General features: G+C 60.0%; 103 protein-coding genes, 1 tRNA gene and 1 pseudogene (2 of these 105 cut by a window edge). 37 read left to right on the top strand and 68 right to left on the bottom strand.

Annotated elements, in window-relative coordinates:
- On the top strand, positions 1-1983 hold the 3' portion of the coding sequence (gene ptsP, locus MJP36_RS07625; RefSeq protein WP_244385137.1) for a phosphoenolpyruvate--protein phosphotransferase. The gene continues 528 nt to the left of window position 1, outside the view; the window shows 1983 of its 2511 coding nt (coding positions 529-2511); the start codon falls outside the window, past its left edge; its stop codon occupies positions 1981-1983.
- Between the two features lie 27 nt (positions 1984-2010).
- Positions 2011-3717 (top strand): N-acetylglucosamine-specific PTS transporter subunit IIBC, encoded by a 1707-nt coding sequence (gene nagE, locus MJP36_RS07620; protein WP_104994730.1) that lies wholly within the window; start codon positions 2011-2013, stop codon positions 3715-3717.
- A gap of 60 nt (positions 3718-3777) precedes the next feature.
- On the opposite strand, the gene MJP36_RS07615 is transcribed toward nagE, so the two are convergent.
- The 3 genes from MJP36_RS07615 to purL all read right to left on the bottom strand — a co-directional run bounded on the left by MJP36_RS07615 (position 3778) and on the right by purL (position 8498).
- Positions 3778-4062: a hypothetical protein gene (locus MJP36_RS07615; RefSeq protein ID WP_060754290.1), complete on the bottom strand. Its 285-nt coding sequence runs from the start codon at positions 4060-4062 to the stop codon at positions 3778-3780.
- Positions 4063-4285: 223 nt separating this feature from the next.
- Complete coding sequence (locus MJP36_RS07610; protein WP_060754291.1) at positions 4286-4597, bottom strand: YqfO family protein; 312 nt, start codon at positions 4595-4597, stop codon at positions 4286-4288.
- Between the two features lie 4 nt (positions 4598-4601).
- The gene (gene purL / locus MJP36_RS07605) at positions 4602-8498 is read right to left on the bottom strand and encodes a phosphoribosylformylglycinamidine synthase (protein ID WP_060754292.1); all 3897 of its coding nucleotides are present in this window, start codon (positions 8496-8498) and stop codon (positions 4602-4604) included.
- 287 nt (positions 8499-8785) lie between these two features.
- On the opposite strand from purL, the gene mltF reads away from it, so the two are divergent.
- Positions 8786-10246: a membrane-bound lytic murein transglycosylase MltF gene (gene mltF / locus MJP36_RS07600; RefSeq protein WP_060754293.1), complete on the top strand. Its 1461-nt coding sequence runs from the start codon at positions 8786-8788 to the stop codon at positions 10244-10246.
- A gap of 63 nt (positions 10247-10309) precedes the next feature.
- Here the strand turns inward: mltF and MJP36_RS07595 are convergent, their stop codons facing one another.
- The 5 genes from MJP36_RS07595 to treP form a co-directional block, all read right to left on the bottom strand.
- Positions 10310-10588, bottom strand: a complete 279-nt coding sequence (locus MJP36_RS07595) for a PTS sugar transporter subunit IIB (RefSeq protein ID WP_104994733.1) — start codon at positions 10586-10588, stop codon at positions 10310-10312.
- Between the two features lie 2 nt (positions 10589-10590).
- Complete coding sequence (ptsP, locus tag MJP36_RS07590; protein WP_244385136.1) at positions 10591-13116, bottom strand: phosphoenolpyruvate--protein phosphotransferase; 2526 nt, start codon at positions 13114-13116, stop codon at positions 10591-10593.
- Between the two features lie 171 nt (positions 13117-13287).
- On the bottom strand, positions 13288-14508 hold the full coding sequence (locus tag MJP36_RS07585; protein ID WP_060754296.1) for a maltoporin: 1221 nt from the start codon (positions 14506-14508) through the stop codon (positions 13288-13290).
- Positions 14509-14579: 71 nt separating this feature from the next.
- Positions 14580-16226 (bottom strand): alpha,alpha-phosphotrehalase, encoded by a 1647-nt coding sequence (treC, locus tag MJP36_RS07580; protein ID WP_244385135.1) that lies wholly within the window; start codon positions 16224-16226, stop codon positions 14580-14582.
- A 125-nt stretch (positions 16227-16351) separates the two neighbouring features.
- A complete protein-coding gene (treP, locus tag MJP36_RS07575; RefSeq protein ID WP_104994736.1) occupies positions 16352-17794 on the bottom strand; it encodes a PTS system trehalose-specific EIIBC component in 1443 nt (480 codons plus the stop codon).
- A 249-nt stretch (positions 17795-18043) separates the two neighbouring features.
- Here treP and treR point away from each other — a divergent pair, with 249 nt between their 5' ends.
- Together treR and MJP36_RS07565 are read left to right on the top strand one after the other, a co-directional pair.
- Complete coding sequence (treR, locus tag MJP36_RS07570) at positions 18044-18748, top strand: trehalose operon repressor (protein WP_060754299.1); 705 nt, start codon at positions 18044-18046, stop codon at positions 18746-18748.
- 13 nt (positions 18749-18761) lie between these two features.
- The gene (locus MJP36_RS07565) at positions 18762-19532 is read left to right on the top strand and encodes an APH(3')-II family aminoglycoside O-phosphotransferase (protein ID WP_244385134.1); all 771 of its coding nucleotides are present in this window, start codon (positions 18762-18764) and stop codon (positions 19530-19532) included.
- 79 nt (positions 19533-19611) lie between these two features.
- On the opposite strand, the gene guaA is transcribed toward MJP36_RS07565, so the two are convergent.
- From guaA to MJP36_RS07545, 4 genes are all read right to left on the bottom strand, one after another.
- Positions 19612-21189 (bottom strand): glutamine-hydrolyzing GMP synthase, encoded by a 1578-nt coding sequence (guaA, locus tag MJP36_RS07560; protein WP_060754301.1) that lies wholly within the window; start codon positions 21187-21189, stop codon positions 19612-19614.
- A gap of 80 nt (positions 21190-21269) precedes the next feature.
- The gene (guaB, locus tag MJP36_RS07555; RefSeq protein WP_060754302.1) at positions 21270-22739 is read right to left on the bottom strand and encodes an IMP dehydrogenase; all 1470 of its coding nucleotides are present in this window, start codon (positions 22737-22739) and stop codon (positions 21270-21272) included.
- 129 nt (positions 22740-22868) lie between these two features.
- Complete coding sequence (locus MJP36_RS07550; RefSeq protein ID WP_060754303.1) at positions 22869-23417, bottom strand: hypothetical protein; 549 nt, start codon at positions 23415-23417, stop codon at positions 22869-22871.
- A 143-nt stretch (positions 23418-23560) separates the two neighbouring features.
- Positions 23561-24328 (bottom strand): sulfite exporter TauE/SafE family protein, encoded by a 768-nt coding sequence (locus tag MJP36_RS07545; RefSeq protein ID WP_104994739.1) that lies wholly within the window; start codon positions 24326-24328, stop codon positions 23561-23563.
- A gap of 99 nt (positions 24329-24427) precedes the next feature.
- On the opposite strand from MJP36_RS07545, the gene MJP36_RS07540 reads away from it, so the two are divergent.
- The 4 genes from MJP36_RS07540 to leuA all read left to right on the top strand — a co-directional run bounded on the left by MJP36_RS07540 (position 24428) and on the right by leuA (position 29534).
- Complete coding sequence (locus MJP36_RS07540; protein ID WP_244385133.1) at positions 24428-25318, top strand: LysR family transcriptional regulator; 891 nt, start codon at positions 24428-24430, stop codon at positions 25316-25318.
- A gap of 9 nt (positions 25319-25327) precedes the next feature.
- The gene (gene xseA / locus MJP36_RS07535) at positions 25328-26707 is read left to right on the top strand and encodes an exodeoxyribonuclease VII large subunit (RefSeq protein ID WP_060754306.1); all 1380 of its coding nucleotides are present in this window, start codon (positions 25328-25330) and stop codon (positions 26705-26707) included.
- Between the two features lie 3 nt (positions 26708-26710).
- Entirely contained in the window at positions 26711-27532 is an 822-nt protein-coding gene (locus MJP36_RS07530; RefSeq protein WP_104994742.1) for a M23 family metallopeptidase, read from the top strand.
- Positions 27533-27854: 322 nt separating this feature from the next.
- The gene (leuA, locus tag MJP36_RS07525; RefSeq protein WP_244385132.1) at positions 27855-29534 is read left to right on the top strand and encodes a 2-isopropylmalate synthase; all 1680 of its coding nucleotides are present in this window, start codon (positions 27855-27857) and stop codon (positions 29532-29534) included.
- A gap of 180 nt (positions 29535-29714) precedes the next feature.
- Here the strand turns inward: leuA and MJP36_RS07520 are convergent, their stop codons facing one another.
- The 21 genes from MJP36_RS07520 to trmJ form a co-directional block, all read right to left on the bottom strand.
- Positions 29715-30506 carry an amidohydrolase gene (locus MJP36_RS07520; RefSeq protein ID WP_060754309.1) on the bottom strand — a complete coding sequence of 264 codons (792 nt, stop codon included), beginning with the start codon at positions 30504-30506 and terminating at the stop codon, positions 29715-29717.
- Entirely contained in the window at positions 30494-31642 is a 1149-nt protein-coding gene (locus tag MJP36_RS07515) for a pyridoxal phosphate-dependent aminotransferase (RefSeq protein WP_244385131.1), read from the bottom strand. The genes MJP36_RS07520 and MJP36_RS07515 overlap by 13 nt, the downstream gene beginning before the upstream one ends.
- Positions 31643-31757: 115 nt before the next feature.
- On the bottom strand, positions 31758-33227 hold the full coding sequence (gene der / locus MJP36_RS07510; RefSeq protein ID WP_090368723.1) for a ribosome biogenesis GTPase Der: 1470 nt from the start codon (positions 33225-33227) through the stop codon (positions 31758-31760).
- Between the two features lie 132 nt (positions 33228-33359).
- Entirely contained in the window at positions 33360-34511 is a 1152-nt protein-coding gene (bamB, locus tag MJP36_RS07505) for an outer membrane protein assembly factor BamB (RefSeq protein ID WP_060754312.1), read from the bottom strand.
- Positions 34504-35145: a YfgM family protein gene (locus MJP36_RS07500; protein ID WP_060754313.1), complete on the bottom strand. Its 642-nt coding sequence runs from the start codon at positions 35143-35145 to the stop codon at positions 34504-34506. The genes bamB and MJP36_RS07500 overlap by 8 nt, the downstream gene beginning before the upstream one ends.
- A gap of 40 nt (positions 35146-35185) precedes the next feature.
- Complete coding sequence (gene hisS / locus MJP36_RS07495) at positions 35186-36475, bottom strand: histidine--tRNA ligase (protein ID WP_090368718.1); 1290 nt, start codon at positions 36473-36475, stop codon at positions 35186-35188.
- Positions 36476-36496: 21 nt separating this feature from the next.
- The gene (gene ispG / locus MJP36_RS07490; protein WP_060754315.1) at positions 36497-37606 is read right to left on the bottom strand and encodes a flavodoxin-dependent (E)-4-hydroxy-3-methylbut-2-enyl-diphosphate synthase; all 1110 of its coding nucleotides are present in this window, start codon (positions 37604-37606) and stop codon (positions 36497-36499) included.
- A 2-nt stretch (positions 37607-37608) separates the two neighbouring features.
- Complete coding sequence (locus MJP36_RS07485; protein ID WP_060754316.1) at positions 37609-38610, bottom strand: RodZ domain-containing protein; 1002 nt, start codon at positions 38608-38610, stop codon at positions 37609-37611.
- Between the two features lie 2 nt (positions 38611-38612).
- The gene (pilW, locus tag MJP36_RS07480; RefSeq protein WP_244385130.1) at positions 38613-39368 is read right to left on the bottom strand and encodes a type IV pilus biogenesis/stability protein PilW; all 756 of its coding nucleotides are present in this window, start codon (positions 39366-39368) and stop codon (positions 38613-38615) included.
- A gap of 12 nt (positions 39369-39380) precedes the next feature.
- Positions 39381-40529 carry a dual-specificity RNA methyltransferase RlmN gene (gene rlmN / locus MJP36_RS07475; RefSeq protein WP_060754318.1) on the bottom strand — a complete coding sequence of 383 codons (1149 nt, stop codon included), beginning with the start codon at positions 40527-40529 and terminating at the stop codon, positions 39381-39383.
- A gap of 29 nt (positions 40530-40558) precedes the next feature.
- A complete protein-coding gene (gene ndk, locus MJP36_RS07470) occupies positions 40559-40984 on the bottom strand; it encodes a nucleoside-diphosphate kinase (protein WP_060754319.1) in 426 nt (141 codons plus the stop codon).
- Positions 40985-41075: 91 nt separating this feature from the next.
- The gene (iscX, locus tag MJP36_RS07465) at positions 41076-41276 is read right to left on the bottom strand and encodes a Fe-S cluster assembly protein IscX (protein WP_060754320.1); all 201 of its coding nucleotides are present in this window, start codon (positions 41274-41276) and stop codon (positions 41076-41078) included.
- Between the two features lie 14 nt (positions 41277-41290).
- Entirely contained in the window at positions 41291-41632 is a 342-nt protein-coding gene (gene fdx, locus MJP36_RS07460; RefSeq protein WP_032890689.1) for an ISC system 2Fe-2S type ferredoxin, read from the bottom strand.
- A gap of 3 nt (positions 41633-41635) precedes the next feature.
- A complete protein-coding gene (gene hscA, locus MJP36_RS07455) occupies positions 41636-43498 on the bottom strand; it encodes a Fe-S protein assembly chaperone HscA (protein ID WP_244385129.1) in 1863 nt (620 codons plus the stop codon).
- A gap of 51 nt (positions 43499-43549) precedes the next feature.
- Positions 43550-44071, bottom strand: coding sequence for a co-chaperone HscB (hscB, locus tag MJP36_RS07450; RefSeq protein ID WP_244385128.1), 522 nt, complete (start codon positions 44069-44071; stop codon positions 43550-43552).
- A gap of 8 nt (positions 44072-44079) precedes the next feature.
- On the bottom strand, positions 44080-44403 hold the full coding sequence (gene iscA / locus MJP36_RS07445; protein ID WP_010565230.1) for an iron-sulfur cluster assembly protein IscA: 324 nt from the start codon (positions 44401-44403) through the stop codon (positions 44080-44082).
- A gap of 28 nt (positions 44404-44431) precedes the next feature.
- Positions 44432-44818 carry a Fe-S cluster assembly scaffold IscU gene (gene iscU, locus MJP36_RS07440; RefSeq protein WP_007929523.1) on the bottom strand — a complete coding sequence of 129 codons (387 nt, stop codon included), beginning with the start codon at positions 44816-44818 and terminating at the stop codon, positions 44432-44434.
- A gap of 99 nt (positions 44819-44917) precedes the next feature.
- Positions 44918-46132, bottom strand: coding sequence for an IscS subfamily cysteine desulfurase (locus MJP36_RS07435; protein ID WP_078738990.1), 1215 nt, complete (start codon positions 46130-46132; stop codon positions 44918-44920).
- Between the two features lie 50 nt (positions 46133-46182).
- Positions 46183-46674: a Fe-S cluster assembly transcriptional regulator IscR gene (gene iscR, locus MJP36_RS07430; protein WP_003194020.1), complete on the bottom strand. Its 492-nt coding sequence runs from the start codon at positions 46672-46674 to the stop codon at positions 46183-46185.
- 302 nt (positions 46675-46976) lie between these two features.
- Entirely contained in the window at positions 46977-47759 is a 783-nt protein-coding gene (gene cysE / locus MJP36_RS07425; RefSeq protein ID WP_060754324.1) for a serine O-acetyltransferase, read from the bottom strand.
- 2 nt (positions 47760-47761) lie between these two features.
- On the bottom strand, positions 47762-48532 hold the full coding sequence (trmJ, locus tag MJP36_RS07420; protein WP_244385127.1) for a tRNA (cytosine(32)/uridine(32)-2'-O)-methyltransferase TrmJ: 771 nt from the start codon (positions 48530-48532) through the stop codon (positions 47762-47764).
- Positions 48533-48677: 145 nt separating this feature from the next.
- Between trmJ and suhB the strand changes: the two genes are divergently transcribed.
- Positions 48678-49493, top strand: a complete 816-nt coding sequence (gene suhB / locus MJP36_RS07415) for a type III secretion system regulator SuhB (RefSeq protein WP_005791195.1) — start codon at positions 48678-48680, stop codon at positions 49491-49493.
- 204 nt (positions 49494-49697) lie between these two features.
- Here suhB and MJP36_RS07410 read toward each other — a convergent pair whose 3' ends face one another.
- The 6 genes from MJP36_RS07410 to queA form a co-directional block, all read right to left on the bottom strand.
- On the bottom strand, positions 49698-50240 hold the full coding sequence (locus tag MJP36_RS07410; RefSeq protein ID WP_090368706.1) for a glycine zipper 2TM domain-containing protein: 543 nt from the start codon (positions 50238-50240) through the stop codon (positions 49698-49700).
- Between the two features lie 124 nt (positions 50241-50364).
- A complete protein-coding gene (secF, locus tag MJP36_RS07405; RefSeq protein ID WP_090368705.1) occupies positions 50365-51279 on the bottom strand; it encodes a protein translocase subunit SecF in 915 nt (304 codons plus the stop codon).
- A 9-nt stretch (positions 51280-51288) separates the two neighbouring features.
- Positions 51289-53157, bottom strand: coding sequence for a protein translocase subunit SecD (gene secD, locus MJP36_RS07400; RefSeq protein ID WP_090368703.1), 1869 nt, complete (start codon positions 53155-53157; stop codon positions 51289-51291).
- 62 nt (positions 53158-53219) lie between these two features.
- Positions 53220-53558, bottom strand: coding sequence for a preprotein translocase subunit YajC (yajC, locus tag MJP36_RS07395; RefSeq protein WP_003175975.1), 339 nt, complete (start codon positions 53556-53558; stop codon positions 53220-53222).
- A 43-nt stretch (positions 53559-53601) separates the two neighbouring features.
- Positions 53602-54717, bottom strand: a complete 1116-nt coding sequence (gene tgt, locus MJP36_RS07390; RefSeq protein WP_010565220.1) for a tRNA guanosine(34) transglycosylase Tgt — start codon at positions 54715-54717, stop codon at positions 53602-53604.
- Between the two features lie 5 nt (positions 54718-54722).
- Positions 54723-55787, bottom strand: a complete 1065-nt coding sequence (gene queA, locus MJP36_RS07385) for a tRNA preQ1(34) S-adenosylmethionine ribosyltransferase-isomerase QueA (RefSeq protein WP_244385126.1) — start codon at positions 55785-55787, stop codon at positions 54723-54725.
- Between the two features lie 108 nt (positions 55788-55895).
- Here queA and MJP36_RS07380 point away from each other — a divergent pair.
- Positions 55896-55980 (top strand) — tRNA-Leu (locus tag MJP36_RS07380).
- A gap of 165 nt (positions 55981-56145) precedes the next feature.
- Here MJP36_RS07380 and MJP36_RS07375 read toward each other — a convergent pair.
- Positions 56146-56454: a DUF3077 domain-containing protein gene (locus tag MJP36_RS07375; RefSeq protein WP_244385125.1), complete on the bottom strand. Its 309-nt coding sequence runs from the start codon at positions 56452-56454 to the stop codon at positions 56146-56148.
- A 508-nt stretch (positions 56455-56962) separates the two neighbouring features.
- Here MJP36_RS07375 and MJP36_RS07370 point away from each other — a divergent pair.
- On the top strand, positions 56963-57637 hold the full coding sequence (locus tag MJP36_RS07370; protein WP_244385124.1) for a hypothetical protein: 675 nt from the start codon (positions 56963-56965) through the stop codon (positions 57635-57637).
- 208 nt (positions 57638-57845) lie between these two features.
- On the opposite strand, the gene MJP36_RS07365 is transcribed toward MJP36_RS07370, so the two are convergent.
- Positions 57846-61199 carry a P-loop NTPase fold protein gene (locus MJP36_RS07365; RefSeq protein ID WP_244385123.1) on the bottom strand — a complete coding sequence of 1118 codons (3354 nt, stop codon included), beginning with the start codon at positions 61197-61199 and terminating at the stop codon, positions 57846-57848.
- Between the two features lie 283 nt (positions 61200-61482).
- Positions 61483-62355 carry a restriction endonuclease gene (locus MJP36_RS07360; RefSeq protein WP_244385122.1) on the bottom strand — a complete coding sequence of 291 codons (873 nt, stop codon included), beginning with the start codon at positions 62353-62355 and terminating at the stop codon, positions 61483-61485.
- Between the two features lie 712 nt (positions 62356-63067).
- On the opposite strand from MJP36_RS07360, the gene MJP36_RS07355 reads away from it, so the two are divergent.
- Positions 63068-63448: a cupin domain-containing protein gene (locus MJP36_RS07355; protein ID WP_161550070.1), complete on the top strand. Its 381-nt coding sequence runs from the start codon at positions 63068-63070 to the stop codon at positions 63446-63448.
- Between the two features lie 189 nt (positions 63449-63637).
- A complete protein-coding gene (locus tag MJP36_RS07350) occupies positions 63638-63967 on the top strand; it encodes a hypothetical protein (protein ID WP_244385121.1) in 330 nt (109 codons plus the stop codon).
- A 24-nt stretch (positions 63968-63991) separates the two neighbouring features.
- Here MJP36_RS07350 and MJP36_RS07345 read toward each other — a convergent pair whose 3' ends face one another.
- Positions 63992-64627, bottom strand: coding sequence for a LysE family translocator (locus MJP36_RS07345; protein ID WP_198763055.1), 636 nt, complete (start codon positions 64625-64627; stop codon positions 63992-63994).
- A gap of 177 nt (positions 64628-64804) precedes the next feature.
- The gene (locus tag MJP36_RS07340; protein WP_244385120.1) at positions 64805-65284 is read right to left on the bottom strand and encodes a helix-turn-helix domain-containing protein; all 480 of its coding nucleotides are present in this window, start codon (positions 65282-65284) and stop codon (positions 64805-64807) included.
- 193 nt (positions 65285-65477) lie between these two features.
- Here MJP36_RS07340 and MJP36_RS07335 point away from each other — a divergent pair.
- The 4 genes and pseudogenes from MJP36_RS07335 to MJP36_RS07320 all read left to right on the top strand — a co-directional run.
- Positions 65478-65723, top strand: a pseudogene (locus MJP36_RS07335) (detoxification); the annotation flags it as partial.
- 58 nt (positions 65724-65781) lie between these two features.
- A complete protein-coding gene (locus MJP36_RS07330; RefSeq protein WP_244385119.1) occupies positions 65782-66039 on the top strand; it encodes a colicin E3-like toxin immunity protein in 258 nt (85 codons plus the stop codon).
- A 24-nt stretch (positions 66040-66063) separates the two neighbouring features.
- Positions 66064-66693, top strand: a complete 630-nt coding sequence (locus MJP36_RS07325; RefSeq protein ID WP_244385118.1) for a DUF3916 domain-containing protein — start codon at positions 66064-66066, stop codon at positions 66691-66693.
- A gap of 181 nt (positions 66694-66874) precedes the next feature.
- The gene (locus MJP36_RS07320; RefSeq protein WP_305988033.1) at positions 66875-67195 is read left to right on the top strand and encodes a hypothetical protein; all 321 of its coding nucleotides are present in this window, start codon (positions 66875-66877) and stop codon (positions 67193-67195) included.
- Between the two features lie 127 nt (positions 67196-67322).
- On the opposite strand, the gene MJP36_RS07315 is transcribed toward MJP36_RS07320, so the two are convergent.
- Complete coding sequence (locus MJP36_RS07315; RefSeq protein WP_244385117.1) at positions 67323-68675, bottom strand: sensor histidine kinase; 1353 nt, start codon at positions 68673-68675, stop codon at positions 67323-67325.
- The gene (locus tag MJP36_RS07310) at positions 68672-69334 is read right to left on the bottom strand and encodes a response regulator (protein WP_060754342.1); all 663 of its coding nucleotides are present in this window, start codon (positions 69332-69334) and stop codon (positions 68672-68674) included. The genes MJP36_RS07315 and MJP36_RS07310 overlap by 4 nt, the downstream gene beginning before the upstream one ends.
- A 147-nt stretch (positions 69335-69481) precedes the next feature.
- On the opposite strand from MJP36_RS07310, the gene MJP36_RS07305 reads away from it, so the two are divergent.
- The 5 genes from MJP36_RS07305 to MJP36_RS07285 are packed head-to-tail and all read left to right on the top strand — an operon-like array spanning position 69482 to position 74253.
- Positions 69482-69748: a PepSY domain-containing protein gene (locus tag MJP36_RS07305; RefSeq protein WP_060754343.1), complete on the top strand. Its 267-nt coding sequence runs from the start codon at positions 69482-69484 to the stop codon at positions 69746-69748.
- A 1-nt stretch (position 69749) separates the two neighbouring features.
- Positions 69750-70295 (top strand): cytochrome b/b6 domain-containing protein, encoded by a 546-nt coding sequence (locus MJP36_RS07300; RefSeq protein ID WP_244385116.1) that lies wholly within the window; start codon positions 69750-69752, stop codon positions 70293-70295.
- A gap of 20 nt (positions 70296-70315) precedes the next feature.
- On the top strand, positions 70316-71584 hold the full coding sequence (locus MJP36_RS07295; protein WP_060754345.1) for a sialidase family protein: 1269 nt from the start codon (positions 70316-70318) through the stop codon (positions 71582-71584).
- Complete coding sequence (locus tag MJP36_RS07290) at positions 71584-72195, top strand: hypothetical protein (protein WP_244385115.1); 612 nt, start codon at positions 71584-71586, stop codon at positions 72193-72195. Before MJP36_RS07295 ends, MJP36_RS07290 begins: the two co-directional genes overlap by 1 nt.
- 36 nt (positions 72196-72231) lie before the next feature.
- Positions 72232-74253, top strand: a complete 2022-nt coding sequence (locus MJP36_RS07285; RefSeq protein WP_244385114.1) for an LTA synthase family protein — start codon at positions 72232-72234, stop codon at positions 74251-74253.
- Here the strand turns inward: MJP36_RS07285 and MJP36_RS07280 are convergent, their stop codons facing one another.
- On the bottom strand, positions 74254-74628 hold the full coding sequence (locus tag MJP36_RS07280) for a c-type cytochrome (protein ID WP_060754348.1): 375 nt from the start codon (positions 74626-74628) through the stop codon (positions 74254-74256). It abuts the gene before it with no gap.
- A 166-nt stretch (positions 74629-74794) separates the two neighbouring features.
- On the opposite strand from MJP36_RS07280, the gene MJP36_RS07275 reads away from it, so the two are divergent.
- The 3 genes from MJP36_RS07275 (at position 74795) to MJP36_RS07265 (ending at position 78224) form a co-directional block, all read left to right on the top strand.
- Positions 74795-75175: a response regulator gene (locus MJP36_RS07275; protein WP_104994767.1), complete on the top strand. Its 381-nt coding sequence runs from the start codon at positions 74795-74797 to the stop codon at positions 75173-75175.
- Positions 75176-75369: 194 nt separating this feature from the next.
- Entirely contained in the window at positions 75370-75984 is a 615-nt protein-coding gene (locus MJP36_RS07270; RefSeq protein ID WP_060754350.1) for a biliverdin-producing heme oxygenase, read from the top strand.
- Complete coding sequence (locus tag MJP36_RS07265) at positions 75981-78224, top strand: ATP-binding protein (protein ID WP_244385113.1); 2244 nt, start codon at positions 75981-75983, stop codon at positions 78222-78224. The genes MJP36_RS07270 and MJP36_RS07265 overlap by 4 nt, the downstream gene beginning before the upstream one ends.
- Here MJP36_RS07265 and MJP36_RS07260 read toward each other — a convergent pair.
- Positions 78215-81535, bottom strand: a complete 3321-nt coding sequence (locus MJP36_RS07260; RefSeq protein ID WP_244385112.1) for a DEAD/DEAH box helicase — start codon at positions 81533-81535, stop codon at positions 78215-78217. The two genes, MJP36_RS07265 and MJP36_RS07260, sit on opposite strands and share 10 nt — an antisense overlap.
- 5 nt (positions 81536-81540) lie before the next feature.
- Positions 81541-82059 carry a hypothetical protein gene (locus MJP36_RS07255; RefSeq protein ID WP_244385111.1) on the bottom strand — a complete coding sequence of 173 codons (519 nt, stop codon included), beginning with the start codon at positions 82057-82059 and terminating at the stop codon, positions 81541-81543.
- 166 nt (positions 82060-82225) lie between these two features.
- Here MJP36_RS07255 and MJP36_RS07250 point away from each other — a divergent pair, with 166 nt between their 5' ends.
- Positions 82226-83239, top strand: coding sequence for a sensor domain-containing diguanylate cyclase (locus tag MJP36_RS07250; protein WP_060754353.1), 1014 nt, complete (start codon positions 82226-82228; stop codon positions 83237-83239).
- 3 nt (positions 83240-83242) lie between these two features.
- Here MJP36_RS07250 and MJP36_RS07245 read toward each other — a convergent pair whose 3' ends face one another.
- Positions 83243-84271, bottom strand: coding sequence for an amino acid ABC transporter substrate-binding protein (locus MJP36_RS07245; protein WP_060754354.1), 1029 nt, complete (start codon positions 84269-84271; stop codon positions 83243-83245).
- A gap of 143 nt (positions 84272-84414) precedes the next feature.
- Here MJP36_RS07245 and MJP36_RS07240 point away from each other — a divergent pair, with 143 nt between their 5' ends.
- The 4 genes from MJP36_RS07240 (at position 84415) to MJP36_RS07225 (ending at position 88030) form a co-directional block, all read left to right on the top strand.
- On the top strand, positions 84415-85308 hold the full coding sequence (locus MJP36_RS07240; RefSeq protein WP_244385110.1) for a LysR substrate-binding domain-containing protein: 894 nt from the start codon (positions 84415-84417) through the stop codon (positions 85306-85308).
- An 88-nt stretch (positions 85309-85396) separates the two neighbouring features.
- Positions 85397-86647: a 2-aminoadipate transaminase gene (locus tag MJP36_RS07235; protein WP_244385109.1), complete on the top strand. Its 1251-nt coding sequence runs from the start codon at positions 85397-85399 to the stop codon at positions 86645-86647.
- Between the two features lie 105 nt (positions 86648-86752).
- Positions 86753-87256, top strand: coding sequence for a DUF6622 family protein (locus MJP36_RS07230; protein ID WP_244385108.1), 504 nt, complete (start codon positions 86753-86755; stop codon positions 87254-87256).
- A gap of 69 nt (positions 87257-87325) precedes the next feature.
- Positions 87326-88030 (top strand): hypothetical protein, encoded by a 705-nt coding sequence (locus MJP36_RS07225; RefSeq protein ID WP_060754358.1) that lies wholly within the window; start codon positions 87326-87328, stop codon positions 88028-88030.
- 145 nt (positions 88031-88175) lie between these two features.
- On the opposite strand, the gene ptaA is transcribed toward MJP36_RS07225, so the two are convergent.
- Together ptaA and MJP36_RS07215 are read right to left on the bottom strand one after the other, a co-directional pair.
- Positions 88176-89267: a pyoverdine biosynthesis transaminase PtaA gene (gene ptaA, locus MJP36_RS07220; protein WP_244385107.1), complete on the bottom strand. Its 1092-nt coding sequence runs from the start codon at positions 89265-89267 to the stop codon at positions 88176-88178.
- Positions 89268-89363: 96 nt separating this feature from the next.
- A complete protein-coding gene (locus MJP36_RS07215) occupies positions 89364-90719 on the bottom strand; it encodes a serine hydroxymethyltransferase (protein WP_244385106.1) in 1356 nt (451 codons plus the stop codon).
- Between the two features lie 243 nt (positions 90720-90962).
- Here MJP36_RS07215 and MJP36_RS07210 point away from each other — a divergent pair, with 243 nt between their 5' ends.
- Both MJP36_RS07210 and MJP36_RS07205 read left to right on the top strand, forming a co-directional pair.
- Positions 90963-91568 (top strand): helix-turn-helix transcriptional regulator, encoded by a 606-nt coding sequence (locus MJP36_RS07210; protein WP_244385105.1) that lies wholly within the window; start codon positions 90963-90965, stop codon positions 91566-91568.
- On the top strand, positions 91555-92439 hold the full coding sequence (locus tag MJP36_RS07205) for a queuosine precursor transporter (protein WP_198762561.1): 885 nt from the start codon (positions 91555-91557) through the stop codon (positions 92437-92439). The genes MJP36_RS07210 and MJP36_RS07205 overlap by 14 nt, the downstream gene beginning before the upstream one ends.
- A 135-nt stretch (positions 92440-92574) precedes the next feature.
- On the opposite strand, the gene queC is transcribed toward MJP36_RS07205, so the two are convergent.
- From queC to hmpA, 8 genes are all read right to left on the bottom strand, one after another.
- A complete protein-coding gene (queC, locus tag MJP36_RS07200; RefSeq protein ID WP_090368631.1) occupies positions 92575-93273 on the bottom strand; it encodes a 7-cyano-7-deazaguanine synthase QueC in 699 nt (232 codons plus the stop codon).
- Positions 93274-93451: 178 nt separating this feature from the next.
- Complete coding sequence (cyoE, locus tag MJP36_RS07195; protein ID WP_060754363.1) at positions 93452-94339, bottom strand: heme o synthase; 888 nt, start codon at positions 94337-94339, stop codon at positions 93452-93454.
- 11 nt (positions 94340-94350) lie between these two features.
- A complete protein-coding gene (cyoD, locus tag MJP36_RS07190) occupies positions 94351-94686 on the bottom strand; it encodes a cytochrome o ubiquinol oxidase subunit IV (protein ID WP_060754364.1) in 336 nt (111 codons plus the stop codon).
- A complete protein-coding gene (locus MJP36_RS07185) occupies positions 94686-95312 on the bottom strand; it encodes a cytochrome o ubiquinol oxidase subunit III (RefSeq protein WP_060754365.1) in 627 nt (208 codons plus the stop codon). Before MJP36_RS07185 ends, cyoD begins: the two co-directional genes overlap by 1 nt.
- 3 nt (positions 95313-95315) lie before the next feature.
- Positions 95316-97334, bottom strand: coding sequence for a cytochrome o ubiquinol oxidase subunit I (gene cyoB / locus MJP36_RS07180; RefSeq protein ID WP_060754366.1), 2019 nt, complete (start codon positions 97332-97334; stop codon positions 95316-95318).
- A gap of 3 nt (positions 97335-97337) precedes the next feature.
- Positions 97338-98279 (bottom strand): ubiquinol oxidase subunit II, encoded by a 942-nt coding sequence (gene cyoA / locus MJP36_RS07175; RefSeq protein WP_060754367.1) that lies wholly within the window; start codon positions 98277-98279, stop codon positions 97338-97340.
- A gap of 792 nt (positions 98280-99071) precedes the next feature.
- Complete coding sequence (locus tag MJP36_RS07170; RefSeq protein WP_060754368.1) at positions 99072-99578, bottom strand: disulfide bond formation protein B; 507 nt, start codon at positions 99576-99578, stop codon at positions 99072-99074.
- 161 nt (positions 99579-99739) lie between these two features.
- A complete protein-coding gene (gene hmpA, locus MJP36_RS07165) occupies positions 99740-100921 on the bottom strand; it encodes an NO-inducible flavohemoprotein (protein WP_060754369.1) in 1182 nt (393 codons plus the stop codon).
- A 147-nt stretch (positions 100922-101068) separates the two neighbouring features.
- On the opposite strand from hmpA, the gene norR reads away from it, so the two are divergent.
- Positions 101069-102619 carry a nitric oxide reductase transcriptional regulator NorR gene (gene norR, locus MJP36_RS07160; protein WP_244385104.1) on the top strand — a complete coding sequence of 517 codons (1551 nt, stop codon included), beginning with the start codon at positions 101069-101071 and terminating at the stop codon, positions 102617-102619.
- Positions 102620-102749: 130 nt separating this feature from the next.
- Here the strand turns inward: norR and MJP36_RS07155 are convergent, their stop codons facing one another.
- On the bottom strand, positions 102750-103649 hold the full coding sequence (locus tag MJP36_RS07155) for a DMT family transporter (RefSeq protein WP_090368620.1): 900 nt from the start codon (positions 103647-103649) through the stop codon (positions 102750-102752).
- Between the two features lie 136 nt (positions 103650-103785).
- Here MJP36_RS07155 and MJP36_RS07150 point away from each other — a divergent pair, with 136 nt between their 5' ends.
- A complete protein-coding gene (locus tag MJP36_RS07150; protein ID WP_244385103.1) occupies positions 103786-104661 on the top strand; it encodes a helix-turn-helix domain-containing protein in 876 nt (291 codons plus the stop codon).
- Here the strand turns inward: MJP36_RS07150 and MJP36_RS07145 are convergent.
- The 7 genes from MJP36_RS07145 to MJP36_RS07115 form a co-directional block, all read right to left on the bottom strand.
- Positions 104658-107153 carry a LuxR C-terminal-related transcriptional regulator gene (locus tag MJP36_RS07145; RefSeq protein WP_244385102.1) on the bottom strand — a complete coding sequence of 832 codons (2496 nt, stop codon included), beginning with the start codon at positions 107151-107153 and terminating at the stop codon, positions 104658-104660. The two genes, MJP36_RS07150 and MJP36_RS07145, sit on opposite strands and share 4 nt — an antisense overlap.
- 166 nt (positions 107154-107319) lie before the next feature.
- Positions 107320-108678: a DUF1329 domain-containing protein gene (locus MJP36_RS07140; protein WP_104994780.1), complete on the bottom strand. Its 1359-nt coding sequence runs from the start codon at positions 108676-108678 to the stop codon at positions 107320-107322.
- 27 nt (positions 108679-108705) lie between these two features.
- Positions 108706-110496 carry a DUF1302 domain-containing protein gene (locus tag MJP36_RS07135; protein WP_244385101.1) on the bottom strand — a complete coding sequence of 597 codons (1791 nt, stop codon included), beginning with the start codon at positions 110494-110496 and terminating at the stop codon, positions 108706-108708.
- A 482-nt stretch (positions 110497-110978) separates the two neighbouring features.
- Complete coding sequence (locus MJP36_RS07130) at positions 110979-111890, bottom strand: SDR family oxidoreductase (RefSeq protein WP_244385100.1); 912 nt, start codon at positions 111888-111890, stop codon at positions 110979-110981.
- 119 nt (positions 111891-112009) lie between these two features.
- A complete protein-coding gene (locus MJP36_RS07125) occupies positions 112010-112912 on the bottom strand; it encodes an alpha/beta fold hydrolase (protein ID WP_198762552.1) in 903 nt (300 codons plus the stop codon).
- Positions 112912-113694 carry a class II aldolase/adducin family protein gene (locus tag MJP36_RS07120; RefSeq protein WP_104994782.1) on the bottom strand — a complete coding sequence of 261 codons (783 nt, stop codon included), beginning with the start codon at positions 113692-113694 and terminating at the stop codon, positions 112912-112914. Before MJP36_RS07120 ends, MJP36_RS07125 begins: the two co-directional genes overlap by 1 nt.
- A gap of 196 nt (positions 113695-113890) precedes the next feature.
- Complete coding sequence (locus tag MJP36_RS07115) at positions 113891-114346, bottom strand: flavodoxin (RefSeq protein ID WP_060754378.1); 456 nt, start codon at positions 114344-114346, stop codon at positions 113891-113893.
- Positions 114347-114474: 128 nt separating this feature from the next.
- Here MJP36_RS07115 and MJP36_RS07110 point away from each other — a divergent pair, with 128 nt between their 5' ends.
- Complete coding sequence (locus tag MJP36_RS07110; RefSeq protein ID WP_244385099.1) at positions 114475-114942, top strand: PAS domain-containing protein; 468 nt, start codon at positions 114475-114477, stop codon at positions 114940-114942.
- A gap of 58 nt (positions 114943-115000) precedes the next feature.
- Positions 115001-115343: the 5' portion of a hypothetical protein gene (locus MJP36_RS07105; RefSeq protein WP_060754380.1), read on the top strand. The gene runs 263 nt beyond the window's last position; only the first 343 of its 606 coding nucleotides appear in the window; it begins with the start codon at positions 115001-115003; its stop codon lies off the right edge, out of view.

Genomic DNA, 115343 nt, shown 5'->3' with positions numbered 1-115343 from the left:
CGCATTACCCACCGTGGCGGTTTGCATGCCCGCCCTGCAGCGTTGATCCGCAAGACCGCACAGGGTTTCAGCAGCACCGCCCATCTGCGCTTCGGCGAGAAATACGCCGCGTGTGACAGCCTGATCGGTTTGCTGGGGCTGGGCATCGGCGAAGGCGATGAGGTGCAGGTGACCTGTCGTGGCAAGGATGCCGAGGCGGCTGTGCAAGCGTTGGTCGCCGCCCTGTCCGCCAGCATTAAAGAGGAGCACCACGCGCCAGCCGTCGCCGCGCCGCGCCGCGCCAACACCGAAGCCGGTGTACTGCAAGGCGTGTGCGCCGCGCCGGGGCTGGTCTGCGGGCCGTTGTTCCGCCTGGCCGGCATCGAACTGCCGCACGATAGCGGCAATCACATCGTCGATGAACAACTGCGCCGGCTGGACACTGCGCTGGAGCAGGTACGCGGTGAAATCCGCAGTACGCTGGACCACGCCCGCCAGCGCAAGAGCATCGAAGAAGAAGACATCTTCGCCGCCCACCTCGCCCTGCTCGAAGACCCGGCCCTGCTGGAAGCCGCCACTGCCGCCATCGAACAGGGCAGCGCCGCCACCCACGCCTGGCGCGACGCAATCCAGGCGCAATGTGCCGTACTGCTGGCCCTGGGCAAGCCGCTGTTTGCCGAGCGCGCCAACGACCTGCGCGATTTGCAGCAACGTGTGCTGCGTGCGCTGCTGGGCGAAGCCTGGCATTTCGAACTGCCCGCCGGCGCGATTGTCAGCGCCCATGAGCTGACGCCATCCGACCTGCTGCAACTGACTGCGCAGAACGCCGCCGGCATTTGCATGGCTGAAGGCGGCGCCACCTCCCACGTCGCCATTCTGGCCCGTGGCAAGGGGCTGCCGTGTGTGGTCGCGCTGGGCAGTGAAGTCCTCGACGTGCCGCAAGGCCAACGCGTCGTGCTCGACGCCGCCAACGGCCGCCTGGAACTGGCGCCCAGCGAAGCGCGCCACGCCGAAGTGCACCAGATTCGCGACGCACAAAAACGCCGCCGCCAGCAACAACAGGCACAGGCCCGGGAACCGGCATGCACCACCGATGGCGTACGCATTGAAATTGCCGCCAATGTCGCCTCCAGCGCCGAGGCCCAGGTGGCGTTTGAAAACGGCGCCGACGGCGTCGGCCTGCTGCGCACCGAGTTCCTCTTCGTTGACCGCCGCACCGCGCCGGATGAGCAGGAACAACGCCAAGCCTATCAAGCCGTGCTCGACGCGATGGGCGATAAGTCCGTGATTATCCGCACCATCGATGTGGGCGGCGACAAGCAGCTCGACTATTTACCGCTGCCTGTGGAAGCCAACCCGGTGCTGGGCCTGCGCGGCATCCGCATGGCGCAGGCGCGCCCCGAATTGCTCGACCAGCAATTGCGCGCCTTGCTGCAAGTCAACCCGTTGGGACGCTGCCGCATCCTGTTGCCGATGGTCAGCGAAGTCGACGAACTGCTGCAGATTCGCCAGCGCCTCGATGAGTTATGCACAACGTTGGAACTGACCACGCGTCCGGAACTGGGGGTGATGATCGAAGTGCCGGCCGCTGCGCTGATGGCCGAACAACTGGCCGAGCACGCGGACTTCCTGTCCATCGGCACCAACGACCTGTCCCAATACACCCTGGCCATGGACCGCGACCACGCCGGCCTCGCCGCCCGGGTCGACGCCTTGCACCCGGCCCTGCTGCGATTGATCGCCCAGACCTGTGCCGGCGCGGCCCGGCATGGGCGTTGGGTGGGTGTGTGTGGCGCCCTCGCTTCCGACCCGCTGGCCACGCCGGTATTGGTCGGCCTGGGGGTCAGCGAGCTGTCGGTGAGCCCGCTGCAGATTGGCGAAATCAAGGACCGCGTCCGGCACCTGGACGCAGCGCAATGCCGGCAACTGAGCCAGGGCCTGCTTGACCTGAGCAGCGCCAGGGTGGTTCGCCAAGCCTGTCAACACCACTGGCCGCTGAGCTGACAACAACAAGAAAAAAGGAGACACGCCATGTACCAACACTTTATCGAAGGTCTGCAACGCCTGGGCCGCGCCCTGATGCTGCCGATTGCGATCTTGCCGATCGCCGGCCTCTTGCTGCGCCTGGGCGACACCGATCTTTTGAATATCGCGGTGATGCACGACGCCGGCCAGGCGATCTTCGCCAACCTGGCGCTGATCTTCGCCATCGGCATCGCGGTAGGCTTTGCCCGTGACAACAACGGCACCGCGGGCCTGGCCGGCGCGATTGGTTACCTGGTGATGATCTCCACCCTCAAGGTGATGGACACCAGCATCAACATGGGCATGCTCGCCGGGATCGCCAGCGGCTTGATGGCCGGCGGGCTGTACAACCGCTTCAAGGACATCAAGCTGCCGGAGTACCTCGCGTTCTTCGGTGGACGACGGTTCGTACCGATTGTGACCGGGTTCAGTGCGGTCGGGCTGGGCGTGATCTTTGGCTTGATCTGGCCGCCCATCCAGCATGGCATCAACAGTTTTGGCGTGCTGCTGATGGAAAGCGGCAGCCTCGGCGCGTTTGTGTTCGGCGTGTTCAACCGCCTGCTGATCGTCACCGGCCTGCACCACATCCTCAACAATATGGCGTGGTTTGTGTTCGGCAGCTTTACCGACCCGGCCACCGGTGCGGTCGTGACCGGCGACCTTACCCGCTATTTCGCCGGCGACCCCAAAGGTGGCCAGTTCATGACCGGCATGTTCCCGGTGATGCTGTTCGGCCTGCCTGCCGCCTGCCTGGCGATGTACCGCAATGCACTGCCGGAGCGCCGTAAAGTCATGGGCGGGATTTTCCTGTCGATGGCACTGACCTCGTTCTTGACCGGGGTGACCGAGCCGATTGAATTCGCGTTCATGTTCCTGGCGCCGTTCCTGTACCTGATCCATGCGGTGCTGACCGGCCTGTCGATGGCGGTCACCAATCTGCTGAATATCCACCTCGGGTTTACCTTCTCCGGTGGGTTTATCGACATGGTACTGGGCTGGGGCAAGTCCACCAACGGCTGGTTGGTGTTCCCGGTGGGCCTGGCCTACGCGCTGATCTATTACAGCGTGTTCAATTACTGCATTCGTCGGTTCAACCTGAAGACGCCAGGGCGTGAAGATATCCAGGTGGCGCAGGCAGAGGTCATGAGCGACAACCAACGTGCTACGGCTTACATCCAGGCCTTGGGCGGTGCAGAGAACCTGCTGAGCGTCGGCGCCTGCACCACGCGCCTGCGGTTGGACATGGTGGATCGCAACAAGGCGGTGGATGCGCAACTCAAAGCGCTGGGCGCCATGGCTGTCGTGCGGCCGGGCAACGGTGGGAGTTTGCAGGTGGTGGTCGGGCCGATGGCCGACAGCATCGCCGATGAGATTCGCCTGGCCATGCCGTCGTTTGTGCCCAATACGCCGGTGAGCGTTGTGCCTGTGGATAAACCGATGACGGTGAATGTGCAGGAAGCCGAGAAATGGTTGAATGCGCTGGGTGGTCGGGCCAATGTGCGGCAGTTGGAAACGGTGGCGATGACGCGGTTGCGGGTGGAGTTGGGGGATGATTCAGTGTTATCGGAAACGGACCTGACTGCGCTGGGTTGCCAAGGCGTGAGCCAACTCGATAGCGGTATCTGGCACTTGCTGATTGGTGACAAAGCTTCAGGATTGGGTGAGGCACTGGAACGCTTGGTCAGTGGCCGTGTAGTCAACGCAAGAGCTTAGCTTCTCAGGCGACAGCTGATCATTCCCACCCACACGGGTAGGAATGATCAGTGGTCGTGGCTACGTTACTGTCACCACCCATGGCGCCGAATGATGTGTATCACCTCGCGTCGAAGCCACGAAATTGTAAGTCATTGCCTTCAGGTTAGAGACTTCGAGAGAAAAATCACCATTCACAGGTTCCTTGGAAATCACTAGAACGGGCCCGCCAACGCCATCAGTGATCTTGATGTATTGATTGGCCACCGTTGACTCTCCGACAATTCTGAGCGTTCTAGCAGGCGTCGTGCCGGGGTTCGGGATGGCTGTTCCCCCATCGGCGACTCTGATGATAGAAACTGACATGTCACTTCTCCTTTCCATTAGATGAAAAGCTAGTAAACATGACTGGAACTCCTACCGTAACTGTCAAAGTTAACAGGTGCGCGAGGTATTCCGACAAGTGGAAAAAGGTGTGAACCGTCGATGTCAAAAGCCAGATTAAGCACCGGCGATGGGATTTCACCGTCAACAAAAAACCCGCTGACCAAACTGGCCCAGCGGGTTTCTTGTTTATGCAGCGTGCGAATCAAAAATCCGCTAACTGCCACACCTCATACGCCGGCGTTTCGTACGGATGGCTGAGTTTGAGCGCAGCCACGACAGCCACGATCAACTCATCCGCCACCACCAGCTCAACCTTCCACTCTTCAACCACTTCAACCTGGCCCACCTGCCCGATAAACGGCTGACTGCCGTCCAACGCGCGGAATTGGCCCTGGCCCGGCACTTGCCAGGCGCAGCTGTCGTAGTTGCCGATGCGGCCGCCACCTGCGGCGAAGACGGCGTTTTTTACCGTCTCCACGTGGCTGGCGGGCACAAAGAAGGCGAGCTTGTACACAGCCTTAGTTCACCCACACGCGGGCGTTGCGGAACATGCGCATCCAGGCGCCGTCTTCGTTCCACTCTTCCGGACGCCACGAGTTCTGCACGGCGCGGAACACACGCTCCGGGTGCGGCATCATGATGGTGACGCGACCGTCGCGGCTGGTGAGGCCGGTGATCCCGCGCGGCGAGCCGTTCGGGTTGGCCGGGTAGGCCTCGGTGACCTTGCCGTGGTTGTCGACGAAACGCATGGCCACGCAACCGGACAGGTCGGCTTCAAGCAAGGCTTCTTCGCTGGCGAACTCGGCATGGCCTTCACCGTGAGCGATGGCGATCGGCATACGCGAACCGGCCATGCCTTGCAGGAAGATCGAGTTGGATTCCTGCACCTGCACCATGGCGACACGGGCTTCGAACTGCTCGGAACGGTTGCGCACGAAGTGCGGCCAGAACTCGCTGCCCGGGATCAGCTCGTGAAGGTTGGACATCATCTGGCAACCGTTGCACACACCCAGGGTGAAGCTGTCGTTGCGTTCGAAGAAGCCCTGGAACGCATCGCGGGCACGGCTGTTGAACAAGGCCGACTTGGCCCAGCCTTCACCGGCACCCAACACGTCGCCGTAGGAGAAACCGCCGCAGGCGACCAAGCCCTTGAACTCATTGAGGTCAACGCGACCGGCGAGGATGTCGCTCATGTGCACGTCGATCGCATTGAAGCCGGCACGGTCGAACGCAGCCGCCATTTCCACCTGGCCGTTGACGCCTTGCTCACGCAGTACGGCAACTTGTGGGCGGATGCCTTTCTTGATGTAAGGCGCGGCGATGTCCTGGTTGACGTCGAAGCTGAGCTTGGTGCTCAGGCCCGGGTTGTCTTCTTCCAGGATCACGTCGAATTCCTGCTGGGCGCAGTCGGCGTTATCACGCAGGCGTTGGATCTGGTAGCTGGTCTCGGCCCACTGGCGCTGCAGCAAGCGGCGCTGACCCGAGAACACCGTGTCGCCATCAAAGGAGATATTGATTTCGCCGTTGTTGACCGGCTGGCCAATCACCGCCACGCAGTCGTCCAGGCCGGCGGCGCTGAACTGTGCGAGGACATCCGGGGTAGCGTCCTGGCGAACCTGGATCACCGCGCCCAATTCTTCGTTGAACAGGATGCCGTTGATTTCAGCCGCCGCCTCGGCAACGCTGTCGAGCACGATGTTCAGGCCGCAGTGGCCGGCGAAGGCCATCTCGACAACGCTGGTCAGCAGGCCACCGTCGGAACGGTCGTGGTAAGCCAGCAAGTGGCCGTCGGCGTTGAGGCCCTGGATCACGGCGAAGAAGGCTTTCAGGTCTTCGGCGTCATCGACGTCCGGGGCCTGCTTGCCGAGTTTGCCATGGGTTTGCGCCAGGATGGAGGCACCCATGCGGTTCTGGCCACGGCCCAGGTCGATCAGGATCAGATCGGTGGTGCCCTTGTCCATGCGCAGTTGCGGGGTCAGGGTCTGGCGGATGTCGGTCACGGGTGCGAAGCCGGTGACGATCAGCGACAACGGCGAGGTGACGCTCTTGTCCGTACCGTTCTCGTTCCAGCGGGTGGCCATGGACATGGAGTCCTTGCCCACCGGGATGGTGATGCCCAGCTCAGGGCACAGTTCCATGCCGACCGCTTTAACCGTGTCGTACAGACGTGCATCTTCACCCGGGTGACCGGCAGCGGACATCCAGTTGGCCGACAATTTGATGTCGGACAGCTTGCCGATGCGCGACGCGGCAAGGTTGGTCAGGGTTTCGCCAATGGCCATGCGCCCCGACGCCGGAGCGTCCAGCAGGGCCAGCGGGGTACGCTCGCCCATGGCCATGGCTTCACCGGTGTAGACGTCGAAGCTGGTGGCGGTGACGGCAACGTCGGCCACCGGAACTTGCCACGGGCCGACCATCTGGTCACGCGCAACTAGGCCGGTGATGGTGCGGTCGCCGATGGTGATCAGGAAGCTCTTGCTTGCCACGGACGGGTGGTGCAGCACGCGTTCGATGCTGTCGGCCAGGTCCAGGGGGCTTGGGTCGAAATCGTCGCCCAGCTCGGTTTCACGCACGGCCGAACGGTGCATGCGCGGGGCCTTGCCCAGCAGCACTTCCAGCGGCATGTCCACCGGGCTGTTGCCGAAGTGGCTATCAGTCACGGTCAACTGCGGTTCGGCAGTGGCTTCACCGACCACGGCAAACGGGCAACGCTCGCGTTCGCAGATGGCCTGGAAGCGCGCGAAGTCTTCGGCGCCAACGGCCAGCACGTAACGTTCCTGGGATTCGTTGCTCCAGATTTCGTGCGGGGCCATGCCCGGCTCGTCGTTTGGAATATTGCGCAATTCGAAACGGCCACCCCGGTCGCCGTCGTTGACCAGTTCCGGGAAGGCGTTGGACAGACCACCCGCGCCAACGTCGTGGATGAAGCTGATCGGGTTCTTGTCGCCCAACTGCCAGCAACGGTCGATGACTTCCTGGCAGCGGCGCTCCATCTCCGGGTTTTCGCGCTGTACGGAAGCGAAGTCCAGGTCCGCCGAGCTGGTGCCGGTGGCCATGGAGGAAGCGGCGCCGCCGCCCAGGCCGATCAGCATCGCCGGGCCACCGAGCACGATCAGCTTGGAGCCGACCAGGATCTCGCCTTTCTTGACGTGTTCCTCACGGATGTTGCCCATGCCGCCAGCCAACATGATCGGCTTGTGGTAACCGCGTACTTCATCGCCACGCGGGGTGGTGATGGATTGTTCGAAGGTACGGAAATAGCCGGTCAGCGCCGGACGCCCGAACTCGTTGTTGAACGCCGCGCCGCCCAGCGGGCCTTCGATCATGATGTCCAGTGCGTTGACGATGCGCTCAGGCTTGCCGTACGGCACTTCCCACGGCTGTTCGAAGCCCGGGATCTGGAGGTTCGACACGGTGAAACCGGTGAGGCCCGCCTTTGGCTTGGCGCCACGGCCGGTGGCGCCTTCGTCGCGGATCTCGCCGCCGGAACCGGTGGCTGCGCCCGGGAACGGGGCAATCGCGGTCGGGTGGTTGTGGGTTTCAACCTTCATCAGGATGTGCACCGGCTCCTGCACCGCGCCGTACTGGCGGGTTTCAGGGTCCGGGAAGAAACGGCCGGCGACGGAGCCGACGATCACCGAGGCGTTGTCCTTGTAAGCCGACAGAACGCCTTCGCTGTGCATCACGTAGGTGTTCTTGATCATGCCGAACAGGCTTTTTTCCTGGCTTTCGCCGTCGATGTCCCAACTGGCGTTGAAGATCTTGTGACGGCAGTGCTCGGAGTTGGCCTGGGCAAACATCATCAGTTCGATGTCGTGCGGGTTGCGCTTCAAGCCGTTGAAGGCGTTGACCAGGTAGTCGATCTCGTCTTCGGCCAGGGCCAGGCCCAGTTCGGTGTTGGCCTTCTCGAGGGCGGCACGGCCACCGCCGAGCACGTCGATCGCGGTCAGCGGCTTGGGTTCGGCATGGCTGAACAGGCCGGCAGCCTGTTCCAGCTGGCTGACGATGATCTGGGTCATGCGGTCGTGCAGGCTGCTGGCGATCAGCTCGGCTTCGGCCTCGCTGAACTGGCCGGCGACGTAGAAAGCGATACCGCGTTCCAGGCGCTGGATGTTCGAAAGGCCGCAGTTGCGGGCGATATCGCTGGCCTTGCTCGACCAGGGCGAGATGGTGCCGAACCGTGGCAGAACCAGGAACAAGCGGCCGGTCGGCTCTTGAACGGGAACGCTGGGGCCGTACTTCAGAAGGCGTGCGAGCACTTGCTGTTCGTCGGCGGTCAAGACGCCGGTAACGTCGGCGAAGTGAGCAAATTCAGCATACAGGCCTGTAACAGCTGGAACCTTCTGGCTCAGTTGCTCAAGGAGTTTGCTGTGGCGAAAGGCAGAAAGGGCAGGAGCGCCGCGCAGGATCAACATCTTCGGGACAGCCTCGGGAAGGGGGTGTGCTTTGAGGCCGTGCATTCTAGCGTAAACCGCCGCCAACGGCACCCGAAACGCTACGGCCGGCCGCTGCCGAACGTCAGTTGGCAGGTAATGCACGCTCCCGGGGCGTTTTGCCGGGCCGCGCATGCAGTTATTTTAACCGTCATAAACCTTTGCCAACCCGCGTTTCTGCGGGCTGCAGCCCGGTTTTACGGGCGCTAGCAGACAAGTCCCCTGCTGTCGAGATATGGCGCCGAGGGCCGTTTGCGTATACTGCGCCAATGTTCTCCCCAACTGCTTTGCGCCAGCGATGCGCCAAATGGCTCTTCGTCACCGGACTCTTCCTGCTGCTCAGCGCCTGTGTTGATAAACCCAGCACGCTCGAGCGAATCAAGGAGGATGGTGTGTTGCGGGTGGTTACCCGAAACAGTCCGGCGACTTATTTCCAGGATCGCAACGGTGAAACCGGTTTCGAGTACGAACTGGTCAAGCGCTTTGCCGACGAACTGGGGGTGAAGCTGGAAATCGAGACCGCCGACAATCTCGACGACCTGTTCGGCCAGCTGGGCAAACCCAAAGGCCCGGTGCTCGCCGCCGCCGGCCTGGTCAGCAGTGAACAGCGCCAGCGACAGGTGCGGTTCTCCCATCCTTATCTCGAAGTAACCCCGCAGATCATCTACCGCAACGGCCAGTCGCGCCCGACCAACGCGGCGGACCTGGTCGGCAAGAAGATCATGGTGCTCAAGGGCAGCACCCACGCCGAACAACTGGCGGCGCTTAAAAAGCAAAATCCTGCAATCGAATACGAAGAATCCGACGCCGTTGAAGTGGTCGACCTGCTGCGCATGGTGGACGAGGGTCAGATCGACCTGACCCTCGTGGACTCCAACGAAGTGGCGATGAACCAGGTGTATTTCCCCAATGTGCGCGTGGCGTTTGACCTGGGCAACGCCAGCAACCAGAGCTGGGCCGTGGCGGCGGGTGATGACAACAGCCTGCTCAACGAGATCAACAGCTACCTGGACAAGGTCGAGAAGAACGGCACCCTGCAGCGCCTGAAAGACCGCTACTACGGGCATGTCGATGTGCTCGGCTATGTCGGCGCCTACACCTTCGCGCAGCATCTGCAGCAGCGCCTGCCCAAGTACGAAAAACACTTTCGCACCTACGCCAAGGAAGAAAAAGTCGATTGGCGCCTGTTGGCGGCCATCGGCTATCAGGAATCCCTGTGGCAACCGGCCGTCACCTCCAAGACCGGCGTGCGCGGCCTGATGATGCTGACCCAGAACACCGCCCAGGCCATGGGCGTGTCCAACCGGCTGGACGCCAAGCAAAGCATCATGGGCGGTGCCAAGTACCTGGCGAGAATCAAGGATGAATTGGACGACAGCATCGCCGAGCCCGATCGCACCTGGTTCGCCCTCGCCGCCTACAACGTCGGCACCGGCCACCTGGAAGATGCGCGCACCCTGGCCAAGCGCGACGGCCTGAACCCGAACAAGTGGCTGGATGTGAAAAAGATGCTGCCGCGCCTCTCGCAGAAGCAGTGGTACAGCAAGACCCGCTACGGCTATGCCCGCGGCGGTGAGCCCGTGCATTTTGTGGCGAACATCCGCCGTTACTACGACATCCTGACCTGGGTAACCCAGCCGCAGCTGGAGGGCAACCAGGTGGTCGAGGGCAACCTGCACGTGCCGGGTATCGACAAGACCAAGCCGCCGGAAGACACCCCGCAGCTATAAGAATGTTGCAAACAGCCATGTGGGAGGGGACAAGCCCCCTCCCACACTTGGATCTTCACTTGGCTATAAGCCGGTGAGCAGATGCACCACCCCACCCGCCAACACCATCACGGCAGGCACACCCGCCGCCTTCAACCTCATCTCATCCAGGCGTCCCACATCCTGCAACTGTACCCGCACCCGCGTCAGCGCCACACGCTGCTGCGACTTGAGGTTATCGGCCCCACCCAATGCGCTCAGCACTTCGGCCGACAACAGACTCTGCGTCGGCGCAGTGGCCGTCTCGGCAACCAGATCCGGGGTCAGGGCTTTCCAGAACGCCCGCTGTATTTTCTCGAACATGCTCAGTGCTCCACAACAGGTGAGGTTTCAACGGTAGCCGCGTGGTACAGGCGCAGGGCTTCACGCACTTGGGCGGCTTCTTCCAGGCCCAGTACCTGGCGGGCGATAAGCTGGCAGTCAGCCAGGTCCAGATCGCGCACAGTGGCCTTGATGGTCGGGATCAACGGCACGCTGACCGACAGCTCATCCACCCCCAGGCCAATCAACACCGGCACCGCCAGCGCCTCGGACGCCAACGCGCCGCACACCCCTACCCACTTGCCGTGGGCGTGGGCGGCCTTGACGGTGGTGGCGATCAAACGCAATACCGCTGGGTGAAAGCTGTCGGCCTGGCTGGCCAGGCGCGGGTGGTCACGGTCCATGGCCAGGGTGTATTGGGTCAAGTCGTTGGTGCCGATGGAGAAGAAATCCACATGCGGCGCAAACACATCAGCCATCAAGGCGGCAGACGGCACTTCGATCATGATGCCCAGCTTCGGCAGCTCGGTGAGCCCGAGCGCCAGCGCTTCTTCCTGAAGCATCGTGCGGGCCAGGTGCAACTCCGACAGCAGGCTGACCATCGGCAACATGATGTGCAGGCGTGCGAAACCGGCACTGGCAAGGATCGCGCGCAACTGTTCACGCAACAACTGCGGGCGCTCCAGGCATAGGCGAATACCGCGCAAGCCGAGAAAGGGGTTGGCCTCGCTGTCCATCGGTACATAGGCCAATGGTTTGTCGCCGCCCACATCCAGAGTGCGGACCACCAGATTGCGCTCGGTGCCCAAGGCACAGGCAATGGCGGCGTAGGTGCCGGCTTGTTCGTGCGGGCTCGGTGCACGGCTGCGGTCCAGGTACAGAAACTCCGAACGCAGCAGCCCGACGCCCTCACCACCGAGGGCCAGGGATTGTTCTACCTCCTGCAACGAGGCGACGTTAGCCGTGACTTCGACGTGATGGCCGTCGCGGGTAGTGGCCGGCAAAGCCGCCTGCGCCACGTCACGCTGACGCCTGAGCACTTGCTGCTGGCGCGCCGCTTCCAACTGTTCGATTTCAGCCAGGTTCGGCTCCAGGTGCAGTTCGCCTTGGTCGGCGTCGAGCAGCACCTGCTTGCCGTTGGCCAGCGCCAGTGCCTGCACCGGCACGCCGCAGATCGCCGGCAACCCCAACGCCCGCGCAAGAATTGCGACGTGGCTGGTCGCGCCACCGCCGACGGTGACAAAGCCGAGCACCTTGTGCGTGTCCAGGCTGGCGGTTTGCGAGGGGGTCAGTTGTTCGGCGATCAGGATCGTGCGCTCGGGTAAATCCCAGGCGCGGTCCTGAATGCCGAGGATCAACTTCAAGACGCGCTGGCCGACATCGGCCAGGTCAGCCGCACGCTCGGCGAGCAATGTACTGCCCAGGCCCTGGAATAATTTGCCGGTGGTCACCGTGGCACTGTGCCAGGCAAACGCAGCGCTCTTGCCTTGCGCCAGCAGGTCGTGGGCTTGTTCCAGCAAGCTCGGGTCTTCGAGCAACTCCTGGTGGGCGCGGAAAATCTCGGCCTGGGCACTGCCTGTCGCGTTGTCTTGCAACCTTTGCAGGGCGACGGTCGCCGCCAGCAGGCCACGGTCCAGGGCCGCGCGCTCGAGCGCTTCGCCAGCGCCGGCTTCGGTGATCGTCAGTTCAGGCTCGGCCACCTGCACCACTTGGCCAAACGCCGACCCTGGCGAGGCACAAACGCCGCGCAGCACTGTCGATGACGCCGCAGGCGCCGACGGCTCAGCCACCTCGACCGTCGCCACGCCCGCCTCACCACAGCCCTCATTCAACAACGTCACCAGCGCCTTGATCGCTGCCTCGGCATCTTCGCCAGCAGCGCTCACCTGCAAGGTATCGCCCTGTACGGTTTGCAGCGCCATGATCGCCACCAATGACTTGGCATTGGCGCTCTGGGTTTGCTTGTGCAAGTAAATGCTCGCCTTAAACCCTTTCGCCGCCTGGGCCAACACCGCCGCAGGGCGGGCGTGCAGGCCGTTGGCATTGGGCAAGGTCAACGGCTTGGAGAACAGCGCCTCGCCCTCCTCTTCAACCTCCTCATCAGCGGGTTGAGAGGCTGAAACCCGCAGCAGCGGCTGGCCCACCTCCACTTGTCCGTTAGCCAGGAGCGTGAAGGGTTCGCCGCTGACCACCAACATCAGGGTCAGCAAACTACGCGCATTGAGCGCCAAGTAGTCGGCATCGAATTCGATCAGCGGCTGCCCCAGCAGCACCCGCTGGCCTTCCTGCACCAGTCGGGTGAAGCCCTGCCCCGCCAGGTTTACGGTATCCAGGCCAATATGCAGCAGCACCTGGACACCATTGTCGTCGGTCACGCTGACGGCATGCCCACTGTCCTGGATATTGCTGATAACCCCGGCCAACGGCGCGCAGAGGGTCTGCGAGGTCGGGTCGATGCACAGGCCGTCGCCGATCAGGCGACTGGCAAACACCGGATCGGGCACCTGATCCAGCGCCAGCAGGACACCGGACAAGGGCGCCAGCAGTTCCAGGGGTTGAGTTGTGGTCATGACTTCACCTGCTGTCTTGTTCTTTAAAAATCATTGGGTGGGAGCTAATCCCATCAGTGACAGGAATCAAATGTGGGAGGGGGCTTGCCCCCGATGGCAGTGGTTCAGCCTGCACATTTGCCACTCGATATACCGCTATCGGGAGCAAGCCCCCTCTCACATGGGGCCACGCTATTTCCACCAGTATTCGACTTGCACACCCACATTCGAGCCATGCCGTGCCGTGCCGTAGGCGCCGGTGTCGGACAACGCCGAACCCGCCGCCAGTTCATTCGCCGCACGCTTGGCCGCCTCGTTCCAGCTTGCATAGGTGTAGTACAAGCGCACCTCCGGTCGCGCCCAGAAGTCCGGGCCTTTAGGCGACCAGGTCGGAGCAAACGTGAATTTGCTCAGTTTGCGCGTGCCACCACTGGCCTCGACCTGATCATGGCCAAGCTCGGTGACCAGTTTGAATTGTTCGCTGATCGCATACGCCGGGCGCACGCCGATGGACATCCAGGTCTGGTCCTGGCTGCCGGGACGGATGTCTTTCTGGTACACCGCTTCGACCTGCCCGCCGAAGCGCGGGGTCACCTGCCAGTCGAAAAACTCCACGGCACGGTAGCTCTTGCTGCTTTTGTCCAGCGCCGTATCGCCGGTATAACCGAGGCCGGTGCCGGGGCCTTCACCGTATTGCAGGGCGAATTTGTTCTTGCCACCCAGGAAAGGTTTTTGCACATGCTGCGCCGTGATCGCCCATCCGCTGTGAGCGTCGCGGCCGCCCGCTTTGTCGATGTAGCTCAAGCCGAACTCCAGCTCACCGCCCGGGTTGGTCTTGAAGCCCGCAACGTTGAAGTCGTGACGGGTGGCGTATTCCTTCTGGTACAGGTTGTCCTTGCGGGAAATCGCGTAGCTGTATTTGAGGTCGCCGATCAATACGTCCTCGACGCCACCGCCCGTGGCGCTCTGGTTCCAGTAGTAGAAATCGGAGATATGGATATCGTTACGCTTGTAGTAACGCCGCCCCGCCCACAGCGAACCACCATTGAGGCTGGGCAGGTTGGACCACTGCGCATACATCTGCGGCATACGTGCCGAGCCGTTGTCCTCGCCCTGGAACTTCAGGGCACGGTCGTACCGGTTGTAGAGGGACGCCATGGCATCGACGCTCAACACCGAACCGTCATCCAGGGTGAGCAGGTCCTGGCGCAATTCCAACTCGGCGTACTGCTCACATTCATTCCCCAAACGATATTTCGTTTGCGCCCCCGGTAATTGAAAGCACTGCTGTTTGCCACTGCCGGTCGAAGTGCCCGCGCCGCTGCGCAGGTAGCCGGCGAACTCCAGGGCCTGAGCGGCAAAGGGGGCAGTGAGACACGACGCAATAAGGCCCAGCTTGATTGTTGTTTTCATGAAGCACTCCACTTTTTTTATTATGTTTTTTGAAGCGCCCCTGCACTCCCATACAGGGGTTCCAGCCGGTCTCAATCCTTGAGGTGCAGCACGAACGATTCATAGGGGCGTAACACCACCCGGTTCGAACGACGCGGGCAGTCCGGGTAGTTGCTGATCAGCAGGCGTTGCTCAGTCGCTGCGGTGATGAGCGTTTCCGGCAACTGGATTTCGCAGTGCTCGCCGTAGAAGTTGTTGAGCACCAGCAAGCGCTCGCCATGGCCTTCGCGCACATAGGCCCAGACTTGCGGATGGTCTTGCAGCAGTTGGCGGTAAACGCCTGCCTGAATCAGCGGCTCGTGGCGCCGCAGAGCGATCAGCGCACGGTAGTGATGCAGCACCGAATCCGGATCATCCAGCTGGTTGGCAACGTTGATGTACGCCGCGTTGGCCGGAATGCCGATCCACGGTTCACCCGTGCTGAAACCGGCATTCGCTTCGTTGCTCCACTGCATCGGTGTGCGGCTGTTATCGCGGGACTTCTGCATGATCGCCGCCATGCTCGAAGCCTCGGACTCTCCGGCATCGCGCTTGAGACGGAAGATGTTCAGGGTCTCCACATCGCGGTACTGCGAGATGTTGTCGAAACCCGGATTGGTCATGCCGAGTTCTTCACCCTGGTACACAAACGGCGTGCCCTGCAGGAAGTGCAACGCAGTACCGAGCATCTTGGCCGAGACCACGCGGTGCTCGCCGTCATCGCCAAAGCGCGAGACCACACGGGGCTGGTCGTGGTTACACCAGAACAATGCGTTCCAGCCACCACCGACCTGCATGCCCAGTTGCCAGTCGGAAAAGATCTGCTTGAGTTGCAGGAAATCGAAGTCGGCCTTCACCCACTTCTGCAAGTTCGGATAATCGACTTTCAGGTGATGAAAGTTGAAGGTCATCGACAGCTCTTTCGACTCCGGCCGTGAGTAGCGCACGCAGTGCTCCAGGCTGGTGGAGGACATCTCGCCGACATTGATCAGGTCGTGCCCTTCGAAGACTTCGCGGTGCATTTCCTGCAGGTATTCGTGCACGTTCGGGCCGTCGGTGTAGAAGCGCCGGCCATCGCTGTTGTCTTCGGGAAAATCGGCAGGCTTGGAGATCAGGTTGATCACGTCCAGGCGGAAACCGCCCACGCCCTTGTCGCGCCAGAAGCGCATCAACTTGAACACCTCGGCGCGCACCTGGGGGTTATCCCAATTGAGATCGGCCTGGGTGTGGTCGAACAAGTGCAGGAAGTACTGCCCGGTTTGCGCTTCGTATTCCCAGGCCGAGCCGCCGAACTTGGACTCCCAGTTGTTCGGCTGGTCGCGCCAGATGTAGAAGTCGCGGTACGGATTGTCGAGGCTGCTGCGCGCTTGCTGGAACCACTCATGTTCGATGGAGGTGTGGTTGACCACAATATCCAGCATCAGCTTGATGCCGCGCTTGGCCGCTTCGCTGATCAGCAGGTCGCAGTCGGCCATGGTGCCGTAGCTGGGGTCGATGGCGTAGTAGTCGCTGATGTCGTAGCCGTTGTCGCGTTGCGGCGAACGCAGGAACGGAGTGATCCACAGGCAATCCACGCCCAGCCATTGGAGGTAGTCGAGTTTGTCCACGATGCCCAGCAGGTCACCGGTGGCGTTACCCGCGTGGCTGTGGAAGCTTTTGGGGTAGACCTGGTAGATCACCGAGTGTTGCCAGTCTTGCATGGTGGGTTCCTTCAGTTGATTGGGGGACTGGCCTCTCGGGCCTCATCGGGGGCAAGCCCCCTCCCACACTTGAATGCATTCACACATCAAACAGTGGGAGGGGGCTTGCTCCCGATAGCGGTTGATCAGGCGACGCGATACCCGGGCCGAACAATCTTCATGCTCAACGCACAGGTCAAAACAAACGGCACCACGATCGCGACGACCATCCCGATCACAAACATCGGAATGGCGCTCGGTACGATCGAGATAAAACCAGGCAATCCCCCTACCCCAATGGCCGACGCCTGCACCTTGTTCAGCGATAGGAAAATGCTGCCCAGCGCCGAGCCCACCAGGGCGGCATAGAACGGAAACTTGAAGCGCAGGTTGACCCCGAACATCGCCGGCTCGGTGATGCCGAAGTACGCGGAGATCGCCGAGGTGGATGCCATGCTTTTGTCCCGCGCATTGCGGGTGGTGTAGAACACCGCGAGTGCGGCGCTGCCCTGGGCCAGGTTGGACATGACGATCATCGGCCAGATAAAGGTGCCGCCCTGGGTAGAGATCAGTTGCAAGTCCACGGCGAGAAACATGTGATGCATGCCGGTGATGACCAACGGCGCATACAGCAGGCCGAAAATCGCCCCGCCGATCATCGGTGCCAGATCAAACAGCGTCACCACGCCTTCAGTGATCAGGATGCCCAGGTGACGGGTCACCGGGCCGATGATCGCCAGCGCCAGCACACCGGTCACGACGATGGTGGTGATCGGCACCACGAGCAGTTGAATCGCATTCGGCACCCGCGCCCGCAGCCATTTCTCGATGACGCTCATCACATATGCCGCCATCAGGATCGGCAGGATCTGCCCCTGGTAGCCCACCTTCTCAATCTTGAACCAGCCGAAAATATCGAAGTACGGCAGGCTCTGGCCGTCGAGCCCGGCCACTGCCTTGCCGTAGTTCCAGGCATTGAGCAGGTCCGGGTGTACCAGCATCAGGCCGAGCACGATGCCGAGGATTTCACTGCCGCCAAAGCGCTTGGCCGCTGACCAGCCCACCAGCGCCGGCAGGAACACGAACGAGGTGTTGGCCATCAGGTTGATCAGGCTCCACAAGCCATCCAGGTTCGGATAGGCCTCCAGCAGCGTCTTGCCCTCGATGAACATGCCCTTGGCGCCCATCAGGTTGTTCACGCCCATCAACAGGCCGGCGATGATCAGCGCGGGCAGGATCGGCATGAACACGTCGGAGAACACCCGCACCAGGCGCTGCATGGCGTTGGTCTTGTCGGCGCCCTTCTTCTTCACGTCGGCGATGGTGGCGGCCGCAAGACCGGTCTGCTCGCGCAAGGCGGCGTAGACCTTTTCCACTTCACCGGGGCCGATCACCACCTGGAACAGACCGCCGGTGAAGAACGAGCCCTTGACCAGATCGACCTGGTTCAACGCGCTGCTCTTGACCAGGCTTGGGTCCTTGAGCGCCAGGCGCAGGCGGGTCACGCAGTGGGCAGCTTGCTCAAGGTTTTCGCTGCCCCCGAGGTTTTCGAGAATCTCGCGGGCAATCGTCGAATAGTCGTGGCTCATGCTTGGTTTCCACTTTGATTTTTTTATTGGAGGGCAGTCATTGGCAGCACGCCGAGGGCAAAAGTACTCGTCTGTACGAGTTAAAGCAACAACTCGTACAGACGAGTTACAAATTGTTTACTTTTCCGAACCTTGAGTCAGACATTTCAGCTCTTACGCAGGCCTGCAATGGACAAACCCCACCTCTGCCACTAAGGTTCCTGCCTGAACGCGCAGTCACCTTCATCAGTCGGGCACAGAGCCATCTCCATGAGCAAATACAACCAGATCTATACGGATCTGCTTGCCAGCATCACCACTGAACGCCTGCAACGCGGCACGCGCCTTCCCTCCGAAACCGAATTGATGGACAGCTACCAGGCCAGCCGAGGCACCGTGCGCCGGGCCATCGAGCAGTTGCAGGAACGTGGTTTTGCACAAAAGATCCACGGCAAGGGCACCTTCGTGCTGTCGCCCAACCCGATCGAGTTCCAACTGGGCGGTATCGTCAGCTTCCACGAAACCCACGCCGACCTGGGCGATGACGTACGCACCGAAGTCGTCGAGTTCACCCAGTTCCCATTGGAAGGCACACTGCTGCAACACATCGAAGCAGAGCCCGGCACCCTGATCACCCGCATCAAACGGGTACGGCGCATCGGCGGCAAACGCGTGATCCTGGACATCAACCACTTCGTCGCGGACGTGATCCCGGGGCTGGATCGCGACATTGCCGAACAATCGATCTACGCGTTTATCGAACAGACCCTGCAGTTGCAGATTGCCTACGCCCAACGCACCATCGAAGCCCTGCCGCGCGGCAAAGACGACCAGACTCACCTCGACCTCGAAGGCCAGAGCCATGTGATCGTGGTGAGTAACCAGACGTTTTTGCAGGACGGGCGGCAGTTCGAGTACACCGAGTCGCGGCATACGTTGGATAAGTTTTATTTTTCGGATATTGCACGTCGATAAGCCGGAAACAAACATGAAAATCCCAAGCAAATGGCATAGACAATACCCCCATGCACTCATCGAGCAGCAAGCCATCGGCGAGTCGCGGGCAGACGTCTTTCGCCTGCGCCAGGATGGCCGCACGGATCTGTTCCTGAAATCAGAGCGGCTCGATGAACACAGCGAGCTGGCAGACGAAATCGAACGGCTTCGCTGGCTGCGGCAAATGGATCTGCCTGCACCTGTGGTCCTGGATGAAGTGCAAGACGACCATCGCCATTGGCTGCTGATGACCGACGTGCCGGGACAGGACCTGGCCAGTGCCATCGGGGTTTCTGCCGCGCAGGTCATCAACATACTGGCGACGGCGCTGCGGACTTTGCATCAAGTCCCCGTCGCGCTTTGCCCCTTCGACCATTCAGTTGAGCAACGTATCGCACGCGCCCAGAAGCATGTCAGCGCCGGGCTCGTGGACGAGGCGGACTTCGACGATGAGCGACTGGGACGAAGTGCTGAGGACGTGTTTGCCGAACTGCTGTCGACTCGGCCAAAGATCCAAGATCAGGTTGTCACCCATGGCGATGCCTGCCTGCCGAACTTCATGACGGCAGACGCTCGCTTCAGCGGCTTCATCGACTGCGGCCGCCTGGGAATCAGTGACCGTTATCAAGACCTGGCCCTGGCAGCGCGAAGTATTGAACGCAACCTGGGGCAGGCATGGGTGAAAGCCTTTTTTGAGCTTTATGGTGTTGAACCCGATGAACAGCGCATGAAGTTCTATTGTTTGCTGGACGAGTTTTTCTGACCTCGCCTGCCACCTGAAACACAAAACCCCGGCATATGGCCGGGGTTTTGTTATTCAGCACTCACCTGCTATTGCAGGATCACTCCCACTCAATCGTCGCCGGCGGCTTGCTCGACACGTCATACGTCACGCGCGAAATGCCTTCGATTTCATTGATGATACGGCCGCTGACCGTTTCCAGCAGTTCGTATGGCAGGTGTGCCCAACGGGCGGTCATGAAGTCGATGGTTTCTACGGCACGCAGGGCCACGACCCACGCGTAACGGCGGCCATCGCCTACAACACCCACCGATTTCACCGGCTGGAACACCACGAACGCCTGGCTGACTTTGTGGTACCAGTCGGCCTTGCGCAGTTCTTCGATGAAGATGTGGTCGGCGCGACGCAGCAGGTCGGCGTATTCCTTCTTCACTTCACCCAGGATGCGCACGCCCAGGCCCGGGCCCGGGAATGGGTGGCGGTAGACCATGTCGTACGGCAGGCCCAGCTCCAGGCCCAGACGGCGGACTTCGTCCTTGAACAGTTCGCGCAACGGTTCTACCAGCTTGAGGTTCATTTCCTCAGGCAGGCCACCCACGTTGTGGTGGGACTTGATCACGTGGGCCTTGCCGCTCTTGGCGCCGGCCGACTCGATCACGTCGGGGTAGATGGTGCCCTGGGCGAGGTACTTGATGTTGTCCAGTTTGTTGGACTCGGCATCAAACACGTCGATGAAGGTGCGACCGATGATCTTGCGCTTCTTCTCTGGGTCGGACTCGCCGGCCAGGTTGTTCAGGAACTGCTCTTCGGCGTTGGCGCGGATCACCTTGACGCCCATGTTCTCGGCGAACATGGCCATCACTTGCTCGCCTTCATGCAAGCGCAGCAGGCCGTTGTCGACGAACACGCAAGTCAGTTGGTCGCCGATGGCCTTGTGCAGCAGTGCTGCAACCACGGAGGAGTCTACGCCGCCGGACAGGCCGAGCAGCACGTTGTCGGTGCCGACCTGGGCGCGAACCTGGGCGATGGCGTCTTCAGCGATCTTCGACGGCGTCCACAGGGCTTCACAGCCGCAGATGTCGAGGATGAAGCGCGACAGGATGCGACCGCCCTGCTTGGTGTGGGTCACTTCCGGGTGGAACTGCACGCCGTAGTAACGACGCTCGTCGTTGAACATGCCGGCGATCGGGCAGCTCGGGGTGCTGGCCAGGATGTGGAAGTCTTCCGGCATCTTGGTGACCTTGTCACCGTGGCTCATCCACACATCGAGGCCGAACAGGCCGTCGGCGTCGATGTGATCTTCGATGCCGTCCAGCAGGCGGCTCTTGCCGACCACGTCCACACGGGCATAACCGAATTCACGCAGCTCGGAACCTTCAACCTTGCCGCCCAGTTGCTCGGCCATGGTCTGCATGCCGTAGCAGATACCGAAGACCGGCACGCCCAGGTCGAATACCGCTTGCGGGCAGCGCGGGCTGTTGGCTTCGTGCACGGACTCGGGGCCGCCGGCGAGGATGACACCCTTGGGGGCGAATTCGCGGATCGCTGCGTCGTCCATGTCGAACGGATGCAGTTCGCAGTACACGCCGATTTCACGCACGCGGCGGGCGATCAGCTGAGTGTACTGGGAACCGAAGTCGAGGATCAGGATGCGGTGGGCGTGAATGTCGAGGGCCATGAAGTCAGTCTCGTCTAATGAATCAGAAACAACTCGGGGCTGAAGAACAGCCCCGGTTACTTAACGTTTTGCTGGAAGCCTCAACCTACGCGGTAGTTTGGCGCTTCCTTGGTGATCTGCACGTCGTGGACATGGGATTCAGCCATGCCGGCGCCGGTGATCCTTACGAACTCTGGCTTGGTGCGCATTTCTTCGATGTTGGCGCTACCGGTGTAGCCCATCGAGGAACGCAGGCCGCCCATCAGTTGATGGATGATGGCGCTCAGCGGGCCTTTGTACGGTACACGGCCTTCGATCCCTTCCGGTACGAGCTTCTCGGCGCCTGCCGAGGAGTCCTGGAAGTAACGGTCGGAAGAGCCTTGTGCCTGGGACATGGCGCCCAGCGAACCCATGCCGCGGTAAGCCTTGTACGAACGGCCCTGGAACAGTTCGACTTCACCCGGGGCCTCTTCGGTACCGGCGAACATCGAGCCCATCATCACGCAGGAGGCACCGGCAACGATGGCCTTGGACAGGTCACCGGAGAAGCGGATGCCGCCGTCGGCGATCAACGGCACGCCAGTGCCTTCAAGGGCGGCGGCGACGTTGGCGATGGCGCTGATTTGCGGCACGCCGACACCGGCGACGATACGGGTGGTGCAGATCGAGCCAGGGCCGATACCGACCTTGACGGCGTCGGCGCCCGCTTCGGCCAGGGCCTTGGCGGCTGCGCCGGTAGCAATGTTGCCACCGATCACCTGCACTTCAGGGAAGTTCTCTTTGACCCAGCGGACGCGGTCGATCACACCTTTGGAGTGACCGTGGGCAGTGTCGACCACCACCACGTCAACACCGGCGGCGACCAGGGCCGAAACGCGGTCGCCGGTATCTTTACCGGTACCGACGGCGGCGCCCACGCGCAGACGACCTTGGTCATCCTTGCTGGCCAGCGGGTAAGCCTTGGCTTTTTCGATGTCGTTGACAGTCATCATGCCTTTGAGGGCGAACTTGTCGTCGACGATCAGCACGCGCTCGATGCGGTGCTTGTGCAGCAGTTCGCGCACATCGTTCTTGTCGGCGCCTTCCTTGACGGTGACCAGACGCTCTTTAGGCGTCATCACTTCGCGGACGGTGACTTCAAGACGGTTCTCGAAACGCACGTCACGGGAAGTGACGATGCCGACCAGGTCGCCATCGTGCAGCACCGGAACACCGGAGATGTTGTGCGTGCGAGTGAGGTCGAACAAGTCACGCACGGTAGCGTCGGCTTCGATGGTGATCGGATCTTTCACCACACCGGCTTCGTAACGCTTGACCTTGCGCACTTCGGCAGCTTGCTGCTCGATGGTCATGTTCTTGTGGATGATGCCAATGCCGCCTTCCTGAGCCATGGCAATGGCCAGACGGGCTTCAGTGACGGTGTCCATGGCAGCGGAAATCAGAGGAATATTCAGCTCGATGCCACGGGTTAGGCGGGTCTTGAGACTGACTTCGTTAGGAAGCACCTCGGAATAACCAGGCACTAGGAGAATGTCGTCGAATGTCAGAGCTTCTTGGCTGATACGCAGCATCGCGGGGGCTCCCGAGCGGGAAAATGGAAGCGCGCCATTATATACACGCACCCTGCTAGGCTCAATGTAAAACTCTGACAAACTTGGTAATACTGATAGATGGAGAAAACCTGCAGCTTTTCAGGTGGGTTACAGCTCGACTTTGACCCAACTGATCTTCTGGTCCAGCCAGTCGGCAAATTCGTCGATAAAGCTTTGCTTGAACCCAGCCTCCGCCCAATTGTTGAAAATGAATCCCAGGTTGGAAAATCCGCATTCCTGCAGGAACAGAAAACCGTTGATGTCATCCTCATGCCCACACAGCGGGCAAGTGAAGTTGTCAGTGTGGCCAGGCATCCAGTCTTCCAGGCTTTCGAACAATGCCTCGCCGACCTCCTTAAGGCATTCCGGGCAGCCGGCTTCTTCGAGAAAACCTTTGGCTGGCGTATAGATGCAACGCTTGTAGATGATCTCCAGGCCGTTGACCGGCTCGTTGAACGGCAGCGCTTCGGGGTGCAGCACCACGGCGCGGGCGCCATCGGCCAGCGCGTAAGCCATGCGGTTGCCGGTACGCCCGCAGGTGCTCAGCTCTTCCTTGATGATGTTCTTACGCACCAGCCAGCGCACGATCGCGCGGGCGCGGGGTTCGTGGACGGGCAAGGTGGAGATTTTCGGGACAAGGATGCTTTGGGAGTTCATGGGAGTCCTGCGGTATGGCCACTGGCCTCATCGGGGGCGAGCCCCCTCCCACCTTTGAAGGTATTCACAATTCAAAATGTGCGAGGGGGCTTGCCCCCGATGAGGCTCTAAAGGCAGGCAGCTTAATCCCTGCCTCACACAGGTCAAGTACTCAAATACCGCCCGATCAAGGCAATACCACTGGCCAGCACCAGCCAAGTCACCAAACGCACAAAAGCCTCACGGGACATGCGCATCGTCAGCCTGCGCCCACACCACAGCCCGAGCGCCATCGCCGGCAACAAGCACAGCGCCAGCATCAGCAACGGCCCGTCGGCGTACACCCCGGCGATCAGGAACAGGCTCAGGCGCACCACCGTGCTGCAACTGATCAACGCGCTTTGTGTGGCGCGCGCCGCGTCCTTGGGCAAACGACTGTTCAAGTAGATCGCGTATAAAAAGCCGCCACTGCCGAACAGCGCGCCAAACAGACCGCCGACAGTGCCCATGGGCACCGACCAACCCGCCGCCAACTGAGTGGGCCGGGCCTTCACGGCCAGGCTGTAGATCGCATAGGCGCTGATGAACAGCCCCATCAACAGCAGCAACAGATCCGAATGCAGATTGAGCAGAAACACCACCCCGAGTGTGCAGCCCACGGCCATGCACGGCAGCAAGCGCAACAGCTCCGGCTGGTTCACATCACGCCGCGACTGCAGCAGATTGCCAAACGCCGCGACGAAATCCAGCAGCACCAGCAGCGGGATGATCTTCGACAGCGGCATAAACACAATCAGGATCGGCCCCGCCACCAGCGCCGTACCGAAACCGGCAATACCGAACACGATATAGGCCACGACCACGCCCAGGCCGATCACCGCCCAATCGATCCCACCAAACGACCACTGGCTCATCAACTCGACCGGGCTCATGGGTTATTCCTTTAAAGAGAAGGTCATCACTTTAGCCATCGGTGAGAGATGCGACTAATATCTTCAAAGCCCTTCACCTATCTCTAAAAGGCATGACTTGTGATCTCCACCCGCCAACTGCGCTACTTCGTCGAAATCGCCGACAGCGGCAGCTTCAGCGCCGCTGCCGAACGCCTGTTTGTAGCGCAATCGGCCCTGAGCCGACAGATCAAGGAGCTGGAAACCCAGCTGCAAACCCCACTGTTCGAACGCACTGCACGCCAACCTCGACTCACCGCCGCCGGCGAAGCGTTCTATCCACGGGCGCGCAACCTGCTGAATGAGCTACTCAAGGCCAGCGAAATGGCGACACAAGTGGGTCACGGTCAACTTGGCACGTTGCGCCTGAGCCACTCAAGTACCGTGCCGATGAGCGGCCCATTGTTACAGGGCATCAGCACCTGGCTGGAGCGCTGCCCCGGGGTGTCGGTGGATATCGCCAAACTCTCCTCCGAAGCGCAACTGGAGGAAATCGCCAACGGCCGCCTGGACGTTGGCCTGTTACGCCTGCCGGTGCTGCGCCAACGTGAAGGCGTACAGGTGGAGCCTTTATATAGTGAGCAACTGCTGCTGGCGGTGCCGCCGAACCATCCACTCGCCCGCACAGACGGGCCGATCGAATGGGCGCAGCTCAAGGATGAAGCGTTTATCTCGATCCCTCATCCCCAGCGTGGCGGCCTGAGTTACCTGTCGGCGGAACTGTGCATGCGTGCTGGCTTTTTCCCCAGGGCGGCGCGGGTGATGTCGCGCAAGACCACCCAACTGCAACTGATCCAGGCCGGTTTCGGTATTGCCTTGTTACCAAAATCCATGCAAGACATTGCGCCACCCAACCTGCACTTTTTGCCCCTCGCCGAACCGGATTGCCTGAGCACCGTGGCCCTGGCCCGCGCACAGACGCCCAGCGCGCTGGTGGAGCAATTCTGTCAAACCCTGCACGAATGCCTATAAACTGCCGCCATGATTAAAGATCCCTTTGCCCGTCTGGGCCTGGACCGCGAAGTCCTGACTGTCAGCCAGCTCAACGGCCGCGCGCGGGTGTTGCTGGAAGACGTGTTCACCAATATCTGGGTGGAAGGCGAGATCTCCAACCTCGCCCGCCCAGCCTCCGGCCACGTGTACTTCACCCTCAAGGACAGTGGCGCCCAGGTGCGTTGCGCGCTGTTTCGCAACAATGCCGCACGGGTGCGCCAGGCGTTGAAGGATGGCTTGGCGGTCAAGGTGCGTGGCAAGGTCTCACTGTTCGAGGGCCGCGGTGACTATCAGTTGATCCTCGACACGGTGGAGCCGGCCGGTGATGGTGCGCTGCGCCTGGCTTTCGATGCCCTGAAGGAAAAACTCAGCGCCGAGGGCCTGTTCAGTGCCGAACGCAAAGTACCGCTGCCGGCGCACCCTCGGCGTATTGGCATTATCAGCTCACCAACCGGTGCGGTGATCCGCGACATCATCAGCGTGTTCCGCCGCCGTGCACCACAGGTGCAATTGACGTTGATCCCCACTGCCGTACAAGGCCGCGAAGCGATCCCGCAGATCGTGCGGGCGCTGAAACTGGCCGACGCCCGCGGCTTTGATGCGTTGATCCTGGCCCGTGGCGGCGGCTCACTGGAAGACCTCTGGTGCTTCAACGAAGAAGCCGTGGCCCGGGCGGTGGATGCCTGCGTCACACCGATCGTCAGTGCCGTCGGCCATGAAACCGATGTATCGATCAGCGACTTTGTCGCGGACGTTCGCGCCCCAACGCCCTCGGCCGCTGCTGAATTGCTGGCCCCGGATGCCAGCCACCTGGTGCGCCAGGTCGAAAGCCTGCACCGAAGGCTGGTGATGCTGATGCGCAACCGCCTCACCCACGACCGCCTGCGCCTGGAAGGCATGGCCCGCCGCCTGCGCCACCCCGGCGAACGCCTGCGCCAGCAAGCCCAGCGCCTGGATGACCTGGACATGCGCCTGCGTCGTGCGTTCGAACGCAGCCTCAATACCCGCCGCGAACGCCTGATTCGCCTGGAAACCCGACTTGCCGGCCAACACCCGGGGCGCCAACTGGCCTTGTTGCGCCAGCGCCTGGACAGCCTCGCCGAACGCCTGCCCCGCGCCATGCGCGAAGGCCTCAAGGCCCGCCGCCTGCAACTGCAAAGCCAGGTGCAGACGCTGCAGGTGGTCAGCCCGCTGGCGACCCTGGGCCGGGGTTACAGCATTCTGCTGGACGAACGCGGCCAGGCCATCCGCAACGCCGCACAGACCCACACCGGCCAGCGGCTGACCGCGCGTCTTGGTGAAGGCCAATTGCAGGTGCGGGTGGAAGACAACCACCTGACACCAGTCACCCTTTCGTTATTGGATTGATCGATGCCACGTTTACTCAGCCTGTTAATGCTGCTGTGCCTTGCCTTTAATGCCCATGCCGACAGCTACATCACCCGCACCCTGAACAAACCGGTGCCCGGCGGCGTTGCGGTGGTCGATCTCGGCCCTTCGGCGACGGCGCCCAAAGCCACTTACCAAGGCAAACCGGTGCTGGTGGTCAAGGAGCAGGACAACTGGCTGGCGATTGTGGGTATCCCGCTGACCGTCAAGCCGGGCAACGAGCGCATCATCAGCGGCGGGCGCAACCTGCCATTTATCGTCGGTTACAAGAAATACCCGGAACAACGCATCACCTTGAAAAACAAAAGCCAGGTCAACCCCGACCCGGCCCAGCTCAAGCGCATCGAGGGCGAACTGGCGGTGCAGATCAAGGCCTACCGCACCTTCAGCCCCAACCTGCCGAGCAACCTCGTACTGGATAAACCGGTGAATGGGCCGCTGTCGAGCAAGTTCGGCGTGCGCCGCTTCTTCAATGGCGAGGAGCGCAACCCGCATTCCGGCCTGGACTTCGCCGTCGGTGCCGGCACCCCGATCAAAACCCCGGCAGCGGGCAAAGTGATCCTGACCGGCAACTACTTCTTCAACGGCAACACTGTGTTCGTTGACCATGGCCAGGGTTTTATCAGCATGTTCTGCCATATGTCGAAGATCGACGTGAAAACCGGCGATCAGCTGGCACGCGGCGCCGTGGTCGGCAAGGTTGGCTCGACAGGCCGCGCGACCGGGCCGCATATGCATTGGAACGTCAGCCTCAATGATGCGCGGGTGGACCCGGCGATCTTTATCGGCGCCTTCCAACCTTGATCGGCTCGATTGCGCGCTCGCCAAAGGGCGCGCAATAAATACCAGGCCGCAGATAATTACCCACTATAAAATCTCGTTTTCTGCAGCAATAGCAGAACTTCTCTCAATTTTTCTCGACTGCTTGCCATCTTTCACCTCGGCGGTTAGGGTTGAGCTTATGAAAACCTCTCACACCCTCATTCAGCTCCGCCAGCACCGCAGCCTGTGCCTCGTCAGCGCACGACTGCCAGGCTGAATCGATCTTTCTCGTCCCCGGTTTTATCCCTAATAAACGCTTTCCGGCAGGCCGCCTCTTCTCGGCCCTACAACAAGGATTTTTCTGATGAGCATGCTCAAAGACCCGTCTTCCAAGTACCGTGCGTTCCCGACCATCGATATCCCGGACCGCACCTGGCCTTCGAAAACCATCACCAGCGCGCCGATCTGGTGCAGTTCCGACCTGCGTGATGGCAACCAGTCGCTGATCGAGCCAATGGACGCGGTTAAAAAGCTGCGTTTCTGGAAGACCCTGGTGGCGGTCGGCGTGAAGGAAATCGAGGCTTCGTTCCCGGCGGCCTCGCAAACCGACTTCGACTTTGTACGCACCCTGATCGAAGACAACCACATCCCTGAGGACACCACCATCCAGGTGCTGACCCAGGGTCGTGAAGACCTGATTGCGCGGACCTTCGAATCCCTGCGCGGTGCCAAGAAGGCCATCGTGCACCTGTATAACGCCACGTCGCCGTCGTTCCGTCGCATCGTGTTCAACCAGGATAAGGAAGGCATCAAGGCCATCGCGGTCAACGCCGCCAAGCTGTTCGTCAAATACGCCGCCCAGCAGCCTGAAACCCATTGGACCTTCGAATACTCGCCGGAGACCTTCAGCGCCACCGAGCTGGAGTTCGCCAAGGAAGTGTGTGATGCAGTGATCGAGGTGTGGAACCCGACACCTGAGCACAAGATGATCCTCAACCTGCCGGCCACCGTTGAATGCGCGACGCCGAACATCTATGCCGACCAGATCGAGTGGTTCGGTCGCCATATCAACCGTCGTGACAGCGTGATCATCAGCCTGCACACCCACAACGACCGTGGCACGGGCGTTGCCGCCACCGAGCTGGGCCTGATGGCTGGTGCCGACCGTGTCGAAGGCTGCCTGTTCGGCAACGGCGAGCGTACCGGTAACGTCGATCTGGTCACCGTGGCACTGAACATGTACACCCAGGGCCTCGACCCACAGCTGGACTTCTCCGACATCGACGGCGTGCGTAAAGTCGTCGAGGAGTGCAACCAGATCCAGGTGCACCCACGTCACCCCTACGTCGGCGACCTGGTGCACACCGCCTTCTCCGGCTCTCACCAGGACGCAATCCGCAAGGGTTTCGCCCAGCAGAAAGACGATGCGCTGTGGGAAGTGCCGTACTTGCCGATCGACCCGGCCGACATCGGCCGCAGCTACGAGGCCGTGATTCGGGTGAACAGCCAGTCGGGCAAAGGTGGTATCGCCTACCTGCTGGAGCAGGAATACGACATCAGCTTGCCGCGCCGCATGCAGATCGAATTCAGCCAGGTGGTGCAGGCCGAAACCGACCGCATCGGCCTGGAGATGACCGCACAGCAGATCTACGCGTTGCTGCAGCGCGAGTACCTGCAAGCCAACACCCCGTACGCGCTGGTCAGCCACCGCCTGCAGGAAGAGAACGGCAACAGTTCGGTAGAAGTCGAAGTCTCGGGCAAGGGCCAGGGTGAAACCAACCTGCGCTGGCACGGCAAGGGCTACGGTACCCTGGAAGCCCTGGTCGCTGCCCTGCCGATCACGGTGGAGATCATGGACTACAACGAACATGCCATCGGCGCAGGTACCAATGCCAAGGCGGCGGCCTACATTGAACTGCGTGTGAATGGCGAGCGCCCGGTGCACGGCGTGGGCATTGACGAAAACATCACTACGGCGAGCTTCAAGGCGGTGTTCAGTGCGCTGAACCGCTCGTTGAGCCAGCTGGAAGCGAAAGCGGCGTAAGCCCTACCGCTGAAATGCAAAAGGCCCCTGGGTGAGAATCCAGGGGCCTTTTTTGTTTGAGATATCAGGGCGTTCGGTCTGGCCTCATCGGGAGCAAGCCCCCTCCCACCCTTGGAATGCATTCCAAATGGTGGGAGGGGGCTTGCTCCCGATGGCGAAATGACAAACAGCGAGAACCGATCAGACAAACTGAAAACTATCGGCATCCAGGTTCGCTGGAAACCGGGTGCGATAATCCGCCAGCTCCGCCGCGACCAGGCACACCTGGAACACCCCATCCGCCTCGCCGGCACTCAGCAAGGTCTCGCCCTGGAAATCCAGCACCTGGCTGTCACCGGTATAGGCAAAGCCTTTGCCATCGGTGCCCACCCGGTTCACTGCAGCCACGTAACACAGGTTTTCGATGGCTCTAGCCGGCAGCAGGCGGTTCCAATGCAGGCGGCGGGCACCCGGCCAGTTGGCGGTGTACAGCAGCAGATCGGTGTCCTGGGCGTCGCGGCTCCACACCGGGAAGCGCAGGTCGTAGCAAATCAGCGGGCGAATACGCCAGCCTTTCAATTCAAACTGTACCTGGCGCTCGCCCGGCGTGTAGTGGTCATGCTCGCCCGCCATACGGAACAGGTGGCGTTTATCGTAATGCAGCACCTCGCCATCCGGGCGCGCCCACAGCAGGCGGTTGCGGTGGCTGCCGTCCGCCGCCTGGATGATGACGCTGCCGGTGATTACCGCGTTGTGCTTCGCTGCCTGGGCCTGGAGCCATTGATGGGTAGGCCCCTGTTCCGGCTCGGCGAGCGTGGCCGACTCCATCGAAAAACCGGTGGTGAACATTTCCGGCAACACGATCAGATCAGCCCCTGTCGCCTGCTCCAGCAACAGCTCGAAGTGTTCAAGGTTGGCCTGGCGGTCATGCCAGGCCAAGTGGGTCTGGACCAGGGCAATATTCAGATTCGGCAATGTACTCAGATCACGCATAGTTTTTCGGCCGCTTGTCGCAGCGTCTCCTCGCGTTTGGCAAAGCACAGGCGCACCAGGCGCTGGCCTTGGGGTGGGTGCTGATAGAACACCGAGACCGGGATGGTCGCCACACCGTGTTCACGGGTCATCCACAGAGACATGGCGACGTCATCCAGGTCCGGGCGAATCTGCGAATAATCCACCAGTTGAAAGTAAGTACCGCTCACCCGGGTAAAGCTAAAGCGCGACGGGGTCAGCAGGTCGCAGAACAGATCACGCTTGGCTTGATAGAACGCCGGCAGTTCGTCGACGTGCTCCGGATGTTCGGCCATGAAGTCGGCCAAAGCATACTGCAGCGGGGTCACTCCGCAGAAGTTGACATATTGATGCACCTTGCGCAGTTCGGCCGTCAGGGCCGGTGGCGCGACGACGTAGCCGGTTTTCCAGCCGGTGACGTGGTAGGTCTTGCCAAAAGAACTGACCACGAACGCACGCGAGTACAGCTCTGCATGGGCCAATACGCTGACGTGGGGCACGCCATCGAATACCAGGTGTTCGTAAACCTCATCACTGACCAGATAAATATCACGGTCGCGGATCAGTTCGGCCAACTGGTCCAGCTCGGCACGACTGATCAATGCGCCAGTAGGGTTGTGCGGGGTATTGAGGATAATCATGCGCGTGCGCGGCGAAAGTGCAGCCTTGATCTTTTCAAAATCCAGGGCAAAACCTTGCAGGCTCAACTGCACATGGATGCACCGACCGCCGGCGAGCTCGACGGAGGGCTCGTAGCTGTCGTAGCAAGGGTCGAACACGATGACTTCATCACCCTGGCGAATCACCGCCTGGATCGCGCAGAAAATCGCCTCAGTGGCGCCGGGTGTGATGGTCACCTCAGTGTCAGCATTGACCGTGGCGCCATAACTGCGGGCGATCTTGGCGGCCACCTGCTGACGCAGCACCGGCAGGCCGGTCATTGGCGCATATTGGTTGTGACCCAGGGCGATGTGCTTGCCCACCGCGTCGAGCAAACCCTGGGGGCCGTTGAAGTCCGGAAACCCTTGGGACAGGTTGAGCGCGCCGGTTTCGGCAGCGAGTTGCGACATGGTGGTGAAAATGGTCGTGCCGACATTCGGCAGCTTGCTGGTGATCATCGAAAGGCCCCTGCAGGTAAGCCTCAAGTTTTAAGCTGCTGGTTGCATCGGGTCAAGGCACAAACCACCGCGCACAAAAAAGGGCTCATCAAGAGCCCTTTCTGTGTGGTCGAAATCAGCGCTTATCGCGGCGCTTCTTGTCGGCCTTCTTATGGTGGCTCATCAAACGACGCTTCTTGTTCACCTGACGGTCAGTCAAGGTGTTCTTGTTGCCTTCGTATGGGTTCTCGCCACCTTTGAACTCGATACGGATCGGCGTACCGACCAGCTTCAAGACACGACGGTAGGTGTTTTCCAGGTAACGCACATAGGATTTCGGCACCTTCTCGATCTGGTTACCGTGGATCACGATAATCGGCGGGTTGGCACCGCCCAAGTGGGCGTAACGCAGTTTGATCCGGCGGTTGTTGACCATCGGCGGCGCGTGCTCGCCAACGGCGTCTTCCAGGATCTGGGTCAGGCGGCTTGTGGGCCAGCGGGTGACCGCAGACCTGAACGAGTTCTGTACGGACGCATAGAGGTTGCCCACGCCAGTGCCGTGCAGTGCCGAGATAAAGTGGATATCGGCGAACTCGACGAAGAACAGGCGACGCTGCAACTCGGTCTTGACGAAATCGCGCTCGCTCGGCGTCATGCCGTCCCACTTGTTGATCGCGATGACCAGTGCGCGACCGGCCTCCAGGGCAAAGCCCAGCAGGTTGAGGTCGTGGTCTACCACGCCTTCGCGGGCGTCCATCACAAAGATCACCACGTTGGCGTCCTTGATGGCCTGCAGGGTTTTCACCACGGAGAACTTTTCAACTTCCTCGTGGATCTTGCCGCGCTTGCGCACACCGGCGGTGTCGATCAGCGTGTACTTTTCCTCGTTACGTTCGAACGGGATGTAGATGCTGTCGCGGGTGGTGCCGGGTTGGTCGTACACGATAACCCGGTCTTCACCGAGCATGCGGTTGACCAGCGTCGACTTGCCGACGTTCGGGCGGCCGATGATGGCGATCTTGATACCGTCTTTCTCGCTCGGGCCTGGAATGCGCTTGGCTTCCTCACCTTCGGCGACGATCTCTTCCTCACCCTCTTCTTCCTCGACATCATCCTTGGGGAAACTGCTCAGGGCAATTTCCAGCATCTGGCTGATGCCGCGACCGTGGGCACCGGCGATCGGGATCGCATCACCCAGGCCCATCGGGCTGAATTCGGCGCGGGCCAACTCAGGATCGATGTTGTCGATCTTGTTGGCGACCACATAGGAACGCTTGTTGCGCTTGCGCAGGTGCTCGCCAATCATCTGGTCGGCAGCGGTATAGCCCGCACGGGCATCCACCAGGAACAACACGACATCGGCTTCTTCAATGGCCAGCAGCGACTGCTCGGCCATTTTTTCGTCCATGCCATGCTCGTCACCGGAAATACCACCGGTGTCGACAATAATGTAGGAGCGCCCTTGCCACTTTGCCTCACCGTATTGGCGATCACGGGTCAGACCGGACAAGTCGCCGACGATGGCGTCGCGAGTCCTGGTCAGGCGGTTGAACAAGGTGGACTTGCCGACGTTAGGTCGGCCCACCAGGGCGATTACGGGAACCATGCGGCTCTCCACTTCGTTATTTCAGAAAATACAAAAGCCGCTGCAAGGCAGCGGCTGGTGCTCGACTGTAGGGGCGAGCTTGCTAGCTCCTACAGGTGAAGCTGCTTGAGGGGCTAGCCCCAAGCATAGTTCTTACTTGATGGTCAGGGCTTCCAGCTTGCCGCTGTTGCCGAACACATAAAGCATGTTACCCACGACCAGCGGACGAACACGCAGGCCGTCGCTGTCGATACGCTCGCGACCGACAAAACGACCATCCACCTGGCTCAGCAGATGCAGGTAACCTTCGAAGTCACCTACCGCCACGTAGCTGGAGAACACTTCCGGCGCCGACAGTTGACGGCGAGCCAGCGAGTCATTGCTCCAAAGTGCAGTAGTGGAACGCTCGTCGACACTTTCAACGGTGCCGGACGCCAGGCTTACGTAGACGCTGCCAAAACCTTGGGCGACACCGGCGTAGCTGGAAGCATCACGCTGCCAGTTGATCCGGCCGCTTTGCAGGTCCAGCGCAGCAACGCGCCCCTGATAAGTGGCCACGTAGATCGTCTCGCCCGACAGCAGCAAGCCGCCGTCGATGTCGACCACGCGATCCAGCTCGGAGCGACCTTGCGGGATGGCAACACGGGTTTCCCAGGCCGGCACGCCGTTCTGGGTATCCAGGGCGACCACTTTACCGGTGGACAGCCCCGCAACGGCCAGGTTATTGGTCACAATCGGACCACTGGTACCGCGCAAGGTCAACACCGCCGGGGTGCTGTCATACAACCAGCGCTGGTTGCCGGTCGCGGCATCCAGGCCGATCAGACGGTCATCCTGGGTCTGCACCACGACGATATCGCCGTTGGTGGCAGGCGCGGCGAGGACTTCACTGGTCACGCGAGCGCGCCATTTCTCTTCACCGTTGCTCGAGTCCAAGGCGACCACTTCGCCTTTGAGCGTACCGATCAACACCATGCCGTAGCCGACGCCCACACCACCGGAAACCGGCATGTCGAGGTCTTTCTTCCATTTGACGTCGCCGTTCATGCGGTCCATGGACATAACGACGCCAGTGGAGTCAGTGGCCACAATGTTGTCGCCGTCGATTGCCGGCTGCAACAGGTTGTAGAGATCACCCTGGCCGTCACCGACGGAGCGGCTCCACTGCTTTTGCAGGACCACTTCTTCCTTGAAGCTGGTCAGCTCGGCCGGAGGCAGTTCTTTTTTGCTGTTGCTGCTGCAACCCGCGGCCAGAACGGCCAGAGCCAGCAATGCTGCATGTTTCCAACGGATCACGTCACGCATCCCCTTTGGCCAAGTCGTCCAGCTTGATTTGTAAGCCACCGACCGCCGCTTCATCAGACAGCGCCGCCTTGGCTTTTTGGTACGCAGCATGGGCTTCGTCGGTACGACCCAATTGGACCAACAGGTCGCCCTTGAGCTCTTCACGAGTGGCCACAAATGCCTTGTCAGCATCGCCGTCGAGCAGTTTGAGTGCTTCGTCAGCCTTGTTCTGTGCCGCCAATACCTGTGCCAGGCGCTGACGTGCGATCTCACCCAAGGTCGGGTTGGTCGGCTTGTCGGCGATGGCCTTCAGCTCAACGGCTGCATCATCCAGCTTGCCGGTGTCGACCGCGACTTTCGCGACGAACAGGCTACCGTACTGGGCGTAGGTGCTACCGCCAAATTCGCTTTTCAGCTTGCCGGCCAGGTCGGCAACCTGCGCCGGGTCAGGCTTGCCATTCGGGGTCAGCGTGGTTTCCAGCAATTGCTGATAGAGGATCGAGGCGCCTTGAGACTGGTTGGCCTGATACTTGTGCCAGGCTTGCCAGCCGAACACCACCACTAACGCCAGCAGACCGCCAGTAACCAGGGGCTTGCCGTTACGCTGCCACCAGTCCTTGAACTCGGCCAGTTGCTCATCATCAGTACTCGACACCCCAATACTCCTTAATCGCTAAATTCGGCTGTTCGACAGCTCAACCCTGCACGACGCAGGTGGCCAAGTGCGCGGCGAGCGCATCAAAGGCAATGTTTTGTTGTTCGCCCTGGCCACGCAGGGGTTTGAAACCTATCACTTGCTGGGCCAGCTCGTCATCGCCGAGGATCAGCGCATACAGTGCACCGCTCTTGTCAGCCTTCTTGAACTGGCTCTTGAAGCTGCCGGCACCGGCATTGATCTGCAGGCGCAGGTTCGGCAGTTGGTCGCGTACTTTTTCGCTCAAGGCCAGGGCCGCCAGTTCGGCGGCCTCGCCAAAGGCGCACAGGTACACGTCCACCTGACGGGAAATCTCTTCAGGGATCTGCTCCAGGGTTTCCAGCAGCAGGATCAGCCGCTCGATACCCATGGCGAAACCCACGCCGGTAGTCGGCTTGCCGCCCATCTGCTCAACCAGGCCGTCGTAGCGACCACCGGCACACACGGTACCTTGGGCGCCAAGCTTGTCGGTGACCCACTCGAACACGGTCTTGCTGTAGTAATCGAGGCCGCGAACCAGTTTCGGGTTGATCACGTAGGGAATACCGGCGGCATCCAGGCGAGCCTTGAGGCCCTCGAAGTGCGCACGGGACTCGTCGTCCAGGTAGTCGGCCATTTTCGGCGCGTCGACCAGTACGGCCTGGGTGTCGGCGTTCTTGGTATCCAGTACGCGCAACGGGTTGGTTTTCAGACGGCGCTGGCTGTCTTCATCCAACTTGTCCAGGTGGGCGGACAGGTACTCGACCAGGGCTTCGCGATAGCGGCCCCGGGATTCGCTGGTGCCCAGGCTGTTGAGTTCGAGCTTGACCGCATCGCGGATGCCCAACTGCCCCCACAGGCGCCAGGTCAGCACGATCAGCTCGGCGTCGATGTCCGGGCCGTCCAGGTTGAAGACTTCGCAACCGATCTGGTGGAACTGGCGATAACGCCCTTTCTGTGGACGCTCGTGGCGGAACATCGGGCCGATGTACCAGAGCTTCTGGGTCTGGCCACCACCGGTGATGCCATGTTCGAGCACGGCGCGCACGCACGCGGCGGTACCTTCCGGACGCAGGGTCAGGGAGTCCCCATTGCGGTCTTCAAAGGTGTACATCTCTTTTTCAACGATGTCGGTTACTTCACCGATGGAGCGCTTGAACAGCTCGGTGAACTCGACGATCGGCATGCGGATCTGCTTGTAACCGTAGTTATCCAACAGACGCGCGACCGTGCTCTCGAAGTAACGCCACAGTGGCGTCTGCTCCGGCAGGATGTCGTTCATGCCACGGATGGCTTGCAGAGACTTGCTCACATCTAATCCTTAAATTCGTTCTTAGCCGCGCGCGATCAGCGCTGCGTCAGCCGCGACCTTCTCGGCCGCTTTCTCGCGGATCAGCCTTTCAAGCTCATCCACCAGATTGTCATTCGTCAACTTCTGCGCCGGCTTGCCGTCGATGTAGATCAGGTTCGGTGTGCCACCGGTCAAACCGATGTGCGCCTCTTTGGCTTCACCGGGGCCGTTGACCACACAACCGATCACCGCAACATCCAGCGGCACCAGCAGGTCTTCGAGGCGTCCTTCAAGATCGTTCATGGTTTTCACCACGTCGAAGTTCTGCCGCGAGCAGCTCGGGCAGGCAATGAAGTTGATGCCACGGGAACGCAAATGCAGGGATTTGAGAATGTCGTAACCGACCTTCACTTCCTCTACCGGGTCTGCCGCCAGGGAGATGCGGATAGTATCGCCAATCCCTTCGGCGAGCAGCATACCGAGACCCACCGCAGATTTCACTGTGCCTGAACGCAAACCGCCCGCTTCAGTGATACCCAGGTGCAGCGGCTGCACGATTTCCTTGGCCAGCAAGCGGTAGGCTTCGACCGCCATGAACACGTCGGAGGCCTTTACGCTGACCTTGAAGTCCTGGAAATTCAGGCGCTCAAGGTGTTCAACGTGGCGCAACGCCGATTCAACCAGCGCCGCCGGGGTAGGCTCGCCGTATTTCTTTTGCAGGTCTTTTTCCAGCGAACCGGCGTTGACGCCGATACGGATCGGAATGCCACGGTCACGGGCCGCATCCACCACGGCACGCACCCGGTCTTCGCGACCGATGTTGCCCGGGTTGATGCGCAGGCAATCCACGCCCAGCTCGGCGACGCGCAATGCGATCCTGTAGTCAAAGTGAATGTCGGCGACCAAGGGCACCTTGACCAACTGCTTGATGCGACCGAACGCTTCGGCAGCGTCCATATCCGGCACGGAAACCCGCACGATGTCGACGCCGGCGGCTTCCAGACGGTTGATCTGGGCAACGGTGGCGGCCACATCATTGGTGTCGCTGTTGGTCATGCTTTGTACCGCGATGGGGGCATCACCACCCACCGGCACCGAGCCGACCCAGATCTTGCGCGATACGCGACGTTTGATTGGAGATTCGCCGTGCATGACTATTGTCCCAACTTGAGGCGAGCAGTCTCGCCACTGGTGAACGGCGCCACGTCCACAGGCTGGCCGTTGTAGGCCACTTGCGCGCCACGGGCATAGCCCAGACGCAGCGTCAAAGGAGGCTTGCCGCCTTGGTCGAGCGTATCTCCCTTACGCTTCAGACCGCTAAACAGCACTTTGCCATTGCCATCGGTGACTTGTGTCCAGCAGTCAGCGATGAACGTGATCTGAATGTGGCCATCACCGGCGATCAACGCAGGCGTGGTCGGCGCGGAAACCGCCGGAGCAGACGGGGTAGCCGGCACGGCCGCGGCTTGCGCCGGCACCGGTGCGACCGGCACATGAGCCTGGGCAGCTGGAGCGGCAGGCGCAGCAGGTACGGCTGGCGTCGGTACGGCCGCCGTCGCAGCAGGCGGGGTTTGCTCTTGCTGGGCCGGCTGATCGGCGACGGCCGGCGCTTGTGGCGCAGCCTGGGCTTCGGTAACGGCCTGGTCTTCCGGCTCATCCAACGGATGAATCTGGGTGGTGCCGTCGGCACTTTCGACTTCGACGTGCTCCAGGGCGTTACTGGTCAAATCCTTGTTGCGCTGGGAGGTCTGGTCCTGCCACCAGACGAAACCACCGCCGATCACGGCGACCAGCAGCAACAGGCTGACAATACGCAAAATGGTGTGGGATACACGCACGGGCTCTTCGATACGCCCCAGGCCATGGACATTGCTGCCCTGGGAGTCGGTACCGGTGAACTGGTCGAATTCCTGGACCAGCACGGCCTGGTCGATGCCCAGCAACTTGGCGTAGGCACGGATATAGCCGCGGGCGAAGGTATGCCCCGGCAACTTGTCGAACGCGCCGGCCTCCAGGTTGGCCAGGGACGTGCTGGTCAAATTGAGCTTGAGGGCCACTTCTGCCAGCGACCAGCCATTGCTTTCGCGGGCCTGACGCAAGGTCTCGCCTGGGTTTACGCGATTAGCTGCTACAACTTCCGGGGGCGCCGCTTTCATCATTACTCCGACAGGTATTGCTGATATTCCGGCGTACCGGGATAGAGTCGTTCGAGTTGCTGGCCAAAACGTGCGGCGGTATCAGGTTCGTCATGAACCGTCGCCAAGCGCACACCGAGCAATAGACTACGTGCATTTTGCCCGCTGAGCAGGCTAAAGCGCTCGTAATAGTCACGTGCCGGCACATAATGCCTGTCTTCGTAAGACAACTCAGCCATTTCGAGCAAGGCCCGTGGCTGGCGACTATTCAAATGCAGGGCTTTTTCCAGTTGCTGGCGGGCATTGTCGCGCTGACCGAGACGCACCGAAGTGACGCCCAGGTTCTCGAATACCCGCGACCGCTCCGGGTAAAGAGTATCGGCGGATGCCTGCTGGAAATAACTTGCGGCCTGGTCATAGCGTTTCTGCTCGAACAGGAAGCTGCCGTAATTGTTCAGCAACCGTGGGTCAGCAGGTCGGGAGGCCAGGGCCTTGAGAAAATACTGCTCGGCCAATTCAGGCTCGGCCTGGGCCTGGAACACCAAGGCGAGGGCGGCATTCGCGTCGGCATCGCCACCGTCCAGTTCAAGGGCCTTTTTCAAGGGCATCTTGGCCTGCTCGCTCATGCCTTGGCGCAGGTAACCCAAGCCCAGTTGCACATAGGCAACACGCGCCTCATCACGGCCTTTACCGGTCTGCAACGGGCGCTCATGGCCCGATGAAACACAACCGGCCGCAAGGCCGGCAACAAGCAAGAGCAGCGCAAGGCGCAAGGGCATAGAGATCCTCTCTCAGATTCGATTCACAGCAATTTGCGGCAAATCGTCGGCGGCGTTCAATTCACGCACCGCGATGTAGCGCTCGCTGCGGCGGGTGCGGTCCATCACCTGCCCTACCAATTGGCCACAGGCGGCGTCGATGTCTTCGCCACGCGTGGTGCGTACGGTGACGTTGTAACCGGCCTGGTGCAGTTGATCCTGGAAACGACGGATGGCGTTGTTGCTCGGCCGTTCGTAGCCAGAATGAGGAAACGGGTTAAACGGAATCAGGTTGATCTTGCACGGGATGTTCTTGAGCAACTCGATCATCTCGACCGCGTGTTCGACCTTGTCATTGATGTCTTTGAGCAAGGTGTACTCGATGGTCAGCACGCGCTTTTCGCCCAGGGACGACATGTAGCGCTGGCAAGATTCGAGCAGCATCTTAAGCGGATACTTCTTGTTGATCGGCACCAATTGGTTACGCAATGCGTCATTGGGTGCGTGCAGCGACAACGCCAGGGAGACGTCGATGTGCTTGGACAGCTCATCGATCATCGGTACCACGCCGGAGGTCGACAGGGTCACACGGCGCTTGGAGATACCGTAGCCCAGGTCGTCCATCATCAGGTGCATGGCCGAAACAACGTTGTCGAAGTTCAGCAGCGGCTCACCCATGCCCATCATCACCACGTTGGTGATGGCACGGTCGACGGTCGCCGGGACGCTGCCAAAGGATTTGTTGGCAATCCACACCTGGCCGATGACTTCGGCGGCGGTGAGGTTGCTATTGAAGCCTTGCTTGCCGGTGGAGCAGAAACTGCAGTCCAGGGCACAGCCTGCCTGGGACGAAACGCACAAGGTGCCGCGCTTGCCCTGGGGAATGTATACGGTCTCGACGCAGCTGCCGGACGCCACGCGCACCACCCACTTACGGGTGCCGTCGCTGGAGATGTCCTCGCTGACCACTTCAGGACCACGGACTTCGGCAATGGCCTTGAGCTTGTCGCGCAGGGCCTTGCTGACGTTCGTCATGGCATCGAAATCGTCGACGCCAAAGTGGTGAATCCACTTCATTACCTGACCGGCACGGAAACGCTTCTCCCCGATTGAGTCGAAGAATTTTTCCATTTCCTGTTGAGTCAGCCCCAGCAGGTTGGTTTTAACAGTCGATGTAGTCATGGATTCACCCTCACTCTTTAAGCCGATGCTTAGCGAGCGGTTACTTCAGTAGCAGCGAAAAAGTAAGCGATTTCGCGAGCAGCAGCGGCTTCGGAGTCCGAACCGTGAACAGCGTTGGCGTCGATGGACTCGGCGAAGTCAGCACGGATGGTGCCGGCAGCGGCTTCTTTAGGGTTGGTAGCGCCCATCAGCTCACGGTTCAGAGCGATAGCGTTTTCACCTTCCAGAACCTGAACAACAACAGGACCGGAGATCATGAAGGCAACCAGGTCGCCGAAGAAACCACGAGCGCTGTGCTCAGCGTAGAAGCCTTCAGCTTCAGCCTTGGACAGTTGCTTGAGTTTCGAAGCTACAACCTTCAGGCCGGCTTTTTCGAAACGAGTGGTGATCTCGCCGATGACGTTTTTTGCAACAGCGTCAGGCTTGATGATGGAGAAAGTACGTTGAACAGCCATGGTGTAACTCCAGAAACGGTAATTTACGAAAAATTAAACCCGCGAATTATACGCGGGTTATTGGGTATTGCCTAACTGCGTGAGGAAGGCGTCAGTCCTGTTCTTCTTTCCAGGCGGTCTGGATAGCTTCCAGGACCTTTTCGCCGCCACGGTCCCGCTCATCCTCAAACCCCGGCAAAGCCATGACCATGTCACGCAAAGCGACAAAGTTCAGCGAATAAGGGTCCAGATCCGGATAACCATCAGCCAGCAGAATGGCGATTTCTTGTACATCAACCCATTTCAGGCTCATGACATTTCCTTGAATCAATGCGGCGCTTCGGCCGCATGGTTGAGCGAATACTTCGGAATTTCGACAGTGATGTCTTCAGTCCCGACCTTTGCCTGACAGCTTAGGCGCGATTGCGCCTCAAGGCCCCACGCACGATCAAGAAAGTCTTCTTCCAGCTCATCGGCTTCTTCAAGGGAGTTGAAACCCTCGCGGATGATGCAGTGGCAGGTGGTGCAGGCGCAGACACCGCCACAGGCACTCTCGATCTCGATGTGGTTGTCATGGGCAACTTCGAGGATGGACTTGCCGGTCTCAGCCTCCACGACCATACCGTCCGGGCAATGCTCGGCGTGTGGCAGAAAAATGACCTGCGGCATTAATTATTCCTCGATTTCATTCAGGTTGCGCCCGGCCAGCGCGGCTTTCACCGTCTGATCCATGCGGCGGGCGGCAAAAGCGTCGGTCACTTGCGACAGGCGCTTGGTCTGTTGCTCGATGGCGTACCCATCGGTGCCTTTCATCAGTTCGGCCAATTCCTGCATCTGCAGGTCGATGACCATGCGCTCTTCGGCATCCAGCAGGCGTTCGCCATCCGCATCGAGGGCGCCCAGCACCGCTTCGAGCAGACGTTGGGCATCCACCTGCTGCTCACGCAAGACACGGGCGACCTTGTCATCACCGGCATATTGGAACGAATCCTTGAGCATCTTGGCGATTTCGCCGTCAGTCAGGCCGTAGGACGGCTTGACCTGGATACTGGCTTCAACCCCCGACCCCAGCTCACGCGCAGCCACATTCAGCAAGCCGTCGGCGTCGACCTGGAAGGTCACGCGAATCTTCGCCGCACCCGCCACCATCGCCGGAATGCCGCGCAATTCAAAGCGCGCCAGGGAGCGGCAGTCGCTGATCAGCTCGCGCTCGCCTTGCAGCACATGAATCATCATGGCCGTCTGGCCATCTTTGTAAGTGGTGAAGTCTTGAGCGCGGGCGACCGGGATCGTGGTGTTGCGTGGAATCACCTTCTCCATCAGGCCACCCATGGTTTCCAGCCCCAGGGACAGCGGAATCACGTCAAGCAACAGCAGTTCGCCGCCGTCACGCTTGTTACCCGCCAACGTGTCGGCCTGGATCGCTGCGCCGATAGCGACGACCTGGTCCGGGTCGATTTCAGTCAACGGCTGACGACCAAAAGCTTCGGCCACCGCCTCGCGGACACGCGGCACGCGGGTAGAACCGCCGACCATCACCACCGCGCCGACGTCTTCCAGCTCGACACCGGAGTCACGCACCGCGCGACGGCAGGCTTTCAAGCTACGGGCCACCATCGGCTCGATCAACGCATCGAAGGCTTCGCGAGTCAGCTCGGCCGACCAGTCGCCGTAGGACACTTGCACAGAGGCCGCATCCGTCAGCGCTTCCTTGGCCGCGCAGGCAGCTTGCAGCAGGTTGCGCTGGGCGCCCGGGTCCAGATCGGCGGACAAACCGGCATTGGTGATGATCCAGCCAGCAATAGCGTGATCGAAGTCATCGCCGCCCAGGGCGCTGTCGCCACCGGTAGCCAGCACTTCGAAGACGCCGCCGGTCAGGCGCAGGATCGAGATATCAAAGGTGCCGCCGCCCAGGTCATAGATCGCAACCAGGCCCTCGGCGTGCTGGTCCAGGCCGTAGGCCACAGCCGCAGCGGTCGGTTCGTTGAGCAGGCGCAGCACGTTCAGGCCGGCGAGCTTGGCCGCATCCTTGGTGGCCTGGCGCTGGGCGTCATCGAAATAAGCAGGAACCGTGATCACCGCACCGACCAGTTCGCCGCCCAAGGTGTTTTCCGCACGCTGGCGCAGCACCTTGAGGATATCGGCCGACACTTCCACAGGACTTTTCGGGCCCTGCACGGTGTCGATGAACGGCATGTGCGACTCGCCGCCGACGAAGCGGTAAGGCAGCTGGTCGCCCAATTGCTTGACGTCGGACAGACCACGACCCATCAAGCGCTTGACCGACAGCACGGTATTCAAAGGATCGGTAGACGCTGCCAACTTGGCCGACTCACCGACTTCGGTGCGATCGGCGTGGTAGCGCACGGCGGACGGCAGGATAACCTGGCCGTCAGCGTCGGGCAGCGGCTCGGACAGGCCGCTGCGCAAGGCAGCAACCAGGGAATTGGTGGTGCCCAGGTCAATCCCGACCGCCAGGCGACGCTGGTGCGGTTGAGGGCTTTGGCCGGGTTCGGCGATCTGCAGTAGAGCCATGGTAATCAGGTCTTATCTGTCTATCAGGCGTGCGACACGGGCAGCACTGGGTTAATCGTCGAGGCGCTCTTCTAGCTGGCGCACTTCGTAGGTGAGCTTGTCGAGGAACTGCATGCGCCGCATCAGGCGTTCGGCCTGCTCACGTTGCGCTGCATCATCCCAACAGGCTGCGAAGCTTTCGTTGAGCTCATCCTGGGCCGCTTTCAGACGACGCTTGAAGACCGCAACACCGGCCAGATCGGCTTCGTTCTGCAAGTCTTCAAGCTCTTCGCGCCACTGCATCTGCTGCATCAGGAAGTCCGGATCGTGCACCGTCACTTCCAGCGGCAACTCGCCACCCTTCATCGCGAGCAGGTAACGCGCGCGCTTGGGCGGGCTCTTGAGCGTCTGATAGGCTTCATTGAGGCTGGCAGACTGCTCCAGCGCCAGGCGTTGCTCACGCTCGGAAGCGTCAGCGAAGCGGTCCGGATGTACGCCGCGCGCCAATTCTCGGTAGCGCGTGGCAAGCTGCTCAAGGTCCAGCCGAAAGCTCGGCTGCAGCTCGAATAAAGCGAAATGACAAGGAGTACCCACGAATAGCCTCAGATGTTGAAGCTTTCGCCGCAGCCACACTCACCGCGCACGTTGGGGTTGTTGAACTTGAAGCCTTCGTTCAACCCTTCCTTGACGAAGTCGAGTTCGGTGCCGTCCAGGTAGGTCAGGCTTTTAGGGTCGATGATCACTTTCTCGCCGTGACTTTCGAACACCTGGTCTTCCGCAACCACCTCGTCGACAAACTCCAGCACATAGGCAAGGCCGGAACAGCCCGTGGTGCGCACACCCAGACGAATCCCCTCACCTTTACCGCGCCCATCCAGGGAGCGTCGCACGTGCCGTGCAGCCGCTTCTGTCATGCTGATAGCCATCGTTGACTCCTTACTCGTCGCCAAATGCTTAGATCAAGCCTTTCTTCTGCTTGTAGTCGCGAACGGCCGCCTTGATGGCGTCTTCCGCGAGTACCGAGCAGTGGATTTTCACGGGCGGCAGGGCCAGTTCTTCGGCCAGCTGAGTGTTCTTGATGGTCTCTGCTTCATCCAGAGTCTTGCCTTTCATCCACTCGGTCGCCAGGGAGCTGGAAGCGATGGCCGAACCGCAGCCATAAGTCTTGAACTTGGCATCTTCGATGATGCCCTGCTCGTTGACCTTGATCTGCAGGCGCATCACGTCGCCGCACGCCGGAGCGCCGACCATGCCGGTGCCGACATCAGGGTCTTCCGCGTTCATCTTGCCGACGTTGCGCGGGTTTTCGTAGTGGTCGATGACCTTTTCGCTGTAAGCCATGGTACTGAATCCTCACTCATCAGGGCCGCTCTGGAACCCTGTAGAAACGCCTGCGTTTTCCGCCACGTTCCTACAGAGCTTGGGTGGCGGCTTCTATATTTAGTGTGCCGCCCACTCGATCTTGGAGATATCGACACCGTCCTTGAACATGTCCCACAGCGGCGACAGAACGCGCAGCTTGTTGACGGCTTCGCAGACTTTCTGCGCGGCGTAGTCGACTTGTTCTTCAGTGGTGAAGCGGCCGAAGGTAAAGCGGATCGAGCTATGTGCCAGTTCGTCGTTGCGGCCCAGGGCGCGCAGCACGTAGGACGGCTCAAGGGAGGCCGAGGTGCAGGCCGAACCGGACGAAACCGCCAGGTCCTTGAGCGCCATGATCAGCGACTCGCCTTCGACGTAGTTGAAGCTCAAATTCAGGTTGTGCGGTACACGAGCGGTCATGCTGCCGTTGATGTACAGCTCTTCAAGGTTTTCGACCTGCTTGTAGAAGCGATCGCTCAACGCCTTGATGCGCACGTTTTCGGCAGCCATGTCTTCCTTGGCCACACGGAACGCTTCGCCCATGCCGACGATCTGGTGGGTCGCCAGGGTACCGGAGCGCATGCCGCGCTCGTGACCGCCACCGTGCATGGTGGCTTCGATGCGCACGCGAGGCTTGCGGCTCACGTACAGCGCGCCGATGCCCTTAGGGCCGTAGGTCTTGTGGGCAGAGAACGACATCAGGTCGACTTTCAGCTTCGACAGGTCGATATCGACCTTGCCGGTGGACTGGGCAGCGTCGACGTGCAGCAGGATACCTTTGGAGCGGGTCAGCTCGCCGATGGCCGCGATGTCGTTGATGGTGCCGATTTCGTTGTTCACGTGGATCACGGAAACCAGGATGGTGTCTTCACGCAGCGCGGCTTCGATCATGGCCGGGGTGACGATACCGTCGGTGGTTGGCTCAAGGTAGGTGACCTCGAAACCTTCACGCTCCAGTTGGCGCATGGTGTCCAGGACAGCCTTGTGCTCGATCTTGGTGGTGATCAGGTGCTTGCCTTTGGTCGCGTAGAAATGCGCGGCGCCCTTGATTGCCAGGTTGTCGGACTCGGTAGCACCGGAAGTCCAGACGATTTCACGAGGGTCGGCGCCAACCAGGTCCGCGACCTGACGACGAGCGTTCTCGACCGCTTCCTCGGCTTTCCAACCGAAAACGTGGGAACGGGAGGCTGGGTTGCCGAAGTTTCCGTCAACCAGCAGGCATTCGCTCATCTTTTGCGCGACACGCGGATCAACCGGGGTGGTCGCTGAGTAATCAAGGTAAATCGGCAATTTCATGGACTTTCTCCTAAATCAGGCTGGCTGGCGCACCGTTAGCTCTTCGGCTGTCACTCGACGGCGGACGCTTCAATCTTGTCCAGACGCGGCGCCTTGGTGTTGCAACGGCGCTGGTCCTGACGCTGGGCTACTTCTTGCACCTCACGGCGAGTCACAAGATCAGCCAAGCTGATACCACTCAAAAACTCATGGATCTGCAGGCTCAAGTCGCACCACAGGTGGTGCGTCAGGCAGGTGTCGCCGGCATGGCAATCACCCAGGCCCTGGCATTTGGTTGCGTCGACGGATTCGTTGACCGCATCGATCACCTGGGCTACCTGGATGCCCTGCATATCGCGGGACAGTTGGTAGCCACCACCCGGCCCACGCACGCTGGAAACCAAGTTACTCCGACGCAATTTGGCGAACAGTTGCTCGAGGTAGGACAGGGAAATGCCTTGGCGCTCGGAGATATCGGCCAGGGACACCGGCCCAGTTTGCGCGTGCAAGGCCAAGTCGAGCATGGCGGTCACCGCGTATCGGCCTTTTGTAGTCAGTCTCATGGACAAGTACCAAGGTGTTTCAGAATGGGAGCAAGTATGCGATTCCCGAGTATTTAAGTCAACTATAAGACCTAGTACTTTAGTCAGGATTACCCGTAAAAAGGGCGCGCGAATCATAGCAGGATGGGCTGGGGACGAACAGCGCGAACAAGGCCGTGTAGAAACCCAGGGACCAATGGAGATCAAAATGTGGGAGGGGGCTTGCTCCCGATAGCGGTGCATCAGTCATAAATGTAGTGACTGACACTCCGCTATCGGGAGCAAGCCCCCTCCCACACTGGATTTTTGGGGCTCATAGAGCCTCAGCTGGCCTTGGTAGCGGCTTCGCTCTTGATCTCGGCGAAGTCTTCTTCGCGCAGCTCAGGAAGATCTTTCGCACAGTAGCTGCTACCCAGCTCCTTCAGCGCACCACACATGCCATCCAACTTGCCATCGACCGCCTGCAGGTGGTCGAGCAACTGACCAATGGCACGCGCCACCGGGTCAGGCATGTCTTCGCTGACGCCGTAGGCATCGAAGCCGATCTTCTCGGCCATGGCCTTGCGCTTGGCTTCCTGCTCGTCGTCAGCCTGCGGCTTGACGATAATTCGGCCCGGAATGCCGACAACGGTAGCCCCCGGTGGGACAGCCTTGGTCACCACCGCGTTGGAGCCGACCTTGGCACCGGCACCGACGGTAAACGGCCCGAGCACCTTGGCCCCAGCCCCGACCACCACGCCATCACCCAGCGTCGGGTGGCGCTTGCCTTTATTCCAACTGGTACCGCCGAGCGTCACGCCCTGATAGAGAGTGACGTCATCACCAATCTCGGCCGTCTCGCCAATCACGATGCCCATGCCATGGTCGATGAAGAAGCGGCGCCCCACCTTGGCCCCCGGGTGAATCTCGATACCGGTCAACCAGCGCCCGAAGTTCGAGACCAGTCGCGCCAGCCACTTCCAGCCCGCGCCCCACAAGGCGCCGGACAGGCGGTGAAGCCAGATCGCGTGCATGCCCGGATAGCAGGTCAGCACTTCAAAGGCGTTGCGCGCCGCCGGGTCACGGTGGAAAACACTCTGGATATCTTCTCGCAAACGCTCGAACATTTTTAATCCTTCCGCTCAAGAAGCTCACCACGGGCCGCTTTCTGGGTTTCCGTGAGGATGCCACGCAATATATTCATTTCTGCCCGGCTCACCGAGCTACGCCCGTACAAGCGGCGTAGGCGCGCCATCAAGTGCCGTGGTTTTTCAGGATCGAGGAACTCGATGGCTACCAGGGTTTGCTCCAGGTGCTCATAGAATCGTTCCAGCTCGTCCATGGTGGCCAGTTCGCCACTTTTGGTCGAGGCAACCTCTTCCTTTTCCACTTTGCTCGGCTGGCCGGCAGCCGCCAGCCAGGCCATGCGCACTTCATAGGTCAACACCTGCACGGCCGCCCCAAGGTTCAGCGAACTGAACCCGGGGTCTGATGGAATGTGCACGTGGTAATGACATCGCTGCAGCTCTTCATTGGTCAGGCCGGAGTCTTCACGGCCGAACACCAAGGCGATTTCAGCGCCACCAGCCGCCTCCTCCACCACTTTGGTACCGCATTCACGCGGGTCCAGCAGTGGCCATGGGATACGACGGTCACGCGCACTGGTGCCGAGCACCAGGTTGCAGCCGACCAAGGCGTCTTCCAAGGTGGCAACCACCTGGGCCTTCTCAAGAATGTCATTGGCGCCCGAAGCGCGAGCATCGGCCTCGTGGTGCGGGAACACACGCGGTTCGACCAGCACCAGGCGCGTCAGCCCCATGTTTTTCATGGCTCGCGCCACCCCGCCGATGTTGCCGGGATGACTGGTATTGACCAAGACGACACGAATGTTTTGCAGCAAGGGAGGCGCTCTCGGACACGGGAAAGGGGAGCAAATCTTACAGAACAGCCTAAGGTTATGCCACGAAAGCGAACGTCGTCCTTCACCTGAAGAAAGTTTCTGCTAGAATGCGCGGCTTTCTTTAACAACCTTAGGTGACACATCCATGCAGCCCATGCTGAATATCGCGCTGCGCGCCGCCCGCAGCGCCAGTGAATTGATCTTCCGCTCCATCGAGCGCCTGGATACCATCAAGGTCGACGAAAAAGACGCCAAGGATTATGTATCCGAGGTGGATCGCGCCGCCGAACAGAAAATCATCGACGCTCTGCGCAAGGCCTACCCTACCCACGGCATCCTCGGCGAAGAAACCGGCCTGCACAAAGGTAGCGGCGAAGGCGAAGACTACCTGTGGATCATCGACCCACTGGACGGCACCACCAACTTCCTGCGCGGCATCCCGCACTTTGCCGTGAGCATTGCCTGCAAATACCGTGGCCGCCTGGAACACGCCGTTGTGCTGGACCCTGTGCGCCAGGAAGAATTCACCGCCAGCCGTGGCCGTGGCGCCCAACTGAACGGTCGGCGCCTGCGCGTCAGCGGCCGCACCAGCCTGGAAGGCGCCCTGCTGGGCACCGGCTTCCCGTTCCGCGATGACCAGATGGACAACCTGGAAAACTACCTGGGCATGTTCCGCGCCCTGGTTGGCCAGACCGCCGGCATCCGCCGCGCCGGCGCAGCCAGCCTGGACCTGGCTTACGTCGCAGCCGGTCGTTTTGATGCATTCTGGGAGTCGGGCCTGTCCGAGTGGGACATGGCCGCAGGCGCCCTGCTGATCCAAGAGGCCGGCGGCCTGGTGAGCGACTTCACCGGCGGTCACGACTTCCTGGAAAAAGGCCACGTCGTTGCCGGCAACACCAAATGCTTCAAGGCAGTACTGACGGCGATCCAGCCGCACCTGCCGGCTTCGCTGAAGCGCTAAGCCAGCGAGCACAAAAAAAGCACCCCTCGGGGTGCTTTTTTTATGCACTGCGTTTGACCCACACCTGACGACCAGCAACAACCAAATAGCAAATGTGGGAGGGGGCTTGCTCCCGATGGCGATGGTCAGTCAGTTATGCACTAATTGACCTACCGCTATCGGGAGCAAGCCCCCTCCCACACTGGAACTGAACCAGGCTTGGAATTACTGCTGGTTCTGACCCAGGATCAGGCGACCTTCTTTGTCGACCGGAATCTGGCCACCTGGATCGCGATCCATACGCACGGTGCCTTCCTTGCCATCCAGGTTGTAACGCACGTCATACCCGACAACCTTGTCGCTGATGTCGTTGACGGTGTTACAGCGAGTCTGCGTAGTCGTGTAGGTATCACGGTTCTGCATGCCTTCCTGAACCTTGTTACCGGCATAACCGCCACCGACCGCACCGGCCACGGTGGCCAGCTTCTTACCATTACCGCCACCGACCTGGTTGCCCAACAGGCCACCGGCCAAGGCACCGACCACGGTACCGACGATCTGGTGCTGATCCTGTACCGGCCGCTGCCGAGTAACTGCAACGTCCTTGCACACTTCGCGAGGCGTTTTGATCTGGGTTTTGACCGGCTGCACCGCCAACACTTGCGCATACTCAGGGCCGCTTTTAACCAGGCTGTAGGTGGCAACAGCGCCCCCGGCAGTCACACCGACAGCACCCAGTACCGCACCAACCAGCAACGACTTGTTCACGTTGAACCTCCTGACCATCACAAGCGGACCGAAACGTCCGCGCTATACCCAGCCTTGGAGCAAAAAAAAAGGCGCGAGTTCAATACTCACGCCTTCTTTGTAACAGCAGATCAACGAATACCCATCAAGGGCGGTCGTCGACCTCCTTGCCGGTAGCGGCCGGAGGGATCAAGTCTTCGCTGTTGAGGTTCAGCCAGATCAACACCACGTTGGCGATGTAGATCGACGAGTAGGTACCCGCCAGGACGCCGATGAACAGCGCCAGGGAGAAGCCCCACAGGTTGTCGCCACCGAAGATCATCAGCGCAGCGATCGCCAGCAAAGTGGAGATCGAGGTCGCCATGGTCCGCAGCAGCGTCTGGGTGGTGGAGACGTTGATGTTCTCGATCAACGACGCCTTGCGCAGTACGCGGAAGTTCTCACGAACCCGGTCGAATACCACGATGGTGTCGTTGAGCGAGTAGCCGATGATCGCCAGTACGGCGGCCAGTACGGTCAGGTCGAAGGTCACCTGGAAGTACGCCAGGATACCCACGGTCACGATCACGTCGTGGATCAGCGACACAATGGCGCCGACACCGAACTTCCACTGAAAGCGGAAGGCCAGGTAGATCATGATGCCGACCAGCGCCATCAGCATGCCGAGGCCGCCCTGGTCGCGCAGCTCTTCACCCACCTGCGGGCCTACGAACTCGACGCGCTTGACCGAAGCCGGGTTGTCGCCACCGACCTTCTGCAAGGCATCGGCAACCTGGTGACCCAGTTGCGGGTCTTCGCCAGGCATACGCACCAGCAGGTCGGTCGTAGCACCGAAGCTCTGCACGATGGCCTCGTGATAGCCGGCCTTGACCAGCTCGTTGCGCACCAGGGTGACGTCGGCCGGCTTCTCGTAGGTCAGCTCGATGAGCGTACCGCCGGTAAAGTCCAGACCGTAGTTCAGGCCCTTATGGAACCAGCTGAACAACGCCAGAACGGTAAGGAGCATGGTGAAGCCGAACGCAACGTTGCGAACGCCCATGAAGTTGATTGTACGTAACATGGCAGCCCCTTAAATCCACAACTTCTTGAAGTCACGCCCGCCAAAGATCAGGTTGACCATTGCGCGGGTCACCATGATGGCCGTGAACATCGAGGTAAAGATACCGAGGGACATGGTGACCGCAAAACCCTTGACCGGGCCTGTGCCCATGGCAAAGAGAATCCCGCCGACCAGCAAGGTGGTCAGGTTGGAGTCGAGAATCGCGGTAAATGCCCGGCCGAAGCCTTCGTTGATTGCACGCTGTACGCTCATGCCCGCCGCGATCTCTTCACGAATCCGCGAGAAGATCAGCACGTTGGCGTCTACCGCCATACCCATGGTGAGCACGATACCGGCGATACCCGGCAGGGTCAGCGTAGCGCCCAGCAACGACATCAGCGCCAGCAGCATCACCATGTTGCCCGCCAGGGCCACGGTGGCGATGATGCCGAAGAAGCGGTAGATGGCGATGATGAACAGCGACACGAACAGCATGCCCCACAAGGCGGCGTCGATACCCTTGGTGATGTTGTCGGCACCCAGGCTCGGGCCGATGGTGCGCTCTTCAGCGAAGTACATCGGTGCAGCCAGGCCACCGGCACGCAGCAGCAGTGCCAGTTCGGACGACTCGCCCTGGCCGTTCAGGCCGGTGATGCGGAATTGAGCACCCAGTGGCGACTGGATAGTCGCCAGGCTGATGATCTTCTTCTCTTCCTTGAAGCTCTGCACCGGTACGTCTTTCTCGACACCGTTGACCACTTGCTTGGTGTAGGTGGTCACCGGGCGCTGCTCGATGAAGATCACCGCCATGCTGCGACCGACGTTGCTGCGCGTGGCGCGGCTCATCAGTTCGCCGCCATGGCCATCCAGGCGGATGTTCACTTCAGGGGTACCGTGCTCGCCGAAACCGGCCTTGGCGTCGGTCACCTGGTCACCGGTGATGATCAGGCTGCGCTCGATCAAGGCTGGAGGACGGTTGCCTTCACGGAATTCGAATTCCTCGGCAGTAGCGCGGGAAGCCCCCGGCTCAGCGGCCAGACGGAATTCCAGGTTGGCAGTTTTACCCAGGATACGCTTGGCTTCAGCGGTGTCCTGTACGCCCGGCAGCTCAACCACGATGCGGTTGGCGCCCTGGCGTTGAACGATCGGCTCGGCCACGCCCAGCTCGTTGACGCGATTACGTACCGTGGTCAAGTTCTGCTTGATGGAGTATTCGCGGATTTCCGCCAGCTTGGCCGGGGTCATCGCCAGACGCAGTACAGGTTGACCGTTCAGGTCGGCCGGTACGATGTCGAAATCGTTGAAGTTCTTGCGGATCAGCGCACGGGCCTGTTCGCGGGAAGCTTCGTCAGAGAAGCCCAGCTGGATGGCACCGTTGAGCTGCGGCAGGCTGCGATAACGCAACTTCTCTTTGCGCAGCAGGCTCTTCACGTCGCCTTCGTAGACTTTCAGGCGAGCGTCGAGGGCCTTGTCCATGTCGACTTCCAGCAGGAAGTGCACACCACCGGACAAGTCCAGGCCCAGCTTCATCGGGTGCGCGCCGATCTTGCGCAGCCAGGTAGGCGTGGTCTGTGCCAGGTTGAGCGCGACAACGTAGTCGTCACCCATGGCCTTGCGCACCACGTCTTTGGCCGGCAATTGGTCTTCGGCCTTGGTCAGGCGCAGCAAGCCGCCCTTCGCATCCGCCGACAGTGTTGCCGCCTTGACCTGGATACCTGCGTCGGTGAGCGCTTTGCTCGCGCGTTCCAGGTCAGCCTGATTGACTTGCAGCGAAGTGCTGGCACCGGTGATCTGGATCGCCGGGTCATCAGGATAGAGATTGGGAGCGGAATAAATAAAACCGATCGCCAGCACCGCCAGGATCAGTACGTATTTCCACAGAGGGTATTTGTTCAGCATCACGCCGCCCGCTTATAACGCGGGGCGCCTTGCGCGCCCCGTCGATTGGTAAAGGTTGTTACTTAGATCGCTTTGAGCGTGCCTTTTGGCAGCGTGGCGGCGATAGCGCCCTTCTGGAACTTCATTTCTACAGTGTCGGAGACTTCCAGTACCACGAAAGCATCGGAAACCTTGGTGATCTTGCCGGCGATACCGCCAGTGGTCACCACTTCGTCACCTTTCTGCAGGCTGCCCAGCAGGTTTTTCTGCTCTTTGGCACGCTTGGCCTGTGGACGCCAGATCATCAGGTAGAAGATGACCAGGAAGCCGACCAGGAAAATCCACTCGAAACCACCGCCCATAGGGCCGGCAGCGGCAGGCGCAGCGGCGTCAGCCATGGCGTTAGAGATAAAAAAGCTCATTTAGCACTCCAGTTGCAAATAGTGAATCTTAGGGTCGGAAAACTCAGTCCAAGGGCGGCACAGGCAGCCCGCGCTTGGCATAGAAGGCATCGACGAAGGCGGCCAATGTACCCTGTTGAATAGCCTCGCGCAAACCAGCCATCAGGACTTGGTAATGACGCAAATTGTGGATGGTATTCAACATGCTACCCAGCATTTCTCCGCACTTGTCCAGATGGTGCAGATAAGCACGGGAGAAGTTCTGGCAGGTGTAGCAATCACAGGTGGGATCCAGCGGCGAATCATCATGGCGATGGAACGCGTTACGGATCTTCAGCACGCCGGTGTCGATGAACAGATGCCCATTGCGGGCATTACGGGTTGGCATCACGCAATCGAACATGTCCACCCCGCGGCGCACACCCTCTACGAGATCCTCCGGTTTGCCAACGCCCATAAGGTAACGAGGTTTGTCAGCCGGCATCAGGCCCGGCAGGTAATCCAGCACCTTGATCATCTCGTGCTTGGGCTCGCCCACCGACAGACCGCCGATGGCCAGGCCGTCAAAGCCGATCTTGTCCAGGCCTTCCAGCGAGCGTTTGCGCAGGCTTTCATGCATGCCGCCCTGCACGATACCGAACAGCGCCGCAGTGTTGTCGCCATGGGCATTCTTCGAGCGCTGGGCCCAACGCAACGACAGCTCCATGGACACCCGCGCCACGTCTTCGTCGGCCGGGTACGGCGTGCATTCGTCGAAAATCATCACGATGTCGGAGCCCAGGTCGCGCTGCACCTGCATCGACTCTTCCGGGCCCATGAACACCTTGGAGCCATCCACCGGCGAGGCGAAGGTCACGCCCTCCTCCTTGATCTTGCGCATGGCCCCCAGGCTGAACACCTGGAAACCACCGGAGTCGGTGAGGATCGGGCCTTGCCACTTCATGAAATCGTGCAGGTCGCCATGCTTCTTGATCACTTCCGTGCCCGGGCGCAGCCACAGGTGGAAAGTGTTGCCCAGGATAATCTCGGCGCCGGTGGCGACGATATCGCGCGGCAGCATGCCCTTGACGGTGCCGTAGGTGCCGACCGGCATGAAGGCCGGGGTCTCCACCGTGCCACGCGGGAAGGTCAGGCGCCCGCGACGGGCCTTGCCGTCGGTGGCGAGCAATTCAAACGACATACGACTCATGGCTGTTCCTCAGGGCCGGCTTCTCCAGGAGCAGTCGGCGCCGGGTTGCGGGTGATGAACATCGCATCACCGTAGCTGAAAAAACGGTACTCGTTGGCGATGGCGGCTTGATAAGCGGCCATGGTTTCCGGGTAACCGGCAAATGCCGACACCAGCATCAACAGCGTGGATTCCGGCAAATGAAAGTTGGTGACCAGGCAATCGACCACATGGAACGGCCGGCCTGGGTAGATAAAGATATCGGTGTCACCGCTGAACGGCTTGAGCACGCCATCACGCGCCGCGCTCTCCAGCGACCGCACACTGGTGGTGCCCACCGCCACGACGCGACCGCCACGGGCCTTGCAGGCGTTGACCGCATCCACCACATCCTGGCTGACTTCCAGCCACTCGCTGTGCATATGATGGTCTTCGATGTTATCCACACGCACCGGCTGAAACGTGCCGGCCCCCACGTGCAGGGTCACATAGGCGGTCTCGACGCCCTTGGCGGCAATCGCCTCCAGCAGCGGCTGGTCGAAATGCAGCCCGGCCGTGGGCGCGGCGACCGCGCCCGGGCGCTGGGAGTAAACCGTCTGATAGCGCTCGCGGTCCGCGTCTTCGTCGGGGCGGTCTATATAAGGAGGCAGCGGCATGTGGCCGACACGCTCCAGCAACGGCAACACTTCCTCGGCGAACTTGAGTTCGAACAGCGCATCATGACGCGCCACCATCTCGGCTTCGCCACCGCCATCAATCAAGATGGCCGAGCCCGGTTTCGGCGACTTGCTGGAGCGCACATGGGCCAGCACGCGATGGCTGTCCAGCACCCGCTCCACCAGAATTTCCAGCTTGCCGCCGGAAGCTTTCTGGCCAAACAGCCGCGCCGGAATCACCCGGGTATTGTTGAACACCATCAGATCGCCTGGGCGCAAATGCTCAAGCAAATCAGTGAATTGACGGTGTGCGAGGGCACCACTGACCCCGTCCAGGGTCAGCAGTCGACTGGCGCGACGCTCGGCCAAAGGGTGGCGAGCAATCAGCGAATCCGGGAGTTCAAAAGTAAAGTCAGCAACGCGCATGATGGGGTTCGTCTAGCAGGGCCGGGAAGTCTAGCGGAAATAGTGAAAATAGACCATGAAACGTGATTGACCAACGGTAATCTCATCTCTATACTTCGCCGCCATTGAGCCCTGATGGCGGAATTGGTAGACGCGGCGGATTCAAAATCCGTTTTCGAAAGGAGTGGGAGTTCGAGTCTCCCTCGGGGCACCATCTTAAAAAAAGACCTTGAAATTCAAGGTCTTTTTTTTCGCCTGCAGAAAAGTGCGCGGCCACCGGAATGACTATTCACCGCCCACAATCAACCTGAAACACGATCCCTTTGTAGGAGCTGGCTTGCCTGCGAAGACACCCGCCCCAACACCTCAACTTCCCCGCCTACACACCACCCGCATCCCCCTCCTCCACCACTCCATTTGGCAACATCCCATTCGCCAAATCACCCACCACCGCCTTCGCCATCTCCCCCAAATAATGCGCCGCCCAGGCAAAGCGATCGGCACCTGTATCCATGGCGGCATCCAATGCGAGCATTTTTGAACAGTGGAGCAGTTCGGAGGCGTGCTCCAGGGCATCGCGGATGGGGACGCCGGAATTGACGCGGAATAGGCGGTGGAGATTGGGGTGTTTGCCGCAGGTGGAGAAGGTGATGATGCCGAGGGTTTTGTTTTGGGGTGGGTTGATCATTGGGCACCTCCCAGCTGGCTGGGGGCGTGGGCGGCAGAATTACGAAGGTACGATTGATTAGAACTACTCATTGATTAAGCTCCTAGTTAAGTGAGCCTATTGTTTCTCGGATTATCAGGTCCGATCGCTGGATTGGAAGCGAAGGTGGAAGGTAGCGTAGGCGCGGTTGGGACTGGAAGGTCGGATCTGTGGCGAAAGGTTTCTGGTAGGTTGTGCCGGGATCAGGGAAAAAATATTGGTCGCCAACCTTTCACGCCTCAACAGGTAGGAAAGCTCCGGACGGCCGCATTCGGCCAAAAGGAGCCAGTCGACGGCGTCTAGGAAATTAGGGGCGACTCAATACATCCTGCAGAGATTTCAAACAAATTTGCTGCACGCGAAAAGTGAAATGAGTATTTTGAGCTGGCCATACGAGGTGTTGATACTTTTATGCGAGACATCTAACTACTGAATGCTGCCGACTCACTAAAGCGGCTGGCTGATTTCTGGCATCGTGGGAGCCTGGTAAATGTTTACATATTCAGACCGCGACTTTATGTCGAAAAACATGAAGGTAGTTGTTGAGTCAATTGAGTCAAAGCTGAGTATGCCATTCTTTTCGGAGTTCAAGGACGTCGCGATAGCCGCAACATCAAGATCCATAGAAGCAATTAAGGCATTTGAGGCGTCAGGGTTGTACCGAGACCTTTCATGCTTCAGAGGCAATCAGGCCGAAGATTTGATAAATGCGCTTTTCTGCGAGATCACTGACGATATAGTAAATAGCGAAGCGCTTCAGGTGCTCGACGCCTTGCGACATTCATTTGTGTGTTATGCATACAATGGTCTGCATCAACTTTATACGCGTCAAGAAAATGAGTGTTGGCACCCCCAAATAGTGCTCACAGAAGTGCTTGAGCCAAACGATATTGACTCATTGCCTAGGGTTTTGACCCTATATCGAGGCTGCGATAGAAGCGAGCTTGAAAACCGCTCCTTCGGGCAAGCGTGGTCTACATCGTTAGAGTCTGCCCAAAAATTTGCGTATGTTCATTATTTAGGCCAGGACTGGTTTGATGAAAATAACAGGGTCGTATTGGAAACGAGATACCGAAAAGACTATGTTTTATTTTCGGATCAATCAATAGAATATGAGGTGGTAGTTGATGTCAACAAATTGGATGGTGTACGTGAACACGCTTAATAATTCGCTGTAGATGCGACGCCCGATAACGGTTATACCTCCTAACCGACCGACTGCCCTTCATTGTCTCGACTCAAACCGCTCCGCTAGACGTCACGAGTCTAAATCGACCCACTAAATAATTGATTACCAGAGTGCCACTAGAAGTTTCGCCTGCTTTCCTCCCGCACGTTTTGTGTCGTCAAGTCGATGCAGGCGACTTCAATTTTCACTCTTTGCCGAAAAGGGCTCTTGCCAATTTCTGCATACGCCCTTTGTTGCCATGCTGCTCGGACAGGTTGGTGTAGATATTTGGGAGGCGTTCCTTAAGCTTTGTTACCTGGGAAGCGTACGTGTCTTTATGTTCATTAGAAATTTTCCACTCAGCGAATTGAGACGCTATTGAATCTATAAAATTCGCTGCGGATCTTGTGCCCTCAGGGTCACTGTTCATCTGCAGTAGTATCTGAAGAAGGCGCTCCTCCTCTTCAGGTGTTCTAGGAGTGATGTTCGGTAACAGCTCGCCGTATTCGCCCAAGATAAGGATTGAGGCCTCCACAGAAACCTTCAGATCGTATACAAATGGCCGAAGCATGGTGCCAATGATGGCGCGAGTGTCTCCTTCAAAGAGGTTGAGCAGTAGCTTTGAATTCTGAATGCTCGTGGAGGACGGTTTGGCGAACGTGGCTTGTTTGACTGCAGCAGTAAGCCAGGCCGACACGGTTTGGTGAGCTGACGTCTCACCAGCAAAATCGATTTTGTGGTCGATCATGTATCTCAATGCAGTTCGCTCATTGGTGCTGGCAGCTTCAATGAGGTTCATCCATCCAGAAGTATCAATATCTGTCCCAAAGCTCCGATCAAGTATGGTGGCTCGCAACTCCAGCAACTTGGCGTTGGCCCCCTCAAGGGCGTGGCTCAAGAACAGCGTATCGATATCCGGGAGCGCCGGTACTTTCTCGGATGCCAAATTGAACGAGGTGAACCATTCAAGGAACTCATTATCCGTTAGTCCGTAGCCACTTAGCCTATCCGCAAGGATGGAATATGACTCATAGACGTGGCCAGAGGCAACGTTTCCGATGGCTCCAACCTTAATCAGCCTAGACAGTATCGGTGCGACTAGGTGTGCAGACTCATCTTCAATCGTTAGTTTGAAGAGGTTTTCAGAGGTGATCGCTGCCCGAACCAATGCGTACAGATATTCCTGCTCGGCTTCAAAAGCCTCCTTGATGCCTGGAATCTCGCTGAGCGGTACTCCAGTGTTCAGCCTCATGTACATGACTGCAATTGAGACTTTGATGCGGTTGGATTTCACGTTAGGTAGATGCTGCAGAATCAGCTGCGGCATCGCGCTGGAAAGCTTCCCGAACAGGGCTGCTGCGAACCAGACCCTATGTTCAGCGGGGTTCAAATCAATTGCCGTCGTAACTGCCGCAGTAGACTCAACACCTATGAAATAAGGCCTAGGGGTAGTGGTCAATCTTATTTGGCCAAAATAGGCTGTGAAACATGGCAGCCAATCGCTTTCATCGAGTGGAACTCGATTTAGGGTTGCATGCTCAGTCGCTGCGAGTTGCAGGACCGCGTCCCTCAAACCATTGTCGTTGAGGCTAATTTTACTCGTATCAATCTTTTTGAGATCTGGATCCGGTACTACCATATGGAACAACAGTTCAGCGCCACCCATGGTCGAGGGTTCAAATGGGGCGCTTACAGAATCCAAGTAGCTGTCGTACTTGAAAATGGTCTCTGTGTAGCCTTCAACAGACTCTGGATCATAGGCCTCTTCCATCATTTCTTCGAACGCAGTTTTGGAAGCCGCCAGTGGCTTCTCGAAGATGTCTTCGCGCAGGCCTAACCCAATCAGTCCCTTGATGGAATCAAAGTAACCGGGATCTGTGCTTACCGTTTCCAGCTGATCCCCATTTCCAAATTTCGCACTCACGTGAGGGAGCAGGTCATCAATGCTGCACCCTTCCATTTGAGACGCTTGATGGAGGGTTTTCAGAAGACTGACCGGGGAAACCGGTGTCTCCAAGCGGCGAACAAAAGAGTCCTTAAATCCAAAGTAAGGGATGAGTGCAGCGAGCCTTTTACCGTCTTGGGAGTCGATAGCATCTTCAAGTGGCTGGTCGATCAGCTCAGCGATGGCGATATCCGGAGATGTCTGGAAATGGATCTGTAGGATCTGGATGGGCCAGCCTGTTTTCATGTCCTCTCCCAGAAGTGCCTTCAGGGAGCGTTTGGTTTTATCGATGTTCAGCGCCACGGCTTGGGCGTCTTCATCTTCAGCCTCTGTGGCGCTCTTAGCACTCTCACCGACCGTCGGAGCATCTGGGTCTTTCAGCATCTCCTCGATGGCCACGCCATTATATTTACAGATTGCCAGGTAGGCAGCGATGCAGACTACGCTTGGTCTATCTGCAGTGACCAGCAGTGTGGTTGCGATGTCGTTGATGAATCTTTTCTGTAGGCGAGGAGTCACCAACCCGCCAGCCATGGGGCTATGACGCTGGAGAATCACGCTGCACGCATCAGCATCCAACAGGTTGGACGCACCAAAACTCTCACTCCAAAGTTTCCTGAATGCATCTTTCCAGCCGGATGTGATGATCGGCGGGGTACGGAACACCACAGGGAACTTTTTGGCGATGAAGTCCTTCGAGTCGTAGCTCTGCTCGTTGTCACCATTGAGATATTTGGATACCTTTGTGGAGCAAAATGGCACAATGACACTGAGGTTTTCCTCGCCTGTGACGGACGTGAAAATTTCTAGATCGCTCCATACCGCTCGTAAGACATCCCGTGGGAGCCTGTCCAAGTTATCGATCACAATGATAATGTGGTAATCCCTCACTGCATGTAGCTGCTTGCGGAGGGCCTGCTTCAAATCGAGAGGGCTTACCTCTTTGCTGACTTCGATAGTTTCGGTGATTCGATCATCGGAGCTGCCTTTGAGCAGACTGGCCAAGTTCCAGCGTTTCTTAGGATCCTCTTCTCTTCGGCTAGCCAAATACGCGAGCAGAAGAATAATGCCAGGCGCTGTGCACGCTAGCAGGTAAAGAGCATGAAGCCCTAGGGCGAGAGAATCGCTGCCATGAAGGCGAATTAGATAGTCACGAATAAAGGTCGGTGTAAGTACACCACTTGCGATCAGTAGCACTGCCCAGATACTGATATGACTGCGGGTGTCCTTCGTGTAGCTGTAGTGCCGACCTAAGGCGATGTCGCGGCTGGTTTCGACCTCCGCGATTTGCTTTTCTCGACCCAATGTCTTGAGCAGTTCTGTCACTTGCTCGGTCAGTTGTTGGATAAAATTGCTTTTGATCGAGCCTTGATAATTCTGCTCGCAATCAAAGAGCCACAGCTTCGTCTTCGACTTCTCCGTAACGATCTTCTTTTCGAGCATCTGAAGGATCGAGCTCTTCCCTGAGCCAAATTCACCGTCCAATCCAATCACCCGGTGATTGGTTTTAGGCTTTAGATAATCATGCATCGCTTGAGCCACGCGGTCGTGACTCTCGCCCTTGAAAACATCGACATCGGACGGGCTTTCATTTTGGAAGTTTAGGTTGTTCATCAGTCCCTTGCACCTCGGCCGGCCAGTACCGTATGGCCAATGGCCTCCAGCATACGACTTTGACGGCAATTTGCACCAGAGTGGTTAGATGCGTCGCGCGCTAGGATTGCACGGTAATCGTGCTGGGTCTGGAGAGAGTTGGCAGCAGGTCTTCTGCACATCTTACAGGTATGCCCTTTGCTGTATTCAAGGTAAAGGGCAAAGCCTGAGGTGAGGCGATGATCGCTTTCGGCCAACAGCCGTCCTTCGCGGATGAATACAGTTGAATCGCCCCCTGTTCTCCTCAGTGAGAGAAAAGCTCGCGTACCCGAATAAATGGCAACCCTGTTTCAGCAGCCCTACGCACCTTTAGTTCCAAGACCCGCGTCCAGGGGATCTCCCTATCTAGCATCTCGTAGAGATCAAGCCCGTCGATGCAGATGACGCGTTTTCCCCTTCCAAAAGCTAGTATTCCATCGTCAGTAAATCCGCTGTTGCTGACGAAAATTCCCCTCGTCCAAGCTGCCTTCTGCTCTAGCTTCCCATGGAATGAGTGAAGTTCAGCTACCCCTATCTTGTTTCCATGCCACTTCGCTTCGATCAGATACGTCTCTCCGTTAAGTTGGAAACTCCCATCAATCTGCTCTCCTCGTAGCCTGAAGGGCTCACGAGGATCCATATCGGAAGCCTTAAACAGATCCTGAAGGAATCTTTCAAATGCGTAACCGCGTGGATGAGGATCCAGCTGGCTCAGGGCGATTAAGTCGTTCTTGAGCTGAGAGATTATCTCCCGATTAAATGCTTGAACGGGAGCCTGTTGAAAGCTCGGCGGAGCGGAGTTGTGACCTTGGAGCTGGCCCATGAGGGTCATGAGCCGGCCATTGGCGTTCTTTACTGACTCCTCACTTCCTGTATTCAGTCGAACTGCTTCCCGGTACTCCCAGAGCTTTTCGAGGGCGCGGATCAGCGTTGGCTTATCCACAGACTGAAGAAAGCAGCGCAAACGCTTCGCCTTGGACGTTCCGTTTCTCTTGTAGACTTCAGCATCGATGTCGATGTTTAGCTCTTCTGCGAAGAAAAGAGCGAAGGTACGATCTGAGAAATTCAGAACATAGCCGGAACCCATCTCGAGTATCTCCTCGAGAAACATCATATCGATCGCACGAATGTTGCTCATACTGGTTTCCTTGCTTAGCGAGAGGTGAATCGCCCCAGTTTAGTAGACGTTCGATTGACGGTTTTCGACGCAAAACAGATGTCAAAGACTATAGTTTTATACAGCTCAAAAAACGATTTCGCACCGTGCTTCAGCGGCCTGTCCTCGTAATGTCAGACCAGACTCGAAGCACATGACAAGGTGATGATCTGGTTGGATGTTATCCGTAAGGTAGAAGGCTTGTGTCTCGGAGTCGGACGCCACTGCTCCAATCGAATGAATAACACAACCGTCGCCGTCAGCGGGTTTTTCATCCCGCCCACTCGCTGAAAAGTAGTCGACCTCATGGAAGCTGATAGTAATCTTGCGTGCTTCTTCGGTCGGCACCCAAGGCTTCAGTCCGTCGAGTAAAGCTGAGCACAAACGACCGACCCACGATGTCGTAATTGATAGCGCGGGATTGATAGATGTTATGCAGATCGTACGCATGGTCGTGAATCTCAACCTCGATATGCCCCAACGCGAAGCCACGGAATTGCATGGGTTAACTCTAATGATCTAACGGTAGGCGTACATCGTAATGCATCTTCGCAATGGCAGCTTCTGGCCGAGAGCGGACAAACACGTCCTTATAAGTGATCGTCCCCCGCCGTCACAATCTTGCAGGATCATTCAAGCCCTGCCGCTCCCTCCCTCGCTAACCTGACAGTCCTCACCCACCCGAGCACCCGTCATGGCCCACCCACACCATCCCACACACCCCATAAACCTCACCCAAAAAGCCTCCCTCATCGACCAACAATGGAGCCCCCGCGTCGTCGCCGAGATGAACGACTACCAATTCAAAGTCGTACGCATCGAAGGCGAATTCATCTGGCACTCCCACCCCGAAACCGACGAGGCTTTCCTGGTGCTGGAAGGTACGCTGCGTATCGACCTGCCAGACGGCCCGGTGTATGTGGCGCCGGGCGAGTTGTATGTGGTGCCGCGTGGCGTCGAGCATCGGACGGCTGCCGAAGGGGAAGCCAAGCTGATGATGATCGAGCCACGGGGGATCTTGAATACCGGGCATGAGGGGGGTGACCGTACCGCGGTGAATGATCTGTGGATCTGAGGGTCGGCATTTGTCTTGAGGTCGCAGGCCGTCTCAAACCGTTGATCTTGCGTCTGCCCGAAGCGAACAGATGCAGGTCTTCAATGGTTTACGGGTGCGCGAGCCAGGCGGTTCGCGGCATTGGGGTCTTTTTTTTCCGGTGCGGAACAGTGATCATCGCCCTCCCCCAAAGCCCTAGGAACCAAGACCATGGAGTTGACGCTGGAAGCGGTTGCGCTGTTTGCACTGAAGCTGGTGCACGAGACGGACGGCGGCAGCCCGCTTCTGCGGGATGATCAAGCGATGGGCGGGTATGAGCGGGAGGTGTTTGGGTTGCTGGTGCGGCAGGGGAACCTGGCCGCTACTCAATCCAAAATAGCGGAGTGTATCGATCAGGCACTTGAGGCATTGGGCGGTGCCGACACGGTCATGGGCCGTGAATTGCAGCGGTTGGCGGCGGATGTACAAAACGTAGGTCAGCTGGATGAACTGCGCGAGCCGCTGGCTACCCTCAAGCATTACCTCAAAGACATTCAGTGAAACACTGACCCGCTGTGCGGCGACCTACCGCCGCCCTTCCACCGCCATCCGCACGGCCAGCCCCATCAACACCGAGCCCATCATCCAGCGCTGCACCACCTGCCATCCCGGCCGGGTGACGAAAAACACCGCGATGGAACCCGCCATGGTGGCAATCACGGCGTTGACGCTCACGCTGATCATGATTTGCGTAAAGCCCAGCACCAGTGATTGCATCAGCACACTGCCGTGGCCGTTCGGGTCGATGAACTGCGGCAGCAGCGACAGATACATCACCGCCACCTTGGGGTTCAACAGGTTGGTCACCAGGCCCATGGTGAACAGCTTGCGCGGGCTGTCCTGGGGCAAGTCGCGCACCTGGAACGGCGAGCGCCCACCAGGCCTGACCGCTTGCCAGGCCATATAGGCCAGATACAACGCACCGCCGAAACGCAGCGCGTCATAAGCAAACGGCACCGCCATGACCAGTGCCGTGATCCCCAACGCCGCGCACACCATATAAACCAGAAAACCCAACGCCACGCCGCCCAGGGAAATCAACCCGGCGGTGCGGCCCTGGCAGATCGAGCGAGAAATGAGGTAAATCATATTCGGACCGGGCGTGAGCACCATACCGAGTGAGATCAGCGCATAGGCCAGCCAGTTGGACATTTCAGGCATTGTTGGGCTCCTGGATTGTTATTCGGCCGGCGTGAAATGCTTGGCCTGCGATGCGGTGTTGGCCACCATGTTAGGGCGTCCAAAAGCGGGCCGTTAGATACAGATCTGCGAGCAAAACGTCATACAGGTGCGAGCACTTATTGCAGTACTTACACAAGGACAGGCACATGATCGACCTTAACAACGAAGGCGAACACCTCGTCTGTCGTATCCCATTCCCAACTCCTGGGCCTGTTGCGCCAGCGCTTCCATTGCCTCTTGGCTTTCTTCGTCACGTCGCCGCTTGAACGCCATCAAATCCGAAAATCGAATCCGTCGATGACGACCCGTTTTTGTAAAAGGAATAGCACCTTCCTCCTGCATCTTGACCAGATGCTGGCGTGAAACATTGAGCAGGTCGGCTGCTTCATGCGAAGTCAATTCGGCATGCACCGGAACTACCTTCACGGCATTGCCGCTGGCCAAATCGCCCAGGATATCGACAAGCCGATGCAGCGCTGAAGTTGGGAGTATGAGGGTGTGAGGTTTGTCTTCTTTGTCAAAGATATCGATGCGCCGGGTTTGAAATCCGGTCGACAGGCGCGAGGCCACTTCGCGTAGGTCTTGCACAGCCGCTTCGACTTCTTTTTCCAGCGGAATGATCGTGTGGGTAATCATGATGCAGCTCCGGCGTTACGCAATTCGGTGGGATTCAACGCAAACGCAGCAAACGATAATCGAAGTATTCGGAACAGAGACACCCGCTCAAGCATCAGTCCACTTTTCCCACATCAACCACCGAATTAAGCCGACATCAGCCTCTGAGCCCCCCTCTTAGGCTCACTCCCTCGCACAAGGAAGTGAGCCGGTCATGTCAGAGCGCTTTTACCCACCCACCGAAGAACAGCTACTCAAACATCGGATTCTGATCCCGCAGCCATCGCGCGTGCCTTACTCGCCGGCTGTTGATTTTTTCGAGCCGCTCCCTGCCCCGGCCCCTACGCTAGCCAAGCCTCCCGGCTGCGTTTTCATCAAGCCCTGCCAACTGCCTGACGGCGTCACCCACTACTTCAACCCCACCGGTTACATCCCGTTGGAGCTGATTCACGTAACCGGCGAGCAGCTAAAAGGGCCGAAGAAAAAACGAAACATCAAAAAATACCTATGAGGGCTACATGGGACTGAAAGTGAGATTGGAATGGTTCGACAGAACCACAGAGTTGCTGCGCGGAACGCAGGATTCGGCGGATTTAGGAGATGACTATTCCGTGATTTCCAAGCTGGGGCTGTCGGCAGCCAAGGACGTCAATAACGGCATGTTTGAACTACGCAGGGAGTGGCTAGCAGTGATACAGGCTCACTTCGCTCATGAAATTGCCCTGTCAGAGAGCGACTACTTCATCGCCTTTGATTACGAAGACGCGAACGAATAACACACATCTGGAGAATTCAGCTTCATGCGCAGGCTGTCACTGACAAACAAAAAACTTCGCAACATCCCCAGGCACCTCAGAGCCCTGACGCGTTGGGCAGACAGCTACGAAGGCTGCTTTTACGACCCCTTACCGTCGCCCCCGGACTACGTGGACCTGAAAATTCCCGTTATCGAAAACCTTGTTGAAGGCCATCAAACCACGCCGGAGATTCTGGCGCATTGCGCTCAACAGTTGATCAAGGTTGCAGGCCACTTGGTCGAAGCACGGACAAACGATGACCCTGAGTGCTGGATCGTCGCCTGCATCATGGTCCCGGACATGTTCTCAAGCCGAGTCTGTGTCTACACCGATAAAGCCCGCTATCTCGGGCACACCCAACCCTTCGATTACGAGTACTTCCGTCAAACCCGCATCACGGACCGAAGCCTTGCCCGCGAATGGGGGTTGGTCGTTCCGCCAGGGCTCCAGGAAGTTGGCTTTCACTTTACCCACGAGAACGAAAACGCAGAGGTCTTCGAGTCAGAGCATTGGTACTTCGGCGAAGTCAGCACGACCGATGATGCCCCTGGCGCAGAGCGTTGGAAATATAAAACCTTCAGGTCCTTCCAAGCGCAGCATCCGCATTTGTTCGGTCCGTCCAAACTGGCGTAATTACCGCCGCAAAAGCAACCCAAGAAGGCGTCGTGATGCAATGAAACCTACACCGAAAAAGCCTCTCCTCTACCGCTCGGTCAACACCCGAACCCATGGCGTGCGCCACGGCAGTTGTCGGGCTTACCGATATGAACGACACACCAAAAGCGAAAAAGACAAACTGTCAAACCGTGGGTCAATGCACAGCCATCAACAACACGGTTTTGATTACACCCCACTCTTCCGGTTTCTTCTATCCAAGGTCGGCCACCCATGGGATCAGGTTTTCAGCGAAGCCAAAGCCCGCCTGGATCGCCCAGAGCCCATATTCTGGATGGTTGCGCTACATGAAAGCGACAAGCAGGATGACGTGAGAACGGATGAAAACAGCTACTACAGCGGCCTGTGGGTCGACGAAGCCGGGCTGTTGCAAAAGGTCAATCCACAGCTGACGGCTGAGCAGATGGAACCGTCCTGCGACTGCTGTACCCACACCTTCAACGGCGTGGTGTTCGCATAGCCTTTCGCGCGCAAACGGCGAAGGACAGCGATACGAGCATCGGGGCCTGCCAGGCATACCGAGGTGATCCCATCGCAGCCTCGCTGGGGCTCGACAGCTCCCACAGGGGATAGGAGGTGCGGCCGCTTCAGGTGTTCTCAAATACCAACCGCGCGCACAACCCGCCCCGCTCGCGGTTATGCAGCGCCAAGCGGCAGCCGATCTTGCCGACGATCATCTGCACAATCGCCAACCCCAACCCCGCGCCATTGGCATTGCCTCGGCTGTAAAACCGCTCGAACAGGCGCTCCATCTGCGCCTCGTCAATCCCCGGGCCCTGGTCTTTCACGCTCAGGCAATGGCTGCCGATCACGACTTTCACTTCGCTGCCCGCCGGGGAGAAGTTGAGGGCGTTGGTGACCAGGTTCTGGAACGCAATGGCCAGCGCCACCGGTTCGGTGGCGACCCAGCAAGCCTCATTGCCTTCGAGCACCAGGTCCACGCCTTTTTCCAGGGCCAGCGGGGTCAACTCGGCGAGTTCTTCGCGCACCAGTTCGGTCAGTTGCACCCGTTCACATACGGGGTTGTTCAGTTGCGGTTCGATGCGTGCCATGGTCAGCAGCTGGCTACCGATGCGGGTGGCGCGGTCGACGCCGTTGACCAGAAACTCCAATGCCTCGCGCCGTTGTTCTTCAGTGACGGCGCTCTGCGCGTTCTGGGCGTGAATGCGCAAGATCGCCAGCGGCGTGCGCAGTTCGTGGGCCGCGTCGGCGATGAAACGGCGTTCACGGTCCAGCAGTTCATCCACTTGGACCAACAGGCGGTTGAGCGCGGTTTGCATGGGCTCCAGGTCGCCAGGCAAGGGCTTGAGGTGCAAGGGTTGCAAGGTCTCGGCGGTTCGCCCACGGATGGACAGGGCCATGCGGCGCAATGGTTTGAAGCCCCAGCCAATCACCAGCCAGATCAACAGCGCCAGCAGCGGTACGCCGATCAGCGTGGGCCAGAGGGTGTGGCGCACAATGCGCTGGATCAGGTCCTGGCGGATGTCATCGCGCTCGCCGACCCAGATCAACAGACCCTGCTGCGGGTCGGCCAGAAGGAAGGCGCACCAGTCGTTGCCGTTGTCCATCAGGTCGTGGGAACCGAGGGTCGCGGGCGGCGCCGCCAGCACGGGGGCTTCGGCGGAGCGCACGAGCAACTCACCCGCGCTGTTCCAGACCTGGAACGTCAGGCGGGTTTCATAGGGGTGGGCCACGCCATCGTCGCCCACTCGGCTCATGGCCTGGTCAAACGCCTGGTACAGCCGGTCCCAATCCGCTTCGCCGGGGTCACGCTGGCGCAACACGCCTTGCAGCAGGCGCGCACTCTGGGCGAGTTGAGCGTCGTAGACTTCTTCGATTTCGTGGTGGCTGTCACGCAGCACCAACCAGCTGATCAGGGCGTCACCCGCCAGGATCAGTAGCAACACAGGGACGAGGATGCGCGCGCGCAGCGAGGTCATGGTTTGAGCGCCAGTACATAGCCAACACCGCGCACGGTGCGGATCAGCTCGGTGGATAACTTTTTGCGCAGGTTGTGGATCAACACTTCCAAGGTATTGCTCTCGACCCGATCCTGCCAGCCATACAGCGCACGGGACAGGCGTTCACGGGTCACCACCTTGCCGGGGCGCACCATCAGTTGGTGCAGCAGTTGGTATTCCATCGGGGTGACGATGATGTCGGCGTCCTGGTAGCGCACTTGCTGGGTGGCCGGGTCGAGGCTGATGCCCGCGTGCTCGAGCATCGGTTGCGCACGCCCCTGACTGCGGCGCAACAGAGCGCGCACGCGGGCTTTGAGTTCTTCGACATCAAAGGGTTTGATCAGGTAGTCATCCGCGCCGGCATCCAGCCCGGCGATGCGCTCGGCGGTGCCGTCGCGGGCGGTGAGGATCAGCACCGGGATATCGTGCTGCGCGGCGCGCAATTGCTGCAACAGGTCGAGACCATCGAGGCGCGGCAAGCCGAGGTCGAGCAGCAACAGGTCGAAGCTCTCCGTGCGCAGGGCATGCAGGGCCGCGAGGCCATCGTGCAGCCAATCGAGGGTGTAGCCTTCGGCGCCCAACGCCACGCGAATGCCCTGGCCGAGGGCACGATCATCTTCGACGAGGAGTAGGCGCATAGCGAAATCTCTGTAGGAAACGGCCGCATCATGCCGGGTTCTGACCCTGGCTATTTCGGCAAAGATGTTACGGCGCATTGCCAACTAAGGTTGCGCTAAGGTTGGTTTTGCACTGTGAAACCTCCCACATTTGCTGAGAGCTTTTCCATGCGCAAAATTCTCCTGCTGTCCCTGATTCTTGCCAGCCCGCTGGCCGTCGCCGGCCCGCAGTGCACCACCGCCGAGCGTTCACAGTGGCAAGACGAAAAAGCCTTCCAGGACAAGCTCAAGGCCGACGGCTACACGATCAGCAAATTCAAAGTCACCGACGGCAATTGCTACGAGATCTACGGCTTCGACAAAGACAAGCGCAAGGTCGAGATCTACCACGACCCGGTCACCGGCAAAGCCGTGAAGACTGAGATCAAGGGCTGATATGCCGGGCGACTCCCTGCGTCTGTGGGACCCGCTGGTCAGGCTGTTTCATCTGTCGATCGCCGGGGTCTTCATCGCCAACTACGCCTTGAATGAGGCGGGCGATACCTGGCATGTCTGGCTGGGCTATTACGCCATGGCCTGGCTGCTGGTGCGCACCGTGTGGGGGGTCGTCGGGCCGCGCAGCGCACGCTGGGCAGACTTCTGGCCCACACCAAAACGGCTGAAGGCCCACGTGCGCTCCCTGCTCGACCGCAACCCGCAACATCGCTTGGGCCATTCGCCGCTGGGTGCGCTGGTGATGGTGTTGATGCTGACGGCCCTTCTGACACTGGGTGTCAGCGGTTTCCTGATGCAGGAAGTGGACGCGCTATGGGGCGCCGACTGGCCGCTGCAAGTCCACGCGAGCGCCGCCAATGTGTTGCTGGCGCTGGTGTGCGTGCATGTGCTGGCGGCCGTATTTGAAAGTATCCAGGTGAAGGACAACCTGCCGTTATCCATGCTCACCGGCCGCAGGAAGCGCTTGCCGGATGAGCGTGCGCAGTAATCTTTTCCGACAGGTTCTCTATGCGCTCCGCCTTAATCATTTGCAGCCTGCTCGCGGTATTTTTCGCCGCTTGGCAAAGCCATCCGCCGCATACCCTGGCGCCATTTGCCCAAGCCGGCCCGAGCGATACGCCAGCCGCCACGACGCCGCACTACACCAGCCGTTTTGTGTCCTCGCAGCTCACCGACTTTGTGCACTCCTCTTCCGTGACGGCCCTGCCCGGCGGTGATCTGATGGCGGTGTGGTTTGCCGGCTCTCGCGAAGGCGCCGCCGATGTGCAGGTGCGCACTGCGCGGTTTGATGCGCGTAGCGGCGAATGGGGCGCCGAGCAGGTATTGGCCACGCGTGAAAGCACCCGCGATGGCACCCAGCGCTACATTCGCAAGCTGGGCAACCCGGTGATCGCGCTAGGGCCGGATCAACGCCTGTGGATGTTTTATGTGTCGGTGTCGGTCGGCGGTTGGGCCACCAGCGCGATCAACGTGATGGTCTCGCAGGATCTGGGCGCGAACTGGTCGGCGCCGCGCCAACTGGTGACCTCGCCTTTCTTCAACATCAGCACGTTGGTGCGTGCCGCGCCGGTGTTTCACGCCGACGGCTCCATCGGCCTGCCGGTTTACCACGAGTTCATGGGCAAGTTTGCCGAGTACTTGTACTTGAGCGCCGACGGTGCAGTGATCGATAAATTCCGCATCAGTCGCGGCAAGCACTCCCTGCAACCGACCATCGTGCCGCAGGATGGCCAACGCGCCGTGGCGATGCTGCGTTATGCCGGTGACACCCATCACCGGGTCCTCGCCAGCCGCACCGAAGATGCCGGGCAAACCTGGAGCGAACCCTACCCACTGGCCCCCGCCAACCCCAATTCGTCGCTGGCAGCCGTCGCCACCCAGGACGAGGGCCTGCTGGTGGCCCTCAACGACCTGCAAGACGGTCGCTTCAAACTCAGCCTCTACGGCACCGACGCCCGCCTCAGCCAGTGGCGCAGCGTGATCGAGTTGGACCAGTCGCCTGACCCGCAGGGCCAACCGTTCGCCCCCGAGGTGTACAAAGAGATCATCGGCGAAGGCTTTCGCGCCTCCAGCGGGGCCCGGCGCCTGCCGCTGGCACAACGTTTCCTGAGCAACCTGGACTACCGCGTGTGCAAGCCGCGTGGCTGTGAATTCGAATATGAATACCCCTACTTCAGCCGCAGCCCGGACGGCATGTACCACTTGGTGTACTCCTGGAATAACACCTTTATCAAACACGTCAGCTTCAACGAAGCCTGGCTCGCGGAGCGTCTGTGATGATGTCGTTGTGGCAAGCCCATTTGAGTTTTGTGCTGCTGGGCTTTGTGCTCTCCAGCACGCTGGGATTCACCCGGCGATGGAGGCCATGGTTGTTGCCGATGTGGGCAGGGCTCAGCTTCATTCCCGTGCATGAACTGCCGCTGGCTGCCTACGTGCGCAGCTTCACCGATGACTTGGCCATCAGCACCCTGGTGTTGCTGGCGTGGGTCGCGCTCTGCCGTTTGGGGCTGCGGCAACCGCTTGAGCCCAGGCATCAACTGCAACTGCTGATGCTGTTCGGTGGGCTGAGCCTGCTGCTGTATCCGGCCACGCTGGGGCTGACGTATGTCGACCCTTACCGTTGGGGTTTCAACCCGCGCCCGATGATCGTGATGCTGGCAGCTACGGCGTTGTTACTGGTTTGGCTGCGCAATGCCCTGTGCGTCTGGATGCTGGCGCTGGGCACCCTGGCGTTCGCCCTGCGGCTCAAGGCTTCGGAGAACTACTGGGATTATCTGGTCGATCCGCTGTTGGCGGGTTACTGCCTGGTCGCGGGTCTATTGCAACTCAAACTGTGGGAGCGGGCTTGCTCGCGATGGCGTCGGCACGGCCAGAGCCGCTTTGGCTGATACACGCTGCATCGATTCAAAAAATGAGGACGAAACATGGGTGCGTTGCAATCACGCCGCCTGCGCTATGGCGTGGGTGCGATCGGGTTGGTGTTTGTGTTGCTGGCGGCACTGCGGCTGGTGTTTGTGGTGGGCTTTTCGGGCCTGGATCTGAACACGCCAGGGCTGATGGAAACCCTGGGCATCGGCCTGCGGTTCGACCTGCGCCTGGCGGTATTGATCCTGTTGCCACTGGCCGTGCTGGCCTGGCTGCCACGCTGGAACCTCACCACGCTGCCGGCCCTGCGCTGGCTGGCACGCGGCTATCTGGTGCTGGTATTGGCGCTGGTCGGCCTGGTGTACATCATCGATTTCGGCCACTACGCCTACTTGGGGACACGCATCAACGCGACCGTGCTTCGCTACCTGCAAGACGCGCAGATTTCTCAACAGATGGTGTGGGAAACCTACCCGGTGCTGTGGATAACGGCCTGTTGGCTGAGCGCCGTGGGCCTGTGGGTGTGGGCGCTGGTCTGCCTGGAACGACTGACCCTGGACCGCAAACCCCAGCCTATCGGCAAACTGGCGCTGGCTTCTGTCTCAGTCATCGGCGTCATCGCGGTACTGCTGGCCCTGCTCGGCCGCGTGGCTAACCTCAACCTGGAAAACCCGGTGCCCCTGCGCTGGAGCGACGCCTTCTTTTCCGGCAACAGCCAGGTGGCTGCGGTGGGCCTGAACCCGGTGCTGTTTTTGTACGACACGCTCAAGGTCGGCCAGGCGCAATTCGACGAGGCCAAGGTGCGCGAGCTGTACCCGCAAGTCGCCCACTACCTGGGCGTAGACCAACCCGATGCCGAGGGCTTGAACTTTACCCGCGAACAGGCCGTACAGCCCTATCGCCTGGCCGGCGAGCGGGCGCCCAACGTGATCTTTGTGATGCTCGAATCCCTCGGCACCAGCGCCGTGGGTGCCTACGGTAACCCGCTGAACCCCACGCCGAACCTGGACAAACTGGCGACGCAAAGCTGGTTGTTCAAACACTTCTATGTGCCCGTCACCGGCACGGCGAAAACCGTTTGGGCGAGCATCACGGGCGTGCCCGACGTGACCCGCCGGGAGACCGCCACCCGCAACCCGTTGATCACTCGCCAACACACGTTGATCAACGCGTTCGAGGGTTACCAGAAGTTCTACATGATCGGCGGCAACGCCGGTTGGGCGAATATCAACGCCCTGATCCGCCAGAGCATCGACGGCGTGCAACTGTTTGAGGAAAGCCACTGGCGCTCGCCACGCGTGGACGTGTGGGGTATTTCCGACCTGGATCTGTTCAAGGAAAGCGATCGGCTGCTAAGCGCTGTTCCCAAGAACCAGGCGTTCTTCGCCTACCTGCAAACCTCCGGCAACCACCGTCCCTTCACCATTCCTGAGCAAAACGATGGTTTCCAGGTAAACGACGTCACGCTGGAGCAGGCCCAGGCGGCCGGTTCACGTAGCGTCGAGCAATACCAGGCGGTGCGGCTGCTGGACTACAACATCGGCCGCCTGATGGAAATCGCCAAGGCCGGCGGCTGGTACGACAACAGTATTTTTGTGTTCTTCGGCGACCACAACACCCGCATCAGCCAGATCCCGCACATGGCCCCGGCTTTCGAGCAATTGGGCCTGGAAAGCAACAACGTGCCGTTGCTGATCCACGCGCCCGGCCTTGCGCCTCGCGTGATCGAAGAAGCGGTGGGCCTGGCCGACCTGCTGCCCAGCGTGGCCGGCCTGGCGGGCGTGCCGTTTACCAATGGCGCAATGGGCCGGGATATCCAGCAACCGGCGCCGGAAGGCGAACGCATGGTGCCGTTAGTACTGCAGGAAGGTACGTTTCCGATTATTGGCGGGGTCACCCAGCGCTTTCTCCTGCAAATGCAGCACGACGGTAGTTCACCCACCTTGCATGATTTGGCCTCGCCGACGCCTCGCGAAGACGTCGCCCAGCAACATCCCGAAGCGTTCCAGCGTTTACAGGCGCTGACACGGGGTCTGCATGAAAGTGCACGGCTGATGCTGTTCAGGAATGTGCGCGAGTAATCACTTGGGCTGGAAGGTTTCCAGGTACGCCAGGATGTCCTGGATTTTTTGCGGGTCACTGATGCCCCAGAAAATCATGCGCGTACCGCTGACCACTTTCTTCGGCGCCTCGATATAGGCGGCGAGTTTGTCGCGGGTCCAGACCACGCCGGAGTTTTTCATCGCATCGGAGTACTGATAGTCCGTAGTGGTGCCGGCGGGCCTGTCGATGATGCCGTTGAGCTGCGGGCCGAAACCACCCCGCGCGCCCTCGCCGATGCTGTGGCAGCCGCCGCAGGTCTTGGTGAAGAGCTTGCCGCCCGCCTCGGCATCCCCGGCAGCGAAGGCCGGGCCGGTGGTGAGCATCAGGGCGCAGGTCAATAAGGCGTACTTCATGGGCGACTCCACATCAGGTGTAGCGGGCGATTATGCCTGTTTGTCAGTCGGCCATGCCTTGAGGCGTGCGCGCCGATGACCACTCATCGTTTTGGATAGCCTGGATCGAACCTATTCGAGCCGGTCCCACTCCATCTAGTTGTTATCAGCGGGTGAAGTAAAAATCATGGCTCAGCCAGCAATTTTAGTGTTGGAAGACGACGAAATCATTCGGGCGTTGATGGTGGATGTACTGGAAGATTTCGGTGCTCGAGTGACGTCGTTTCCGTCGGCTGATGAAGGCATGATTTACCTGGAACGCGGCGATGCCCCGGTGGACCTGATTGTCAGCGATATCCAGATGCCAGGTTTACTCAATGGGTATGACTTGAGCAAAGTCGTGGCCCATCGCTGGCCCTCTGTGCCGGTGGTGCTGACGTCCGGCAATACCAAGTTGGCGGCTGAGTTGGGCAAGTCGGTGAGATTCCTGCCTAAACCCTGGAGCGTCGAGCATTTACTGCAATGCGTGCAAGGAGCTCTGACCCCGCAGGGTTTCTCGATGCATTAATAGCACCGCGACATCATTTGAACTGAACTTTGCGGTATTCGCCAGGGTCGTTGGTGAGACTAGGAGCGATTTTTTCTGATCCGCCGGTCAGTGTTTTCGTGTTTCGCGCAGAACCCGGCCATGAGTTGTGTAGAATCGTCGCCCATTTCCACGCGTCATTCATGGCCGAGAGGCCCACAGTTCGAGCTTATTGAATGCATTCACAGGCCCATGACGTCAGTGCGCCCTCGTTGCTGGAAGCGTTGCGCACAGGCACCGGCTTGTTGCATGTCGCGTTGGAAAAGCGCTTGCCGTTTTTTTCCGAACACCTGGACGCGCAGTGGTATCAGCGCTTGCTCCAGGCGTATTACGGATTTTATGCACCGATGGAAGTCAGCCTGTACGCAAGCGGCCTGATCCCCGCAGGCTTTGACCCGGCACAGCGTGTGAAAACCCCGACACTGGTGAACGACCTGAAAGCCCTCGGCCTGGATGACGAAGCCATAGCGGCCTTGCCCTACTGCCGCCAACTGCCGACCTTCGACACACCCGCCGCGTGCCTGGGCGCCCTCTACGTGCTGGAAGGCGCGACGCTCGGAGGCCAGGTATTGCGCCGGGAAATGGCCCAGCGCCTGGCGGTGAATGCCGACAACGGTGGCGCATTTCTTAACGTCTACGGCGCCGAAACCGGTCGACGCTGGAAAGACTTTCTCGATTACCTGGGTTGCCTGCCACTGGACGCTGACGCCAAAGCGCGCGCGGTCATTGCTGCCCGCTCGACATTCAGCGGCTTTGAGCAATGGCTCGAACGCCAGGAGGTACTGCTATGAAACCCGATGATTTTGAAGAACTGCTGGCCAACTGCGCCGACGAACCGATCCGCTTCCCCGGCGCCATCCAGCCCCACGGCGTACTGCTGACCCTGTCGGAACCGGGCCTGAATATCATCCAGGTCAGTGCCAACGTCGGCAGCCTGTTTGGTCACGCGCCAGAGTCACTGCTGGGCCAGCCGTTGCACACATTGATCGGGATGGACCACGCCCAGGCCGTGCAATCGATAGCCGAGCACGATACGTTTTTCGACGCGCCAGCGCTGCACGTCACCTTCAATGGCGAGCCCTTCGAAGGGTTGCTGCATCGCCACCAGAATGTACTGGTGCTGGAATTCGAACCGCGGCTGGAGCACTTCAAGCCGCGCGCGCTGAATGGCCGCACCAGTGACCTGGGCAAGATGCTCAAACGCCTGCAATCGGCGAAAACCCTGCAGGCGCTGTACGAAATCAGCGTGGCCGAAATCCAGGCCATGACCGGTTACGACCGCGTACTGATCTATCGTTTCGAAGAAGAAGGCCATGGCCAGGTGATCGCCGAAGCCTCGGCACCGTCGATGGAGCTGTTCAACGGGCTGTTCTTCCCGGCGTCCGACATTCCGGAACAGGCCCGCGAACTGTACCGCACCAACTGGCTGCGCATTATCCCGAATGCGGCCTACGAGCCAGTGCCCTTGGTGCCCAAGTTGCGCCCGGACACCGGCCAGCCGCTGGATTTGAGTTTCGCCACCCTGCGCAGCGTGTCGCCGATTCATTGCCAGTACATGCAAAACATGGGCGTGCTGTCGTCCATGAGCATTTCGCTGATGAAGGGCGACAAGCTTTGGGGGCTGATCAGTTGCGGCAACCGCGAGCCGTTGCTGGTGCCCAACGAACTGCGCAGCGCCTGCCAGACCATCGGCCAGGTGCTGTCACTGCAGATCAGCGCGATGGAAGCGTTGGAGCTGAACCGGCAGCGCGAAGAAAAAATCGACGCCTTGGCCACCCTCGACAAAGCCATGAAAGCCTGCGACGGCAACGTGTTCGACGGCCTGGCCCAGCAAGGCCAAGTGCTGATGGACCTGACGCTGTCCGGCGGCGTGGCGATCATCGAAGACAGGCAACTGCACCGTTTCGGCAATTGCCCGGAACCGGCGCAGATCCGAGCGCTGCATAAATGGCTGCAAGACAGCGGCGAAGCGGTTTTCTCCAGCCATAACCTGGTGTCGGTCTACCCACCCGCCGCAGCGTTTCAACAGGTCGCCAGTGGAGTCTTGGCCATGAGCCTGCCGAAGCCTGTGGATAACGGCGTGTTGTGGTTCCGCCCGGAGGTCATCGAGAACGTCAACTGGAGCGGCGACCCGAACAAGCCCCTCGACCTGGAAAGCTCTGACGCCGGCTTGCGCCTTCGCCCGCGTACGTCCTTTGAAATCTGGAAGGTGGAAATGGCCGGTATCTCCACCAAATGGAGCCATGGCGACCACTTTGCCGCCAATGACCTGCGCCGCTCGGCCCTGGAAAACGACCTGGCCCGCCAGGTTTTGCGTGAACAACAGGCCGTACGCGCCCGTGATGAGCTGGTGGCGGTGGTCTCCCACGACCTGCGTAACCCGATGACCGTCATCTCGATGCTCTGCGGCATCATGCAAAACGCCTTCAGCTCCGATGGCCCGCACACGTCACGGCGGATTTCGTCGGCCATCGACACCATGCAACAAGCCGCCGGACGTATGAATACGTTGCTGGATGACCTGCTCGACACCTCGAAAATCGAGGCGGGGCGTTACGTGGTCAAGCCGGTGGCGCTGGATGTCAGCCAGATGTTCGAGGAAGCCTATGCCCTGCTGTCCCCACTGGCGATGGAGAAAGGTATCGACCTGTCGTTCAACGCCGAGCCGGGACTTCGGATCAACGCTGACCCGGAGCGGCTGTTCCAGGTCCTGTCGAACCTGATCGGCAACGCCATCAAGTTCACCCCGCGCCAGGGCAATATCGGTATCAGCGCCATGAGCCATGGCGAAGAGATCGTGTTTTCGGTACGCGACTCCGGCGAGGGCATCGAACCCGAGCAATTGCCTCACGTCTTCGACCGTTACTGGACCAAGACCGAAAACAACCCCACCGGCACTGGCCTGGGGCTGTATATCAGCCAAGGGATCGTGCAGGCTCACGGCGGCAAGATCGTTGCTGAAAGTGAGGTGGGGCGTGGCAGTGAGTTCCGCTTTACGGTGCCACGCCTCCACGACAACGCTCAGGCCTGACCCAAGCGGTCGGGCGACGCTTGTGCCCGCCCGCTCTTGTTAAGGATGCCGAACGCATTACGCGTGAGCCGGGCCAGCGCATGTTCGCCACGCGCGGCCAGGGAGAAGTGTTCCAACTCTCCCCACAGCTCAATGTCACCCACCAGGTAGACCCGATGCCTGGCGCGGGTCAGCGCCACATTCAGCAGGTTGGGTTTGGAGGCGGCCCATTGCGCGCCTCCCGCGTGGTCCCTGTCCGCGCCCAGGATCATGAACACCGTGTCCTGCTCTTTGCCCTGAAACGTATGCACCGTGCCGACGTTACGCTTGAGCCACTCTTTAAGGTCCGTGCGCCGGGGCTCGGCCCCCGCCCATTTGACTTGCATCAGGTGCTGGCGCAACGCCTGGCGCACGGCCTTGAAGGGCGACACCACATACAATCCGGGCAACGCCTGGTCGCGCTGGAACAGGCACACGATCACCTTCGCCATGAATTCAACCTGCTCGTACACCACTTGTTTGCGGGTCACGTTGCCGCGGATGTCGACCCAGCCGCTGGGCAGGTCGATCAGCGGCGCGTCCGGGGCGTTTCGCTGCGCAAGGCCCAAGACCATCTTGTCGTCATAAGCCATGCGATTGGCCAGGGAAAACATCGGGTCATAGCAACGCCGGTGCACGCGCAACGGGCTGCCAATCCAGAGACGCTGCCCCATCATCGGCGCATAGGTGCCAAAACGGCTGGCTTGATCCGCCAGGCGTTGCACCGACACCTGATGGGGCGCATAGCTGTCGTCCTGGGTAAACGGTGACAGTTGCCCCAAGGCCGTGATCAGTTGCCGTGGCAGGGTAAACACCGGTTCAATTTGCAGCGGGTCGCCTACCACCACACAACGTCGGGCTCGCCATAGCGCACCGACCGCCGCCTGGGGCACCGCCTGCCCGGCTTCGTCGATAAACACCCACCCCAGCGCGTCGTGTTGCAAGCCTCGGAACTGATTGGCAAAGGAGGCAAACGTGGTGGACACCACCGGCACAATCATGAACAGGGTTTGCCAGATCGGCAGTACGTGGCCGGCGTCTTCCGGCTGCTTGTTGTTCAGCAGGTTGGAGATGGCCCATAGATTGGAGCGCATGCGGTTTTTGGGCTGCCCGGCCTCATGCAACCAGGCTTGCTGCAATTGCAGGGCAGCCGCGAACAACGCCGAGCGCAGTCGAGCGAACTGAGCGTCATGCCACAGACCGTTGATCTGAAACTGCGGCAACTCCAAGTCAGCCAGGGCGGCAGGCAGCACAGGAACACCCAGGCGTTGCTCAAGTACCGCACGCTCTGCGGTTTTGGTTTCCCAGTCGCGAGACCTTTGCGCCAGGCTGCGCTCACCGGCTTGCCGTTGAGCGTCAAGCTTCGCGAGCTGGCAGGAAAGGGTCACCGCTTCGCTTTTGAGCGCTCTGAGACGAGCATGCGATTCGAGCTGCAACTTGGCATTTTCAGCGCATTGGCCCATGTAGGTCTTGGCAGACTGGGTGCGCCACAACCGCGCCCACCAACCAGGCGAGGTGCGATCGATCAGTCGTTGCTGTTCGACGAGCAACAGGCACTCCTGCCCCTCCACGTGCTGCAGGCGCAGATTCTCGCGTACAGCCGCGTCAGCAGCCTCCACGCCCGCTCGCAATTGCGTATGAGCTTGCTGCGCCTGCGCCACGTAGCTGGCCTGGGTACCATCGCCCAGCTCTTCGAGCAATTGCGCCAGGCGCTCGCGCTCAGCCAGTGCGGCGCTGACGGCCTTGTCGGCCAGGCTGAAAGCGGCGCGAGCCTCAGCAAAACGGGTCGGCTGCGCCTGATCGAACCACTTCCAGAGGGTCTGCGGCCGCTCGGTTTTATCGGACTCGAATTCGTTGAAAAACAGCCCTTCGCGAAAGCGTCGCCGATTACCGGCGTTGCCCAATGCACAGCTGACAAGGCCCCAGGGAACGTCCCGGCCCTCGGGGAAAACCGGGCCGGATTTTTTGACCTTCACGGCCAGGTTATGAGCCACCGGTTGCAGGTAACCGACCGATTGCCAGGCAGCGTCCAGGGCGCTGCGCTTGGTCAAGTCCACCGAGATGTTTTCCACCGCGGCATTATTCGACGATGCCACGACCATCTCGAAACCGGTCAGGGCCTCGATCAAGGGCCACACCTTGCGCTGTTCATCCATGAAACGAACAGTCAGCGGCTGCGTACTGAACGCATCATTGACGCTCGACAGGCCCGACAGCACCCGCGCACGGCGCACGATGTTGTCGGCAAACAGATCTCGCAACAGTGTCGTCTTGCCGGTACCCGGCGGCCCGTTGACCGCAAACAAGCCGCTGTACTGCAAGTCTGCGCCGGCTTGATTGAGCGCGAACTGTTGCATCAGGCTCATCGGGTGTTCGGCGTTGCCCAACCAGTGGCCGATGCTCAAATGGCGCGGCCGCAGCCGTTGGTACAACAGCTCGCGCCCGGCGTTGGAATACAGGTCCAGGCGTTGATCGTCGGCAAGCGGGGTCAGGTACTGCCGCAGGGCGGCGGGCACGTTGCCTGTCCGCACACTGTGCATCGCCCGCTCGAGATCGCCGATGTAAAAGCTGTTGAGGATGTCGAGGTCGTCGACAGGGTCATCCTCATCCTCCTCCTCTTCTTCCTGGAGTGTTGCGGGCTCCTGATCGCTTGCATCATCAAGCGCCTGGGTGGTCCTGGCCTTGGTCTTGACCTCAAGTACGGCCAGCGGCTGGTCAGCCCCTGGGTAAAAACCCGCCCACTGGCACAGGGTCTGGTGCAGCGAAAGCACTTCACTCGCCGTCAGCGGGCCGCTGGCATTATCCACACGGGTGGCGAAGAAGTTGTTGAACCGGTTGACCAAGTCGTCGCGGGCAGACTCGAACTCGGCGGCTCCCAGCGCTCCCAACCCGTGGGACAACGCCTGGCCCAAGGCCCAAGGTGCGGTAGAAATGGAGATGGAGCCGGCGAGGGGGCAACCAGACTTATCCAGGCTGATCCTGGCAAAACAGGTCTGCCCCTCAAGGTCGGCACGCGCCTCTTCCTCGAAGCGCGCGGCGACACTCAACGGTGCGGGAACCGGTACTAACTTCTCACACAGCGAGAGCACTGCAGACTTGTCGAACACGCCCAGGAAGAGGCTGTAGCTGATGATCTCCTGATCAACAGGGACATCCATGCGATTCCACTGGGTAGAGCCGGCGTCGAGACAGGCTTGCGGCAAGATCACCTTAGATTGCCAGTCCTCCAACTCATCCAGGCGCTGATCCAGGCCATAGGGCACAAAAAATTCGACCTTGTGCCAATAATCCAATATGGCTAAGAGTCTTTGCTGATCAAAGGGTGCCAACGTCCTGTATCCCGAATATCCATAATCGAAGGGTGAGTGTACACGCCCCCTCTTCGCAGCGGAGCAGCGCCATCGCCACGCTCGGTCATCTTTTGACGCGAGACGTTTATAGTCCAGTCGCCCAGTGCTCTGTAGGTTGGGTACGCGTCGACCCGCTCGACACGTTCCCACCAACGGAGATCGCCATGATCGATTTGTTTTTCAGCATTCCGCCCAGCTATGCCTCCCTGCATCCGGATCGCAGTGTCACGCCTGACCGGCCCCCAACCGTAAAACCCAAGCCTGCGCCCGAGCCTGGCCCCGCCATCGATTTCAGCGGGCGCCGAAACAAAGCGGCTCGCCCAGGCAATCTGGATAGCCTTGGAGGCGGAAGCGTTCTTTAAACGCTGCTTGAGATTTTTGGCAGGAGCGAGCTTGCTCGCGAAAAACTCACAGGCGCCGCGCTCATTCAGGCAAGCCGCGTTATCGTTGACGTTTTTCGCGAGCAAGCTCGCTCCTACATCGGCATGAGTGATGGCTCATAGCCACAACTCTAAAGCAGTATTCTCGCCCTATTCAAAGCCCACGGCCCACGAGGTAAAGTAGCGCCAGCCACGGAGTATCGGCGTCAACCATGACTGGCCCTCAGAGCCAATCCAAGCAGGGAGCGCGCATATGGACGATACCTCCGACAACCCGCCGCTGAGGAACGATTTTTCCGACCTCAACAGCGAACTGCTTCACGCGGTCATGGAGTTGGTCAGCGATGGGATCTGGGATTGGAATGCCAATACCGGCTTCGTCTACCGCAACCCCGGCTGGTACGACATGCTCGGCTACCCCCGCCACTCCATGGAGAACAGCGTATTCACCTGGGAGAACGTGATCCACCCGGATGATTACCCGCAAGTCATGATGCTGTTCGATGACTACATTCATCATCGTGCGCCCTTTTACCGAACCGAATACCGCTGCCGCAAGGCCGATGGCACTTACCTGTGGATCGAAGACCGCGGCTACATCATCGCGCGCAATGACGACGGCTCGGTGGCGCGCATGGTCGGTGCCCATCGCGATATCCAGATACGCAAATCCTCGATCGAACAGCTTGAGCGACGTAACCAGTCCCTGGAAGCCCTGGTAGCCGAGCGCACCCGCGAGCTGTCACGGGTCAACCAGCAACTGCAATTGCAACTGGAAGAAAACCGTTCCCTGGCTGAACGCGACGCCCTGACCCACGTGGCTAACCGCTACTGCCTGGAGAAAGTGCTGCTGGAAGAATGCGAGCGCGCCGAACGCTTTCGTTCGCCGCTGGCGCTGGTGGCCATGGATATCGATGACTTCAAGCCGATCAATGATCAGCACGGCCACGCCGTCGGTGACCAGACCCTGGTGCGTGTGGTGGAGAGCCTGTCGGCCTGCGTACGCGAGGGCGACCTGCTGGCGCGCTGGGGCGGCGACGAGTTCATGTGGGTCTTGCCCAAAAGCTCGCTGGCGGTTGCCAGGGCGCTGGCCGAAGAGGCCCGCCGCGCCATGCACGAGGCTCCGGCGGTCGGTGCGTTCGCCCTCACCTTGAGCATGGGGGTGGTCGAACGTCGGCCGGGTGAGTCTCCCGCCGCCCTGGTGGCAAGGGCCGATCAAGCGTTGTATCGGTCCAAGGCGGCGGGAAAGGACAGGGTGTCGGAATAACGATCAGCGCACCGGCGGCGCGTACTGGATGCCGCCTTCACTCCACAATGCATTCAGCCCGCGCTTGATCTTCAATACGCTGCCCTGGCCGATGTTGCGCTCGAACACTTCGCCATAGTTGCCCACCTGCTTGACGATCTGCACCACCCAGTCCTTGCGCAGCTTCAGGTCCTTGCCATATTCACCGTCGGCGCCGAGCAGACGGGCGACGTCGGGATTGCGGGTGGTCTTGGCTTGCTCTTCGACGTTCTGCGAGGTGATACCCATTTCCTCGGCATTGAGCATGGCAAACAGCGTCCACTTGACGATGCTGAACCACTCATCGTCGCCCTTGCGCACCAGCGGCCCCAACGGTTCCTTGGAGATCACTTGCGGCAGCACGACGAATTCGTCCGGGTGGGCCATCTTGATGCGCTGGGCGTACAGGCCCGACTGATCGGTGGTCAACACATCGCAACGCCCGGATTCCAGGCCCTTGGCGCTTTCATCGGCGGTATCGAAGGTGATCGGCGTGTACTTCATGCCGTTGGTACGAAAGTAATCGGAGACGTTGAGTTCGGTCGTCGTGCCGGCCTGGAGGCAAATGGTCGCACCGTCCAGTTGTTTGGCGTCGGTCACGCCCAACTTGTGGTTCACCAGAAAGCCGATCCCGTCGTAGTAGGTCACGCCGGTGAACACCAGGCCCATGCCCGAATCACGCGAACTGGTCCAGGTGGTGTTGCGTGAAATCACATCGACTTCACCCGATTGCAGCGCGGTGAAACGCTCCTTGGCGGTCAGCTGGCTGAACTTCACTTTCGAGGCATCGCCAAATACCGCTGCGGCGACGGCATGGCACACATCGACGTCGATCCCGGTCATCTTGCCCTGGCTGTCCGGTACGCCGAAACCCGGCAGGCCGTCGCTGACCCCACACTGGATAAAACCCTTCTTCTGAATCGCGTCCAGTGTTGCGCCCGCGTGCGCAGTACCGGCCAAGGCCAAGGCTGCAGTGGTGCCGATCACGGCCAAGGTGGTTTTGAATGGGTTCATGCAAGGCGCTCCCTGTCATTCCTTTTTATTCGGCGCTGCACAGCCCGCGCCGGTTTATAGTGATGCCAGGCAGTATCGGCGGGTTTCCCGCCTGCCACAAACGACCTTTCGGCAAAGGCTCCTTCCGATTTGGAATGAACTGCATGATTTCAAAACGCTTGACCCCTTCGATGACCGCCTTGCAATGCTTCGAAGCGGCCGCCCGCCACCTGAGTTTCACCCGTGCCGCTGAAGAACTGCACCTGACCCAAAGCGCAGTGAGCAAGCAGGTGGCGCAACTGGAGGAGATGCTGTGCCACAACCTGTTCGAACGGGTGCGCCAGCGCTTGTACCTGTCACTGGCAGGTTCGCTGTACCTGGCCGAAGTGCACAAGATCTTGACCCAGGTGGATATCTCCAGCCGCTATATCCTCACCTACGGCGGCGAGACCGAAGTACTGCGCATCGCGACCCAGCCAACGTTCGGTGACCGTTGGCTGGTGCCCAAGCTCAAGGATTTCGCGGCCAAACATCCCAATATCCACTTGGACGTACGCAACGAGCTGGAGCCTTTTGACGTGCTGCAGGCCAAGGCGGATATCGCGTTTTTCTTCGGCCAGGGCTCATGGCCGGGGGCGACCTGCATCGAGTTGTTTCACGAGGCGGTGGTGCCGGTCTGCGCACCGGGGTTCGTCGCCGAGGGCAGCGATGCCTCTTCGCGCCATACCCTTCTGCAGTGCACCTCGCGCCCGGAAGCCTGGCACGAGTGGTTTCTGGAGCAGGGCCTGCACTCGCAGAACAGCTACCACGGGCCGCGTTTCGATACGTTCTACATGTGCATCCGTGCGGCGCAGTCGGGTTATGGCGTGGCGTTGGTGCCGCAGTATCTGGTGGCCGAGGAGTTGGCCAGCGGCAGCTTGATGATCCCGTGGAACTACGCAATGCCCAGCGCTGGCGCGCATTTTATTGCCCATGCCGAACATGCCGGCGATATCCCCAAAGTGAAGGCCTTCCTGAACTGGATGGTCGACTACGTCGGCGCACATCCTGACTTTTAATAATGACCCGGCGACTTTATTTCGTTTGCGACAGGGCCGGGCGTGCGGCTTAGATAAAAAACGCCCGCCACTGCCGAGTCCGAGAGTCATGAGCCACGCCACCATCAGCCAGTCGATTTCCATCGTTCACCCGATCAGCCTCAGCCACGGCAAGAATGCCGAGGTGTGGGACACCACGGGCAAACGCTATATCGACTTTGTCGGCGGCATCGGTGTGCTCAACCTCGGCCATTGCCACCCAGGCGTGGTCGAGGCCATTCGGGAACAGGCCACGAAGCTGACGCACTACGCATTCAACGCCGTGCCCCACGCGCCCTACCTCCAATTGATGGAACGCCTCAGCGCGTTCATTCCGGTGAGTTATCCGGTGAGCGGCATGCTCACCAACAGCGGCGCGGAAGCCGCTGAAAATGCCTTGAAGATCGTGCGCGGCGCCACCGGGCGCACGGTGGTCATCGCCTTTGACGGCGCCTTCCATGGCCGTACCCTGGCCACCCTCAACCTCAACGGCAAGGTCGCGCCCTACAAGCAAAAGGTCGGCGTACTGCCAGGCCCCGTGTATCACCTGCCCTACCCCAGCGCCGACAACGGCGTCACTTGCGCCGAAGCGCTGAAGGCCATGGACCGCTTGTTCAGCGTGGAAATCGACGTCAGTGACGTCGCCTGTTTCATCATCGAACCGGTGCAGGGCGAAGGCGGCTTCCTGGCCCTGGATATCGAGTTTGCCCAAGCCTTGCGGCGCTTCTGCGATACGAACCACATCCTGCTGATTGCCGATGAAATCCAGTCCGGCTTTGGTCGCACCGGCCAACGCTTTGCGTTCTCGCGACTGGGCATCGAACCGGACCTGATCCTGCTCGGCAAAAGCATCGCCGGCGGCGTGCCCTTGGGTGCCGTAGTCGGCCGTAAACCTTTGCTCGACAACCTGCCCAAGGGCGGCCTGGGCGGCACCTATTCCGGCAACCCCATCGCCTGCGCAGGCGCATTGGCTACCCTCGATGCAATGACGGATGCCCACCTGAAAACCTGGGGCTCACAGCAGGAAGAAGCCATCACCCGCCGTTATCACGCCTGGCGCACCCAGGGCCTGTGCGCGTACCTGGGCCGCATGACCGGCGTGGGGGCCATGCGCGGCATCGAGTTGGTCAATGCCGACGGCACGCCGGCCTCCAAACAACTGACCCAACTGCTGGAACTGGCGCGGGACGCGGGCTTGCTGCTGATGCCCAGCGGCAAGTCGCGGCACATCATCCGCCTGTTGGCACCACTGACCATCGAGCCTGCGGTGCTGGAGGAAGGGCTGGATATCCTGGAGGCGTGTCTGCGGCAGTTGGCTTAAAGTGATACAAGGAGCACTCTGAAGGCTTCGGAAAACCTGAACCGCTTCAGCGCTACCTGAGCCTTCTGAGAATAAAACCCACACATTTCTGCAAGGACGCACACCATGCTCGACATCCTTCAAGGCACGCCCCTGTGGGTGTACGCCGTTTATGCGTGGATTTGTTACTACGGCATCAAAGCCTGTATGGGTGGCCGTGAGAATCGTCGCTCGCTGATGATTCTGCCGGTGGTTTTGGTGGTGTGGTCACTGACGTCATTGGCGCCGTCAATACTCTCGAGCAGCGCCTGGGCGGGCGGCGCTGTGGTGGGGAGCCTGCTGGGGATGTCGTTGTTCAACGCCAATGGCGCCCGACTGGATGCCAAGGGTGAAACCCTGGTGCTGGCAGGCACATGGAAAACCTTGCTGGTCTCACAGCTGTTTTTTGCAGTGAAGTACTATTTCGGCTACCAGCAGGCGGTGCACCCGCTACTGTTGAGCACGCCACAGATGCTGGCGGTGGTCGGTGGCGTCTCGGGGCTTACCGTTGGTCTGTTCTGCGGACGGGCCGTACGGCTGCAGCGGGCGCTGAACGCTTTGCGTCGCGATAAGGGCATTGTGCTGCCTTGACCTGACTCCCCTGCCCCTTGAAAATGCGCGACGCTTTTTTGTCCCGCTTACTGAAGTAGTGAAATTTCAATGTCCGATTCGCACACCGAAGAATCCGTAGTCGCCTTGCACTCCAAAGCTGAATACGAAAACGCCATCAATCTTTCACAGCATGTGCCTGCCGCCAAGATCATCAGCGAGATGGTGTTGGACGCGTTCCACACCTCCAAGGAAAGCGACCAGATCCGCGAACTGCGCGTCGCTATCCGCCAGGCCCACGATGCCTTCGACGATGACAAAGCCTACGACCTGATGGGCCAGCTCAAGCAACTCAAGGACGCCGAAGCCGCCGACAACGCTGCGCTGGAAAACCTCAGCAGCCAGTTTTCGATCAGCCGCATCCTGTCCAGCTTCAAGGACGACCCCGAGTTTCAGGAACTGGTCTACGGCCTGGCCCTCAAGGTGCTGAACCAGAGCCACCAGGCCATCAGCAACCCAAGCGCCGGCAAGGGCAAGGCGGCCCGCGCCAAGAAAGAAGCCGAAGTGTTTGTGATCAGCAAAGACGGCATCAGCGTCACCCTGCCGCTGCGCACGCCACGCTCCAAACTGAACGTGGACCGTGAGGCGCTTGAGTTCCTTGGTTTTGCGTTTGTGGGTGAAGGCAGCGAAGCCGAACTGGAAAGCGAAACCTTCATCGATAACAGCGGCGTGGAGCAGCCGGTCACGCGCAAAAGCATCGTGACAGCCCTGCAACAGCAGAGCGCCTTTGACGGCTACGCCATCGCCGCGCAATAAGGGCGTTCATGCCTGTGGTGAGGGAGCTTGCTCCCGCTGGGCCGCGCAGCGGCCCCAGCTTTGGGTTTGAAAAGACTGGGCCTGCTTCGCAGTCCAACGGGAGCAAGCTCCCTCGCCACAGTCGCAGCGTTGCGCCTTTGGCCGACTAAGCGTTCATCACCTGCCCCGCGAACACTTCACGAAAGCGTTCCATCTCCTGCTGGGTGCCGACTGTCACCCGCACCCACTGCGGCCAGTTTTTCCAGACCCGCCCCACCATCACGCTCTGTGCCGCAAGCCGCTCGATGACGTGCTCGGCGGGCTGTTTCACGTCGATCATGAAGCAGTTGCTCTGCGAGAGCGTGCAGGTGAAGCCGCGGGACTTGAGCCAGGCCAGCGTTTCTTCGCGCACCCGGGCATTGAGCGCCTTGCGCTGCGGCAGCAGCGTGACATCTTCCAGGCTCGCCCGGGCGCCGAGCAAGGAGGACGCGGCCGGTACGTTATCGCCACCGAACACTGCCAGCCGCTCCAGCAACGTCGGGTGGCCGATTGCCAAGCCCAGCCGCGCGCCGGCCATGCCATAGATTTTTGAGAATGTGCGCAGCACCAGCAAATCGTCATGGTCCTTGACCCAGCTCACGCAACTGGGGGCATCGGAGAAATCGATATAAGCCTCATCCACCACCAGCACGCAGCCTTCGGGTTTGTTTGCCAGCGCTTGGCGGATCGTCGCGCTGGGCGTCAGGGTGCCGGTCGGGTTGTTGGGGTTGCACAGGTAAAGCAGGCCCGCCTGGGGATCAGCTGCGAGCATGGCGGGCACATCATGGGCGTGCCTGGCATCGAGGTTCACTTCGTGCACCGGCGCCTTGTGCGACTCGGCAGCCTGGCGCGGCAGTTCGTAGGACGGCGTGGCCATCACCAGGCTGCGGGCTTCGCTGGTGAACGCCACCAAGGCGTAGCGCAGTGCGGCCATGGAGCCGGCAAACACGGCCACGTGGTCTTCCGGGATGGCCTGCTGCTGGGCGAATAAAGCGGCCAACGCGTACATGTCCGGGTAGGGATAACGCCCGGACGTCGCGATCCCACGCTGCATCGCCTCACGAGCAGCGCCCGAGGGGCCGTAGGGGCTTTCGTTGTAGTTGAGCAATACCTTGTCAGACGCTGCCGCCGCCGGGCTGGCGAGCGCCCAATCCAGACGCCCGAGTATCGGCAGGGCCGCGCCGACGGCAAGAAGGGAACGACGACTCACGCTGACCATGGTAACGACTCCTCGTAGGCGGGGATGGATTCGCACAGCTCATACAGAGGAGTATGACGAGGAGAACACCGGCTGATTTAACCGGGCACTTGGCGATCAGCGCTCCAGGTAGTCGATGATGGGGTAGCTCGCACACAACGCCTGCACCTGCGAACGCAGCTGTTCGCGCACCGCAGGGTCCTGCCGGTAGTCCTCCTCGCCCAGCGGGGTCACGCTGTCCAGCACCTGGCAAATCAGCGCGACAACCTGCCGGCAGCCGGGCGGGTCGATCATGCGTTGCGCCATGGAACCGGTACCGATACACACACCGCTGGTGACCCATGACGAGCGCGTCTCACCCGGTACGCGATGCTTGTTCACCAGCAGGCCGCAGCCCTCCAGCGCCGACTCCGCGATGGCGCCGGTCATGGCGCCGCGCAACCGGATCAGCACCGTGTGGTTTTCGCTTCGCCCACCCACGACGTCATAGTCATGCGCCTGAAAAGCGCGGGTCATTTCGTCGGCAAGTGTACGAACCCGCTCCATGCAGGCGTCGAATGCCGCCGACTTGGCGTACCCCAGGGCGGCCGCTTTGGCCGCGATCATATTGACCGCCGGTGCCCCCTGCATGCGAGGGAAGACGGCCTGGTCGAGGACGCGGCTGAAAGTCGACTTCAAGCCGGGCACCTTGGTATTTGCATCGCGCCCGGACAGGATCAGCCCACCACGAGGGCCACCCAATTGCTTGTGCGTGCAGGTAATGGTGACATGGGCCGCGTTGATCGGGTTGGGATGGCGTCCGGTCACGACCAGCCCGGCAATGTAGGAAATGTCAGCGAGCAGGATGGCGCCGGCCTCATCGGCAATCTCGCGAAACCGCTCGAAATCCACCACCCGCGAGTAAGCCTGCGCCCCGCAGATGATAATGCGCGGACGATGCGCGAGGGCCAGGCTGCGCACCTGCGCGTAATCGATGAGGCCATCGGCGGTGGTGCCGTAGCGGATGGCTTTGTAATAGGTGCCCGTGAGTACAGCCGGGCTGCCGAGGGCGAGATCGCCGTCATGGTCGTGGGCCATGCCCAGCAAGGTATCGCCCGGTTCAAGCAGCGCTGACAGGACTTGGGAGATCGCACTGGAGGCTGAGTGCGACTGCACGCTTGCGTAGTGGGCATCGAACAGTTCCCGCGCCCGGCGAATGGCCAGGGCTTCGACTCGATCAACGTTCTCGCAGCCCGTACGATGACGCCTGCCCGGCATGCCTTCCGCCGTGACGTTGACCAAGGCCGAGGCACTGGCCACCAGCGTATGCGGCTTGACGGCGCAGGATGAAGAGACCAGCGATAAGGTGCGGTGCTGTCGCGTGACTTCCGCATCGAGGATGCTCGCCAGCTCAAGGTCTTCAGCGTGCAGATCCGCCAGGCCACGACGCAGCAGGTCGGCCTGGTCTTTCAGTGGTGCGGTATTGAGTGCCATCAGTGCGGTTCCCTTCCTGGGTGTTGCGAGCCGATTCGTCCTGAACCGAAGGCATTCAATTAAACAGAAATTTAAACATTTTCCCAATTAAATGTTCATTTCTGCGCGCACAGATGACGGCAAAGCAGCGAGGCAGAGCATGCGGGACTTTATTGTTGTGGCCGACGCATGCAACACTCGCGACGCCGTGCAACTGGCGGTGTGGAAAACGGACGTTTATACCTAAAGGGAAGTGGTGAGCACGTGATACACAAACGGGAAAAAACCGAGCACTTGAAGAGCAACATCAAGTACTTGATCAAAAGCCGTGGCGAAACCCAGCTTTCGCTAAGCAGTGCCGCCGGCCTGACCAGGACCACTATCTACAACATCCTGGAAGGCAAGGTCGTCAACGTACAGCAGTCGACCATTCGCAAGATCTCCGACTTCTTCGGTATCTCCTACGACGAGATCGAGACCGTCGACTTCGAAGCCAAGGAAATCATCGAGAGCAGTGTTTCCCCCCAGGGCAACATGAATCCCGCAGCCGTGCCGGTGCTCAAGGAAAGCCAGGTAATGCAGAACCTGGACAAGCGTATTGGCGAACTGGCCACGCGGTATCCGTTGACCTACTACTTCGGCACTTGCTGCAACCTGATCGGCGTGCGCCTGGAGCGCGGCATTCCCGGCATCAACGAAGCGGGTGATTTATTGATCGTGCAAAAAGGCACGTCGAGCCCCGGCAAGGAAAAGTTGGTGTACGACAGGGCCATCCGCAAGCTGTTCATCACCCTTGACGCCTGTAGCCCTTCGGAACGCCTGTGCGTGATCGGCGACATCATCGAGGAGCGCTTCAATGACAACGTATGAAGCGAGTGCTGAAAACAGCAACTACAAGCTGCTGGGGTTTGAGAATGACAAGAGCCTGGCGATCATCATGGTGATTGCCACCGGCAAGGTCATCAAAATGAAACTGAGCGAAGTCATCAACAGCGAAATAATGGACAACCTGAACAAAATGGAAGTCAAGAACCTGTACAAGAAGTTCTATTCGCAGGGAGGCACGCTGACCGCCTATGACTTGAACGATCGTAACGAGAACTCCTGGATGATCTACATCATCCTCAACCTGCTGTTGTTCACCTTCTATATTTTTACCAGCATCGCCGCGACCAAACCCATTTACCTGGAGTCGCTGGGCATCATCGTGACGCCGGGCACCTTCCTGTATCCGCTGACCTTCCTGATCGTGGACCTGCTCAACGAGCAGTTCGGCCTGCGCCTGGCCAGAAGGGCCATTCTGTTTGCGTTTGCCAGTAACGCGATGATCATCATCCTGCTCTACGGCTCGACCTTCCTGCCGGGGCTGCCGGGCTGGAAGCTGGATGGGCCGTACAACGACGTGATCATTCAGGTGTCTTCGGTACTGGTCGCCTCCTCGGTGTCGTTCCTGGTATCCGAGAATATAAACTCGTACCTGCTGTGCAAAATCAAAGAGCTGACCAACTCCCAGTACCTGTACCTGCGCATCTTCCTCAGCACATTCTTCGCGGTCATCATCGACAGCTTCCTGTTTTGCTTCATCGCCTTCTACGGCGCGATGCAAACCAGCGATATCCTGAGCATGATCTACGTGCAGATCGCGATCAAAGTCGGCTTTGCCTTCTTCAATATCCTGCCTGCCTACGGTGCGCGCGCGCTGTTCAAGCGCTGGATCACCGGCACCACGGCAACACTGTAACCTGTGGCGAGGGAGCTTGCTCCCGCTGGGTCGCGTAGCGGCCCCAGCTTTTGGTTTGAAAAGACTGGGCCTGCTACGCAGTCCAGCGGGAGCAAGCTCCCTCGCCACAAGTGAGCGGTTGCTCGCGGGAATTACTTAATTCAGCTGCAACTTCTGCTTCAGGCTCTGCATGACTTCAGCCTTGTTCTGCAGGTAGTCATTCAAGCCCCGTGCACGCAGGTTGCACGCGTCGCAGTTACCGCACCCCGTGCCGATGATGCCGTTGTAGCAGGTCAGGGTCTGGTGGCGCACCAGCTCCAACTGGTTGTGATAGTCGGCCAGTGCCCAGGTCTCGGCCTTGTTCAGCCACATCAACGGGGTGTCCAGGTGCAGCTTGTATTCCATGCCCAGTTCCAGCGCCTTGTTCAGCGCCTTGACGAACTCGTCGCGGCAATCCGGGTAACCCGAGAAGTCGGTTTCGCAGACGCCGGTAATCACGGTTTCAGCCTTCACCTGGTAGGCGTAGATCGACGCCAGGGTCAGGAACAGAATATTGCGCCCCGGCACAAACGTGCTCGGCAGGCTTTCGCCCGAGCTGTTCACGGTCGGCACCGGGATGTTGTCGCGGGTCAGGCTGCTGATGGCCAACTCGCCGAGCAACGACACATCCATCACTTTGTGAACGGTGGCGCCCAACTGCTTCGCAAGCTGCTGGGCGACTTCAATTTCCGCCACATGGCGCTGGCCATAATCGAAGGTAATGCAGTGCACTTCGTCATACCGCGTCAAGGCCTGGATCAGACAGGTCGTCGAATCCTGCCCGCCACTGAAGACCACAACGGCTTTTTTACTCATCTCTGCGCTTCCTGCATTTGTAGAATGTGGGTGTAGGAGCAAGCTTGCTCGCGAAAAACGACAACGATAACGCAGCGAGTCCGGTTTGGCACGACGCCCTCAGGTTTTTCGCGGACACGCCAAAATATAAAAAACCCCGCACTTCTTTCGAAGGCGGGGTTTTTCATTGCTCCAAGACTCAGTGTGCGTAGGTCAGCAACAGCTCTTTCGGTACTTGGAAATCCAGGGACATCATCACGCTCAGCGCGGTGATGGTGAAGATCGAGAACACGAACAGCTTGCGCGCCCAGACGGTGTCATCCACCGCCTTGTAACCGGTCCAGGCCATGTACAACCAGTACATGCCCATGGCGGCCGCAACAGCGAGGTAGCTCATGCCGGCGTAGCCACTGAAGGTCAACATCAAGGTCGCCAGGAGGAAGGCCAGGATGTAGAGCAGGATGTGTTTCTTGGCCACCTGGATGCCACGCTTGACCGGCAGAACCGGAATCGAGGCAGCCAGGTAGTCATTGAAGCGGAAAATCGCGATGGCGTAGGAATGCGGCATCTGCCACAGGCTGAACATCACCAGTAGCGTCAGCGCGGCCATGTCGAAGCTATTGGTCACAGCCACATAACCAATCACCGGCGGCATCGCCCCCGACAGACTGCCCACCAGCGTGCCGTGAACCGACTTGCGCTTGAGGTACAGGCTGTAGAGGCCGACGTAGATGACAAAGCCGATCACGGCAAACAGCGCCGCCAACGGGTTGGCCACCTTGTACAACAGGGCCACACCGGCAACACCCAGGACGGTCGCGTAGACCAGTGCCAGTTTCAGGGAAATAAGCCCCTGCACCAGCACGCGGTTCTTGGTGCGTTCCATCTTGATATCGATGTCACGGTCGATGCAGTTGTTGAAGACACAACCGGAAGCTACCACCAGGGACGTGCCGATCATTGCAGCCAGGAAGATGGCCAGATCGACATGTCCCTTGGAGGCCAGGAAGAAACCGCCCGCCACAGAAAGCACGTTACCGAAAATGATCCCCGGTTTGGTGATTTGGATAAAGTGCTTAAGCGACATCGGGTCTTACCTCACTTCGCCATCATGTAGGTGTGGATGCTGAACATGATCCACAACGACAGACCAACCAACAGAACGATCACCAGGCCTGCGAACACGAATGCAATCACGTTCTCACGCTGGGCCGCAGAGCGGTCCAGGTGCAGGAAGTACACCAGGTGAACCAGAACCTGAATCACCGCGAACGCCAGGACGATCATCAAGGTGATCGACTTCGGCAAGGTTGGGTACATCACCAGGCCGAACGGGATCAGGGTCAGGATGACCGACAGGATGAAGCCGATAGCGTAAGACTTGACGCTGCCGTGGCTTGCATCGTGGCTGTCATGGGAGTGTGCATTAGCCATTACAGAGTCCCCATCAGGTAGACAACGGTGAATACGCAGATCCAGACCACGTCCAGGAAGTGCCAGAACAGGCTCAGGCAGCTCAGGCGAGTCTTGTTGGTGTTGGTCAGGCCGTGCTTATTGACCTGATACATCATCACCGCCATCCACAGCAGACCTGCCGACACGTGCAGACCGTGGGTACCTACCAGCGTGAAGAACGCGGACAGGAAGCCGGAACGGTGCGGGCCGTAGCCTTCGGAGATCAGCAGGTGGAACTCGTTGATCTCCATGCCGATGAAGCCCAGGCCGAACAGGAAGGTCAGTGCCAACCAGCTCAGTACGCCTTTCTTGTTGCCCTTGTAGAAGGCCAACATGGCGAAGCCGTAGGTGATCGAACTGAACAACAGCAAGGCGGTTTCGCCGAGCACGTAAGGCAGTTCGAAGATGTCGTGGCCCGACGGGCCACCGGCAGTGTTGTTTACCAGTACCGCGTACACCGCGAAGATCGACGCAAACAAGATGCAGTCGGTCATCAGGTAGAGCCAGAAACCGAAAACGGTCATCGGCCCCGAGTCGTGGTGATGGTCATCGTGCCCATGGTCATCGACATGGGCGTGTCCAGCATTGGTCACTAAGTTCGACATGGTTTAAGCCTGTTCCAACGAGGTTTCTACACGGTTGGCCGGAATCTTCTTCTCGGCTACCAGGCGAGCGTGCTGCTCGGCTTCGATGCGCTCGATCGTCTCGACCGGCACCATGTAGCCTTGATCATCACGGGCAGCGTGAATGATGAAGTAACCGATAGTGCCGACCAGGCTCACGATTGCCAGCCACCAGATGTGCCAGATCATCGCGAAACCGAATACGGTCAACAGGCCGCCCATCACCACGCCAGTGGCGGTGTTGCTTGGCATGTGGATCGGTTCGTAGTGCTTAGGCTTCTGGTACGCAGTACCGTTTTCCTTGGCTTCGGTGAACGCATCAATGGTGTTCGCAGTAGGGATCACGGCGAAGTTGTAGAACGGAGGTGGCGACGAGGTCGACCATTCCAGGGTGTGGCCGTTCCATGGGTCACCGGATTCGCACATGTTCTGCTTGCGATCACGCACGCTGACATACAGCTGGATCAGCTGGCAGGCGATACCCACGGCGATCATTACCGCACCGAACATGGCGACGTACAGGTACGGCACCCACTCAGGGTTGGTAGTGGCGTTCAGACGACGGGTCATGCCCATGAAGCCCAGAGCATAGAGCGGCATGAATGCAACGAAGAAGCCCGAGATCCAGAACCAGAACGCAGCCTTGCCCCAGCCTTCGTGCAGCTTGAAGCCGAACGCTTTCGGGAAGTAGAAGGCGAAACCAGCGATGTAGCCGAATACCGCACCACCGATGATCACGTTGTGGAAGTGAGCGATCACGAACAGGCTGTTGTGCAGTACGAAGTCAGCACCCGGAATGGCCAGCAGTACGCCGGTCATGCCGCCGATGGCGAAGGTCACCATGAAGCCCAGGGTCCACAGAACCTGGCTGGTCATGCGCAGACGACCGTGATAGATGGTGAACAGCCAGTTGAACAGCTTCACCCCCGTCGGGATGGAAATCAGCATCGTGGCCAGGCCGAAGAAGGCGTTGACGCTGGCACCCGAACCCATGGTGAAGAAGTGGTGCAGCCAAACCATGAAGCCCAGGATCGAGATCGCGCCGGAAGCGTAGACCATCGAGTGGTGACCGAACAGGCGCTTGCCGGTAAAGGTCGAGATCACTTCGGAGAAGATACCGAACGCCGGCAGGATCAGGATGTACACCTCAGGGTGACCCCATGCCCAGAACAGGTTCACGTACATCATTGGATTGCCACCAAGTTCGTTGGTGAAAATGTGGAAATCCAGGTAACGGTCAAGCGACAGCAGCGCCATGGTAGCGGCCAGGATCGGGAACGAAGCCACGATCAGGACGTTTGCCCAGGTGCAGGTCCAGGTGAAGATCGGCATGTCCATCAGTTTCATGCCAGGGGCGCGCATTTTCAGGACGGTGGCCAGGAAGTTGACCCCCGTCAGCGTCGTCCCGAGCCCTGATAGCTGTAGCGCCCAGATGTAGTAGTCCACACCCACGCCCGGACTGTACTGAATGCCCGACAATGGCGGATACGCAACCCAACCGGTCTTGGCGAATTCGCCGACGCCCAGAGAAACGTTGATCAGCACCACGCCGGAAACCAGCAGCCAGAAGCTCAGGGAGTTCAGGAACGGGTAGGCAACGTCACGCGCACCGATCTGCAGCGGCAAGGCAAGGTTCATCAAGCCGGTGAAGAATGGCATCGCCATGAAGATGATCATGATCACACCGTGAGCGGTGAAGATCTGGTCATAGTGTTCAGGTGGCAGGTAGCCAGGCGAACCCTCGGTGGCCATGGCCAACTGGGTACGCATCATGATGGCGTCGGCAAAACCACGCAGCAGCATGACCATGGCAACGATGACGTACATGACGCCGATTTTCTTGTGGTCGACCGAAGTCAGCCATTCGGTCCACAGGTAGGACCACTTCTTGAAGTACGTGATACCTGCAACCAGTGCCAGACCACCCAGCGCGATCATGGCGATGGTCACCATCACGATCGGCTCGTGGAACGGGACCGCATCCCAACTTAATTTACCAAACATCGTTTACTCCTCTGCCCCAGCAGTTGAATGCGAGCCCGTGTCAGCACCTTCAACCACGGCCACTTCTTTCTTCTCGTGCTTGACCGGCTTGCCTGGCTTCATACCTTCGTACTTGTCGACGATTTTCTGAAACAGGTTCGGCTCATACGTGGAGTACAGAGCGACTGGGTTGTTCTGGCTTGGTTTGGCCAGGGCGTCGTATTCAGCTTGATCAAGCTGTTTAGGTGCGGCCTTGACTTCGGCTACCCAGGCGTTGAAATCTTCCTGGCTCGTCGAGATCGCTTTGAATTTCATGCCGGTGAAGCCAGCGCCGCTGTAGTTGGCGGAGATGCCTTCCATTTCAGCTTTCTGGTTGGCGATCAGGTGCAGCTTGGTCTGCATGCCTGCCATCGCGTAGATCTGACCGCCCAGGGCTGGGATGAAGAACGAGTTCATCACGGCGTCGGAGGTGATCTTGAAGTTAACCGGGGTGTGCTCCGGGAATACGATCTTGTTGACGGTGGCGATACCCAGGTCCGGGTAGATGAACAGCCACTTCCAGTCCAGCGCGACCACTTCGATGTTGATCGGCTTGGCGTCGGATTCCAGCGGACGGTATGGGTCCAGTGCGTGGGTGGACTTGTAGGTCACATAACCCAGGGCAATGATGATGAGGATCGGGACCAGCCACACCGCGATTTCGATCTTGGTGGAGTGCGACCACTTCGGCGCGTAGGTGGCGCTGGTGTTCGACGCGCGGTATTTCCAGGCGAAGGCGAAGGTCATGATGATCACAGGAACCACGACCAGCAGCATCAGCAGGGTGGCGGTGATGATCAGGTTTCGTTCATCCAGACCGACCTGTCCTTTTGGGTCGAGCAAGGTCCACTTGCAGCCTCCCAGCATTAACAACATGCCAAGCAGCGGCAAAAAGCCTAGTAATCGGGGGTACCTGTTTTTACTCATCTCACGACCTCTAAAGCAGCTTGCGCAATGCAGTTGGGTTTTGATCGCCAACACTTCACCCTGCCAAGGGTTGGCATTTCTCTTCGATTGAATAAGAGCCTGCCCATCACGTCATATATGTACGTTTCACGGACCTGCAGTGAGTTCTTATTCGATTTCGTGGTTAAAGGCCTTGTTACAGACCAATTCCATTTGGTGCGGATAGTTGAAAGGCTGCCGGAACCTGGGGTCGCACAGAGCCTTCCATCTGCTCCTCGACCGCTCCAATGCTCAAATATTGAACAGCACCGGACATTCAGTGCGGGCGATTGTAGTTAGCTAGCGATGTATAAACCATGTCTTATAAAGAAATAATTTTTATCGATTACAGCAATAATCCTTCACCATTCTTGCAACGGTTCGCGATCTTATCGCGTTCGATTCTCAACAAAAACCACAAAAATTGCCGTGTTATTGGGCAAAGGGCCACATCCCTTACAGCCTGTAAGGGCATGCCAAACGCGGGCAAGTGCCCATAAAACAAGGCATTCGCAGACCGCTCCGACACTCGAACGCTGCACGCTTTGCGCGGTCTTACACGCCACGAATTGACAGCACAATTTGCGCGTTTGGCGCAAATTTAATGGCCTGTGGCACGGCTCGGAAACGTCCTGCGACAGCCTCCGTGTGACAACATGTCGCACACTGCGCGCACCTGAAATTGCTCCTTGTCACGGCAGTTTCACAAAATCCCTACAAAGCAAAACGCCCCGGCCTTCCTTCAAGAAGAACCGGGGCGTTTTCGTCAGCGACTCAGTGGTTGCGTTGACGGTTACGGTAAATGCCCAGAGGCACCAGGATCACCGTAAGCACGAACGCCACCAGTGCCCATTGCGCCAGGGACAGGCCGAGGATCGGCGGGTACGGCGTGCTGCAAAAGCCATCGACCTGGAAACCCAGCGGGAACACCTTGGCCAGCGGCAGTTCATCGACAATCGGCTGCAATACATCCACACCGCAGCTGACCTCGGGGAACAACTGGGTGTACACATGATGCCCCGCGGCGGCGACGCCACCCAGCGCACTGAGTACGACCAACCCTTCGAAGAACGTGAGCGCGCCCTTGGTACGCATGGCTGCACCGATGAACGCGAACACCGCGATCAACAGCAAGGCATAGCGTTGCAGGATGCACAGCGGGCACGGCGCCTCGCCCAGCACCACTTGCATGTACAGCGCCCCGCCGATCAGCGCCAGGCAGATGATGCCCAGCAACACCAGAAAGCGTCGCTCCCTGCCTAAACGCAATTCATCACTCATCCCCGTTTCCCTTTGTCGTTGTGCCAATGGCCGCAAGTTTACACACAGGGAATGGTTTAAACAGACAAGGGTTAACAGCAGATTAATCTGGGCAAATAGAGATCCAAATGTGGGAGGGGCTTGCCCCCTCCCACACATTGAACAGCGTTGTTCCCGCGAAATTACTCCAGCGCCGCCGCCGGGCCGAAGAATTCATAGCGGCTTTGCTTCTCCGGCACACCCAATGCCTTGAGGTGACGCTTGATCGCCGCCATGAAACCTTTAGGCCCCAGGAAGTAGGCATCCACATCACGCTGCTCAGGCAACCACGCCGCCAGTTGCTCCCGGGTCAGCATGCCGACTTTGTCCGCCGCCGCGCTCACGCCGTCATCCTCGGCATAGCAGTAAAAGCGCTTGAGCTGGGGATGTTGGGCAGCCAGGCCATCCACCCAGTCGCGGAACGCATGCACCCCGCCGTTACGTGCACAGTGAATAAAATGCACCGGCCGCGCTGTCGCCAGGGCCGCTTCGAGCATCGGCAAGGTCGGCGTGATACCCACCCCGCCGCTGATCAGCACCAGCGGCTTGTCGCTGGCCGCCAGGGTGAACTCACCCGCCGGCGGGAACAGCTCGATAGTCGCGCCGACGTGCATCTGGTCATGCAGGTAATTGGAGACCCGCCCATTGGCTTCACGCTTGACGCTGATGCGGTACAGGCCTTTATCGGTCAGGGCCGACAGGGAGTAGTTGCGGCGCACTTCCTCGCCATCAAGCAGCAGCTTCATGCCGATGTATTGCCCAGGTGCGGCTGCCAGGATCGGGCCGTTATCCGCCGGGGCGAAATAGAAGGAGCTGATCTCATCGCTCTCCTCCACCCGTTTGACCAGGATAAACGGCCGCGCACCGCGCCAGCCGCCCGGGGCCTGGGCTTTCTCGTCGTAGATGGCGGCTTCGGCGCCGATCAGGATGTCCGCCAACTGGCCATAAGCCGCCCCCCAGGCACTGAGCACTTCAGGGGTGGCGATCTCGCTGCCCAGCACCTCGGCGATGGCGCGCAGCAAGCAGCCACCGACGATCGGGTAGTGTTCCGGCAGAATCTGCAAGGCCACATGCTTGTTGATGATCTTCGCCACCAGATCGCCCAGTTGGTCCAACTGGTCGATATGCCGTGCGTACATCAACACGCCGTTGGCCAAAGCCCGAGGTTGGTCGCCGCTGGCTTGGTGGGCCTGGTTGAACAATGGGCGAACCTGCGGGTATTCGCTGAGCATCATGCGATAGAAATGCGTAATCAGGGCTTCGCCGCCGCTTTCCAGCAGGGGCACAGTGGATTTCACGATGGCACGGTCTTGGGCACTAAGCATGGCTGACTCCTGGGTCTTCTTACTGATTACCCTTACCTACTCAGCATTCGTGCCAACTTTTTATTGGTTATTTTTCAATGAGTTAAATATTTTGTAGTCAGTATGACCTCCTACAACTTATAGTCATAAGGACTACAAGGAGTCATTATGACTGCACCATCGTTGCTCACGACCCTGCTGCCTCTGGTCGCCGACTTGTCCCGCGAGCTGCCTGAGGGCGAGCGCTACCGCCGCTTGCTACAAGCCATGCGCGCCCTGCTGCCGTGCGATGCCGCCGCGTTGCTGCGCCTGGACGGCGAATGGCTGGTGCCCTTGGCGGTCGACGGCTTGAGCCCCGATACCCTCGGGCGGCGTTTCAAGGTCAGCGAACACCCGCGCTTTGCCGTGCTGTTGAGCAGCCCCGGCCCGACCCGCTTCGACAGCGACAGCGAACTGCCCGACCCTTACGACGGCCTGGTCGATGGCGTGCATGGGCATCTGCAAGTGCACGACTGCATGGGATGCCCGCTGTTTGTCGACGATCACCCCTGGGGCCTGCTGACCCTCGACGCCCTGGATACCGAGCGCTTCGAGCGCGTCGAACTGGATGCCCTGCAAGCCTTCGCCAGCCTCGCGGCCGCCACCGTCAACGTCGCCGCACGTATCGAACACCTGGCCCTGCGTGCCGAAGATGAGCACCAGCGCGCCGAGATTTATCGTCAGGCCAGCGGCCAGCAGCACAAGGAAATGATCGGCCAGAGCAAGGCCCACAAGCGCCTGGAGGAGGAAATCAAGCTGGTGGGCAGCAGCGACCTGACCGTGCTGATCACCGGCGAAACCGGGGTGGGCAAGGAATTGGTCGCGCAAGCCCTCCACGCCGCTTCGCAGCGCGCCGAAAAACCACTGATAAGCCTCAACTGCGCGGCGCTGCCGGAGACGCTGGTGGAGAGCGAACTGTTCGGCCATGTGCGCGGTGCCTTCACCGGCGCGTTGAACGAGCGCCGGGGCAAGTTCGAGCTGGCCAATGGCGGCACCTTGTTTCTGGACGAAGTGGGCGAATTGTCGCTGACCGTACAAGCCAAACTGCTGCGCGTATTGCAAAGCGGCCAGTTGCAGCGCCTGGGCTCGGACAAAGAGCACCAGGTGGATGTGCGCCTGATCGCCGCCACCAACCGCGACCTGGCCGAAGAAGTCCGCAATGGCCGTTACCGCGCCGACTTTTACCACCGTCTGAGCGTATACCCGCTACAAGTGCCGGCGTTGCGCGAGCGTGGCCGCGATGTGCTGCTGTTGGCGGGGTTCTTCCTGGAGCAGAACCGCTCGCGCATGGGCCTGGGCAGCCTGCGCCTGAGCAGCGACGCGCAGGCGGCGCTGTTGGCCTACAACTGGCCGGGCAATGTACGCGAGCTGGAGCATTTGATCGGACGCAGCGCCCTGAAGGCCCTGGGCAACTGTCGCGAACGCCCGAAGATCCTGAGCCTGAGTGCCCAGGACCTGGACTTGCCCGACATCAGCACGCCACCTGAGGTCGAAACGCCACCCGCAACGGCCCCCACGGTGACTGGCGACCTGCGCCAGGCCACCGAGCATTATCAGCGCCAGCTGATCAGCGCCTGCCTGGAGCGCCACCAGCACAACTGGGCCGGCGCCGCCCGCGAACTGGGCCTGGACCGCGCCAATCTGGGCCGCCTAGCCAAACGCCTGGGCCTCAAACCGTAGTGAGCGGGCTTGCCCCGCGCTGGGGGGCGAAGCCGCCCCAAACTCAGGCACTGGATATCTGTCTGAAAGAATGCGGTGGCCGGGTTAGGGCGGCTGCGCCCCCCAGCGCGGGGCAAGCCCGCTCACTACTTCAAGCAGTGGCGCGCGCTGGAGTCAATGTCGGCTTGGGCTTTCTGAATACCAGCACATTGCCCAACATCACCAGCACCAACCCCATCAGCGCAGGCGCGGTCCATTGATAGCCCTCGGCAAACGCCGACACGTTCAGCGCCACCACCGGGAACAGCACCGTGCAATACGCCGCGCGCTCCGGCCCCATGCGGCCGACCAGCGTGAGGTAGGCGGTAAAGCCGATCACCGAACCTGGAATCACCAGGTACCCCAGCGCGCCGATGTAACGCGCACTCCAATCCATATCGAATGGGATACCGCGCACGGCACAGTAGGTCGCCAGCATCGCCGAGCCATACGCCATGCCCCAGGCATTGGTGGTCAACGGCTTGAGCCCGGCCTTTTGCTGCAGGCTCGACAACATATTGCCCGCCGAAAAACACATCGTGCCGAGCAACGCCAGGCCCAGGCCGAGCAAGGTCTGCGGGCTGGCGGTATGCCCGACCAGCTCCGGCCAGAACAGCAGGCCCAGGCCCAGTAACCCCAGCGCGCCGCCCATCAATACGTTACGCGCGACCCGTTGGCCGAAGAACACCCGAGCATTCAAGGCGTTCCACAGCGTGGCCGTGGAAAACACCACCGCCACCAACCCGCTGGGAATCCACTGGCTGGCGGTGAGAAAACACATGAAGTTGACGCAGAACAGGCACACCCCCTGGGCCAGGCAAATCAGGTGTCCGCGCCGGTTCATCACCTGCAGCTTGCGGCTGAGCAGCAACAGCGCGAACAACACCAACGCCGCCAGGCCGAAGCGATAGACGATCGACACCGGAATCGCCACTACGCCCAACTGCCATTTGAGGGCGATCCAGGTGGTGCCCCAGATCAGCACCGTGAGTAAATACAGGAAAAGGTTCATAGCGGGCTCCGTCGATTGAGCCACAGTGTCGCCGCCTCCCTGGCAACTGCGCTTGCACATTCTTGCGCTTTTGTCGGGCGGTGGGATCACAGCGCCGATCGCCCGGAGTAGGATGCAAGGCGCCGGAGAATACGCCATGCCAACCCTGGAATCGCTGCAGGTCTTTCAATCCCTTAACCGCTCGCCCAACGCACGCCTGGAAGCCTGCGCCGAGCTCGGTGACGGTTTGTCCGCGGCCTTGTGGAGCAACCACCACGATGCCCAGGATTACCAGGCGCCCGACCATCACACCTTGTCTTGCTACATCGGCGGCGGCACCGGCACGTTTCGGCGTGACCAGCCGGGCACCAAGGGCGGGCCTGACAAGCTGTGCATCCTGCCCGCCGAGCATCAGTCGGCCTGGGTGATCAACGGCGAAATTCGCCTGGCCCATGTGTATTTCAGCGCGGAGCAATTTGCCCTGGGCTGCGTCACCTTGCTTGACCGTGAGCCACGCGCGCTGCAACTGCGCGAAAGCACCTTTCTGGAAGATGCCGCCCAGGCCCGCCGCTTTCACCACTTGATCGCCCTGAACTGGTATGAGCCCGGCGAACGCCTGCTGACCAGCAGCCTGGCCCATGAAATGCTCAGCCACACCCTGCTCAGTCAGGTTGGCGCACGCGACGGGCTGCGGTTGAAAGGCGGGCTGGCGGCCCATCAGCGCCGGTTGTTGATCGAGTACATCGACCAGCATCTGCAAGACCCGATCAGCCTGGGCCAGCTGGCCGGGCTGTGTGCGCTGTCGGAATACCATTTTGCGCGGATGTTCCGCCAGAGTTTCGGCCTGCCGCCCCATCAGTATCTCTTGGCGCGACGCCTGGCGCGTGCACAAGCCCTTCTGCGCGGCGGCGCGCTGCCCTTGGGTGAGATCGCCTGGATGTGCGGCTTCTCCAGCGCCAGCCACTTCACCCATCGTTTTCGCCAGGCCCTGGGCGCCACGCCCGGTGAATACCGCCAGGCCTTGCGCAGCTAGGCCATCAAGCCCAAGGTCTTGGCCTTGGCCACCGCTTGGGTTCGTCGCTCCACGCCCAGTTTGCTATGGATACGCCGGGCATGGGTCTTGACGGTGTGCAGGGAAATAAACAGTCGGTCGGCGATTTCCAGGTTGGAGTTGCCCAGGGCGATCAACTGCAACACTTCCAGCTCACGCTGACTCAGGGGGTTATCCGCCGCGCCCGCTGGTGACACTGGCGCCTCCAGGCCCAATTCGCTCAACAGCCCAGGCGAGCGCAAACGCAGCTCGCGCAGCGCCTGCTGCACCTGGCAACGCTGCGCCAGGTCCTGCCCGGTTTGCAGCGCATGGCGGGCCAGCGCCGGGTCGCCCAACTGCCAGGCCACTTCACCCAGCACCAGGTGCAATTCGGTTTCCAGGCACAGCATGCCGCGTTGGCGAGTGGTCTCGAGCAGGGCATTGAGGCGTGCGATAGGTTGATCGGCGCAACCCAGCTTGACCTCGGCCAGCACCAGCAGGTACTCCAGGCGCGGCACCAGTTCCAGGGTGGCCGGCGGCGCCTGGCGAGCCTGGGGGCCACGAAAGTGACGCAATACCCGACGCACCGCCTCTACCGTCAACTCGGCACGCCCCTGCTGCAACCAGAAATGCCCACTGACCAACAACAGCACGGCGCGGTACACCGTGTCCGGCACCTGGCGTTGCTGCATCAGCCGTTCGGCGTCACGCAACTGGATAAAGGCCTGGGCGTAATCGCCATGGTTGGCCGCCAGCAACGCCAAGCCGAGAAATCCATACAGCACGCGCTTGTCGTGGCTGTGCAGGCACAGGTTCAACCCTTCGGTGAAACACTCGGTCGCCAGCGCGTCGTGCCCTTGGCGCAACGCCAGGTGCCCACGTCGCAGGGCGATACGCCCGGCCAGTGGCCCGGCCTTGAGCCGCTGGCGAACCAGCATGGCCTGTACCGTCTCCAGCAGGCTCTGGGCCCGATAGGGCGCACCGCGCTGCTCCAGCAATTGAGCGTGGTCCAGCTCAAGCAGGGCCTCCAGGATCAGCGAGCCATGGGCACGGGCCAGGCACAGGGCTTCACGATTCAAGGCTTGAGCCACGTCCAGTTCGCCGCGCAGCAAGGCTTGCTGGGTCAGGCCCGACAGGCACATCAAACGTGAGGTCCAAGCGCTGTCGGGCAAGGCTTGCAGCGCTTCCAGAAAATGCTCGCGGGAGCGCTCGGCATCGCCACCCAAATGCAACAGCCAGCCCCATTGGGCCTGCCAGCGGGCCAGCAAATGGCACTGTTGCGCCGCCGTCGGCTGCGGCGTAAACCGTGCGAGCTGGTCGATACACACGCCTGCTTGTTCAAAGCGGCCGGCAAACAGCAAGGCAGCCGTCATCAGCCCGACCCGTTGCGCCGAGCCCAACATCAATTCATCCCCGTGCTGCTCGTGCAGGCGCAACAACAGCACGGCGTTTTCCCCGCGGAACAAATCCTCGAAACTGAAATGCTGCAACAGGCTGACCGCCACTTCGTACTCTTCGGCCAGCAGCGCCTGTTCAAACGCGGCTTGCCAGTCGCTTTCTGCGCTGAACCACTGGCAGGCGCGTCGATGCCAGGAGCGCTTGGCCGGCCAGGGCATCTCACGCAGCAGTCGCGCCAAAGGCGGAAATACCTGCAGCCAGTCCGGGGTGTCTTCCCAGGGCTGGATAAACGCACCGAGGGCCTGCAACTCGCGCAGGTAGCGGTCACCGTCACCGAAGCCGAACAGGTGCCCACACAACCCCGGATTGAAGCGTGGCATGTGGGCCAGCACGCGCCAGGCTTCGGCCAATTCAGCAGGCAGGGTGCTGAATAGCTCATGTTGCAGGTAGTCGAGCAAGGTCTTGTCGGGATGACCGTCGCCAAGCAAGGCGATGCGCACCCCGGCGCACCAACCGCCACTGAACTGCATCACACGCTCAAGGGTAGGCCCGGCGCCGAGCAATCGCTGGATTTCCGCTGGGCTGAACAGCAGCTCGTGGCACTCCCACAGTTCATCGTCGAGCAGCAGGCGTGGCCAGTTGCACGCTGGGCGCCGCCGTACGCCCAGCCACCAAGTGAGTGCCGGGCTGGCGGCGCTGAGCAGGCGGTCAAGCAAGGCGTCCAGTTCGGGCGCGGGCACACGGCAAAAATCGTCGAGGAACACCCAACCCGGCGGCTGCCAGCGGCCAAGGTCGAGCAACAAGGTAGCTTCGTCGCTAAAGGGCAGGCCCAGGTTCTGCGCCAACCGCCGGCAGAACTCCAAGGGTGTGAGCGCGGCGCCATTGAGGGGCAGCCAATAGACCTGGCAGCCTGCCGGCGCCTGCAAGGCACACTCGGCCAGCAGCGCACTTTTGCCGCTGCCACCGGGCGCGCACAGCAGCTTCACCCGGGCCGACGCGGCCAGCAACGGCTCGGCCAGGCGTGGTCGCAACAGATGATGGGCGGACAGCCGGGGCATGAATCCAGGACGGTCCAGGCAGCGTGTCATGGCAGTCATTGCTGCATCCTGCTTTTTTATTGTTATGCGATCTGGGGCCTACCCTAGTCCTGTGGTGAGGGGTTATTGAAGAAGTATTCAGCACGCTGATTGACGGGCATGCATAAAACCAAATGTGGGAGGGGGTTTGCCCCCTCCCACATTTTTATTGCGCTTCAAACAGGCATTATCGAACGCCCTCGGACCTCAACGCCGCCGGGGTGTAATCCGCAGCCTTGGCCGCAAAGCCGAACACGAAGCTGCTCTTCTCCTCGTTCTTCATGCCCAAGGCGATGTAGCGCCCGGCGATGATGTCGTACAGGGTTTCCACGGTATAGGCCGGCACCTGGTGGTCGTAGTAAAACTGCGCATGGCCTTCGGCGACACGCCACAACTGGCCACGGCCGTCGTAGTGGTCCACCAGCGCGACTTGCCAACTGTCTTCGTCGATGTACATGTGGCGCTTGGCGTAGATGTGCCGCTCACTCGGCTTGACGGTGCCGACCACTTCCCACACGCGGTGCAGTTCGTAGCGGGTGAGGTCCTGGTTGATGTGCCCGGCCTTGATGATGTCGTCGTACTTGAGGGTCGGCGAATCAAGCTTGTAGCTGTTGTAGGGGATGTACATCTCTTTTTTGCCGATCAGCTTCCAGTCATAACGATCGGGAGCGCCGGAGAACATGTCGAAGTTGTCGGTGGTACGCAGGCCGTCGGAGGCCGTGCCCGGGCCGTCATAGGACACCTGCGGTGCACGCCGCACGCGGCGCTGGCCGGCGTTGTAGATCCAGGCCAGGCGCGGTTCCTTCACCTGGTCGAGAGTTTCGTGCACCAGCAGCACGTTGCCCGCCAGGCGCGCCGGCGCGGTCACCGACTGCTTGAAGAAGCTCAGCACGTTGGCCGCTTTGGCCGGGTCGATATCCGGAATCGCTTGGGGTACCGCCACCTCTTCCTCGAAGCGTATCGGCGTGTAGCTGCCGTTGGTCTGCGGGGTGGCCTGGGTGATGATGCGCTTGAGGTTACCGCCGTGGTAACGGGTGATGTGGTTCCACAGCACTTCCACGCCGTTCTTGGGGATCGGGAACGCGTAGTAACGGTTGCCGGTGAAGTTCTCCAGGCCGTTGCCGTCGTTGATGGCGTGCACGTTCAGCGCGCTGCGCTTGATCGACTCGTAGATGTCCGGTGGCAGGTTGACCGTACGGTGGCTGGGGTACACCGGGATCTTGTAGGTTTCGGGGTAGCGCTTGAACATCGCCACCTGGCCATCGGAGAGTTTGTCCTTGTACTTGTCCACCGTCGCTGCGGTGATCACGAACAGCGGTTTTTCACTGGCGAACGGGTCGGCCAGGAAGCCCTTGCTGTCCACCGCTCCGGCATTTTTCGGGATGCCGCCGGTCCAGGCGGGGATCGAGCCATCGGCGTTGCCGGCTTTCTCGGCGCCGACCGGGGTCAGGGTCGTGCCCAGCTTGGCGGCTTCTTCAGGCGACACCGCCGCCATCACGTTGGCGGCCAATACACTCAGCGCCATCACTGCAAATAGCTTACGCATAGGTTCTTGTCCTTCCTTAAAACCAGATCAGAAGTTCACGCCGAAGCTGAGGGCGATAAAGTCGCGGTCGGTCAGGGTGTTGTAGTCGCCACCAAAGAAGTCGGTGTAGCTGAGGCTGGCGGTATAGGTGTTGCGGTAGTCCGCATCCACCCCGACGCTGATCGCCTTGGCGCCTTCGTTGAAAATGCCGTTGGGGCCGTAGCCACTGACGTCATGGGACCACGACAGGTTGGGCTTGAGGTTCACCCCGGCGAACACGTTGTTGTAGTCCAGGATTGCCCGGGCGCGGTAGCCCCAGGAGTTGGCGGTGACGAAACCGTCAGTATCGCCCTGGAACCCGTAGGCACCGAATACCGAGTCGCGGCCATAGCGCAGCTTGGTTTTGGCTTCCAGGCCGCCGACGTGCACGAACGCCGCCTCACCCACCAGGGTCAGGCGTTCGGCGCCCAGCACCTGGTCGAAGAACTGGGTCATGGTGCTTTGGATCTGGGTGATTTCCTTGCGGCGGTAGCCTGAGTTGTCAGAGCCGAACGAGCTGCGGATCGGCGAAGCGGTATTACCGGCAATCGGGTTGACCAACGCCAGGGTCAAGTCGGTGGTGTTGAGTTGCACCGGTGCGTTGGGGCGGTAGCTGATCTCTCCGGTCCAGGCGGTGCCGGTGGGCAAGGTGGTGGAGAAGCTGGCGCCGTACAGGCGGATGTCTTCCGGGTAGTCGAGGTAATACTGGCCACGACCGAGCATAGTGCTTTGGGCCAGCCCCGCGCCGGAGCCGGGGGCAATCGCGTTGGCAGCGTTGGCGATACGCCCGATGGTCGCCAGGCTGGTGTTGGCGGTAATCGTTCCCACGGTGGGCGTACGGCTGTGGTAGTTCATGAAGTACAGGCCGTATTCGGTGTCATCCCCCAGCCAGCGCAACGCCGCGCCGAACTGGCCGCCATCGCGGGCTTCGCGGTCTTTGGCACGCTGCACCACCACGCCTTCGCGGGTGACCTGGAAGCCCTGGCCGAACGCCGCCGCCACCGGCTGCAACGGCGCGATCGCCGGGCTGCCGACGGTGTAGTTGTTGTTGCAGCCATGGGCAACCACGTCGTTGCCGAAGAAGGTGCCGCAGTTATCCACCACGGTGTTTTCCCAGTTCAACTGGTAGAAGCCTTCCACCGACAGTTGATTGGTCAGGCTCTGGGAAGCGAACAGCATGTTGACCGGGATCAGCCCCTCCTTGATTTCAGCGCCCGGACGGCGAAAGGCCGAGACGTCGATGGGGTTGATGCTGTTGATCGAGTTACCGATAAACGTACTCTCGCCCCAGCTCACTACCTGTTTACCGACGCGCACAGCGCCCGGCAGGTCGCCGATGGAGTAGTTGTGATACACGAAGGCATCGAGCAACTCATAGCCGGAAGAGCGCGCGCCCTCGTCGCGGTGGTTATTGCTGATTGGCTTGAATTCGCGGTCTTCGTCTTGCAGTTCGAAGTCGTACCAGTACTTGCCGCGCACGAACACGCCGCTGTCGCCGTACTTGAGCTCCAGGTCGTGAATGCCCTTGAAAATCTTGGAGAAGGTTTCGCCCTTTTTGAAGTTCAGCCGCCCGTCATCCCCCGTGGACGCCTGCCCCGTCCCACCGTTGGAAACGCCGACCAGCTTCTTGTCGGCATCGCGCATGCCCCAGCTGGCGCCGACCGACAGCGAAGAATCGAATTGCCCTTCGACCTCGCCAATATTGAACGAAACCGCCTGGGCCTGGGCACAGCAGCCCAGTGCAACCGCTACGGCGAGCGCCTGTGGCGTGAAGATGGCGCGCATTGTTGTTTTTGTCATGCGTCTTCCCCGGTGAGTGACAGAAGGCTCCACCCTACTGCCGCTCGCCAGGAGGGATAAGCGCACCAAGGAGGTATTCGCGTTGTCGCTCGAAAGGATGAACAGCCGCTCTGGCCGGGCTGCGGGCAGGGCCATGGATCGGGTAGATGACCCGTTATCAGAGGGATGGATGGCACACCGACAACTGTTGCCAATCCGGTAATAGTCCTTGTCCCGATCCGCTATTACTCATTTAGTTACAACGGATTATTCTAAGCGGGCTTTCAGGGCAAACCGCCCGCTCCCACCTTCGGGAGAAAAGTCTGATTTCAACGGATTGGCTAATATATTCAATCTGTTACAGGTGTTCACCGACGTTGATTTATCGCTCCTTGATCCAACGTCTTACTTCGGCCGCTGCTTTTGCAGCGGCCTTTTTTATGCCCCCAATAAAACGGGGCGCCCTCAGCGCCCCGTTGGATTGTATATTTTTCGAACAACGATCAGAGGCTGAACTTCTGCAAGTTGGCCATCATCTCTTTCAAGGCTTCGATATTGTCCTTGGGGTGTGCGGCGCCTTCAAAGTCGCAGATCTGCGCCCAGTGCGCCGCGACATCCTCGGGTGAGAAGCCGGCGTCGGGGTCAAAGCCCACCCCGAGGCTGCGCTCCCAGCGGGTTTTGCCGATCCAACCGCCCCCCACTTCGAACAACCCGGCCGTTTCCTCGCAGGCCTCGCTGCCCAAGTACACCACCAGCGGGCTGACCAGCTCCGGCTTGAGGCGCTCGAACACCTGCGGCGGGATCAGCCCTTCGGTCATGCGCGTGCCGCCGGTGGGCGCAATGGCATTGACCAGGATATTGTTCTTGCGCCCTTCCAGCGCCAGGGTGCGGGTCAAGCCGTACAAGCCCAACTTGGCCATGCCGTAGTTGGACTGGCCGAAGTTGCCGTAGATACCTGAAGTGGAGGCGGTGAAAATCACCCGCCCGTAATCTTGTTCACGCAGATGCGGCCAGGCGGCGCGGGTGACTTTATAGGCACCTTCGACATGCACCCGATACACCAGGTCCCAATCGCTGTCGTCCATTTTATGGAAGGTCTTGTCGCGCAGGATGCCGGCGTTGTTCACCACCACGTCGATGCGGCCGAAAACGTCGAGGGCGTTCTGTACGATCTTGTCACCGTCGGTGACGGAGTCATGGTTGGCTTCGGCAATCCCCCCTGCCGCACGGATTTCAGCCACCACCCGATCGGCCGCCGAGGCATTGGCGCCTTCGCCCTGGGCCGAGCCGCCCAGGTCATTGACCAATACTCTGGCCCCATGTGCAGCGAACAGCAGCGCATGGGCCCGGCCCAACCCACCGCCGGCACCGGTGACGATCACGACCTTATCCTGGAACTGCACTGATTCACTCATACCGAACTCCGCTGGCGACAATGGGCAATGGACTGAGTGTCAGGCACCCAGCCTCTGGTCACAATAAAGTCGGCCGGGGCTGAATGGTGCGCGATAAGGCAGCGGGATGATTGCGCCGCTCAGGAATAGGCCGCACGCGACTCAGACGGGCCAATACGCTCGCGAAACGCCAAATAGTGTTTGAGCACCTGTACGGGGGCTTCGATCTGCGGATAGTGGCCGATGTTGGCCAGCAACACCGTATCGGCATGGGGCACCAACTGCTCATAACGCGCCACCATGTGGGCGCCGGAGATGGGATCGACCTCGCCGTCGATCACGCGCAGGGGCACCTCGCCACGTTGCATCGCGCCCACCCAGCGCTCACGCAGGCGGCGGCGCTGCGGGATGTAGGCGATCAGCTTGTGCAGGATACGCGGGCCGTCGTTGCAATTGAGCAGGCTCCAGAAATCATCCAGCACGCTTTCACTGGGCCGTGTGTGCGGGCCAAAAATCTGGTTGAAGCTGTTGGCCATCGCATTGCGTCCAAAGGCACGGCCGATCATCCAGCCAAGGGGGCTGAGCAACAATTTCTGCACCAGGGCCGGGCGGTGGGTTTCCGGGAACAGCCCGCCATTGAGGAACACGCAACTGGCCATCTGAAACCGACCTTCGTAGTGGCGGGCGAGCAATTCCTGGGCGACGCTGTCGCCATAGTCATGCGCCAACACATGCACGGGTTGCTCTATTCCCAAGTGTTCGAGCAATGCCTGCTGCAGATCCGCCTGCTCCAACAGGCAATAGTCGTGGTCCAGGGGTTTGGCCGAATCGCCAAAGCCCAGCATGTCGCAGGCGATCACCAGGTTGCGCTGCGCCAGGGGCTGCCACAGGTAATGCCAGTCCCAGCTACCGGTGGGGAAGCCATGGATCATCAAGAGCGGTTCGCCCTGCCCGGCCACCCAATAACGAATCGAGTAGCCACGAAAGACGAACTCCTGGCTACGTTTGCGCCAGGCTCTGAGGGGGATTTCGGCAAGAGGCATCAGCTTTTATACCCAGGGTCCTGCAGGTCCAATTTACGCAACAAGGCCGGCCAGGCCAGTGCACCGCCCATACCTTGTGCGCTCTTTGTGACTGCTGCCACCATCGCCTTGGCCCCGGCAAGGATCTGCGGCTCGATGGCAATCAATTCGGCGCCGCCGTTTTGCGCCAGTACCTGGATATCGCAGGCGCGCTGGAAGGTGAACATCATCAGGAAGGTGTCGGCAATGCTGCTGCCGCAGGTGAGCAGACCGTGGTTGTGCAGCATCAGGAAATTGTTCTCGCCCAGGTCGGCCTGCAGGCGGGCCTTTTCCTCGTGGTTCAGCGCCACACCTTCATAGGCGTGATACGCCAGGCTCGACAGCACGAACAACGATTGCTGGCTGATGGGCAACACGCCCTGCTTCTGCGCAGCGACGGCAACACCGGCCGCAGTGTGGGTGTGCAATACGCACACCACGTCGTGGCGCACCTCATGAATGGCACTGTGGATGGTGTAGCCCGCGGGGTTGATCTCGTAGGGGCTGTCCATCCGCTTGTTGCCGGCCTGGTCGACTTTGACCAGGCTCGACGCCGTGATTTCGTGGAACATCAGCCCGTACGGGTTGATCAGGAAATCATCGGTGCCCGGCACCTTGGCCGAAATATGCGTGAAGATCAGATCATCCCAGCCATGCAACGCCACCAGGCGATAGCAAGCCGCAAGGTCGACACGGGTCTGCCATTCGGCAGCGCTGACCTGATCTTTGACATTCTGTGGCGCTTGAACAGGGGCTAGGCTCACGGCAACGACCTCCTTGGTGCATTTCTTATTATTTTTTGAGTGAGGGGCCAGTCTAGTCAGGCGTCGTGGCGTGCGGAGTCGCCTTGCCAGCCAGCTTGATGACTGAACGAGTCAGCCATGAGAATAGTACAAGTCGTGTCAGAGAACCGCCGCCAATAAAGGCGCGGCGGACGCTGGCATTGTTGCGCGCTTGCGATCAGCCGCGCAGTGCGATGATCAACTCGGCCAACCACGGTTCGGCGTCGGCTTCCGGGGTCACGCTTTCGCTGGCGTCCAGGCGCAGCATCGGCAGTACCTCACGTACGCCCAGTTCGCCGAACAGCTCGCGCATTTGCTCGCCACCGCCGCAGAAGGTGTCGCCATAACTGGCGTCGCCCAGGCCGATCACGGCGCCGGGCAAGCCACGCCAGGCCGCCGGCAACTGGTCGCGAATGCTCGAATACAGGGGTTGCAGGTTGTCGGGCAATTCCCCCATGCCGGTGGTGGAGGTCACCGCCAGAAACGCCTGGGGGGCAAACGCCTGCACATCGGCCAGGGTGGCGCGAGGGTTGTGCCAGGCTTCAAAACCGGCCGCGTTGAGGATGCCGACGGCGTGGCGGGCGACTTCTTCAGCCGTGCCGTACACCGAGCCGGAAAGGATGGCGACTTTCATCAATCTGATCCTGTCATTGAGCGAAAGCGTGGGATATTAGCAGTAGGCGCAAATTTTTCAGCGCGCCACGTGCAACATTCAAGACTTGCCATAAACTCCAAACTCCAGAACACGCCACGGACCGCTCGATGATTAACGCCAAGCTGATGCAAATGGTGGTCAACGCTTCCAACGACGGTATCGTCGTCGCCGAACGCGAAGGCAAGGACAAGCCGCTGATCTACGTCAACCCGGCGTTCGAGCGCCTGACCGGCTACGCGCTGGACGACATCCTGTATCAGGACTGCCGTTTCCTGCAGTCGGGTGACCGCGACCAACCCGCCCTGATGGCCATTCGTGAAGCCCTCGACAACGGCGGTGCCTGCCGCGAAATCCTGCGCAACTACCGCAAGGACGGCACCCACTTCTGGAACGAGTTGTCGCTTTCCACGGTGTACAACGAAGCGGATAAGCAGACCTATTTCGTCGGCGTGCAAAAAGACGTCACCACCCAAGTCAAAGCCCAACAGCGCGTGACACAGCTGGAAGCCGAGGTGGCCGAGCTTAAACGCGAGCTGGCGGCGCTCAAGGCGACGAGTGGATTTAACAAACTGTAAAAAATGCAGTCTTTAGAGCGATAATGGCTTTTTAATGCCTCACCCTTGAGCTACATCAATGCACCGCGACGCTCTCTTGACGCAGGACGAACTGGATTTCATCCAAGATATGCAACACAACCCGCAACTCAACTTGCGGGATGCCGGGTCGAGCCTGACCGTCAATGGCGGTGCACAGATCCGCGATTTGCTCACGCGGCTGGCCGCCCATGACCATGTCACCATCCAGGCGCAGTTCGACAACCAGCAGCTCACCTTTCCCCTGCAATTGGTTGAAGACGAGTTTCATGCGGTGCATCTGCGCCTGGGCGTGCCGAGCATTTTCGAAGATGGGCCGATGGTCCGCCCCTGGCGCCTGGCCCTTGAAGCACCGGTGCCGCTGGAAAATGTACGCGGCAACC

It is taken from the genome of Pseudomonas palleroniana (assembly GCF_022836895.1).
Lineage (GTDB): Bacteria > Pseudomonadota > Gammaproteobacteria > Pseudomonadales > Pseudomonadaceae > Aquipseudomonas > Aquipseudomonas palleroniana.
The sequence above is the reverse complement of the archived record's forward strand: the minus strand, read 5'-3'. Positions and strand labels throughout refer to the sequence as shown.

Excerpts from the sequence above, each read along its gene's own strand:
- nagE (WP_104994730.1), top strand. The coding sequence starts at position 2,011 with ATGTACCAACACTTTATCGAAGGTCTGCAACGCCTGGGCCGCGCCCTG.
- MJP36_RS07615 (WP_060754290.1), bottom strand. The coding sequence starts at position 4,062 with ATGTCAGTTTCTATCATCAGAGTCGCCGATGGGGGAACAGCCATCCCG.
- purL (WP_060754292.1), bottom strand. The coding sequence starts at position 8,498 with ATGTTGATCCTGCGCGGCGCTCCTGCCCTTTCTGCCTTTCGCCACAGC.
- mltF (WP_060754293.1), top strand. The coding sequence starts at position 8,786 with ATGTTCTCCCCAACTGCTTTGCGCCAGCGATGCGCCAAATGGCTCTTC.
- MJP36_RS07595 (WP_104994733.1), bottom strand. The coding sequence starts at position 10,588 with ATGTTCGAGAAAATACAGCGGGCGTTCTGGAAAGCCCTGACCCCGGAT.
- ptsP (WP_244385136.1), bottom strand. The coding sequence starts at position 13,116 with ATGACCACAACTCAACCCCTGGAACTGCTGGCGCCCTTGTCCGGTGTC.
- MJP36_RS07585 (WP_060754296.1), bottom strand. The coding sequence starts at position 14,508 with ATGAAAACAACAATCAAGCTGGGCCTTATTGCGTCGTGTCTCACTGCC.
- treC (WP_244385135.1), bottom strand. The coding sequence starts at position 16,226 with ATGCAAGACTGGCAACACTCGGTGATCTACCAGGTCTACCCCAAAAGC.
- treP (WP_104994736.1), bottom strand. The coding sequence starts at position 17,794 with ATGAGCCACGACTATTCGACGATTGCCCGCGAGATTCTCGAAAACCTC.
- treR (WP_060754299.1), top strand. The coding sequence starts at position 18,044 with ATGAGCAAATACAACCAGATCTATACGGATCTGCTTGCCAGCATCACC.
- MJP36_RS07565 (WP_244385134.1), top strand. The coding sequence starts at position 18,762 with ATGAAAATCCCAAGCAAATGGCATAGACAATACCCCCATGCACTCATC.
- guaA (WP_060754301.1), bottom strand. The coding sequence starts at position 21,189 with ATGGCCCTCGACATTCACGCCCACCGCATCCTGATCCTCGACTTCGGT.
- guaB (WP_060754302.1), bottom strand. The coding sequence starts at position 22,739 with ATGCTGCGTATCAGCCAAGAAGCTCTGACATTCGACGACATTCTCCTA.
- MJP36_RS07550 (WP_060754303.1), bottom strand. The coding sequence starts at position 23,417 with ATGAACTCCCAAAGCATCCTTGTCCCGAAAATCTCCACCTTGCCCGTC.
- MJP36_RS07545 (WP_104994739.1), bottom strand. The coding sequence starts at position 24,328 with ATGAGCCCGGTCGAGTTGATGAGCCAGTGGTCGTTTGGTGGGATCGAT.
- xseA (WP_060754306.1), top strand. The coding sequence starts at position 25,328 with ATGATTAAAGATCCCTTTGCCCGTCTGGGCCTGGACCGCGAAGTCCTG.
- MJP36_RS07530 (WP_104994742.1), top strand. The coding sequence starts at position 26,711 with ATGCCACGTTTACTCAGCCTGTTAATGCTGCTGTGCCTTGCCTTTAAT.
- leuA (WP_244385132.1), top strand. The coding sequence starts at position 27,855 with ATGAGCATGCTCAAAGACCCGTCTTCCAAGTACCGTGCGTTCCCGACC.
- MJP36_RS07520 (WP_060754309.1), bottom strand. The coding sequence starts at position 30,506 with ATGCGTGATCTGAGTACATTGCCGAATCTGAATATTGCCCTGGTCCAG.
- MJP36_RS07515 (WP_244385131.1), bottom strand. The coding sequence starts at position 31,642 with ATGATCACCAGCAAGCTGCCGAATGTCGGCACGACCATTTTCACCACC.
- der (WP_090368723.1), bottom strand. The coding sequence starts at position 33,227 with ATGGTTCCCGTAATCGCCCTGGTGGGCCGACCTAACGTCGGCAAGTCC.
- bamB (WP_060754312.1), bottom strand. The coding sequence starts at position 34,511 with ATGCGTGACGTGATCCGTTGGAAACATGCAGCATTGCTGGCTCTGGCC.
- ispG (WP_060754315.1), bottom strand. The coding sequence starts at position 37,606 with ATGCACGGCGAATCTCCAATCAAACGTCGCGTATCGCGCAAGATCTGG.
- MJP36_RS07485 (WP_060754316.1), bottom strand. The coding sequence starts at position 38,610 with ATGAAAGCGGCGCCCCCGGAAGTTGTAGCAGCTAATCGCGTAAACCCA.
- pilW (WP_244385130.1), bottom strand. The coding sequence starts at position 39,368 with ATGCCCTTGCGCCTTGCGCTGCTCTTGCTTGTTGCCGGCCTTGCGGCC.
- rlmN (WP_060754318.1), bottom strand. The coding sequence starts at position 40,529 with ATGACTACATCGACTGTTAAAACCAACCTGCTGGGGCTGACTCAACAG.
- ndk (WP_060754319.1), bottom strand. The coding sequence starts at position 40,984 with ATGGCTGTTCAACGTACTTTCTCCATCATCAAGCCTGACGCTGTTGCA.
- iscX (WP_060754320.1), bottom strand. The coding sequence starts at position 41,276 with ATGAGCCTGAAATGGGTTGATGTACAAGAAATCGCCATTCTGCTGGCT.
- fdx (WP_032890689.1), bottom strand. The coding sequence starts at position 41,632 with ATGCCGCAGGTCATTTTTCTGCCACACGCCGAGCATTGCCCGGACGGT.
- hscA (WP_244385129.1), bottom strand. The coding sequence starts at position 43,498 with ATGGCTCTACTGCAGATCGCCGAACCCGGCCAAAGCCCTCAACCGCAC.
- iscA (WP_010565230.1), bottom strand. The coding sequence starts at position 44,403 with ATGGCTATCAGCATGACAGAAGCGGCTGCACGGCACGTGCGACGCTCC.
- iscU (WP_007929523.1), bottom strand. The coding sequence starts at position 44,818 with ATGGCTTACAGCGAAAAGGTCATCGACCACTACGAAAACCCGCGCAAC.
- MJP36_RS07435 (WP_078738990.1), bottom strand. The coding sequence starts at position 46,132 with ATGAAATTGCCGATTTACCTTGATTACTCAGCGACCACCCCGGTTGAT.
- iscR (WP_003194020.1), bottom strand. The coding sequence starts at position 46,674 with ATGAGACTGACTACAAAAGGCCGATACGCGGTGACCGCCATGCTCGAC.
- cysE (WP_060754324.1), bottom strand. The coding sequence starts at position 47,759 with ATGTTCGAGCGTTTGCGAGAAGATATCCAGAGTGTTTTCCACCGTGAC.
- suhB (WP_005791195.1), top strand. The coding sequence starts at position 48,678 with ATGCAGCCCATGCTGAATATCGCGCTGCGCGCCGCCCGCAGCGCCAGT.
- secF (WP_090368705.1), bottom strand. The coding sequence starts at position 51,279 with ATGTTACGTACAATCAACTTCATGGGCGTTCGCAACGTTGCGTTCGGC.
- secD (WP_090368703.1), bottom strand. The coding sequence starts at position 53,157 with ATGCTGAACAAATACCCTCTGTGGAAATACGTACTGATCCTGGCGGTG.
- yajC (WP_003175975.1), bottom strand. The coding sequence starts at position 53,558 with ATGAGCTTTTTTATCTCTAACGCCATGGCTGACGCCGCTGCGCCTGCC.
- tgt (WP_010565220.1), bottom strand. The coding sequence starts at position 54,717 with ATGTCGTTTGAATTGCTCGCCACCGACGGCAAGGCCCGTCGCGGGCGC.
- queA (WP_244385126.1), bottom strand. The coding sequence starts at position 55,787 with ATGCGCGTTGCTGACTTTACTTTTGAACTCCCGGATTCGCTGATTGCT.
- MJP36_RS07375 (WP_244385125.1), bottom strand. The coding sequence starts at position 56,454 with ATGATCAACCCACCCCAAAACAAAACCCTCGGCATCATCACCTTCTCC.
- MJP36_RS07370 (WP_244385124.1), top strand. The coding sequence starts at position 56,963 with ATGTTTACATATTCAGACCGCGACTTTATGTCGAAAAACATGAAGGTA.
- MJP36_RS07365 (WP_244385123.1), bottom strand. The coding sequence starts at position 61,199 with ATGAACAACCTAAACTTCCAAAATGAAAGCCCGTCCGATGTCGATGTT.
- MJP36_RS07360 (WP_244385122.1), bottom strand. The coding sequence starts at position 62,355 with ATGAGCAACATTCGTGCGATCGATATGATGTTTCTCGAGGAGATACTC.
- MJP36_RS07355 (WP_161550070.1), top strand. The coding sequence starts at position 63,068 with ATGGCCCACCCACACCATCCCACACACCCCATAAACCTCACCCAAAAA.
- MJP36_RS07350 (WP_244385121.1), top strand. The coding sequence starts at position 63,638 with ATGGAGTTGACGCTGGAAGCGGTTGCGCTGTTTGCACTGAAGCTGGTG.
- MJP36_RS07345 (WP_198763055.1), bottom strand. The coding sequence starts at position 64,627 with ATGCCTGAAATGTCCAACTGGCTGGCCTATGCGCTGATCTCACTCGGT.
- MJP36_RS07340 (WP_244385120.1), bottom strand. The coding sequence starts at position 65,284 with ATGATTACCCACACGATCATTCCGCTGGAAAAAGAAGTCGAAGCGGCT.
- MJP36_RS07330 (WP_244385119.1), top strand. The coding sequence starts at position 65,782 with ATGGGACTGAAAGTGAGATTGGAATGGTTCGACAGAACCACAGAGTTG.
- MJP36_RS07325 (WP_244385118.1), top strand. The coding sequence starts at position 66,064 with ATGCGCAGGCTGTCACTGACAAACAAAAAACTTCGCAACATCCCCAGG.
- MJP36_RS07320 (WP_305988033.1), top strand. The coding sequence starts at position 66,875 with ATGCACAGCCATCAACAACACGGTTTTGATTACACCCCACTCTTCCGG.
- MJP36_RS07315 (WP_244385117.1), bottom strand. The coding sequence starts at position 68,675 with ATGACCTCGCTGCGCGCGCGCATCCTCGTCCCTGTGTTGCTACTGATC.
- MJP36_RS07310 (WP_060754342.1), bottom strand. The coding sequence starts at position 69,334 with ATGCGCCTACTCCTCGTCGAAGATGATCGTGCCCTCGGCCAGGGCATT.
- MJP36_RS07305 (WP_060754343.1), top strand. The coding sequence starts at position 69,482 with ATGCGCAAAATTCTCCTGCTGTCCCTGATTCTTGCCAGCCCGCTGGCC.
- MJP36_RS07300 (WP_244385116.1), top strand. The coding sequence starts at position 69,750 with ATGCCGGGCGACTCCCTGCGTCTGTGGGACCCGCTGGTCAGGCTGTTT.
- MJP36_RS07295 (WP_060754345.1), top strand. The coding sequence starts at position 70,316 with ATGCGCTCCGCCTTAATCATTTGCAGCCTGCTCGCGGTATTTTTCGCC.
- MJP36_RS07290 (WP_244385115.1), top strand. The coding sequence starts at position 71,584 with ATGATGTCGTTGTGGCAAGCCCATTTGAGTTTTGTGCTGCTGGGCTTT.
- MJP36_RS07285 (WP_244385114.1), top strand. The coding sequence starts at position 72,232 with ATGGGTGCGTTGCAATCACGCCGCCTGCGCTATGGCGTGGGTGCGATC.
- MJP36_RS07280 (WP_060754348.1), bottom strand. The coding sequence starts at position 74,628 with ATGAAGTACGCCTTATTGACCTGCGCCCTGATGCTCACCACCGGCCCG.
- MJP36_RS07275 (WP_104994767.1), top strand. The coding sequence starts at position 74,795 with ATGGCTCAGCCAGCAATTTTAGTGTTGGAAGACGACGAAATCATTCGG.
- MJP36_RS07270 (WP_060754350.1), top strand. The coding sequence starts at position 75,370 with ATGCATTCACAGGCCCATGACGTCAGTGCGCCCTCGTTGCTGGAAGCG.
- MJP36_RS07265 (WP_244385113.1), top strand. The coding sequence starts at position 75,981 with ATGAAACCCGATGATTTTGAAGAACTGCTGGCCAACTGCGCCGACGAA.
- MJP36_RS07250 (WP_060754353.1), top strand. The coding sequence starts at position 82,226 with ATGGACGATACCTCCGACAACCCGCCGCTGAGGAACGATTTTTCCGAC.
- MJP36_RS07245 (WP_060754354.1), bottom strand. The coding sequence starts at position 84,271 with ATGAACCCATTCAAAACCACCTTGGCCGTGATCGGCACCACTGCAGCC.
- MJP36_RS07240 (WP_244385110.1), top strand. The coding sequence starts at position 84,415 with ATGATTTCAAAACGCTTGACCCCTTCGATGACCGCCTTGCAATGCTTC.
- MJP36_RS07235 (WP_244385109.1), top strand. The coding sequence starts at position 85,397 with ATGAGCCACGCCACCATCAGCCAGTCGATTTCCATCGTTCACCCGATC.
- MJP36_RS07230 (WP_244385108.1), top strand. The coding sequence starts at position 86,753 with ATGCTCGACATCCTTCAAGGCACGCCCCTGTGGGTGTACGCCGTTTAT.
- MJP36_RS07225 (WP_060754358.1), top strand. The coding sequence starts at position 87,326 with ATGTCCGATTCGCACACCGAAGAATCCGTAGTCGCCTTGCACTCCAAA.
- ptaA (WP_244385107.1), bottom strand. The coding sequence starts at position 89,267 with ATGGTCAGCGTGAGTCGTCGTTCCCTTCTTGCCGTCGGCGCGGCCCTG.
- MJP36_RS07215 (WP_244385106.1), bottom strand. The coding sequence starts at position 90,719 with ATGGCACTCAATACCGCACCACTGAAAGACCAGGCCGACCTGCTGCGT.
- MJP36_RS07205 (WP_198762561.1), top strand. The coding sequence starts at position 91,555 with ATGACAACGTATGAAGCGAGTGCTGAAAACAGCAACTACAAGCTGCTG.
- queC (WP_090368631.1), bottom strand. The coding sequence starts at position 93,273 with ATGAGTAAAAAAGCCGTTGTGGTCTTCAGTGGCGGGCAGGATTCGACG.
- cyoE (WP_060754363.1), bottom strand. The coding sequence starts at position 94,339 with ATGTCGCTTAAGCACTTTATCCAAATCACCAAACCGGGGATCATTTTC.
- cyoD (WP_060754364.1), bottom strand. The coding sequence starts at position 94,686 with ATGGCTAATGCACACTCCCATGACAGCCACGATGCAAGCCACGGCAGC.
- MJP36_RS07185 (WP_060754365.1), bottom strand. The coding sequence starts at position 95,312 with ATGTCGAACTTAGTGACCAATGCTGGACACGCCCATGTCGATGACCAT.
- cyoB (WP_060754366.1), bottom strand. The coding sequence starts at position 97,334 with ATGTTTGGTAAATTAAGTTGGGATGCGGTCCCGTTCCACGAGCCGATC.
- cyoA (WP_060754367.1), bottom strand. The coding sequence starts at position 98,279 with ATGAGTAAAAACAGGTACCCCCGATTACTAGGCTTTTTGCCGCTGCTT.
- MJP36_RS07170 (WP_060754368.1), bottom strand. The coding sequence starts at position 99,578 with ATGAGTGATGAATTGCGTTTAGGCAGGGAGCGACGCTTTCTGGTGTTG.
- hmpA (WP_060754369.1), bottom strand. The coding sequence starts at position 100,921 with ATGCTTAGTGCCCAAGACCGTGCCATCGTGAAATCCACTGTGCCCCTG.
- norR (WP_244385104.1), top strand. The coding sequence starts at position 101,069 with ATGACTGCACCATCGTTGCTCACGACCCTGCTGCCTCTGGTCGCCGAC.
- MJP36_RS07155 (WP_090368620.1), bottom strand. The coding sequence starts at position 103,649 with ATGAACCTTTTCCTGTATTTACTCACGGTGCTGATCTGGGGCACCACC.
- MJP36_RS07150 (WP_244385103.1), top strand. The coding sequence starts at position 103,786 with ATGCCAACCCTGGAATCGCTGCAGGTCTTTCAATCCCTTAACCGCTCG.
- MJP36_RS07145 (WP_244385102.1), bottom strand. The coding sequence starts at position 107,153 with ATGACTGCCATGACACGCTGCCTGGACCGTCCTGGATTCATGCCCCGG.
- MJP36_RS07140 (WP_104994780.1), bottom strand. The coding sequence starts at position 108,678 with ATGCGTAAGCTATTTGCAGTGATGGCGCTGAGTGTATTGGCCGCCAAC.
- MJP36_RS07135 (WP_244385101.1), bottom strand. The coding sequence starts at position 110,496 with ATGACAAAAACAACAATGCGCGCCATCTTCACGCCACAGGCGCTCGCC.
- MJP36_RS07130 (WP_244385100.1), bottom strand. The coding sequence starts at position 111,890 with ATGAGTGAATCAGTGCAGTTCCAGGATAAGGTCGTGATCGTCACCGGT.
- MJP36_RS07125 (WP_198762552.1), bottom strand. The coding sequence starts at position 112,912 with ATGCCTCTTGCCGAAATCCCCCTCAGAGCCTGGCGCAAACGTAGCCAG.
- MJP36_RS07115 (WP_060754378.1), bottom strand. The coding sequence starts at position 114,346 with ATGAAAGTCGCCATCCTTTCCGGCTCGGTGTACGGCACGGCTGAAGAA.
- MJP36_RS07110 (WP_244385099.1), top strand. The coding sequence starts at position 114,475 with ATGATTAACGCCAAGCTGATGCAAATGGTGGTCAACGCTTCCAACGAC.